The following is a 115,343-nucleotide window of genomic DNA, read 5'->3' on the forward strand; positions in this document are numbered from 1 at the left end:
CAGCTCGCTCCCGATCGATCTGGATGTTTAAAGTCGGTTGACCCAACTCTTTCAAGATGCCTTCATCTGCAACGCCACGCACCTTTTTAAGTTGATCGATGACTTCATGGGATTTTTGATCCAAGATCTCTAGATCGGTTCCATAAATCTTGACAGAGTTCTCACCCTTAACACCTGAAAGCGCTTCATTAACGTTATCTTGAATATACTGAGAAAAGCTATAGGTAACGCCCGGGATTTTATTGAGTTCCGCTTCAAGATGAGTGATTAGGCCTTTTTTGCTAGAGCCACTTGGCATCTTGTCAGGGCCTTTTAAATAGAGTCCGTACTCTTGGTTAAATATTCCGGTGGAGTCCGTGCCATCATCAGGGCGACCAATTTGGGCAGCTACCTTCTCAATCTCAGGCTGCCTTAAGAACGTCTCGCGTAACTGATTAGTCACCTTGACCGAATAATCCAAATCCACTGTATTGGGTAAAGTGACTCGCAACCAAATATTGTTCTCTTCTAGCGTTGGCAAGAAGGCCGTTCCCAAACGGGTAATGCTCGATAAGGTGAGACCCAATACAAATACCGCCACTGGATACCACGGTTAATGGGCGATCCATCCACTTTCTGAGTAAAGGCTTATAGCCATCCAAGAGCTTGGTGATAAATCCAGGCGGCTTGTGATGCAAGTTCTCACCGAAGACCAAAGAGATCATGGCTGGCAAGAATGTCAGACTTAAGATCATTGCCGCGATCAAGGCAAAGCCCATGGTGAAGGCCATTGGCTTAAAGATGATGCCCTCTACTCCGCCCATAAAGAACAATGGAGAGTAGGCAACAATAATGATGCCGGTGGAATAGATAATGCTTTGATTAAGGCGCTTGCCACCCTCCTCTAGGTGGCGCATCACGTTCTCCGTCAGGATGACCGCAGAATCCACGATTACACCGAAGTCAATCGCGCCTAAAGAAATTAGGTTTGCTGGAACACTCCATAAATGCATCTGAATAAACGATACGCATAGCGCTAATGGAATTACTGCAGCCACTACAGCCGCCGCACGTAAATTACCCAAGAAGAAAAACAGCACTGCAAGGACCAAAGAGATGCCAAAGAACAGCGTGTGCTTTACTGTGCCAATCGTGATATCTAGCAAAACTTGACGATCATAGAATGGCACTACCTCAATGCCTGGCGGCAGTATTTGCTTATTGATATTCTCAACAGTATTGCGCACACGTGCCAGGACTTCGGTAGCATTCTCGCCACGACGTAAGTAAACAATACCTTCAACAGAGTCCGGGTTGTCATTAAACTGGAACATACCCAAACGTGGTGCGTTGCCAATCACAACACTAGCAACATCACCAATGTGAATTGGTACGCCATTGTGAGTTGAAACAACAACGCGCTTAATATCATCAATACTTTTTAAAAGCCCTACCCCACGAACTACAAACTGTTGTTCGCCACTGGGTAATAGTCCGCCACTGGTATTGCTATTCGCATTAGTTAAGGCGGTAATCAATTCAGTAACAGTGACGCCCTTTGATTGCAGGCTTTCTGGGCTAACAATCACTTGATATTGGCGAACCTTGCCGCCAAATGAAGATACGCCTGCAACCCCCGGCGTTTGCTTAAGCTCTTTATAAATCTCGTAGTTCTGCAATGTCTTTAGATCAGTCGACGAAGCGCAATCTGACTTCACCTCATAACGCATGATCTCACCAGTCGCATCAGAATCTGGACTGACGCTGGAAGTGACTCCATCTGGAAAGTTCACGTTAGACAGGCTAGTAATAAAACGTTGACGCGCTTGAAATGGATCCGTTGTGTCATTGAATTTCAAAGTCACAACAGATAAGCCAAATAAGGATACGGAGCGGAAAGCCTGCAGACCAGGAATACCTGCCAAGGCATTCTCAACCGGAATCGTAACCTGCTGCTCTACCTCAGTTGTGCTTCGACCAGGCCATTGAGAAATTGCCTGGATCGTTAATGGTGCCACCCCAGGGTAAGGCTGAATCGGCAACTTAGAAAGGCTATACATCCCCAAACCGAGCAGCACAATTGAACCAACGATGACAAGCACGCGTTTTTCAAGTACACCCCGAATAAAAGAAGTAAAGGCGCTCAATTAATCTTCCTGCTTTGCAAATCGATCATTTAATAGCGCTGCACCTTCCGCGAGAATGCGCGACCCAGATCCAACACCATCGGTAATTGCAAAGGCCTTGCTATTCAAATCGTAACCTTTGATAGGAATACGACGATACACTTCGTCTCCTGCTTTAATAATCACATAACGCATCTCACGTATGCGCACTACTGCTGTTTGCGGCACAACGATGGCATCAGTCATGCCAGTAGTGAGCTTGGCAGAGGCGTACATGTCAGGACGCAAAAGGTCATCATGATTATCTATATCCGCACGAATCAATAAAGCTCGAGTTTGCGGATCTATTGTTGGAGCAACATAGTTTGCATAAGCTACGAACTCTTTATCCGGGTAAGTCTCAACCTGCAAAACTAACTTCTGACCCGGTTTAATCAAGCGCAAGTCTTGTTCAAATACATTACCCAGGAACCACAGTTGTTTTGGATCTGCCAAGGTGGCAATCACATCACCAGAGTTCAAAGCAGACCCTGGCTCCACATTTCGCTTAACTACAACACCCTTTAGAGGTGATCGCATCACTAAATTACTTTGAGTTTTACCGGTAGCTTCAATGGTCTTGATATCACCATCGCCAGCACCAAGATTACGCATACGATTTGCGGCTGCTTGTTGGGTAATGCGAGCATCCCCAAGCAAGTCACCCATAGTTTTGCTTGACTCCAATACCTGGGCTGTTTTTGAAGAGAGTAAGTATTCTTGCTGGGCTGAGACAAATTCTGGGCTATAGAGCTCCACTATTGGGGAGCCGATATTGACCTCGGCGCCATCAAAAGCATAAATACGCTCTACTCGTCCTGGCGCACGCGCAGATAGCACCTTGGACTTTTCGGCGTTAAACGCTAAGCGGCCCGGTACTTTGATATCTACTGGTACCTGTACTTTTTCTGCTGTTTGGAAGATATAGATTTCTGGGTTCAGTTTGACACCAGGAAGTCTTAACTCCAAGACACCACTCTTCTCTATCTTGAGAGCTTTATCGGAAGCTTCAATCTTGACATTGCGATTGACATTGGTAATTCGACCCAAAACAATACCCATCGACAAGATGGCAAAAGCAAAGGCAGCCAAGCGAATGCGATAGCGATTTTGGGGGCTGAGCTTCCAGTACAGCGCAGCAACACTAGCAATAGCTACATACAGTTTATGGCCGCCAAAATGTAACACCTTATCAGCGATAGGCTTTGCTTTATCACCAAGCTGTTTTAGAACAGAAAGAATTTTGTCTTTCAATACCGCTCCTTAAAAAGGTTCTTTGCCAGAGGTAACTAGCAATACTGCTTGCGCTTGGAGTAGATTACTCTCCGCTAGCGCCAATTGAACTTCGAGGCTACGCAATTGTGTTTGCGCTGTCAGTAAATCATTAAATCCCTGACCATTATTTGAATACTGAGTAAGGCCCACCTTGTAAGCAGCATCTGCTTGTGGAACTTGGCGCTCTTTAAGAAATTGCGCTTGGCTCTTGGCTTGCTCGTATGTGGCATAAGCACTATTAACCGCCAAGACAATTTGTTGACGATTAGAGATGTTGCCAGCTTCTGCTGCTGCTTGGTTACGCTGCGCCTGCTCTACCCCATACTTTTCCTTGGTAAAGAAATACAGCGGAATAATCAGGTCCAATTCAAACTGGTAGTACATCGCACCGTTGTTAGCAGAGAATGGTCCGCGTGGCGTAAAGGATGAGCCAATGACCTGAAAGTCTGGCAAGTAGGCTTTCTTGGCTAGATCCACGCCTTTACGTGCAGCCTCCAGCTGTAAAGCTGAGCTCTTTAATGAAGGATGACTGGTTTCGGCATAGTCTTCCAACTCCTACAAGGTTGGAACGCTGTTCGTAGCACGACGTACATCGCCACGTAGCACGAGCTTCTCTCTCGAGTGGCGACCTACCAGTGTATTAATGTTATTAAGCGAAACAGATAACTGCCGCTCAACCGTAAATTGATCAGCTTGCGCTGCGCTCTGCGCCACTTGTGCGTTCAGATACTCAACATAAGCAGAGGCGTTATTCGAGTAGCGCGCTTTAGCGACATTCTTGATCATCTCCAAACGCATTACAGATTCCTTCAGAACCTGCAGTTGTTTTTGGGATGCTAAAGCGGTGTAATACAAAGTAGATAACTGTGCACCCAGTTGCAAGTAAATAGACTCGCTTTGCGCTAAGAGTGCCTCAGCATTGGTGTTAGCAATATCGGATGCCAAGCTCTTCTTACCCGGAAACTGAAACGGCTGCGCCACAGAAATAGAGTTATTACTGCTGATGCCAGTAGGATATTGCGGAGATGGCGCATTAGCCCCGCCCAAGGCAAACGGTGAATTCGCTGGCATGCCTGACCACACTAAGCCGACTTGAGGGTTTGCTGGGGCATTAATCTGCGGAACGGTTGCCTTTGCTGATAAATAGGATTCACGCAAGGAAGACAATTGTGGGTTATTTAATTTAAGCTCGTTCCAGAGCTGTCGCAAATCCATTTCTGCAGGGCCAGATGGCATGCCCTTTGTATAAATCTTCGGCGTATTACTTTGGGTTACGGGTGCAAATAAGGATGCGGCCTGAGATGTATTGGGAGCGCTTGAATTGCTACTGTCATTGCTGACTACTGGAGGCGTGGATAAGACCTCTTTAGAATCATTTGTCTGCACAGTCACACTAGCTGGGATTGCTGAATTAGCGGGTGATGTTTGCGCAAAAACAGAAGTCATAAAAAACAGGGGTGCAAAAGCACAAGCAAGCCACTTTGAGGGTTTTGCTTTTGCCATAATGGATTCGCTGGTTTTAATCTTGCCGTAAATCAAATCGGCTGCCTCTACATCTCTACTAATGCTGTTTTTATAGCCCTGAATATAGATTTCCCTACATTTCAAGGGGGTTTTCGAGATTATAGGGGGCTAGAGGCAAATGTCCATGAATTATGAATTCTTAACTTATTGATTCTAAAGATGATAATTAATCTGAATTACGTGAAATCCCTAGAATTCAGCATGAAACCTGAAAGATAGGGGTTTCCATCGTTAGACCCTGAGACAACACAATTACTTTAGCCATTATTTGTGGATGTACTTTCGATCGCCAACACTCACGACGAGAATGCTGATCTCTGAATCTTTAATAGAGGCAATAATTCGATAGTCGCCGACCCGATAGCGCCAGTAGTCTCCATACTCACTACCTTTTAAAGCCTCTCCCAGAATTCTTGGGTCAGCTTGAACAGCAAGCCTCTCCCTGCAAAACTAAAGAATTCTTTTCGCTACCTTTGGATCAAATTTTCTTAATTGTTTTTCTGCTGATGGTGCAAACTCAATCAGCCAAGCCAAGATTCCGCTCCACTTGGTCTAATGGAATGGCTTTTACTTTGCCACTTTTTAACGCCTTCATAGTCTTATCTGCTAGATATACGTCTTCCAAATCTTCCATGTAAGCAAGAATCGCTTCACGAGCATAAAAGGTTTTCGTTCTACCAGTTGCTTTGGCCAAATTATCAAGTCTCAATTCAATTTCCTTGGGTAATCGTATTGCCAGCATATAGCCTCCTAGTCATTGCTATACAAATATAGCAATTATGACGAATTTATAGGAGTTACAGTGAAGACAATTGTTTAGTTAAAAGATTTGGGTGGGGAAGATGCCAAGATAAAAGAGTATCTTTAAAGCAAGCTACAGGGGGGATATTTTATTGAGGCAGCGCCCTGAATTCAACGCCACGAGCGAAAGGGTTTTTAGAAAACTACCCTACTGTTCGGCGATCCATTAGCGCTCTAGCTAATGTGCCTGCATCCACATACTCAAGCTCACCACCTACCGGAATACCTCTGGCGATTCTGGTGACTTTGATACCTTTGGATTTGAGTACTTCACCAATGTAATGGGCCGTGGCCTCACCTTCACTCGTGAAATTCGTTGCAAGAACAACTTCTCTAACTGGCACTCCAGTGTCGGAAGTTTCAATGCGATTGAGTAATCGATCGAAATGAATTTCATTTGGCCCCATGCCATCCAATGGTGAGATGCGGCCCATTAATACAAAGTAATTACCTTTGAAACTTAATGTCTGCTCGACCATTACTTGATCAGCTGGCGTTTCCACAATGCACAGCAAAGATGGATCACGACAATCATCATTACAAGTTGCGCAAATTTGGGTTTCGGAGAAGGTATTACAACGGGCGCAGTGCCCTACAGTCTCAACTGCCTCACCCAATGACTGAGCCAATACAGCTGCACCATTGCGATCATGTTGCAGTAGATAGAAAGCCATACGTTGCGCTGACTTTGGCCCCACTCCAGGCAATACACGCAATGCCTCAATCAAACGACCGAGAGCATCTTGTGGAGCTTCTTGACGTGCCATTAAATGAACAGTTTTTTATTAATGATTAAAATGGCAACTTAAAGCCAGGGGGCATTGGCATACCAGCAGTAGCACCAGACATCACTTGTGAGCTAGCTGCTTCTACTTGTTTAAATGCTTCCGTATAGGCAGTAACCAATAAGTCTTCGAGCATTTCGCGATCATCCATTGCACTTGGATCAATCTGCACACGCTTCATTTCGTGTTTGCCAGAGATGGTGACTTTAACTAAACCACCAGCAGCTTGGCCAGTGACTTCTAGCGCAGCCAATTGCTCTTGCGCTACTTTCATCTTCTCTTGCATCTGCTGGGCCTGTTTCATCAAACCAGCAAGGCCACCTTTCATCATCGCTTTATTTCCTTGTATCTAATAATTGTTAAATCTTGCAATCAAAGAGTCACAGAGGCTTAACAGAGCCACCAACTACTTTGGCTCCAAACTCTTTTTCTAATTGCTGAATAAATGGATCTTGAGCAATCATCTGCTCTGCGTTTTGTCTTTTCTCTTGATGAATCTGCGCATCGACTTTAGCTACTGTCTTGCCTTCAACTTCACCCTTCTCGATTAACACTTTGATCGGTTTACCAAAGTGCGCGCTTAATGCATCTGCCAAACGGCCAACAGAAGCTTCTGACGCTAGTTGCGGCATCGGCGTCACAACCGTAGCACGCAAGCCTGCTGGTGAATCTTCCCAATCTTGCAACTCTGTCTGAAACGCAAACTGCTGAACCAAACCTTTAACCGGCAACTGACGCATCAAGGCATGCCAGTCTGGACGATTGGCTGCAGATGCAGTGGCCGCTGGCGCAGGAGCTGGAGGAGCTGAAGCGGCAGGTCTAGCTGCCATAGGTGCTGGAGCAGATGCTGCAGGCGCTGAGCTTACTGGCGCAGCAGTTTGATTTGCTGGTGCCGCTGGTCTTGGCGCGCTTGCTACTGGCGGTGCGAAGTTCCCTGCCCTGCCTGGAGTTTCGTTTCCGGGACGAAAGGCCAGCATGCGCAGGAGCGTCATGGCAAAGCCAGTTTGCTCATCTGGAGCTAGTGATAAATCTGAACGGCTAGTAATGCTAATTTGGTAGAAGAGTTGCGCTTCTTCTTTTGTCAGTGCACTGGCTAAGCGACGAATTTCTGCTGCTTCAGGCCAGTCTTCCAAAACAGATTCTGGAACAATTTGTGCGGCAGCAATTTTCTGAATGAGGCTGGATAGATCAGCAAGTGCTAATGAGAAAGACATACTGCGCTCACCCATCTCATTTGAGATAGCTAGCAATGTCGCTCCATCTTTTGCAATCAAGACATCCAGAATACGAATGAGATAAGCATCATCGAGTATGCCAAGCATGCCGCGCACTGCTTCTTCAGATACCTTGCCAGCAGCGTATGCGATGGCTTGATCTGTGAGTGATAAGGCGTCACGCATGGAGCCTTGGGCTGCTTTTGCCAAAACACGGAGTGCGTTGGTTTCGCAATCAACATTTTCTGCAGCGAGTACTTTTTCCAAATGCTCAACGATGAGCGGCACTGGCATTTGCTTGAGATTGAACTGTAAGCAACGCGACAGAATCGTTACTGGAATCTTTTGTGGATCAGTAGTTGCAAGTATGAACTTCACATGTTCAGGCGGCTCTTCGAGTGTCTTGAGCATGGCATTAAAGGCATGATTGGTGAGCATATGCACCTCGTCAATCATGTAGACCTTGTAACGCGCATTACTGGGAGCGTAGGCTGCCTTCTCTAATAGAGCTGCAATATCGCCTACCCCGCGATTACTCGCAGCATCCATCTCGATATAGTCAACAAAGCGACCAGCATCGATTTCTAGGCAGGCTGGGCATTTTCCGCAGGGTTCTGAGGTCATGCGACCTTGGCCATCTTCCCCGGTGCAATTGAGGGCTTTGGCCATAATTCGGGCGATTGTGGTCTTTCCGACCCCACGAGTGCCGGTAAAGAGCCAGGCGTGGTGTAGTCGACCCTGGTCTAAAGCATGGGTTAATGCCTTAACCACATGGTCTTGTCCTACCAATTGGGAGAAAGTTTTAGGGCGCCACGAACGGGCTAAAGCTAATGCTGTCATGTATTACATTCTAACAAGCTAAAATAGAATTGGACGGGCCTCCCCGCATGGCGGTTTGGATAACCTGGTCAGGTCGGGAACGAAGCAGCCAAACCCAATTCTGTCAGTGCCGGGGGTCGGGCTCGTCCACCTTCCCCAAGCTAGATTTAGCCAAATTACAGGATCTTTAAGACCCTGAAGATTCCCCAAATCATCCAAATAATCAGCAAAACGAGCACTACCCGGGAATCCATTACCAATCTAAACAATCGTAGTTGCTTATGCCTACATTCAATAGCTAGGTGCATTCCTATTCCCACGGTAGTCAGAAAGATTCAGCGTAGAGGTTTGAGAAGTCAAAGAACAGGGATTGAGGATGATTTGGGTGTAGGAAACAGCCGTCCTAGAACCATTCGAAGTGCCATCCGCTGAAAAATTTGCATGAATGATCAATGACTTAATGATTACAGACAAGTTGCAGGCTCATTCACCTTCCCTAATAAATTTTATGCATGTCTGCTGCCTATTTTTATTGGATCTTACTATTATTTAGCACAATCATGCTATTATTTAGTAATGTCACTATCAAGCGCTCTTTTCTCACCCAGTCAAAGCCTAGTCTTAGGCTGGATCTTTGGCCATCCAGAACGAGAATTTCATTTAAGTGAATTATTGCGCCTGACTAAGTTGAGTAGCGCATCACTACAGAGAGAGCTAAACAGACTTTCAGAAAGTGGGATTATCAGCTCAACAAAGCTTGGAAACTTAAGAATTTTTAAGGCCAATCAAAACTCACCTATCTATAAAGAGCTTCATAGTCTTGTAAAAAAGACATTGGGTATTGATCACGAAATCAATGTTGCTTTATTACCATTGCATCAAGATTTACAATACGCATTAATCTACGGTTCAATTGCTAAAAATACCGACACAGCAAGTAGTGACATTGACCTTCTTTTAGTCGGAAAGAATTTACGTCTTAGTAAAATACTGGATCTACTCACCCCAGTTGAACATAAGTTAGGACGAAAAATTAATCCCACCTGCTACACACCAAAAGAGTTTGAGAATCGTCACGCAGAGCGAAATTCATTTGTGAATAAAGTATTAGGACTGCCTACCATCTCAGTGTATGGTGCCTTAATTGACTAATCAAAATTTAGATAATTTAGTCAAAATTGGTCAACTTAAATCTGAGCCTTCCGAAGAAATTGAAGTAATTAGAATGCTTGAGATTTCCCATAGACGTTTACTAGACTCGGGGATCGCGGAGGTATCTATAGAGGGTCGATTTACGTCTGCCTACAATGCCGCCCATGGTGCGGCACTTGCTGCCCTGCGCTGGCATGGGTATAGAAGTGAAAATCGATTCATGGTATTTCAATGTCTCGGTAAAACGCTAGGCTGGCCCACTAATCAATGGCGAGTTTTTGATGCAGTTCATCAAAAACGTAATTTGGCTGAGTATGAAGGCTATCTGGAGATTGAAGAGTCAACCATTGACGAGCTGCGCGACCTCACGGCATCTTTAATTAAGGATGTTGAGGCACTCATCAAGGCACAATAGCCATCTAACCAAACGTTACTTAAAGAAGCCCTCATGCCCCAAGCCATTATTTTCGATGTAGAAGCAACCGATAAGAACAATGCCGTCATTATTGAGGCCGCTTCTTTAGACGTCACCTCTATCAATCCCCTCGCTGTTGGTAATCCTTGGGTGCAACGCTATAACCCAGGCAAGCCCATTAGCTTAGGCGCTTTAGCAACTCACCACATCATGGATGAGGAGCTAGTTAATTGTCCTGCAAGCAGCTCTTTTAGATTACCTGGTGGCACTAAATACATCATTGGTCATAGCGTTGATTTTGACTGGGAGGCCATTGGCAAGCCTGAAGTAAAACGTATTTGCACTCTTGCTCTTGCTCGTAGCCTTTGGCCTGACTTAAATAGCCATACGCAAAGCGCCCTGCTCTATTACTTTGAAAGATCGACTGCTAGAGAGCAATTGCGTGATGCACATAGCGCGCTAGCTGACGTATGGATCTGCTCTAAGATTCTTGGGCAGATTATTGAGAAGCTGAAGCCATCTTCTTTAGATGCTTTATGGGAAATGTCTGAGAAAGCTCGCATTCCAACTGTCATGCCTTTTGGCAAGCACAAAGGTGAGTTGATCAGCATGGTTCCATCTGACTATAAGCAATGGATGCTACGCCAAGATAATGTATCGGAGTTCTTGCGCAAAGCTCTTGAAGCAAAATAATTCCCTTTACTAGGGAATAAGGAATCCGTGATTTCCTTATTCCCCTTCTAGGCAGCTACTGCTTGTTCTGTTTTTTATTTACTTCTGTTTTACTTCTTCTTTACTTCTACTTCTCTTACCTTACTGATACTTGCGGCTAAATACTTGAGTATTGCTACGCTCGTTGCGCTTTGTGCTTTTCAGTACTGCGCAGTAAGACAAGATCATGATGATTGCGAGAGTGATGCCGTTGAAGTTATTGAGTAGTTCCATTTAATTTCTCCTTATTTACTTTTACTTGCTGTTGACTTTGTTACTTGTTTATCGTGCTACGGGTAACTCATCCCACTGCGTGGTGTAATTTGGTGATCTGTTGCCCGATCTCATTTGCCAGTCTTGTTTAGTTCCAGATGCTGCGGTTTTGATCGCGGCATTACCAAAACGGGTGTTGATCGAGTCCATGGCTTTCATCAATCCAGCGGATTTACCCTTGACTTCCATGTCATCAAATAGTGATTGCTGCATCGTGGGTTTATCAGCCAGGAGATTGAGAATGACGCCTGCTTTCTTGTACTTAAAGCCGGTCTTATAGATTTGCTTTAAGCCTTTTAATGCGGCGCTTGTGAGCGTTAAGGTGTTATCACTAGGATCACTCAGCACTACTGTGATGCTTTGATGGTGCTGTGGCTCAAAGGGTTTATGTGGGTTGGTTTGCACAAAGATAGTGAGCGCGCCCGTGACTGACTTTTGGCTTCTGAGTTTCTCGGCACCTCTGGCAGCATGGGTGGCTACAGACTCAGCCAACTCTTCCATTGAAGTTGCTGGCTTACCAAAACTTCTTGAAGAAATAATCTGTTGTTTAGCTGGGGCCACTTCTTTGAGCTGCAAGCAAGATACACCACGCAGCTCATAGCAAATGCGCTCAATCACAACACCGAACTGTTGACGCATGGCTTGTGGTGATACTTGCACCAGATCAAACACGCTGTTGATCTTGAGCTCTTTAAGTTTCTTGGCAGTCTTGCCACCAATACCCCACACCTCACCTACCGCTGTCTCTGCCATCCATTGGTAAAGCGCTTCTTTGGACATGGAGCTGATGTCACATACGCCAGCAAACTGAGGATTCTTTTTAGCCAAGTGGTTGGCTAACTTAGCAAGAGTTTTGCTAGCGCCGATACCAACACATACAGGCAAGCCTGTAGTGTCTTTAACATCTTGCTTGATGATTTGGCCTAAGCTAGTTGGGTCAGCATATTGCTTGAGCACTGTCTCGATCTGCAGAAAGCTCTCATCAATGCTGTAGACCTCTAAATTGGGTGTGAACTTTCTTAAGACTTCTACCACCCTACCGCTCATATCACTATACAAGGTGTAGTTGGAGGAATAAGCTTGAATGCCATGTTGCTTAGCTAGGTCTTTCATCTGAAACCAGGGTGTACCCATTTTCACGCCCAGCGCTTTAACTTCAGCACTACGAGCTACGGCACAACCATCGTTATTTGATAGCACCACCATTGGCACATCTTCTAACTTGGGGGCAAATACACGCTCGCAAGAGACGTAGAAGTTATTCACATCCACGAGTGCGAAGAGTTGATTGGTTTGGCCGGTTTGGTTTATGCGGACCTCCCGTTTCTACCGCTGGCGTGGCTGTATTTACGCACCACCCCAAATTTGGAGTTCGCTGTTCTCATTAAAGGTAATCGGCTTGTAATTGGGGTTCTCTGGCTGAAGCTCTGTTTTGCCGCACAATTGATAGAGACGCTTGATGGTGTACTCGTCATCCACTACGGCAACCACGATGTCTTTATGTTTTGGCTTGAGGGCTTTATCGACCACCACCTTATCGCCGTCACAAATACCCGCACCCATCATCGAATCACCCTTGACGGTGAACATGAATGTGGCTGGTTTGTTTTGGACTAAATAGTGGTTTAAATCGAGACCTTCCTCCGCATAATCCGCTGCTGGACTCGGAAATCCCGCTGAAATACGGTGACTCAGAAGCTTGAACTCATAGGCGCCATGAGCAGCTAAGGCCTGTGGGGCCTGGGTCAGAGTGCTTTCTGAGGAGCTTTGTGGAAGTGCGATAAGTGCCATGGGTTCTAATATACTGTATATCCATACAGTATTTCAATACCCGAGACTTATTTCATATAAAAACTCTCATAGAAGGGCTCTTTTGTCGCTTTTACCCACAGGCACCCAACTGAGTACTAAAACAACTACCAGGCAAATGGCATCGTTATTCCCTTAATTTTTGTAGCTATATAAATTCATTGCTGATATGATTTAACGTAACTACAATATTTCCGATGAAATTATCTTATGACTCGGCTAAAAATGATTCAAATATTGCAAAACATGGTTTATCTCTCTCGGAGGCGAGACTGCTCGATTGGAATTCAGCCATTTGCTGGGTTGATGAAAGAAAAAATTATGGTGAGGAAAGGTGCATAGCACTAGCCCTCATAAAGCAACGCCTGTATTGCGTAGTTTATGTTGAACCAAAAATTGGTAAAAGAATTATTAGCCTAAGAAAAGCAAATAACCGCGAGATGGGCTTGTATGAAAAAAAATTAATTAGACATAGCGCCGCAGAAGATGCCGCGATTACTAAAGCAGCGATGTCAGATCCAGATAACCTTCCACTTACTGATGAAGAGTGGGAGAAAATCAGACCCAGAATAGTTCGTGGTCGCGGCACGAAAGAACAGGTAACCTTAAGAATTGATAAAGATGTTTTAGATTTTTATAAATCCAAGGGTGATGGTTGGCAAACTTTTATCAATCAAGTATTAGGTGAAATTAAAAAGGAAGCCAAATCAATCGCCGTAGTTGAGAAGAAAATGAGTGCAGGTACTTTAATCTCAAGCAAATTAAAAATAGCCGCCTAAGAACACCCTTAAATCACCTCTTTAATCTTGCCCTGAGCGGAAATTAAGAACGCCTTATTAGGCTTGTCTTGACGAATCCTGCTGAGTTCTTCTTTATAGTTATTCAGTTGGGCTCGATACTTCTCATAAGCTACGCTGCCCTCCTCTGGAATAGTGAGCTTGTAATCGAGGATGGCTAAGTGGTCATCAAACTCTACCAAGCGATCTATACGGTAGCTCTTGCCCTCCTTATCGGCGATGTCAATCTCATTCCAAGCCTGTACCCACTGATTGTCCGTGAGGTAGGGCTTGAGTTTGGGCGCCCCCATAACAAGCTGCACGCGCTCCATGAGTTTTTGAGCATATCCTTGATCAATGCTGAGCCAATTCATGAGCTCTTGCTCGCTTGGCATTAGGGCTGCTGTTTGGTTACCTGAATGCGGAGTTAAGAACTCTAGTAATTGATGGAAATGCGTGCCCTCTTCCAGAATTTCTGGATCGGGTTGCTCTACCGCATGTGCCTGCTCTTTTGCTTTTTTAGCAATTGCTAATGCACCACTTTCAATATCGATAATTATTTCTTGATGAGATTGCTTAGCTGCACCCCATGACAATTGGAAATGATTTATCTGGAATGGCTCGCTACCATTGGAATTCACCTTCTCCCGCTCTTGAGGTGGCAGTTCGCCTAACTGAGTAGCATCCAGAGTCTCCATACCTGCCGCAAGCGCTCTGCCATACCAAGATTTTTGACTAATGCCATCTTTAATATGTGATTGCACGCCGCTAATCCATAAGCCTTGCTGTGCGCGAGTCATTGCAACGTATAGGACGTTCCAATTTTCATTCTGACTAACTTCATTCTCTTTTTCGTAGATTGCTGCACGCTTCTCCGTCAAAGACTTTGCGGTATACAGGGAAAGATGACTTGGGCTAGCCTCATCCGGAGACCAATCCATGAGTACGCCACGATGCGGCGCCTTCCACTCTGTATGGTTGACATCGAGCATGATGACAAATGGTGCCTCTAGCCCCTTAGCCCCATGGATAGTCATGAGGCGCACGCGCTTGTGCTGATCCTCTTCAGACATCTCGCTATCGAGATCTACTTCACCAATATCATCATCAGCCTCAGCCTCTACATCGCCCTCATCCGGAGTCTCGTCATCATCGCCCCGGCGCATGGCATTAATCTGCTCGATAAAGCGACTCAAACTCGGATAGCGACCACCGTCTTGATTTAAGGCGAGCTCCAAGAAAGCATCTAAATTAGCTAACACCTGAGCGCGCGCTAGATTTTGAGAGGCTACTGCATAACTCACTCGCAAATTACTCTCTTGATAAATGAGATCAAGCAGGTCATGTACAGGCAATACTTCTCCTAGACTTCTCCAGTGCTCTAAATAGCGCGCCGCCTTCTGAACTTCTGCTACAGAGCTGCTTTGCAAAGCATCCCACCAAGATGATTTAGTTTGACCTTGGCTTTCGCTTTGACTGTAACTATCGCCTACATGACTGCTGAGTTCCTGCATTTGCTGCTCGGTAAAGTTAAAGATGGGGCTACGTAGCACTTGCGCCAGGGGTAAATCATGTCTTGGCGATACCAAGACCGTGAGTAAAGCAATTAAGTCATCGATCTCTAAAGTATTCAGGAGGCCACCCAAGCGAGAACTGTCGTAAGCCAAGCCTGCTTCATGCAGCGCTCGCTCAAATTGCGACAAGTAGGCTCGGCGCTTGACGAGCAATGTAAAGTCACTAGCTCTTGCTGGGCGCCAATACTCTTTGCCATCTTTTTTATCAATCACTTGGCGTGTTGCCAGAATATGATGAATCAAACGGCTTACTTGTTGACCCTCCCAATAGCGCTGCTGTACGCCAACAGTGAGCCCCAAATCCTCAATGGGATTATCTAGAGCGCTACCAGTACGTTCAGCTTGATCCTGCTCTACACGCTCAATCAGCGGCAATAGCATCGCCTCTCCCTTAGCAGCAAACTCCTGATCAGCAATACCCTCCAATGGCGCTTTCCAGTCAGTATCTTGTTTGGCAAATACATAGCTTGATGGAACTGCATCCGTTAAAAAGATATCGTTCACTGCATCATTAATTGCATGAGCATTTCTGCGGGTGGTGTTCTTCTCCAAATACTTTGCTTGCAGAGACGATTCCAAGAATTTTCTGGCGCTTGTAAATAGCCTTGGGTCGGCACGGCGGAAGCGATATATTGATTGCTTGGGATCTCCAACAATAAAGACGCTTGGACGAGAGCCATCTTGTCCATACCCCTCCAACCAAGAACGCAAAATCTGCCATTGCAGTGGATTGGTATCCTGAAACTCATCAATCAGAATGTGGCTGTACTTGGCATCCAGCCTTGCTTGAAGATAAGCGGCATTATCTGGGTTAGCCATCAACTGACTCACACCAATCTCCAAATCATCGAAGTCGCGCACGCGCATTGATTCTTTTGCCTTTTGCATATGACCTAGCATTGCTTCGCTCATAGCAAACCAAGCAGCGTTGATTGCATAAGCATCTTGATCATTTTTCCAGAGGGACCATGCCTCATATGCATCTACCCAAGCATTCCGAATGGAGGTGATCTGCGTCGGGTCGCCACCAGTCGCAGCCAGATGCTTCTGCATGGGCGCAGACATCGTCACAATATCTTTTAGCGGTGTCATGGCCTTAGTCAAGAAATAGCTTTGCCACTGATCCGCAATCTCCATTACCGAGCCACCAGCATCATAGTGGTTGATAACGGTTTGTATAAATGGGGCATCCCCCTTTTGGGTGGGCGTGCCATTACTAAAGCAATCGAGCATCACCTGTAAATCTTCTTTTGTGCCAGGACGTCGCCAAAATTCTTCTAGCGGGTTTGGTAAAGATAGATTCGGCAAGCATTGCGCTAAAGCGTCGATCGGATTAATACCATTAGCCTTGCAAGAAGCCAAGAAGAATGTCCATGCACCTCTTTGCTTAAAGAGGCTGTAATTACCCATCAAGAATTTATCGGTCTCAAAAGCACCAAACTCTTTGAGTAAAACGTCATAGTGTTTTTTAAGATCAGCAGGTAAATCCCCCCACCAATCTTGCATGCACTCTTCCTGCAAACGCTTAGCATCCTCACGAAGATTAAATCCAGGCTGAACTTCTGCGGAGATTGGCGCCGCTCCAAGCAGTTTGCCGAACCATCCGTGGAAGGTATCAATCACAATTGATTGGGGGCTCATTAATGCTTTGAGATAGAGCTTCCTTGCTTGCGGTAGTAACTGCTTAGCCTGTGCATCATCCAATCCTCTGATCGTGAGCTCATGAATGAGTTGCTCATCCGTCATTTGAGAAAACTGCTCCAACAATCCGTAAAGGCGGTCGCGCATTTCTTGAGCGGCTTTACGGGTAAAGGTCAGCGCCAAGATCTCTTGAGGCTTAGCGCCAGCGAGCAATAGTCGCACCATGCGCGCAACCAAAAGCCAGGTCTTGCCACTGCCCGCACAAGCAGAAACAATCACCGAGTTACTTGGGTTGCAGGCTACGGCGTAATCAAACTTATCGCTCACCACATCCCCTTTCTGCAAATACCCCTAGCTTCGCAATACTGGCAAACGCTATCCGGTGCAAATGCCTTCATCGGTTTGCGCGCCCATAAGACTTCTAAATCCGCATTGAGTTGCTCTGAAAATTGCTCCATCATCTCTGGCATCTGCTCCACCGGATATGCTCTAACAATTTTGTCATCGGCTTTCTTGAGGTCTGCTTTTAATGACACCCGCTCAGCTTGCTCGATGGTACGACCTGGAAGATGCGCTGCAATGGCATTCTCATTGACGGCGCGGGCATAGATAAGCAGTTGGGGATCATTCAAAAGGTGATCTGCCCGCTTCTTGATTTTGTTAATGCCCTGGTTCTTGTAATCAATGACTGCTGCGGCACTAGAGCTATTAGTGTTCACGTCAAAGCGGTCAGCACGCCCCACTATCTCAACCTCTCTTTGTACACCATCTGGATCAATCAGCATCACCATGAATCCAACTAACAACTCGGCATCGTGATATTGCCAACCCTCTGCCTCACGCTTTAACTGCCAATCTACAAAGCTAGGAATTTGTTTTTGCCAGTCACGTAAAGTACCAGTGACTCTGGCATCACCCTTAATCAAACGTTCAAATTCTTTCTCTGAATGCTTGATGAGATGCTCTTGCATCCACTCACGACGAGCATCTTCACTCCGATGAATGCTCGAATAGGTTTTTTGCTCTTCTGTTTTTAATGCCTGGAAGAAGTTCTTGAGTAAAGCATGTAAAACCTGCCCTGCCAATGAAGCATCAAACCCTTCTTCGAATTCTTTAGCCCTACGTAAACCCAAAATGCTACGAACGTAGTAACGGTAAGGACAATCTCGCAATGCTTTGTAAGCACTAGGAGACATGCTAATCGGCAAAGCAATATCCGGGTTAACGGTTGTGACCGCTTCTTGCAGTGGATCTGACAGACTTGAATGCGTATCAGGCTTTGCCTCTAATATCGGCCAATCTGGCAGTTGCGTGCGCAAGCGACTAATCCAGGCTGATGGCCTGAGAGGTTCGCCACTTTTGCTTTTACTTTGCCAAAGCAAATCGACTTGTGGGCAGGAAATCAGTAATTGCGATAGATCTCTAGCCTGCTGAATATATTGCGCTGTAATGGTTGAGGCTTTTAATAAGCGATTGAGCGTATCCGAGAAAAATAATGGCGGCTCAGAAAACGCTGGCAACTGTTGCTCATCGCAACCCACCAAGACAACAGCATCAAACTCACGTAAGCGTGTTGAGCTCAGAGGCAAGATACTCAGCGTTGCTTGCGCTTGCTGACCCACCTCTTGGTAGGAGGCCTCCTCAATTACAGTCTTCAGTAAGCTTAGCCACTCCGATAAACGCATAGCAACTTGCCGATAAGCTCCCTCACCTAAATCAAAAGTCTTGAGCACTTCGAGCAATTGCTTACCAGCGGAGTCTTTTTCGAGTTGCTGCGCCATACCCATCTCTTGCAGATTGGATTGCAGGAGTAGATAGGCATTTTCACAATCAAGTTTGAGCTCTAACCACTGCACATGATGTCTTTGCAATACAGTGAGCAACTCTAAGAGTGATTCATATGGGACGCTGCCGCGCGATGATGAATAGGCATTAGCTCGCTCAATCGCAATCCGAAAGGTGTCCCAGCCTGACTTTGCTTGGCTTGCAATCAAAATATCTTCAAGCTGAGCAATGGGACTGAGACAAGCCTCTGATGGCTTTTGTAAGGTATGAGCAATATCAAAAAATGGGTTTTGCAAAAACTCCAGCAAAGTACTTGCACTCGGCCCCTCTTTTGGTGAGCGAATCAACTCCAACCAACTATTGAGCGATGCTGCGGCACGGGTAGTTGAAAGTTTCCAACCAGTCTCATCACGAATACGCAGACTTGGGCCAAAGCGTGACAGCAATGCGCGCGCCCTTCTTGCAGCTAAACGATCTTGCGCAACTAAAGCAATATTGGTCTTACCTGCAATTAAATGCGCCTCAATCGATTTGGCCGTCGCCCAAGCTAACTCTTCAAAGCGCCGAGCTGCTAGCAACTTCCATCCATCATGAAAGCTTGCTTGAATATTCCGATCAATCAGGCTCTGCTGTTCGCTATCTGCTGGCTTAAGCTCTCCTTCAGCATCTTGTCCAGTTAATGCCTCAGACCACAGCGCCACTGAATGCCAGCCCATCCCAATATTCACTACAGGCGCAAATTGTGAGTGCTCATGCAAATACCGAGACATCATCTCTTGATCAATTGGCTTAGGATCGGCTGTCTCTACCCAGATCAACGGTCTTGCCACAGCTTGATTGGTTCTGGCTGTTTGCAGATGAGCGGCTAATGCGAAATGCTTACGCAGGACAGGATCACCAGGGCTACTAAGGAATCGCCAGAAGGCCAGCAAAACATTTGATTCTTGATCAACGACCTTACGAGATAAACCGACATAAGCTTTAGCGATCGCCTGATCCAACAGCGTTTCTACTTGTTTTACCCACAACTCTGAATCGAGGGTTTGATTTTGTACTAAGGCATTAATTTCACTTTGCATCAGTGGCACAACTGCTTCTGATAACGAATCGCATGCATCAATCACTGCCTGTGCCAAGCCCCAAGCCCCAGCTTCACTCTCCGCCTTAAACCAGCTTTGCACTATTTTGTGTTTACGTAAATTGATATAAACAGATAACCAACGCTCTAGATCAGTTTGCTTCTTAGGGAACTTCCAGGCGCTTGGTGCCGCTTCTAACCAATCGCTAAAGCTCATCACTTGCGGCAAAAAGGCAATCTGGGGATCCGGGTCTTGAGGGCGATATTTCTCAAGAGCTGCCCTTACCCCCATTAATGGGCCCGCAGTACTCAGAACCACTAGGGGGCGCTGCTTCGTTTGCACTGCACAATTCCAAATACCCTCGGCGAGTGACTTCAGAGCACTGGCGTTAGGCGCTATTGCCCAAGCATGGGGCTGCTGTTGCGCGTTTAGGGTCGGGAATGGGTGCGGCATTGAGGGTGGTTCTGGGGCTGATTTTTGAGTATTTGGGCAGAAAGTGTGGCTTATTGCTAATATAAGCGTTGTAGCGCAATAACTATATAAAACTAAATAAGACTAATTAAGGAATTTTCATGAGTGCCGGCATCAAATATGTAACTGACGCTTCTTTCGAGCAAGGCGTTCTCAAGTCCGATAAACCTGTTCTCCTCGACTTCTGGGCTGAGTGGTGTGGTCCTTGCAAGATGATCGGCCCTATCCTTGAAGAGCTGGCTGGTGAATACGGCGACAAGATCCAAATCGCTAAGATGAACGTGGATGAGAACCAAGGCGTTCCTGCCCAGTTCAATATTCGCGGCATCCCTACATTGATCCTCTTTAAGAACGGCACTGTTGCTGCTCAAAAAGTAGGCGCTCTGGCCAAATCCCAGTTGACTGCGTTTATTGATAGTCATCTGTAAATAGTCCTTGATCACAGGTTCACTAGGTGAGCCTGTGGTTTTTGGCTGTTTTTAGTGTAGTATCTATTTCAACGCACTTTCAGTGCCCCGATTTTCAGCAAGACCCCAGCAATATTCCCCGCAATTTTCTCCCCTCTTTTTTCTAGCAAATACTCCCAAATTCTGTTTTCCCCAATCTGTCTGATGTCCATCTAGACAGCGATACCCCAAAACACATTTACACCCTTATCTACACCCGAGAACCACATGCAATTATCTGAACTAAAAGTACTCCACGTATCCGCCCTGCTTGAAATGGCAGCCAGCCTGGAGATTGAAAATACGCAACGTATGCGCAAACAAGAGTTGATGTTTGCCATCCTCAAGAAACGGGCTAAGGAAGGTGAATCTGTTTTTGGTGACGGCACTTTGGAAGTGTTACCTGATGGCTTTGGTTTCTTACGCTCCCCTGATGCCTCTTATATGGCTTCTCCGGACGATATCTATATCTCCCCTGCACAGATCCGCCGCTTTAACCTGCACACTGGTGACAGCGTTGAAGGCGAGGTTCGCACCCCTAAAGACGGCGAGCGTTACTTTGCCTTGGTGAAGGTCGATAAGATCAATGGTTTGCCTCCTGAGGCTTTAAAGAACCGCATCATGTTCGAGAACTTAACGCCTTTGCACCCAAATCGCGTTGTTCAATTAGAACGTGACATCAAAGCTGAAGAGAATTTAACTGGCCGCATTATCGATATGATCTCCCCGATTGGCTATGGCCAGCGTGGCTTGATCGTGTCTTCACCGAAATCTGGTAAGACCGTAATGATGCAGCACATTGCTCATGCGATTTCTGCGAACAATCCAGATGCGATCTTGATCGTGCTGTTGGTTGATGAGCGTCCTGAAGAGGTTACTGAAATGCAGCGCTCTGTTCGCGGTGAAGTGGTTGCCTCTACATTTGATGAGCCAGCTGTTCGTCACGTTCAAGTTGCCGAGATGGTGATTGAAAAGGCTAAGCGTTTAGTTGAGATGAAAAAAGACGTCATCATCTTGCTTGACTCGATTACCCGTCTTGCTCGTGCTTACAACACTGTCATCCCTTCATCCGGAAAAGTTCTCTCTGGTGGTGTGGATGCAAATGCATTACAACGTCCAAAACGTTTCTTCGGTGCAGCGCGTAACGTAGAAGAAGGCGGCTCACTCACGATCATCGCTACAGCCTTGATTGAAACGGGTAGCCGTATGGATGACCTCATCTACGAAGAGTTCAAAGGTACTGGCAATATGGAAGTTCACCTTGAGCGTCGTTTGGCTGAGCGTCGTGTTTACCCATCGATTAACCTCAACAAGTCTGGCACCCGCCGTGAAGAGTTGCTGGTTAAAGCTGAAAACCTCCAGAAAATCTGGGTTTTACGTAAATTATTGGCCGATATGGATGATATTGAGGCGATGAACTTTATTGTTGATAAGCTCAAATCCACTAAAAATAACGGTGAATTCTTCGATTTAATGCGTAAGGGCGGCTAATTTAGGCTCTCAGAGTCGGTAAAAGTGGGCTTTGTTGTTGATTTCATGGCATAATTTCGCTTTTACCGCTTTAATAATTTGCATTTAACTGGGTAAGTATTTGGGTCTTTGGACCAAAACGGCTGCCTGCTAATAGGACTTAATAATGAAACCTGGCATTCACCCCGAATATCGTGAAATCGTCTTTGTAGACGTTTCTAATAACTTCAGCTTCAAGACTCGCTCCACTATGTCTACTAAAGAGACAATCAAGCGGGAAGATGGCAATGAATATCCATTAGCCAAGATCGAGACTTCATCTGAGTCACACCCTTTCTACACTGGTACCCAGAAGATTATGGATACTGCCGGTCGTGTTGAGAAATTCCGTCAGAAATTCGGTACTAAAGCTGTTGCTAAAGCTTCCGGTGATGGCGCAGCTAAAACAGCTGAGAAAAAAGCTGCTGCTGCAGAAGCTAAAGCTGCTGAAAAGCCAGCGAAGAAGAAGTAATCAACTTACTCAACAAAGGGGTTGGGCATTTACACTCCCCTGCGAGATAATCGAGGCAGCGTTTGCTGCCTCGATTATTACTAGTTTTATATGGTCAAACTCACCGCCGCCGCCACCACTTCCATTCCACGCATCATTATTTTTGCGTTGACTTTGGTCTATGGTTTTGCCGGCCTCTTTGCGCGTGACCCCTGGAAAAATGAAGACGCCATCGGATTTGGTGGCATGTGGACTTTACAAAGTGGCAAAGCACTCGATTGGATCGTTCCGCATCTTGCCGGGCGCGATGTTTCTCTAGGCGCACCCTTTCCCTACTGGCTAGGTGCCACCCTCATGGATCTCTTTGGTCCACTGATTGGTATTGTCAATGCGGCGCGCCTTTATGCAGCCATTTGCTTTTTTGCTTCTGCACTAGCGATTTGGTACGCGACTTACCTATTGGGTCGTCGTCAAGAAGTTCAGCCCATGGTCTTAGCAGTGGGCGGTCAGCCTGGCCGTAAAAACTATGGCATGACCTTGGCCGATGGTGTCCTGCTGATTTTCTTGGCCTGCGTCGGTCTTGCACAACGTGCACATGAGACTACGCCAATGATGGCTCAACTGATGGGTATCAGCATTGTTTTATACGGGACTGTGCGTGGCTTGGATAAACCCTGGCAAGGTGGCTTATGGACTGGCCTTGGTATTGCGATCGTTGCACTCTCCAGCAATCTCACACTCAGCCTCATCATCGTCAACTCCACCATCATTGCAGTCATTGCGAGCAATGCAGAGCTACGTTTTCGTTGGACTTTAACTAGTACAGTTTTAGGCTTGATTGGTTTTGCAATTTGGCCTGCGCTTTGGTATTTAGGCAATCTCACTCCTGATTGGCGCCATATCGCTGAAGAAGGCTGGCGCAATATGCCAGAGATGCGCGCAATACCTTCCATTGAATCCCTTGGATTTTTGAGCATCAACTTCTGGGCCTATGCCTGGCCAGTTTGGCCCTTAGCCATCATCTCCCTCACCCACTGGGGTCGAGTCAAAGAGGCAGGTCAATGGCGTGCCCCCCATCTGTGCATTCCGCTGAGTTTATTTATTGGTTGCTTGATTTATACCCTCTTCAGACTAGAAGCCAATGAGCATGACCTGATCATTTTGATTCCGAGCCTGTCGATCATTGCCGCATTTAGCCTGCCGATACTCAAGCGTAGTCTCATTAGCTTTATCGATTGGCTTGCGATGTTTAGCTTCACCATGATTGCTTTAGCTATTTGGATTATTTGGCTAGCAAAAGTGACTGGCTTCCCAGAATCGACTGCCGCTAATTTGGCAAGACTCTTGCCGGACTTTCAGGCACAGTTTGATTACTTTAGTTTTGTTGTCGCGCTGATCATTACTGGTGTGTGGTTAGCCATCGTTCGCTGGAGAACATCTCGAGCTCCAAAAGAAATCTGGCGCTGCCTAATTATCTCTGCATCCGGCACCACCTTGATGTGGGTCTTATTGATGACGCTTTGGTTGCCAACGATTAACTACGCCAAGACCTATCGCAATGTATCGGATCGCCTGTTGCAAATAGTTGCCAACACACCAGGTTGTATCGATACCAGCAATCTAGGTCCTGCACAGTTAGCTTCGTTTGCTTGCTTCACCAAGCTTCCACTTCGAGATGACCCTAGCTGCAATCTCATGCTGACACACAGCTCTTCAGAGGCAAAGGCATATGCCAGCCTCAATAAAAAGAAAATAGAATTACTCTGGGAAGATCGTCGTGCCTCCGACCGAGATGAGCGTCTGCGCCTCTATCAAATTACCCCTGCTGGTAAAGAATAAAACGTGTTGCACTTTAAATTATCGCGTTTGCGCGAGGATATCCCCTCCCTACTAAAACTCGCCGGCCCCCTGCTCATTGGTCAGCTTGCAGTCATTACTTTTGGTGTTTTAGATACCGCCATGACTGCACGCTACTCCGCCGATGACTTGGCTGCTCTTGCAATAGCATCCGCCATCTTTATCAGCATCTATGTTGGTCTGACTGGTGTGATCTCTGCCCTTGCTCCAATAGCAGGGCAACTCTTTGGCGCCAAGCGCCTTGGTGAGATCGGAGAAGAAGTGCGTCAAGCCACTTGGCTGGCAGTAGGTCTAACTGTATTAGGCGGCGCCATCCTGCTCAATGTTGATCTTCTTCTGCAGATCTCTCAAGTCACACCAGATATTGAAGGCAAAGCGAAGCTATATCTGAATATCCTTGCCATTGGCTTGCCGGCTAGCATGGCAATGCGTGTCCTCATGGCGTTACACAATGCAGTCTCTAGGCCAGCGGTTATCACTGTCGTGCAACTGATTGGTTTGGGCTTAAAGCTCCCACTCAATCTGCTATTTATTTATGGTGGTCTGGGCATTGAAGGTATGGGTGGTCCAGGTTGCGCAGTAGCTACCGTCATCATCAATTGGTTCTGGCTCATCATCACTCTGGGCTTTGTACTCTTTGATGGTTTCTACAAGCCATTTAAGATCTTTGCACGCTTTAGCTGGCCTGACTGGCACCGCATCTGGACTTTACTGAAATTGGGTGCGCCAATTGGCTTTAGTTATTTAATTGAAGTGACTTCATTTACTTTCATGTCACTCTTCATTGCGCGCCTAGGCACCACTGCTTTAGCTGGCCATCAAATTGTGGCTAATATGGGGACCGTAATTTATATGGTGCCACTATCTCTATCGATTGCGACAATGACCTTGGTATCTCAATCGATTGGCGCAGATAAGCAAGAACGTGCCGAGGAAATTGGATGGTCTTCGGTATTCTTCACAACTAGCTTATGCGTTGTGATTGGTATCGCAGTCTGGATTTTTAGAGTGCAACTTCTGGAGTTATATGACCCGCCAGAAGAAGTGAAATTATTTTCCATTCCACTCTTTTTGTTTATCGCCTTTTATCAAGTCTTTGATGCTCTGCAGATTACAGCAGCCTTCATTCTGCGGGCCTATCGGATTGCCTTCTGGCCGATGGTCATTTATGCAGGATCGCTTTGGGGCGTAGGCCTTGGGGGTGGCTACTTGATGGGCTTTAATGTGTTTGGCAACACGCCCGAGTTCTTGCAGGGTGCTAATGGTTTTTGGGCTGGCAACAGCATGAGTCTGGGATTGGCTGCACTGCTATTGCTCTACCTCTTTAGAAGAACAGCGGCGCGCTTTGAGAAAACGCATCCGCCGGTTGAGGTTTAGTCGAGATTTAATTCCAGTAAAAAAATTTACTGAATTAGCTTGAACCCATTTGGCGGCATTGATGGCTTACCTTGTGGAATGTTGTAACCGTTATTGTTACCGCCACTGCCTCCAAAGTTTTGAGTTGGGTAGCTAGGGACCTGATTACCTTTGGAATACATACACTGTTGATAGGCGATGTTGTATTGAACTTGGGCCTGATTTTGCTTGCCAGAAGAATTCATGGCACCCATCGCAGCACCACCGAGCAAACCAATACCTGCACCAGTGCCAATATTCTGACTGCTACCACCCTGAATCACCGCACCCGCTGCTGCACCTAAAGCAGCGCCAATAGCTGCACTAGTCGCACCCTCTTTAAGCGCTGCATTACTGGTGTCTTTAATAGCATTTGCAGCGAACTCACGACACTGCTGATCTTCTTGTTGAAAGACTTCAAATGGCTTACCTTCACGTGGCATGATTGCGATGGTTGGACCAGTTGGTGCAGAGACGCAGGCAGCTAAAGAGCTGATGATCGCCAAAGTCAGTACGGCACGTTTCATATGGATTCCTTAAATCGATTAAATCGTTAAATTCTTTTAATTTTGAATAGGCTGTCTTGTGGATGCATTCCCAGATGGTGGCATTGCTGGCTGAGTCTGCCAGCCGGATGTGCAACTTTGCACATAAGGAAAATATTGTCCGCTCGCTTCACAGTAGTACCAAACTAGAGGCTGAGGCTGAGAAGCTAACACTATGGGTTGTTGTGGAACCGCATAAGTCACCACAGGTGGAGCTGCATAGACCACCGGTGGAGCGTAGTAGCCAGCATACGGATAACCATAGCCAGGGCCGTAATATCCGCCTACCCAACCGGGACCCCAGCCACCACCCCAGCCTGGGCCGTATGCTGCTGGGCGCCAACCGCCGCCGTATCCACCACCATAGCCACCCCCAACAGAGGCTGCCCAGCCAACATTACCCGCTTGAGCCACTAGGGGAGTAAGGGCCAGTAGGCCCACTGCTGCAAAGAGCGTCAGAACTGCTTTAGACACAACTAACTGGCATTGCTTTTGGCTTGTTTTCATAGTGGACCCCATTAATTGGTCGCCTCCTACTACCTATAACTATAACGCTTCACCTAAAATCCAGGCTGACAAGAATTGGGCTTTTATTCGAATATTTGTTACTTACCTTGAGATATTCACTACTCTAATTTTGCGCCTGATTTATAAACCACTCTACCCCATTTATTGGTCTCAGATTGAATCAGTTTAGATAGCTCTTGCGGACTTCCAGGAGCGGGATTTAGCCCACTTGCGAGCAGTTTATTTTTAACTTCAGTTTGATTGAGGGTTTGGCGAGTTAAGGTATTTAGGCGTTTTTGCAGTGCTGGCGGGAGATTTGCGGGCGCCATCAGCGAGAACCATGATATTGCCTCAAATCCAGGTAAGCCTTGCTCAGCCATCGTCGGAATATCTGGAGCTGCTGGGGAGCGTTTTAGTGAGGTGACCCCCAAAGCCTGAACTTCCCCTGCCTGAATCAAAGAAAGTGAGGAGGATAGATTATCAAAGAGCATGGAAATCCGGCCGCTAATGAGGTCGGGTAAAGATTGCGCCCTTCCCTTATACGGAATGTGCCGAATCTGTACTCCAGTCATTTCCTTAAAAAGCTCACCGGACATATGCAAAGAGGTACCGACACCAGACGAACCAAAAGTGAGTTCATTGGGTTTGGCCTTAGCTAGCTCAATGAGTTCGTGCAGATTACTCGCACCCAATTTTTTATTCACTACCAATACGTTGGGTGTGCTCGCCAAAAAACTAATCGGCGTGAAATCATGTATCGGATGAAAAGACATCTTGTCATAAAGAGCGCCATTGATAGTATGGATACCCACCGTCCCAATCAGGAGTGTGTAGCCATCTGGCTCACTCTTTGCCACTAGGTCAGCACCAATATTGCCGCCATAGCCGGGACGATTTTCTACGAGGACTGGCACTCCTAGACTTTGTTGCCAACTCTCCGCAAGCACGCGCGCCAAAATATCAGGCGCTCCACCAGGAGTAAATGTCACCACAATACGAATCGCTTGTTTAGGCCAAGCCGTATTGGATTTAGCTGTTTGAGATTGAGCGGTGCTGGCAACGCTCAGGCAAGCAAATGCAACGGCTAGAGCCTTTACCACTTTAGAAGCAATCATCATAAATTAACTTACGATTTTTTAAATACCAAGACGCGAGCGCAACCACATTAATCCATCGTATGTAACAAGATCATCAGCGCAAGGTCCAATGCCGCACTCAAGTAGCGTGGCTGCCAGATTAGCAAAGACTAGAAGAATGAATGTGACCACTAAAACAGTTGCAAATAAGGAGCGAGAGCGCACATCACGATTAGGCAGCATCAATAAAATCGCAAGACCTGCTAACAAACCAACGTAGCCTACATAAGCCCAAGTATAAAAATGCAACTCTAAGAAAGTTTTTCCAAATCCTTTATCGCCCGGCAAGATATGCAAGAGCACTTGGCGTAAAGACACCATCATCCCCGCCAAACCACCAATAATTCCCCAACCGTAATGAGAAGAATGAGCACCACAGCGGATATTCAATACCAAAGCAAAACCGATGATGATAAAACCCATACGCTGCATTAAACACAGCGGGCAAGGTAACTCACCAAAATAGAATTGATCAATAAAGGCATAAGAAAGCATGCCAATGATCCCAGCTAAGGCTAATTGATTGCCCAGTGCCGCAAGAGAAGGAAAGGAATGCTTAGTCATTTTCCTTACAGACTGAGATTGAGATGATTGGTGGCATGAACACGGAACCAAAACATCAGGATACCGACGGTAATAGCCAGCATCACTAAAGCTGCCAGACGCCTCTCAAACCAAACAAGGACAAGACGATCAGGGCTGTCAGGAAAGGTAGAAACATATACATAGAGGACTTCTATCGCAGGTGGGTTCTTGCCTGAAAAACAAATGCTTTAAAAGGTCTTTTGTATAGAATGAGCTCATGAACTCCACCCCGCCCTGCGTCGACTTCCAGCTTGATGGCTCCATCGCCCGCATTACCTTCAATAATCCTTCAGCACGCAACGCCTTAAGCTGGCCGATGTATGAAGAGCTTAAGCGAATTTGCGATGACATAGCAAATAGGCCAGAGATCAGGGTAGCTATTTTTAGAGGCGCTGGCGACAAAGCATTTGTGTCGGGTAGCGACATTCAGCAATTTGTTGACCTGAGAGAAAATGAGGCTTATGAAGTTGCAGTGGATGCTATTTTTCATTCTTTACAACACTTACCTATTCCAACCATTGCACTCATCGAAGGCTTGGCGGTTGGTAGTGGCTTATTGATTGCTACTGCTTGTGATTTCAGAATATCAACTACTGATGCGCGCTTTGGAATTCCTGTAGCAAAAACTTTAGGCAATTGTTTGTCGCTGAGCAACCTATCCTGGATCGCCAATCACTTAGGTGTGCCCATGGTCAAACGCATGCTATTGACTGCGGAACTCATTAAGGCGCCCGAGTTATTGAACTCAGGCTACCTTTATCAAACGACTTCCCCAGAAGAGATTGCCGAGGTGACTGAAGCCTTGGTCAAAAAATTAGCTGCACTTGCACCAATTACTCAAAAAGCGAGCAAAGTGACCTTAGCACGTTTGATGGAAAGCAATTTACCGAACTGCACCGAACTGATGCGAGAAACTTACAACAGCGTCGACTTCAAAGAAGGGGTTAATGCCTTCCTTGAAGGACGCCCGCCAATATGTCTTGGTAAGTAGTTTTTGATGGGCGATTGTTTGAATTAAACAATCTTGATTTTGAGTGGAGTAAGTCCTTCGACGCTACCTTCAAGTACATCACCCTTTTTGACGGGGCCAACACCTGCAGGTGTACCAGACATAATTAAATCACCTGGTTCGAGAGTAAATAAGGTGGAGAGATAAGCAATGGTGTCTGGAACATTCCAGATCAGTTGGTTGAGATCACCCTCTTGGCGCACTTCACCATTGACCAATAGTTTCACTGTGCCCTTGCTCGGATGTCCGAACTGAGCGACAGGAGTAAGCGCCGCACAAGGAGCAGATTGATCAAAGGCTTTGCCGGTATCCCAAGGGCGTCCCATTTTCTTAGCCTCGCCCTGCAGGTCACGACGGGTCATATCCAGACCAACGCCATAACCATACACATGCTCTAGCGCTTTATCCGCAGAAATATTGGCGCCACCCTTGCCAATAGCGACAACCATCTCAATTTCATGATGAACATCGTTCGACAGATTGGGGTATTGCATATCCTTACCATCTGTCACGATCGAGTTGGCTGGCTTCATAAAGAAGAATGGGGGTTCACGATCAGGATCATGGCCCATCTCGCGTGCATGGTCAGCATAGTTACGACCAACACAATAGATGCGATTCACAGCAAATCGACGGGTGTCACCCACCACTGGAAGTGATGGGACGATCGGTGGCTCGATAACGTATGTAGTGCTCATGAATAGCCTTTCTAAAGGGTGTCTAATTTTTTTATTAATTATTTAGTGAATTAATTATGACACTACCTGAAGGAAGGTCATTTTTTGTCTTTGGTATTCAGCTTAAGAAGCAAAATGCTTAAGGCCAGGGCAAAGGTCAAGGCATTCGCCAGAATTAATGGCCAAGTCTCAATCATGAGGCCATAAATAAGCCATAAACCCACCCCAGCGGTAAACAGGCTATACATTCCTACCGAGATCCCAGAAAGATCGCGGGTACGCCAGGATTGAATAGCCTGAGGAAGAAAAGCAATCGTCGTTAGAAACGCAGCGCAATAGCCAATAATCTCTATCTGATGTGGCTGTAAATTCATACGCTGATAGGTTCTTATTACGGCTTCTTATTCAAGCCAGCTTTACGTGCTTCAATCTCTTTGTTAATTGCGGCTATAGTTTTGGCATCGGGAGTCTTCCAGTTACCCCCCCGCTTTATTAGCCATGTATGCCACAGCATCGGAGAAGCCCTCTACTGTGAGGTTGGGATTACCGCCCTTAGCAGGCATACCCCGGACACCAACATAAGCATGCGCTGTCAGAGTGGTTTGCCCCTCAGCAATCAAAGGAGCCCACTTCGCTTTATCACCCAGCTTGGGCGCATTTAAGACCCCAGAGCCATGACAGGCAGCGCAAACTTGTTTATAGGTATTCTCACCAGGCTCGGCAAAGGCAGAAAAGCTTAGAAAACCAGCGGCAAGAATCCAAGGACGAAGAGATAAATTCATAAGAACTTCCAGAAGATGTTATAAGTTCACCCCGACAATGTATCTCAAATTTACAATGAATGCTTTGCTAGGCGCTAGGCTAGGCCAAAATAGCTTGCAACCCTATAAGTGATAAAGGCTGCTAGGTAGGCCAAGCTAAACAGGTAGCCCAGCATTATGGCAGGGATCTTCTTCCAGCCACCGGTCTCTCTTTTGACTGCTGCAATGGTTGAAAGGCATTGAGGAGCAAAGACAAACCAAGCCAAAAGAGATAAGGCTGTTGCCAAACTCCAGCCTTTAGAAATCAATGGCACTAAGGCATCTGCTGCATCGACCGAGGAACTCGATAGTGCATACACTGTTGCCAAAGAGCTTACCACCACTTCACGGGCTGCCATCCCCGGCACGAAGGCAATGCTAATTTGCCAATTAAATCCAATCGGCTCAAACACTACCGCCAAGGCCTGCCCCATCATTCCAGCAATACTGTATTGGATAGGAGAGCCAGTTGCATTTTCTGGAGGAAGTGGAAAACTCGAGAGCGCCCACAGACAGACCGTCATGATTAGAATAATTCCACCAACGCGACGCAAGAAAATTTCAGCACGCTGCCAAAGACCAATCGCCAAATTACCTAAGCGTGGCAAGTGATAGCTCGGCAACTCCATCATCAAGGCATTGAGTTGAAACTTTTCACTGGTAAAGCGTTTGAGAATCCAAGCTACAGCCATAGCACCAGTAATACCTGCAACATAGAGTAAGAATAAATCCAGGCCTTGCAAATCCAATCCTGCCCACAATTTACGCTTAGGAATAAAGGCGGAAATTAATAAAGCATATACAGGCAAACGTGCTGAGCAAGTCATCATCGGCGCAATCAAGATCGTCACTAAACGATCGCGTGCATTGGAGATGCTGCGCGTCGCCATGATTCCAGGGATGGCACAGGCAAAGCTAGATAACAGAGGGGTAAACGATCTACCTGATAGACCAACCCGCCCCATCAGTCGATCTAATAGATAAGCAGCTCGCGGGAGGTAGCCTGATTCTTCCAGAATCAGAATAAAGAAATACAGAATCAAAATCTGCGGCAGCACCAACCAGAATACCGTCCACCAATAAGCTACGTAGCCAATTATTTGGAAACATTTGAGTTAATAAAGCACCTAACCACTCCACTCCGGCTTTAATCACTTCCATAGGCAAGGTGGCCCAACTAAATACCGCCTGGAAAATGAAGAAGAGCACTGTAGCCAGAATGAGTTGGCCAAATATAGGATGCAACAAAACAGAGTCCAGGCGATCGCTCAGACGATCAGGAATGATTTGATCTAAGCCTAGATTTTGTAAGACACGTTGAACCTGTATGTTGTCAGACTCGGTATGGGCCGAGTGATCGATAGCAGTTTCAATACCCTCATCTATATTGCTCGCACTTAATGCTAATAAGTTCTTCCAATCCAGCGCACTCAAATAGTGTTTGAGCTCATCAGCACCATTGGCATGAATACCCACTGTTGCAATAACAGGAAGACCTAACTCCTGAGACAAGGCTGCTGCGTCGACATTTAAGCCTTGGCGCTGGGCAACATCCACCATATTGAGCACCACAATACAGGGCAAACCTAAACGCTTTGCAGATAAGACCAATCGTAAATTGCGTCTGAGGTTCATGGCATTGAGAACACAAAGCACGAGATCCGGACGCTTTTCACCTATGGCATTGCCATGCAGCACATTACAAGCGACTCTCTCGTCTAAAGATCGCGGATACAAACTATAAACTCCAGGAAGATCCAGAATGCGAATGACTTTTTCAGATTCGAGAGTTAAACGCCCTTCTTTTCTCTCGACAGTTACACCGGAATAATTGGCGACCTTTTGACGACTACCGGTCAGCAAATTAAAGAGTGCCGTTTTTCCACAATTGGGATTACCCAGTAATGCGACTAGGGGTTCACTTGAAAAAAATGAATCTGCGCTTCAGACATGTTTAAAGAATTTCTACCTCAACTAGTCGTGCCTCAGATTCACGTAAGGCAAATGTCGATGATCCAACTCGAATGAGTATTGGACCATGACCCAAAAATCCCTTACGTAAGACCTCCACCCGTTCACCGGGCAGAAAACCAATATCTTCCAACTGACCACGAATATCCTCACATTGATCGGCTGAGGTAGCGATCCTTCTAACGCGAGCAGTGACGCCTGGGAGGATTTTTTCAAGATTCATGGCTAGGTGTATGGGATGCTTTGAGTTGATTATATCCCTATATGAGAATGACTATCATTCTCTAGAGAAAGGTCTAGAGACTCATGTTCACCCATTTGGGATATTGCCGTATTGATTTAAAACAAAAACGACATGCTTATAGCCAGCCAGCTATTTGCTTCTTTAGTCCAATCGATTTATAACCCGGACTAGCGCCCGAGAGGACTCGGATTTTCCGAATGAGTTTTGCAAGATCAGCGTTAACGCTTAATTCCTCGCTCATAGCCAGAAAAAAGATTTCATCCTTAAGTTGAATGAAATCCAAACCATTCTCCAAGGCAACACTTTTAACCCCCATACCTACATCCGCCTTTTTTGCCAATATCGCCGTAGCAATTGCAGAGTGGGTAAATTCTTCGTTCTCGTACCCTTTAATGCTGCGGGCAACCATTCCTTCTTTCGCCAAAATAGTATCCAGGAGCAGGCGCGTACCGGAGCCTTTCTGTCGATTAATAAAGCGAATCTTTGGTCTCAGCAAATCTTTGGTTGAAATAATGTTGAGTGGATTTCCTTTAGCCACCAATAATCCCTGAACACGTTTCATCACAGGGAATATTTGCATCCCCTCTTTTTGCAATCGTTTAGAAATAATTTGAGAACTTTGCGGATCAGAAACATGGAAGCCTGCTATGTCCACCTCGTAATTGAGTAAGCGTTCCAAAGCCTCACCGGATCCCGCTGTAATGAGCTCAAATCCACCAATTTCGAAAACGGCCTTTTGAATAATGGGATCGCTACTGCCAGCAAAACGCAGCTGTTTTTTATCTTTAACCCGAAATTGAGAAAAGCCTTCCTCTAGGTGCAAGAGGCTAGATTGACCCAAACGCATCGTCTTTTGGTCGAAGTCTTCGGTAAATTGAATCAAATAGCGAGCATATTCTGATAGCTGGGAGCCATGCCCCCTCACTCTGTCTATGAGCTTAAAACCGAGCGCTTGTTCAACATCGTTTAACTTTTGCCAGACATTTCTATACGAGAGGCCCATTTTCTTGCAGGCAGACATGAGTGTTTTGCCACGCTCAATATCTTTAAGCAAAGCCGTTAACCACACCAAATCAACGATAGCCGGGTCTTTTGCGTTTTTGCTACCAAAAACTAGGGTCGGCCGAATCTGAATTCTCATATGTAATTTTTTGCATATTGATGTTTTGTAATATGACAAATCTTAACCAAACACACTCAATGAAAGTGAACTCAGATGAAATACTCATTTATAGATTATTGGCAACCGCCATTACTGCGATAGCACTTTTCAGCAATTGTGCTTACGCGCAAGAGAAAAGCATTGTTGTCTTATCAACAACCTCAACAGAACAATCTGGGCTTTTTAGATTCATGTTGCCTATCTTCAAAATGAAGACTGGTATTGATGTCAAAGTAGTTGCTGTTGGTACAGGTCAGGCGTTAGACATTGGTCGCCGTGGCGATGCTGATGTGGTGTTTGTGCATGACAAACCTGCTGAAGAAAAGTTTGTTGCAGATGGTTATGCAACCAAGCGAAATGAAGTGATGTACAACGACTTCGTATTGATTGGGCCAAAGGCTGACCCAGCAAAAATTGCAGGTGGGAAAGACATCAAGGTTGCGTTTCAAAAAATCGCATCAGCTCAAGCACCATTCGTATCACGTGGTGACAAGAGCGGTACACATGCAGCAGAGTTGCGTTACTGGAAAGATTCTGGCGTAGCAGTTGCTCCTACCCTGAGCTGGTACAAAGAAACTGGTTCAGGCATGGGTCCAGCCCTCAACACAGCTTTCGCAATGAACGGTTACATCTTGGCTGATCGCGCTACTTGGCTTTCTTTCAAGAACCGTGGTGATTTGACAATCCTGGTTCAAGGCGATCCAAAGCTATTTAACCAATATGGTGTGATGTTGGTTAACCCAGCAAAATTCCCACATGTGAAAAAAGCTGAAGGCCAAGCATTTATTGACTGGATTACTTCCAAGAATGGTCAAGACGTGATTGCTAGCTATCAAATTGACGGCGAGCAACTCTTCTTCCCAAATGCAAAAAAATAACTCCCCTGGAGAATTCATGGAACTTAAAGTCAAACTCAGCGCACGCAATACTCTCAGCGGCAAAGTAGTTGAACTCAAAATGGGTCAAACTACTTCTCACGTGAAGATCGATATTGGTTCGGGTCATATCGTTACCGCCTCCATTACTAATGAGGCAGTAGATGAACTCAAACTTAAAGTTGGCGATCAAGCTTGGGCAGTCATTAAGGCATCTGATGTCATGATTGCTAAAGACGCTTAATCTTTTGGTCGGTATGCAAAAGGCCCGCATAGCGGGCCTTTTCTTTACTGCTCCAGCATTATTCATGCTGAATGAGTTTTAAATACTTATTTCTTTGGTGTCACGAAGCCAATAGCTGTGTCATCAACGAACTCAACCATAACGTCATCACCAGCCTTAAATTTCTCAAGACCTAACACGCTTTGATCAACCTTCACTTTTTGCTTCTCACCTGATGGCAATGTGAAAGTGACAACACGAGATTTTGCATCGATTGTGCCGATCTTCACTGTGGCATAAACAGTATCAGTCGTTTCTTCAAATGGCTTAGCAGAACCCTTGCCTGCTACTACCACTGAGCGAACACCAGAAACGCGTGGCTTGGAGCCTTTAAGGGCAGCAACCAAACTAACTGCAATCGCTTGAGCATGCTCAACAACAAACATATCACCCTTTTTCACTTTATCTAAATCATTTACTTGTTTAGATACGTTCATTTGAACTAAGTTACCGCTTGCATCCTTGAGAACAACGATACGTTTCTTTACGTCCACTGAATCAACAGTAGCAGTCAATACAACCGCTTCAGTTGCCAAAGGCAACATTTTTGCAGGAGCTTGAGCAAATGTTGAACTTGCAACTACTAAACCGAGTGAGGCAACTAATGTAGCCAATAAAGATTTCTTCAAAATAACTCCTAGATAAAGGTTTGTGAGAGGTGCCAACCGTCTGGCACCACCAATCTATTTTAACCATGAAGTAACTTACTTATAAGCCTTAGAGCTAATATTTGAAGCTTAAATAGGTGCAATTTGCTACATTAGATGTTTAATGAGCTATTCACCTACAGATATAGCAAAGAGACAGCACGTGATCTTGATTAAACTCTGGCAAGAGGCTAAGAACGAGGCTTATTTGTTAAGGAAGCACGTTTTTATAGAGGAGCAAGGGGTTCCAGAGGATATGGAGCAAGATGAATTTGATCCGCTTGCACTGCATGCCCTTGCCTACCTTGACTCGCAACCCATTGGCACTGCCCGCCTAGTCACAATGCCTGGTAACATTGGAAGAATTGGGCGCATGGCAGTACTGGCAGCATACCGCAGGGGTGGAGTTGGAGCTCGACTCCTTCGAGCCCTACTTCAAGAGGCGGCATCTCAAAAGATGATGAAAATTGAGCTCCACGCTCAGTTATTGGCCATTCCCTTTTATGAGCAGTTTGGGTTTATTGCACAAGGTGATATTTACGACGAGGCAGGCATCGCACATCGCGATATGATTCTCAATATCTAAAGGTATCTTATTGATCATCACCCAATCCACCCATCCAACCAACCCACCCTTCCTCTTTCGTGTTTGCTACTCAGATACTGATGCAGCCGGATTTGTGTATCACGCTCGCTATTTAGAGATTTTTGAGAGAAGTCGCTCGGAGTGGCTCCAGCAAAGAGGCTTAAGCCCAACAAAACTAGTCAATGAGTTCGGGATTGTTCTCCCAGTTCGAGAAATTACAATGAATTTTCATCGGCCGGGGCGCTTAGATGACCTCTTCAGCATTGACCAAGTGATTGAACATCGCGGCCGCACTCAAATTGCTGTCAAGCAAACCGCAAAACACATTGTGGAAGGCATGGAACCTGAGTTGATTGCCAGCGCAGTTCTACATATTGTCTGTGTTGATACCACTACCCTCAAACCGAAGGGCTTCCCTGATTGGCTATTTGCAGCCGATCAGTAATATCTCAATTTAGGAGCTGTATATGCAAGAAGGCAAGTTACTGAATTTCGTTAAAGAGCTGGCGATACTACTAGAGACCAAGCCCAGTGAAGAGATCATTTTCTCCAAAGGAAAAGCGCTCTTGGAGAATTTAGTTGCCGTAGATGACTGGCTACCGGAGGAATTTTGCAAAGCCCATCCCCAGTACTACCAACAGTACCTTCTCTATGCGGATCCACTAGATCGCTTTTCAGTAGTCAGCTTTGTTTGGGGTCCCGGTCAAAAAACACCATTGCATAACCATACCGTCTGGGGCATGGTTGGACAGCTTCGAGGGCAAGAACGCAGTGCTGACTATCACCAACAGGCTGATGCTAGCTTTGAAGCTGATGAGTCATTTCTTTGTCAACCAGGTCAAGTTGCCACCGTATCTCCCAACACACATGATATTCACGTGGTCGAGAATGCCTTAAGCGATCAAACCTCAATCAGCATTCATATCTATGGCGGAAATATTGGACGCATTGAGCGAGCAGTATTTGACCCAACTACAGGTGCGGAAAAATTGTTTATCTCAGGATATGCGAATTCTGTAACGCCCAATCTTTGGAATACAGCAAGCAATAGGGTTTGATAGCTTAAAATAGATGTTCTTTCTGCAAACACTGTAAGTGTGGCAGCTCACCCCATTGACCGGGATAGTCGTTTAATTGAATACGGGTCAATATTTATTTGGCCCCTATGTTATTTACAGATCTTGGTTTATCAGAATCCATCCTTCGCGCTATTAGCGAGGAAGGCTATACCAGCCCTACCCCCATTCAAGAAAAATCTATTCCTGCCGTATTAAAGGGCGGGGATTTACTTGCAGCGGCTCAAACCGGTACTGGCAAAACTGCGGGCTTTACCCTGCCAATTTTGCAACGCTTAAGCAGTACCGCCAAAGCTGGAGGCAAACGTCAATTACGCGTATTGATTCTGACCCCCACCCGAGAGTTAGCTGCTCAAGTTCAAGAGTCTGTTGTGACTTACGGTAAATACACTGGCCTAAAATCCACCGTCATCTTTGGCGGTGTCGGCGCAAATCCTCAAATCAAGGCTATTGCAGCTGGCTTGGATATTTTGGTGGCAACACCAGGTCGCCTACTGGATTTAATGTCGCAAAACTGTGTCTCACTTACCAATATTGAAATCCTCGTCCTGGACGAAGCCGATCGCATGCTGGATATGGGTTTTTTACGTGACATTAAAAAGATTTTGGCTGCACTACCAAAGCAACGTCAGAATTTATTGTTTTCAGCCACTTTCTCTACCGAGATCAAAGCTTTGGCGGATGGCTTGCTCAATTCACCAACCTTAATTGAAGTGGCACGTAGTAATAGCACTAATGAGGCAATTGCTCAACTCATCCACCCAGTAGATAGAAATCAAAAGCACCCCTTGTTGGCGCATTTGATTAAAACCAATCAGTGGCAGCAAGTGCTGGTATTTACTCGTACCAAACATGGTGCCAATAAATTAGTGACCCAGTTGGAAAAAGATGGCATCACTGCCATGGCGATTCATGGCAACAAGAGTCAAAGCGCTCGCACTAAAGCCTTAGCAGAATTTAAGGATGGGAAAATCACCATCTTAGTGGCTACCGATATTGCCGCGCGCGGCATCGATATCGATCAATTGCCCCATGTTGTGAACTATGACTTGCCCAACGTCTCTGAAGATTACGTTCACCGCATCGGTAGAACCGGTAGAGCAGGTTCAAATGGGGTTGCAGTGTCTTTAGTCTGCGTTGATGAGCATCAAATGCTCCGCGATATTGAAAAACTCATCAAACAAAAACTACCACAAGAAGTGATTGCTGGATTTGAACCGGATCCCAACGCCGTGGCGCAACCGATCCAATTACGAAGCCAGCAACACCAACAATCTCGTAAGCCAAGATCAGGTAATGCTGGTAGCGGCAATGGCGGAGGCAAACCTGCGGCCAAACGCAGCGGCCCACCAAAGCGAAGTTTTAATCGGTAAATCTCCGCTAATATTGCAAGTATGAATACATATAGTTAATTGATATGAATATCCAAAACCCTCAGGAACCTCGCTTAACTTCTCTCTCCCATGGCGGTGGCTGTGGCTGCAAGATCGCCCCCGGAGTTCTCTCAGAGATTCTGAAAAGCGTTCCACAACTACCCTTTCCTAAAGAGCTCTTGATTGGTATTGAGACCTCAGATGATGCCGCCGTATATCAAATCAATGAGTCTCAAGCGATTGTTGCTACAACAGATTTCTTTATGCCAATCGTGGATGACCCATTTGATTTTGGCAAGATTGCTGCCACGAATGCCATCAGCGATATTTATGCAATGGGTGGCACTCCAATATTTGCCTTAGCACTTGTTGGCATGCCAATTAAAGTGCTTTCAAATGCAACCATTGCCCGAATCTTAGAAGGCGGTGCTGAAGCTTGTAGATCTGCTGGTATTCCGATTGCCGGCGGTCACACGATTGATTCGGTTGAGCCCATTTATGGCTTAGTTGCTATCGGTATTGTTGACCCCAAATTCGTGAAGAGCAATGCTACCGCTCAGACTGATGATGTACTCATTTTAGGCAAACCATTAGGTGTGGGCGTTCTATCTGCCGCACTCAAGAAAGATCTGCTCGATGATGCGGGCTATCAAGAGATGATCGCCAACACAACTAAGTTAAATTCTGCTGGTCCAGACCTAGCCAAACTGGCTGGCGTACATGCCTTAACTGATGTGACCGGTTTTGGTCTGGCGGGCCATACCTTGGAATTGGCTCGCGCTTCAAAACTGACTGTGCAAATTGACTGGCAACAAGTACCACTGCTTTCTCATGTTCAGGATCTAGCTGATCAGGGAGTCATTACGGGCGCATCTGATCGCAACTGGCAAAGCTACGGCTCACAAGTCCATTTACCAAAACAATTTAGCCCCGCACAACAAGCGCTTCTCACTGACCCTCAAACTAGTGGTGGCCTACTGGTTTCTTGTAGCGCAGATGCCGTGAGCGCTGTGATAGAGATCTTTAAACAGCATGGCTTCGCTAGCGCCTGCGTCATTGGAAAAATGACCAGCAAGCAAAATCAGTCTCTAGAGGTATTGCTTTAATGAACTTGAGGTTCATAGATACTCCTTATTGCTTCAACCCAGAAATCTGACTCTCTTTTTGCGCCTGCTTCGTAAGATGATGCAGTTCCAAAGCTTTACTGAAGCCAAATTATAAACTTACAAAATATATTTTTCAAGGGATGGTATGGGCATTAAGGTGATTGACCTCATTAAGGTGATTGACCTCATTAAGGTGATTGACCTCATTCAGGTAAATGACCCAGAGGCATTTGAGGAATATCGCTCTCAAGTAGGAGATACGGTAGCTCTATATCAAGGAAAAATTGCAAGCCAAGGATCATTTCATTCATTCCTCTGGAATGAATTGGGGTGCGATTCGTTTAGTGCATTTGTGGAGCTAGAGTTTCCAAGTCTAGCAGCATCGGAGGCTTGGGCTAGCAGCCCTGAATATCAAAGCTTGCTGCAAGTTAGAAATAAGGCCATGAAGCTGACATTATTTTCTGTCAGCGTATAAAAATAAAGCCCAGCTCCTTTTGTGGGGGCTAGGCTGAATTTAATTCGGAGAAAGAAGAATTACTTCTTCGCTTCCATCGCTTCTTTAGTGGCCGTAATTTCTTTACGGCGCTCTTTGCATGCCCCAGCAATTTCTTGCAAAGCTTTACGAGTACGCGCAGCGGATGCCTTGATGCCCTTTTCAATAAACTTTTCGTTTTCTGCTTTATAAGTTTCGAAAGCAGCCAACAATGTATCGTGTTGTGACATCTTGTCTCCTATATATCCGTTCAATTTGTGAGTAATCAGCTCGGAATTAGTATATCCCTATAAAAACCACAGGATTTCATCAGTGATATCAGGGATAACTCTTAGATGTTATAAATCCTACAAAATAGAAAAAACTAATAAAAAACTAACGGAGACACACGTGAAAATCATCAATACCCCCTTTTTGGGGTAAAAACCCTTCTTATGGCACCTTCCCTCAGGGGCGGCCACAGCATCTAAGAATTCAGCACCGGAGTGCAGTGGCAATACGATTTCCTGCTCCCCGCAGGAAATCTCGCCGATATAAACAACAAATAGAGAGAGAAACCCATGTCCATCAAATATCAAGACTACGCATTTGTTCGAAATAAGCTGCTTAAAAAAGAAGAAGTTGCACTGCTCGATATTCGCGAAGAAGATCCCCACGCTCAAGAGCATCCCTTGTTTGCGGCCAACTTTCCGCTGTCACGTCTTGAAGTCGATGCGTTTAGCAAACTTCCCAGAAAAGATGTCCCCATCGTCACACTCGATGATGGCGAGGGTGCTGCAGAGTTGGCAGCACAAAGACTCTCTGAACTCGGTTACGTAGATGTTTCCGTTTTTAAAGGCGGGGGCCCGGCCTGGAAAGCAGCTGGCGGAGAGGTATTTAAGGATGTGAATGTTCCAAGCAAATCTTTTGGTGAATTCGTGGAATCTAAAAGACATACCCCCTCTTTATCTGCGCAAGAAGTCAAGAAGTTGATTGATGATCAAGAAGATGTTGTGGTGGTAGACGTACGTCGCTTTGATGAATACAACACCATGAGCATCCCGACGGGCATTAGCGTACCTGGCCGAATTGGTATTGCGTATTCCTGAAATTGCTCCCAACCCAAAGACCAAGATCATCGTGAACTGCGCCGGAAGAACACGCAGCATCATCGGCACTCAATCCCTGATTAATGCAGGCATCCCCAACGAGGTCAATGCTTTGCGTAATGGCACGATTGGCTGGACCTTAGCTGGACAAGAGCTAGACAAGGGACAAAGTCGCAAATTCAAAGAGGTTAGCGAAGGCACTGCTACTGAAGCCGCAAAACGCGCACGTAGCGTTGCAGATCAGGCTGGGGTAAAGCGAGTAAAACTTGCGGATATTGCGCAATGGAAATCTCAGGCGGAACGAACCACCTATTTCTTTGATCCAAGGACCCCCGAAGAATATGAAGCGGGCCATCTGCCTGGTTTCCGCTCCACTCCAGGCGGACAACTGGTGCAAGAAACAGAGATGGTGGCACCGGTTCGCGGCGCACGCATCGTACTATCGGACCCAGGTGGTGTTCGAGCCAATATGCCTGCCTCATGGCTTGCCCAAATAGCTTGGGATGTCTACGTCATTGATGACATTAAAGCTGCAGACCTCACTGAAAAAGGCGCTTGGACCCCTGCCCTACCAAGCACACCTCAGATTCAAACGGTAGATGCCAAGACAGTCTCCTCATGGCTCGAGAACGACAGTGCAACTATCTGCATAGATTTGAGCACCCATGCAAATTATGTGAAGGGTCATATTCCTGGAAGTTGGTTTGCACTTCGCTCACAGTTTTCAAACGCAATGAAGAATCTACCATCAGCAAATCGCCTCGTTCTCACGAGCACAACGGGTGAACTTGCCATCTTTGCTGCAAATGAAATACAGGCACTAACAGGATCAGTAGTTTTTGTACTTGCCGGTGGCAATAAAGCTTGGATAGATGCAGGCTTGAGCATTGAAAAAGGTGCCGCCCACCTAGCGTCACCCCCACTTGACCGCTATAAGCGTCCATACGAAGGTACTAGCGTCGATCCAGCAGCAATGCAGGCTTATCTAGATTGGGAGTATGGTTTGGTTGAACAGCTGGGCAAGGATGGTACGCACCACTTCTGGGTTCTGTAGTTCATATTGGTGGCGCTGCTATAGTGCCACCAACTTAGAATGCCTTATGTATAAAACAACTGCCCTTGTAATCCTGTCTATAGGTCTTTTAGCCTGTGAGAGAGAAACCTATACAACCTGGTCATGCATCGATAGTGCCGGATCCAAATACCCAATGGTTCTTAACAAGGCTCAAATACAGTTTCAGGATCGTCAGCTGGATTACTGTGGCAGCTTGGGGCCCGTGAGCTATTTTGATGTGAAGTGTCCTGCTCAAACCCAAAGCTCTAGTAATAGCCTTATACCCAGCTCGGGTAAATTAATTAGCAATTCCAATGAATTTCAGTGCAATGCCCTCTAAGAATCAAAACCCCCTTAATCCAAAGAAGCTGCTCCTCACTAAATGGACGGCAGTTAAACCCATTGATAAGCGCAAACACTTTCTCGTCAGTAAAGTCATTATTCCGGAGCTAGCGGAAATGCCGATTGAATTCGTTGAGCTGGAAGCCATCTTTGACAAGAGCGTTGAGATCATTCCTTGGCGAGACCTGAAAGCAACTGAGGCCTGGCTTCAGGGCTGGGCGTAAAAAAGCCGTCAATGAATGACGGCTTTTTTGTTAGCAACTAACTGAGAAATACTTACTTCGTTTTCTTCTTGCTAGGAGAAGAAGTTCTGAGATCCTCAATGTTTTTCTCAGCAGCATCTGCGACTTGATTCACAATTTTTCGACCTTCTTTAAACATCTTTTGTCCTGCAGTCGACATGTCATGAACAACCTTAGATAACTTATCAGCGTGACCTAGAATTCTACCTTCAACATCTTCAAGCCAACTTACTAAAGAGCTCCGAACTTTTTCAAGATGTTTCTCAGTTCCATCAGCTGCATCATCTCCAATATCTTTCAGAACTGATTTCACTTTCTTCTGATAAACAGTAGCACGCTTAGCAGCTTCTTTTGCGGCAGATTCTTGGAGCTCTTTTAGCTTAACAAGGTCATTTTTAGCGGCTGACTTAGCACTCTCCATCGCATTTTTCATACCCCACTGAATTTCCTCAAGATGGTGCGCGCTGAGATCTTTTGCGGCATCCAATAATTTATGGGAGTAATCAAATAACTCCTTTGCCTTTTCTTGTTGCCATGCTTGAATATCTTTCTTATCCATTACATTTCTCCTGTAGTTAAATTAGAGCAGTGAGCCATCAAAAACCCATACTTCCACTCTATACCCAAAATTGGAACTTGCCAATTCTCCCCCATTATTGGCATTAAAATTGAGGCATGAGTGAAAGAAAAAACCCTTACGAGATTATTGGTGGCGCGGCAAAGGTTGAGGAGCTAGTTGACCGCTTCTACGATTTGATGGCGCTAGAGGAGCCTTTCGCCGATTTACGGGCCATGTACTCCGAAGATCTATCGAGCTCCAGAGACAAGCTCAAACTATTTTTATCGGGATGGTTGGGTGGTCCAGATGTTTACTCCCCGAAGTATGGCCACCCCATGCTACGCGCCAGGCACCTACCCTTTAAGATCGGCCTAAAAGAGCGCAATCAATGGCTAGCTTGTATGTATCGGGCTATGGAAGATTGCGGCATTGATGGTCAGATTGGCGCACAGCTTGAGGAATCTTTTTTCAATACCGCTGACTGGATGAGAAACCAAGCAAACTAATGCACTGCTTGGTAGCTTGATCTAGATGGAATGTGCGCAGGCAAAACCACTAGCCCAAGCCCATTAAAAATTATGACCACCAAGATGTCCAGTCACATCAACGCACTCCCCAATGAAATACAAGCCTGGGTGCTTACGAGCCATTAAAGTCTGACCATCTAACTCTTTAGTATCTACGCCACCCAACATCATTTCTGCTTTTTTCCACCCCAGGGTTCCAGCTGGCTTTACCGACCAATTGGTAATCAGTTCTTTGAGGACTTGCCTATCTTTTTTAGAGACCTCAGCCCATTTTTTACCCAAGAGGTATTTTTGTTCTGCAAATGCCTTTGCTAAACGTAGTGGCATGACTGAGGCTAAGATATTTTCAGTCAACTTAAGTCGATTATCTTCGTCATTAAATAATTCATCGCAACTGAAGCTCCCATTGACCTCGACTGCACCCAACCAATCAATATGAATAACTTCACCCTCAGTCCAGTAGCTACTAGCTTGCAGGACTGCTGGGCCCGAAAGGCCTTTGTGAGTCAAGAGCAAGTCTTCGTTAAAGCGGCATGCACCATAACGATTACCCTTTGATCCTACGGCAATACGAACCGGCAAACTGAGGCCGGATAAGGTCATTAAATGATCAAATTCTCCAGAGGTAAAAGAGAGTGGCACTAATGCGGGGCGTGGATGAACAACATTTAACCCAAAATGCTTAGCGATATCTAAAGAATATGCCGTAGCCCCTATTGCAGGAACTGGTAGGCCCCCTGTTGCCATGACCACAGAACGCGCGCGCTCAGTGCCGGCATTGGTTTTAACACTCCATGTTCCTGCCTCATGAGAAATCGACTGTACCGTGACTGGATGACGAATATCCACGCCTCCTTTGGCACACTCACTCAACAGCATCTCAATGATTTGTTTAGCAGAGTCATCACAAAACAATTGCCCTTGATGTTTCTCGTGATAGGCAATTCGGTATGACTGTACGAGCTTAATAAATTCTCTTGCGGGATAGCGAGATAAAGCGCTTTTTACAAAGCGGGGATTTAAGGAGGGAAAATTAGCTGGACTGCTGTGGAGATTAGTAAAGTTGCATCGCCCTCCGCCGCTGATACGAATTTTTTCACATAAAACATCTGCATGATCTAGCACCAAGACTTTTTTACCCAACTGGCCTGCAACTCCAGCACAGAATAGTCCAGCTGCACCACCACCGATGATGATGGCATCCCAAGATTTGTTCATGACTTACTTAAAGCGCTCAATGACATCGGCTGGCAAGTTCAGTTTTTGCATATGTAAACGGGTATAGGCCTGACGGAAGTTCTTGGTCATGGAAATCATGACGGAAGCAGTCCAGGCGAAGACAAACATCCCAGAAAACGCAATGATGATCGCCAGCATCCTCCAACCTCTTGGCAAGAGGTCATCCATAAAACCCATGGCGGTATAAGTGCTACCACTAAATAAAATACTCTCACCCAGATTCGGTACGAGATCAAAAGCTCTGAGAGCAATTCCCCAAAGAATGATTTCAAAGATGTGCGTGAGAAATAAACAGAGTATGCTGATATAAAACACGATAGCTACCGAAGAGTACTTATACTCTGAAAGATATAGAAATGATTTCACCTCATAGCGTTTCGCAATCTGGAGCAATGCAAGTCCATGTACCAACATCACCACTAAAAGCATAGCAATACCAAACAAATAGGCCAGTAGGTCTAGTTCGGAGCTCAGGGATGCAGTATTGGGAATAGTCATGGTATCTGTGATCGTATTTTACAGTTCTCGTGAACCTGCTAGGCCAACTGATACCAGTCTCGAATGATGTCCCAAGCCTCTTGAGCAGTCTCAACAAAGTGGATTAAATCCACATCCGCCTGCTCAATCACCCCATGCTCAAGCATCTGCTTAAAGTTAATCACCTCATGCCAGAATGTCTTACCTACTAAGATGATCGGAAATCGCTCCACCTTCTTAGTCTGCATTAGGGTGAGTACCTCAAAGAGCTCATCGAAAGAGCCAAAGCCCCCTGGATAAGCCACAATCGCCCTCGCCCTGAGCATGAAGTGCATCTTACGAATAGCAAAATAATGAAACCGGAAACTTAAACCGGGTGTGATGTAGGGATTGGGATGCTGCTCTCGCGGTAAGTTGATATTAAAACCAATGGTCTCATCCCCTTCCTCAAAAGCACCGCGATTGGCAGCTTCCATAATTCCAGGTCCGCCACCGGTGGCGATATGTAGCTTATTGCGATTCTCAGATTGAGTAGCGTTATAGCCAGCAACAATTGCTCCAAACTCCCTTGCCGAATCGTAGTACTTGCAATGCGGCAATGCTCTTTTAGCTTCGGCTATAGCCTCTGGAGTTTTAGCATTCTTCTCCAGCTCTCGCGCTTTCTCACAGCTGATAAATCGAGTGGAGCCAAATACAGTAATCGTGTGCTCAATGCCTCGCTCATGCAATAAGATTTCTGGCTTTAATAACTCTAGCTGAAAGCGTAAACCTAAGGTTTCACGACGAGATAAAAAAGCCTGGTCATCAAAAGCAAATCGATAGGAGTCTTCGGAACTCTTTTCCTCTAACTGGCTTTTCTGAAGATTCAGAAAATCAGTGATGGTTTGAGAGTTATTGATAGGGAGTGTTGGGCTCATGTTTGGAACTCTAGATACGACATCAGAAATAGTAATAGTACCTAGAATATTGCATTGCTTGATTTTCAGGGCTAATTCCAATTTACTATCAGCTCTAGAAACCTTAATATGAGAAGAAATCAGGCGTGGTTTGCTATAGCCTTTTGTTCACTTTTTACCCAGTTTCCATATGAATACACTCAACCCTTCCCTACTGAGCTCTTTTGTTCCAACTGGCACCCTAAGGGTGGGTATTAATTTAGGCAACCCTCTTTTGGCTAGCTTAGATGGCAAGACAGGGACTCCCAAAGGGATTACTGTTGATATTGCAAATTACATTGCAAATAAGCTACAACTGCCGATTACTTTTACCTGCTATCCAATGGCGGGAGCTACTGTTGAGGCAGTTAAATCAGATGAGGTGGAGACTTGGTATTTGTAGCGATCGACCCGGTTCGTGGGGCTGATATCAGCTACACCCCTGCCTATATTCAGATTGAGGGTGTCTATATGGTGAAGGACTCTTCACCACTCACCCAGAATGAAGATGTAGATGCAGCAGGCAATGAAATTGTTGTTGGCAAAGGTAGCGCATACGATCTTTACCTCATTCGAGAAATCAAACGCGCTAGTCTTTTACGTTCTGCTAATTCTCAAGCTGTTGTGGATGACTTTATGCACGGCATTGGAAATGTTGCTGCTGGAGTTAAGCAACAACTAGAAAGTGATGCGCTGCGCTACGATGGCTTACGCATGTTGCCCGGACACTTTATGGTGATCAATCAGGCCATCGGCATTCCTAAGGCACGCGTTAATTTTGAAAAAACCAATGCCTACCTTAGTGGCGAGATTCAAGAGTTAAAAACTTCCGGGTTTATCGCAGAAGCAATGCTGCGACACCAAGTTCAGGGCGCCAAAGTAGCTGAATAAGCCTCAACAAGAATAGGTATGTAGCCGCTCCGGAATAATCACGTTTTTCCACTCCAGTTCGTCACGAATTGCCTGAGCCAAGACGGCTGACGCCTCTGGTTCACCGTGCACCACAAACACGGATTTAGGCGCAGACTCAAAGCCACGCAGCCAATCTAATAAGCCAGCTTGATCAGCATGAGCAGATAAGCCACCAATCGTATGAATAGATGCGCGAACTTGAACCTCTTCGCCAAAGAGTCGTACTTTAGCTGTCTTATCTACTAAGCGACGACCCAAGCTGCCATAGGCCTGAAAGCCAGTGATCACGATCGCATTTTGTGCCCGCGGCAAATTATTCTGTAGGTGATGAACGATACGACCTGCATCACACATACCACTTGCTGAAATAATGATCGCGCCACCCTTGATCTTATTGAGCGCCTTAGACTCCTCTACATCTGCAATGAATCTCAGATCGACCGCGCTGGGATTATTCTTGAACCATTCAAAAGTAGATTGAGACTCTTTATCCAATTGAGCAAAAAAACGTTGAGTCAAATGAGTGGCTGCAGTTGCCATCGGTGAATCGACCCAAATACTGAGATGGGGCAATAAATTACGCCTCACTAGATCAATCAATAGAAACAGCATCTCCTGTGTGCGGCCAACTGCAAAGGCAGGAATAATAATATTTCCATGGGCACCCAAAGTGCTGGTCACTACATCAATTAATTCAGCCTCTGTATCAGCTAAGGTTTTATGCAGGCGGTCGCCATAAGTCGACTCCACTACCACTACGTCCACTTGAGAGATTCTGGCAGGATCGGGCATCAATAATTTGCCCTTCATCCCAATGTCCCCAGAAAACACACAGCGCTTTTTCTGGGCATGATCCTCGGTAATATCGATTAAAGCAATCGCTGATCCCAGAATATGTCCCGCATTCAGAAACTCTAAATGAATTCCCTTGCAAAGCTCTAACTGCTCTCCGTATGCCAACACTTCACATTGCCCGAGCGCAAGCTCAGCTTCTTCCATTGAGTACAGTGCTACTGGCAAGTCCCCTCGCCACTTGCCCGCCTTTTGTCTACGCTCTGCCCGCTCAACATCAGAGCGCTGAAGGTGAGCGCTATCCGGTAACAAAATCTTCAGTAACTCATATGTGGCATCCGTACAGTAGATGGGGCCAGTAAATCCTTGGGCGCACAGTCTTGGCAATAGGCCACTATGGTCAATATGCGCATGAGTCAGCACAATAAAATCAATTTCTTTGGGAGAAAATGGCAAAGGCTCTAGATTCTTAAAGCTGGCCTCGCGCCCACCTTGGAACATACCAAAGTCCACAATGAACCGGACTTCTCGTCCACCAACAGTAGCCTCTACAGAATGTCTTGAGCCTGTAACCTCACCAGCCGCACCGAGAAATTGAATTTTCATTACTTAAGCATACTCCCGATAAAATCGATTGTTAAGCTGCCTATTAGAGCGATACTACTTAAATGAACTCCCCTGCCGAACTGAGATCTCTCGAGCTTATTACTCGACTAAAGCGGGCGCCCTCAGAACATAAAGAGAATGCTGGCAAAGTCCTGCTTGTTGGCGGTGCGCCTGGCATGGCTGGTGCATTAATGTTGTCTGGTAGCGCGGCGCTTCACTTGGGGGCTGGCTGGACCATCTTGGAGATGCTAGATCCAACAGCTGCTCATGCCATGCCAGAGCAGGCCGAGCTGATGGTACGCTTAGCTAGTTTTGAGGCACAAGAGCAACTAGAGGCCACTGCACCCGATGTCATTGCGATTGGTCCTGGACTTGGATTTTCAGCGCTAGCAAGAGATTGGCTGATTGCCGCACTGCGCTACCCGAAAGTACCAGTAGTGATTGATGCTGATGCACTCAATTTAATTGCCGACACCCCAGAGTACTTAGACCTTCTCAAGCAACGCAATCAAGCCTACCCAGGCATGAGCGTTCTCACCCCGCACCCAGGCGAGGCTGCGCATCTTCTTAATACGACAGGCGATGTTGTGCAAGCAAATCGTTTGACTGCCTTATCGGATCTCGTCAAATTCACCGGCTCTATTGTTGTACTTAAAGGCCAACATACACTCATAGCCTCACCCTTTTATGAGGCTATGCAATGCCAGCAAGGCAATCCTGGTATGGCTGTTGGCGGGATGGGGGATGTGCTAACGGGCAGCATTGCTGCAATTGCTGCTCAAGGTCTTCGCCATCACCTCAATTTATGGGAAGCGAGCTGTATTGGGGTTCAGCTCCATGCATCTGCGGCAGATAGTTTGGTAGCCCAGCAAATTGGTCCTATTGGACTTACTCCAACAGAGGTTATTTTCGAGATGCGGACTCTGCTCAATAAGCTGTTATAAAGCTGGATGCAATCCGCTAGCGAAATTCTTCAACACCGTCGTTACGTTTACGGCCTCTTAATGGCCGGCTTAGGCTCTGTGCTATTTTCCGGAAAAGCGATTCTCATTAAACTTGCTTTTGCCTACGGTGCAAATGCAGAAACTTTGATTGCCTTGCGGATGTTGATGGCCCTCCCTCTCTTCTGGGGTATTTTCTGGTGGCACTCACGTAAACAGGTCATGAGTTCACTCACCTGGCGAGATCAAGCCAAGATATTTGCTCTGGGATTTATGGGCTACTTTTTTTCCAGCTATCTCGACTTTTTGGGGCTTCAATACATCTCTGTTGGATTAGAGCGAATTGTGCTGTACCTTGCTCCAACCATCGTGCTCTTGATTTCTTATTTTGCATTAAATAAATCCATTAGTCGTTTGCAGTGGTACGCACTCGCTGTTGGATATCTTGGTGTCATTGCGGTATTTATCCAGGATGCCAGCTCAACTGGGGCCATGGCTGTGCTGGGCATGTTGCTGGTCTTTGCTAGCGCATGCTCCTATGCAATCTATATGATTGGTTCCGGAGAAATGGTAAAGCGTGTGGGTAGCGTCCGCTTAGTAGTCTATGCCAGCTCTGCCTCTGCACTTCTTAGTGTGATTCAAATTCTGATTTACGATCTTTCCGCTGTCTTTACCCAAGTACAGCAGATTTATTGGCTCAGCCTTCTCAATGCAAGCCTTTGTACTGTTATTCCGATGCTCTTAATCATGATTTCGATCAATCGCATTAGCTCACCCTTAGTTGCTCAAGCCGGAATACTCGGCCCTGTTTCAACACTGTTTATGGGCTGGCTTGTACTCTCCGAGCCGATTACTTGGATTCAGCTTATTGGGATGAGCTTGGTGATGGGGGCGATGTGGCTGCTAGTGCGTAACGATGGCGCTAGCAAAACAAAAGAGTCAAGCCCTTCAAAGCCCTTAGACCTTGAGGGATCTGAGCCCCTAAATTAGCTGCTAAGTTAAAACTAAGAACTTATTGCTGAGGGGCTGCAGACTGAGGAGTTGCTGGCTGTTGAGTTGCTTTTGCCTTTTTCTTTGATTTTTTCTTTGACTTCTTCTCTGCTTTTTTATCTTTCTTGGACTTCTTAGCAGTCTTCTTAGCAGCTTTCTCTGGTTGAGCAGCGGGTGCCTCCACTGGAACAGGCGCTGCTGCTGGAGCAGGTGTTGTTACCGGGTCCGCCGCCATTGCGCTAAGGGGTGACAAACCAATCGAGACAGAAATGAGTATGGCAAAAAATAGTTTTACGAAGCGGGCAATCATTTAAAACTCCAAAAGGTTTGTGGATAATTTGATAATACCCAATTATTCCCCATTCATTCCTCATTTATCCAGGGCTTGCGCATGAACTCTTTTCCATCCGATATTTATACAGAGCCTCAGGGATACTCAATTAATACCCTGGAGAACCTAGGCCCCCTTACTCGCCTTGCTGGCATCTGGGAAGGCCAATGGGGCTTGGACATCAAACCAAAAGCTGAGGGGCCCAAGAAGCAGGTCTATACCGAACGTATTGAGATGCAGCCAATCGACCCCCAAACCAATGGACCGCAACTGTTTTATGGTTTGCGCTATCACCTTCACATTACCAAGCCAGGCCAAGTAAAAACCTATCATGATCAAGTTGGGTATTGGCTTTGGGAGCCTGCAACTGGGCTGATCGTTCACACCCCCTCACCATCCCACGGGGCATGGTCACTATGGCAACAGGAAAAGCCTCCGCTAATGCAACTCAATTTGAGTGCGTAGCCAAAATTGATGATCCGACTGCTGGCATCTCCTCAAGTCCTTTTTTAGACTACACCTTCAAAACAGTTGAGTACCGGATTATGGTGACCATCTTGGAAGACGGCACTTGGTCTTACGAGCAAGATACCGTGATGATGATTAAAGATCAGACTGAACCCTTTCATCATCTAGACACCAATGTACTGACAAAGGTAGGCGAAGCAACTCCCAACCCGCTTGCGCTTGAGGCAATGAAAAAGCCGTCCTAAGACGGCCTTTCGAGTTGAATCTTTCTGTTACTTAAGCTGGCTGCGCTTCAGTCTCAGTAATTTTTTCTAGAGCCGCAGAAAGATGACCAACAGTGCGATCAACATGAGCAAGTTTCTCTAGGCCAAATAAACCAATTCGGAAAGTACGGAAGTCTGGACGCTCATCACACTGCAGCGGCACGCCAGCAGCAGTTTGCAAACCAAGGGCAATAAACTTCTTACCAGACTGAATATCTGGATCTTTGGTATAGCTCACTACTACGCCAGGAGACTGAAAGCCTTTTGCTGAAACTGAGTGGTAGCCGTTCGATACCAATAAGGCACGAACCTTCTCACCCAACTCTTGCTGCTTGGCTTTAAGTGCTGCGAAACCTAACGACCGGGTTTCTTTCATCACATTGCGCAAAATTTTGAGTGCGTCTGTTGGCATGGTGGTGTGATACACGTGACCACCCTTTTCGTAGGCCTCCATGATTTGGAGCCATTTCTTCAAGTCCATTGAGAAGCTGCTGCTTTGTGTAGCTTCAATACGCTCGCGCGCTCTGTCGCCCATAGCAATCAATGCACAGCAAGGCGAGCTACTCCAACCTTTTTGTGGAGCCGTAATTAATACGTCAACATTACAAGCCTTCATATCTACCCACATTGCACCAGAGGCGATGCAATCGAGCACAAACAAACCATTCACTGAACGAACTGCTTCACCGACAGCCTTGAGATAGTCATCCGGCAAAATAATTCCGGCAGATGTTTCTACATGGGGAGCAAAAACCACTGCTGGCTTTTCTTTCTTAATGAAAGCAACTACCTCTTCAATTGGCGCCGGAGCAAACACACCCTGGGCGGTATCTTCCAATTGTTTACCTTTGATGACAGTAATATCTTGGGTAATGTTGGCGAGGTCAAAAATCTGAGTCCAGCGGTAGCTAAACCAACCATTGCGCAATACGAGGCACTTTTGATTATTGGCAAATTGGCGGGCAACCGCTTCCATGCCAAAGGTGCCACTGCCTGGAACAATCACTGCAGAGCTGGCGTTGTAAGCATCTTTCAAGACGCTAGAGATATCCACCATGACTTTTTTGAACTCTTCAGACATGTGGTTTAGTGAACAATCGGTATAAACAACCGAAAACTCTAATAGACCGTCTGGATCAACATTCGGGAGTAAGCCTGGCATAGTAATTTCCTAGTAAATCGTATGATTAGGACTAAATGATACTGATTTAGCACTCTTTAGGTACTGAAGCTTAGAAAATGGGCTTTTTCGGCAAATAAAGGGGGTTAAGCACTTTTCCGCGCCGTGGAAGAAACCAATATTCCGACCACAATCAGGACAAAAGCTAGGCCATGGAAAAGCTGAGGCGGATCCCCCAAAATAGCAGCTGAGAGTAGTGCTGTGAATAAGGGAATGAGATTGGCAAAGAATGCTGCCACCGTGGGCCCGGCACCGCTGACCCCCAAACCCCAACAGCGGTAGGCAATTAATGATGGGCCGATTGCCACAAAGATGATTAATGCCCAAGTCCAGTAGTTGAGATCAATATAGGCATACCCTGTAGCAATCTCAACACTCTCAAATAACATCGTCCACATAAATCCAATGAAGACCTGAGCCATCAAAAACTCAGCCCACGGCCACTGACGCTCAGTACTCTCTCCTGGACGACTAATCATCCAGCTATAGAACGCCCAAAGAATCGTCGCCAACATGATGAATAAATCACCCATCACTACTTCCATGCTGAACAGGCTAGCAGGCTCACCACGGGTTAACACTACAGTGACGCCCACTAGAGAAACAAGCGCCCCTAGCATTTGCAATATTGTTGGCTTAACTTGATACAAGACGGCGCCAATCAAGAGCATCCAGATGGGCATACTGGCACCAATCAGGGTGACATTAATAGCCGTCGAGGTCTGTAAGGCAAGGTACAGGAGCACGTTATAGCTACCAACCCCTAATAGACCCAAGACTAAAAAGCGGCTTTTGTTTTGCCAAAGAGCGCTACCTGGCTTAAAAATTTTCCAGCCAAAGGGAAGCAAGAACAAGGCTGCTAAACCCCAGCGAACCGCACTCAAGGCAATCGGGGAGATACTCCCCACCAAAACTCGCCCAGCTATCGCATTAGCCGCCCAGAAATGATGGCTAGTGTTAAATAAAAGGCTGTTGATAGGGGTAATTGAGGCATTCAGGAGGGTTTAGCTGAGTAAGTGGAGGTTTATTAAGCCTTAAGAAGGACTTTACCCGAGCATTGTAGAAACAAATGCCTGGTATTGCTAAGATAGAGCTTAAATTAGCGGCATCCATCCAGCATTGGCAACATAAAAGGGGTTTTAGTGGAAATCATCACCAATATTGAAGATTTACGAGTTTTACATCAAAAGCGCACCCCTAAGACGTTCTATGACTATGCAGATTCTGGTTCATGGACTGCTGAGTCCACTTACCGATCTAACGAATCCGATTTTCAGAAGATCAAACTGCGTCAACGCGTTGCGGTGAATATGACTAACCGTACCACCAAAACCACGATGGTAGGTCAAGAGGTGGCAATGCCAGTTGCCCTGGCTCCAACCGGATTAACTGGCATGCAATATGCCAATGGTGAAATCCTGGCTGCCCGTGCTGCAGAAAAATTTGGCGTTCCTTTCTGCTTATCTACCATGAGCATTTGCTCTATTGAAGATGTCGCAGAACGAACCACTAAACCTTTTTGGTTTCAGCTCTATGTTATGAAAGACCGTGGCTTCATTGAGCGCCTAATCGAACGTGCCAAAGCAGCCAAATGCTCCGCCCTTGTTCTCACTCTGGATTTACAAATCCTAGGGCAACGTCACAAAGATTTAAAAAATGGTTTGTCCGCCCCTCCAAAGCTGACACTTACCAACATCATGAACATGATGACGAAGCCACGCTGGTGCATGGGCATGGCTATGACTCCGCGCAAAACCTTTCGCAATATTGTTGGTCACGCTACTAGTGTTGGCAATATGTCCTCCCTCTCCTCTTGGACGGCTGAGCAGTTTGACCCTGGCCTTAGTTGGGATGATGTGGAGTGGATTAAAAAAACTCTGGGGTGGCAAGCTCATCATTAAAGGTATTTTGGATGAAGAGGATGCTCGCCTAGCGGCGAACTCCGGCGCAGATGCATTGATTGTCTCCAATCATGGTGGACGTCAGTTAGACGGCGCTATCTCCAGCATTAAAGCTTTGCCAGGGATCGTCAATGCAGTTGGCAATGACATTGAAGTTTGGATGGATGGCGGTATTCGATCTGGTCAAGATGTATTGAAAGCTTGGGCGCTCGGTGCACGTGGCACCATGATCGGTCGCCCCCTCCTCTATGGCTTGGGTGCCATGGGTGAGGCTGGTGTAACCAAGTGTCTTGAGATAATTCATAAGGAACTGGATATCACAATGGCCTTCACAGGGCATCGCGACATTCAAAATGTGACTAAAGATATTTTGTATCCAGGAACTTTTTAATATTCCACACCTCGCAAATTACCCCGTCCAAGACACTGGGGCCCCAGCAGGCCTAGGAATCTTCCAGATTACCGCCTGGTGGTTAATAGCGGCAGTTGCTCTATGCACAACGTCGGACTATTTATTATTCCAGTCATGATTTCAATCGCATTCTTTTTGATTTCAGATATTGATAGTCCTCGTAGCGGCGTAATCCGAATTGACCCACGAAATTTAATTGACTTAAAACACAACATAAACACAGTGTCGAGTCCTGCATCCATCATAGGTGGTAAAAAATGAAACGTGTTGTAGATGTATATAAAGACCGAGGTCGTGAACTAGTTTGGACTTATGTCATTCACCTTGGTAATGCTGAATTTCATCCTGCTCAAATTGACTTTGAACAAGAGGCCCTCAGACTTTCTCAACTTGATAAGCGTGGAACACTGAATGAGCTCAGCGCTAAGGCTAGACTCTCCGTTCGATAACTTTTCACTTCAACTTTGATATATGAAACCCTTAAGCAAAAAAGCCAAGATGGCAATTGGCTGGACAATTTTGATGACTGTTATCGGCACTGCCATGCTGCATCAATGGGAATTCTTTGCCATGGGTTGCGCTTCAATTGCGCTACTACTCGTTGCGAACCACTACGATCTACTGAAAGATCCTGAAGACAAAAAGTAAGGCCTCCATCTTTCGATAGAGGCCCTTAATGGTTTTTTAAGATTACAGCGTTGGGTAGTCTGCATATCCGACTTCTGCCCCACCATAAAACGTTGCACGGTCATAAGCATTCAGGGCTGCGCCCTGCTGGAAACGCTCAGCTAAATCTGGATTGGCAATATACAAACGACCATAAGCTACAGCGTCTGCCAAGCCAGCCTCTAAAACAGCTTCGCCCATGGCTTGATCATATCCGCCGGCACTGATGAATTGGCCTTGATATCCGGCCCGGAAAATCTCTGAAGTAATTGGCGCCTCAGAGTTCACATGATCATTACCGCCAGCAGTAGTAGATCGCGGCTCAATCATATGAACATAGGACAACTGATAGCCATTGAGCTTTTGAATCACTGCATTGAACAAGGCAATTGGATCGCTATCAGCAATATCATTAAAGCTACCGTATGGTGACAAACGAACACCAATACGATCGCTTGAAAAGACTTTGGCAATAGATTCAATCACTTCTCCTAGTAGGCGAAGACGATTTTCAATTGAGCCTCCATACCCATCAGTACGTTGATTCGTTTTATCTTGTAAAAACTGATCCAACAAATAACCATTGGCGGAGTGAATTTCCACACCATCAAAACCTGCTGCTTTGGCATTGGCAGCAGCCAATTCAAAATCTTTTAATAGGCGAGCAATATCCGCAGTCGTCATTGCCTTAGGAGTTTCGTAATCGTGCAACTTCCAGTCAGCGCTGTAAGTTTGGCCTGCGGGCGCAATAGCAGATGGAGCCTCAGGGATACCCTGCTCAGGATGCAATGAGGAATGAGAAATACGACCTACATGCCATAGTTGAGCAACCATCTTGCCACCCTTGACATGCACCGCACTCACAATCTCTTTCCAAGCAGCTGTTTGCTCGGCAGAATAAATTCCAGGGGTTGCTGGATAGCCTTTGCCGATAGCAGAAATTTGCGTTGCTTCACTGATGATGAGACCAGCACTTGCTCTTTGTGCATAGTATGTTTTTGCTAAAGGGCTTGGTACATCCCCTTCGATAGCGCGCATTCTGGTGAGCGGCGCCATCACCAGGCGATTTTTTAATTCAATAGCGCCAAGTTTGACGGGGGTAAACATCATTTCTTTTCCAGACATGAACTACTTCCTTTTAATTGGATACGCCAATTGAAGGACAACTTTAGCAGGGATAGCAGAGTCATGCAGTCGCTCTACTAGACTCTTTGAAAACTCTTTCGACTGCCACGACTAATCCTTGGGCTAGATTTAAATCTAGCCTCTATACCCTCAGCGAGCGCCTGAAACTCCTCAAGATGTGCGGTAGAAGCCCGAGCAACCAGTGCGATAACCCTCTTAGGGGCAGGCGGAGCCAATGGACGAGCAACCAATGTCGTGCCATTTAAAAGCCCTCCTTTAATCGCCATCTCAGGCAATAGTGCAATGCCCATACCGGACTCCACCATTTGCAACAAAGTCAGCAAACTCGTCGCTTCCACACCATCTGCATTCCGAATATCAGAGCGCTTACAGGCCTGCATAGTGTGATCGCGAAGGCAGTGGCCTTCCTCTAGCAACAATAAGCGTTCAGCCATTTTTGCAGGCAAATGAATTTCCTTACCCTTTAGGGCTGGGTCGTCTTCTCTGGCTACTACCCAAAATTCATCGATAAAGAGTTCTTTTACCAGCAATCCGGCCGTGTCATATGGCAAAGCAATTAATGCAAAGTCCAGCTGATGATCAACCAAGCGCGACAATAAATTAGCGGTTAAATCTTCGCGCAAGGCAACTTTTAGATGAGGATAGTGTTCCCGAATATCAGGCAGAACATTTGGCAACAAAAATGGTGCGATGGTTGGAATTACGCCAAGACGAATTGTTCCTGACATCGGCTTGCTAGCGGCATCCGCATATTCCACCAAATCTTGAGAGGAAGCCAAGATCATCTTCGCCCTCTCCAGAATCTCCATACCAATTGGAGTAATGGCCACGTTTTGGCGATCTCGCTCCACCAAGCGCACGCCTAGACCATCCTCAAACTCCTTTAACCCTGCACTCAAGGTCGACTGACCAACGAAACAGGCCTCTGCAGCCCTAGTAAAGTTCAGCTCTTGAGCAATGGCTACAAAATAGCGCAACTGACGTAATGAAGGTAGAGCAGCCATTATTTGCAAAACTCCCTATAATCAATTTATTAGATAAATATTATCATTATTATTCATTGGACTGATTATATTTTGAGGTTCAGAATTCGTTCCATGGTGTTTAAACACCTTTTACCAATCAATATGAAAAGGAATGAAAAATGGCACGTCCAGAAATTAAAACCATCCAAAACTTAGAGTCTGCTTTTGCAGGTGAATCTATGGCGCATATCAAGTATCGTTATTTTGCAAAATTAGCACGTGCTGCTGGCGATATTGAAACCGCTGAAATCTTTGAGGCAACCGCAGATCAAGAAGTCATGCATGCCTTTGGTCACCTCGATTTACTCTACCCTGCTAACACCATTACTCCTACTCGCGCCTTAGAGATCGCTATCGAGGGTGAGACATACGAATACACCGAAATGTACCCAACTTTCCGCAAAACAGCGGTAGATGAAGGCAATACAGCGGCGGTAATGGAGATTGATGAGCAAATTGCTGAATCAAAAGAGCATGCTGAGCAATTTCAAGCCATGTTGGCAAAAGCAGCAAAACGCTTTGCGGCCTTGGCTAATGTAGAGGAGCGCCATGCCAACCACTACAAAAAAGCCTTAGAAAAAGCTAAGGAATTTGCGGCAACCTGAGCAAGCTCGGAAATAAAACAGAATTAAATTTAAACTGATTAAATTATCTTAAAGGAATTATCATGAAATCTTGGCAATGTATCGTATGTGGCTTTATCGATGACGAAGCAAAAGGCTTACCAGAAGACGGCATTCCAGCAGGCACTGCTTGGGCTGACATTCCAGAAGATTGGGAGTACCCAGACTGTGGAGTAGCAAAGTCTGATTTTGAAATGGTTCAAGTTTCTTAATTCAAGCCTTACATCACTCATTTAACTGCGTTACTAGGGAGTCCAGCTTTGGATCATCAGAATCAATCATCTCCATCAGGAATTGTCATCATTGGTAGCGGCTTAGCTGGCTTTACAGTTATTCGCGAATTGCGCAAGCTTGATAAAGCAGTGCCGATCACTCTGGTGACTCGCGAGCCAGGCTACTTTTATTCAAAGCCCATGCTCTCTACTGCATTAGCGAGCAATAAGTCTGCAGAGCAATTGGTCTCTACTAACGCTGAGGGTATGGCGACTCAATTGGAGATTACGATTTTGGGAAATGCTGATGTACTGGCTATTGACACCGCTTCTCAGACCATTGAAACCTCCAAAGGAAATATTTCCTATGGCAAGCTAGTGCTTGGTTTGGGTGCCGATCAGATTAGACTTCCTTTGCAGGGTAATGCTGCTCAAGAAGTGATTACAGTAAATGATCTGGATGAGTATGCCCAATTTCGCAAGGTAATCGAAGGCAAAAAACGTATTGTGATTTTAGGAGCAGGTCTCATTGGCTGCGAATTTGCAAACGATTTGATTTTGGGTTCATACGAAGTTGATGTGATTGATCTAGCGCCCCAAGCCTTGGGTCGACTCCTACCTGAAGCAGCAGCACAAGCACTTCAAACTAAGTTAAGCGAGGTGGGTGTTCGTTGGCACTTTGGGACTACCGTGCAAACAATTGATCGCAACGGTGAAACCCTCACAGTGACACTCGCCAATGGAACGGTGATCACTAGTGATGTATTTCTATCGGCAGTAGGCTTAAAGCCGCGACTGGATTTGGCTAAAGCGGCTGGCATTAAAACAGGTGCTGGAATTATGGTTAATCGCCAGTTGGAGACTAGCGCAAAGAATGTCTATGCCATCGGTGACTGCGCTGAAGTCGATGGCTTGGTTCTGCCATATGTCATGCCAATTATGCAGGCAGCACGCGCTTTGGCGCCAAACCTTCTTGGGCAGCCTACCGCCCTCACCTACCCTGCTATGCCGGTAATGGTGAAGACTCCAGCACTACCAACGATAGTTTCTCCACCAGCTAAAGGTGCGCTTGGGGATTGGAAAATCAATACCGTGGAAGGTGGCCTTGAGGCACGCTTTGAGTCGGGTGATGGCAAGCTGCTAGGTTTTGCTCTACTGGGAGCAGCAACAGCGCAACGCGGAGCCCTCACAAAAGAGTTGCCGCCAATATTGCAATAAGCGGTAACTTTTTATCGCTTATTCAAATCGTTTTTGCAACAACATTATGGAATAAGAATAAGGCCCGCAATTGCGGGCCTTTTTAATGAACTACTCCCACTTACTTAAGCAAGTGCGACAAACTAAGTTGCATTATGGGATTGGGCGACCCCATCAAGAACAACATTGGGATAGAAAGCATCGTATTGAAGCGTGAAACTAACATCGCAACACGCGCAGACTTCGCCTTCACATCCGGCTCAACCGCAACAATGCCTAGGGCACGTTTCTGAAGTGGCCAAATAATGAACCAAACATTGAACGCCATTACCAGTGCAATCCACATACCTAAGCCGATTGCACGAAATGGCGCTTGCAAAGTGAATGCTTGATGCGCATAGCCATTCAAAACGGCCAAGATCATCCCGCTAACAACGGTAAACAAAGCTGCCCAACGGAACCAAAATAACGCTGTTGGGGCAATTACCTTGCCAATGGCTGGCTTTTGCTCATCAGGAATTTTTGGCATCGAAGGAATTTGTACAAAATTGAAGTGCCACAGCAAACCAACCCACATCACGCCAACCATCACGTGAATCCAGCGGAATAAAAATGGCAACTCAATGGAGTTCAGATTGGCACCTAAGCCAAAAACAATTAAAGCAAGGAGAACAAATCCAGCTAAAACTGTGCGCCCTAATGAGGTAAAGATAGATGCCATCAAAAACTTTCGCAATAAACAGTAGTTAAGCGAGATTAAGCAAAATTCTTGCTAGCAAAATCCCAATTCACTACATTCCAGAAATTCTCCAAATACTTTGGACGTGCATTGCGCGTATCAATGTAATAAGCATGCTCCCATACATCGCAAGTCATGAGTGGCTTTGCATCAGTAGTCAGCGGTGTAGCAGCATTACTAGTTGAAACTAAATCGAGAGAGCCATCAGCCTTCTTCACCAACCAAGCCCAACCAGATCCAAAAGTGCCAATTGCACATTTTACAAACTCTTCTTTGAATTTATCAAAAGAACCCCACTTAGCGTTGATTGCATCAGCCAAAGGACCAGTTGGAGCACCGCCACCATTTGGCTTCATGCTATTCCAGTAAAAGGCATGGTTCCATACTTGAGCCGCATTATTAAAAACACCGCCAGCAGATTTTTTAACAATGTCTTCTAAGGATGCATTTTCAAACTCAGTACCTTTAATTAAGTTATTGAGATTGGTGACATAAGTTTGGTGGTGCTTACCGTAGTGAAACTCTAGCGTTTCTTTAGAAATGAATGGGGAAAGCGCATCCAATGCGTAAGGTAACTGAGGTAATGTGTGTTCCATCATTTTTTCCTTTAAAGACGTGTTAATAATTGGCTATAGGGCCATATTCGACCTAACTATAGACGATTCTGACGATTTTGTTTGAGCGTGAAATAAATGGGGCTGACTGTATCAGCCCCACCCGAGGATTACTAGGCTGTCCAGCCACCATCCATATTCCAAGCCACTCCACGCACCTCTGAGGCGTCGGGACCGCAAAGGAAGATTGCTAATGCAGCCAATTGCTCTGGAGCCACGAATTCACCGGAGGGCTGCTTCTCGGAAACCAAAGCCTTTTTAGCCTCTTCATTTGAAACTCCATCACGCTCTGCACGGGCATCTACTTGTTTTTGAACCAAGGGTGTAAGGACCCATCCTGGGCAAATCGCATTGCAAGTGATTCCAGTTTTAGCATTCTCAAGAGCAGTGACTTTAGTTAAACCAACAATGCCATGCTTAGCAGCTACATAAGCGGACTTTTGAACTGAACCCACCAAACCATGCACAGAGGCAATATTGATAATGCGACCCCAGTTACGCTTCTTCATTCCAGGCAAGGCATGATGAGAGGTATAGAAAGCTGAACTGAGGTTAATAGCAATAATGGATTCCCATTTGTCTGCCGGAAAATCTTCCACATTAGCTGTGTACTGAATACCTGCATTGTTCACCAAGATATCAAGTGATCCAAAACGTGTTTCAGTTTGCTTAATCAGATCTTCAATCTCGGCAGGCTTACTCATATCAGCGCCGTGATAATCCACCTCTACTCCGCATGCTTTGATCGCAGCGATAGCGGCATCTTTTTCACCAAAACCGTTGACCATGATGTTAACGCCCTGCTTTGCCAATCCAATGGCCATTGCCAAACCGATACCGCTAGTAGAACCAGTGACCAGCGCCGTTTTACCTTTTAATTGAGACATGAATGCCCTCTAGAGAAATTGACAAGAAAAACATAGGATACAACGGAAGAAATTAGATCAGATGAAGCCAGTGACCCAATTGATGCCAAACACTTGTGGGAACTAAGGTTAGAAGCCAAGTCATCGTGAGATAACGCAGCAGCTTGCCGATACACATATAGATTAAACAGGGTAGCCAGGGCAATCTAAGCCAGCCAGCAGCCAAACACAGGGGGTCGCCAAACCCAGGCAGCCAGGACAGCAGAAGCATCTTGGGACCCCTCTCTTCGAGCCAGCGCTGCATTCGGTTGTTTGGAGGGCCTTTTAAGGACTCAAAGCTATTACGACTCAGTAGCCCAAGCCACCAATCGAGCATACCTCCAAAGGTGTTACCAATTGTGGCAACAATAATCGCAACCCAATATAAGTGCGGATTGACTGAAACATACCCAAACAAGATGGGCTCTGAACCCATAGGCAATAAAGTTGCGGAAATGAAGGCGCTAATAAATACCGCTGGCAAACCAACCGATGGCATACCAAAGTAGTCAAAGAACTGGCCTAGCATTTGCTCCATTAAGCAAGAGCTCCAGATCGGCTGGAAAGCGGGGTTTTGATCATGTCCCAAGTATGCCCCAAGCGCCATCAGACACAACAATCGCCAGGATTAGGCTCAGATTTTGGGTTTCCCACAATCTTGAATTCTTGCTTAAACTGTGGGGATTCAATTATTTCTTAACTTTTTTTAGGCAGCTAAATGAACCACCCTATTCCCAAGCCAGACCAATACCAAGATATGCGCGAAGCCTTGCGTGGCCTTTGCGGAAGCTTTGACTCCGCATACTGACAAAAGGTAGATCATGAGCGCGCTTACCCAGAAGCATTTGTTGATGCCATGGCGCAAGCTGGTTGGTTAGCAGCATTAATTCCGGAAGGAAGAATATGGTGGCTCTGGCTTAGGTTTAGCAGAAGCCTCCGTCATCATGGAGGAAATTAATTTCTCGGGTGGTAATGCGGGTTCATGTCATGGCCAGATGTACAACATGGGCACCTTATTACGCCATGGTTCAGATGCTCAAAAGCAGCTCTACCTTCCCAAGATTGCTACTGGAGAACTGCGTCTACAAACAATGGCAGTGATGGAACCCACTACTGGTACAGATACCACCAAACTCAAAACTACTGCGGTCAAAAAGGGTGACAAGTATGTAGTGAATGGTCAAAAGATTTGGATCTCCCGGATTCAGCACTCTGGTTTAATGATTCTGCTCGCTCGCACCACCCCATTGGCAGAGGTCACCAAAAAATCTGAAGGCATGTCGATCTTTATCGTCAACCTCAAAGATGCCATTGGCAAAGGTATGACGATCCAGCCGATTGCCAATATGGTGAATCACGAAACCAATGAAGTCTTCTTTGATAATCTAGAGATTCCGGCTGAGAACCTGATTGGCGAAGAAGGCAAGGGTTTTAAGTACATCTTGGATGGTTTGAATGCTGAGCGCACCCTAATGCCGCCGAGTGTATTGGCGATGCTTATTGGTTTGTAGATAAAGCCCGTCGCTATGCAAACGAACGCGTGGTATTCGATCGACCTATTGGCAAAAACCAAGGCATTCAGTTTCCGATTGCGGATTCTTATATCGAAACAGAAGCTGCCAATCTGATGCGCTTTAAAGCTTGTGAACTATTCGACGCTAAACAAGCCTGCGGCGCTGAATCCAATATGGCCAAGTACTTAGCCGCCAAAGCCTCTTGGGAAGCTGCTAACGTTTGCCTACAAACTCATGGTGGATTTGGATTTGCCAATGAATATGATGTTGAGCGTAAATTCAGAGAGACGCGCCTCTACTAAGTAGCGCCAATCTCGACCAACTTAATTTATTCCTATATTGCTGAGCATGTATTGGGTCTCCCCCGCTCTTTCTAATTCTGTAGACCTTTTAATTAATTTAGTTTTTGGATAAGTAATTACATGAGCATTCGACCCCTAGATGGCATCACCGTGGTTTCGTTAGAGCACGCCATTGCTGCTCCGTTTTGCACTCGCCAATTAGCCGACTTAGGTGCACGCGTCATTAAGGTCGAGCGACCGGGCGCCGGGGACTTTGCCCGTGCCTATGATGAACGGGTCAATGGCATGTCATCTCATTTCACTTGGGTAAATCGCTCTAAAGAAAGTCTCACGCTAGATCTCAAACAAGAATCGGCCTTAGCAGCATTAAAGAAGCTCCTCAAAACAGCAGATGTGCTGGTACAGAACTTAGCTCCCGGTGCCGCAGTGCGCATGGGCCTTACTGCAGAGCTATTACAAAAAGATAATCCTGGTTTAATCTTGTGCGACATCTCAGCCTATGGAAATAATGGGCCTTATCGCGACAAAAAAGCCTATGACTTACTGATTCAAAGTGAAGCTGGGTTCTTGTCTGTTACAGGCGCACCCGAGACGCCTAGTAAAGCAGGCAATTCCATTGCAGACATTGCAGCAGGTATGTATGCCTACGCCAATGTTTTGACAGCACTTCTCCAGAGGGGGAAGACCGGCAAAGGATCCACTATCGATGTTTCTATGCTGGAGTCTTTGGGTGAATGGATGAGTTACCCACTCTATTACGCCTATGAGGGAGCTGCACCTCCTCCTCGCAATGGCGCTTCCCATGCCACGATTTATCCCTATGGGCCTTTTAAGGCGGGCGATGGTGGCACCGTTATGCTGGGCCTGCAAAATGATCGTGAGTGGGTATTATTCTGTGAGGTGGTGCTTGAGAATCAAGTGCTAGCTAAAGATGAGCGCTTTGATAAAAACTTCAAGCGTAATGAAAAACGAGATGAACTCCTCTCCATTATTGATGCCTGTTTTAGCAAACTCACTACCCAGCAAGTGATTGCAAAACTGGATCAAGCGCAAATCGCTAATGCCCGCCTAAATGACATGCAGGGCTTATGGAATCACGATCAACTCAAAGCAAGAGATCGCTGGCTACAAGTAGGATCACCTGTAGGCCCTATTCCAGCAATGCTACCCCCGGACAGCAATGACAGCTTTGACTACCGCATGGATGAGATACCTGCAGTGGGCCAACATACAGAAGCCCTTCTGACTGAGCTTGGTATTTCTATTGATGAGATTGCAAAGATGCGGGGTCAGGGCTCCATTTAAAGCAAGGGTGATGTCAGGTGAGCCGCATTCTCCAGCAGAACATGCCAATGCGGCCTCTTAGCCCAAGTTGCTGGGTTTACCATATCTGATTTTGCCAAGTAAGACTCGATCAAGGTTTCGAGCTTGGCGCAGAATTCATCGTTGTATACGATTAAGCTAATTTCAAAATTGAGACGCAAGCTGCGCTGATCAAAGTTCACTGAGCCAAAAATGGCAACCCGCTTGTCTATCAGCATGCTTTTCGTATGCAATAGACCGCCATGAAATTCAGCAATATTCACACCGGCACTCATGAGATCAGAATAGAAACTGCGACTACTCCAAGCAACCAATGTCGAGTCATTTAACTTAGGGACAATCAGGGTTACCTTCACACCACGACCAGCTGCCGTCATCAGCGCCTGAATCAAACCATCGTCAGGGCCAAAGTAAGGCGTAGTAATGGTGAGCTCTTCACGGGCATCCATGATGGCTGAAAGCAATACTTGGTACAAGATATCGTCGCGGTATACCGGCCCGGAGGAAAACTCTTGAGCCAATACCTTCCCTTCTAGTGGACTAGCTGCCGGAACTATATTGCTGAAGTGCGTAACCCTGGGATTATCAACACTCCAGTCAAACGAGAATGTCAGCTCAAACTGAGATGCTACAGGCCCTTCAATTCTGACCATCGCATCTACCCATTCACCCACACCCGAATCTTGTTTAAAAGTACGCGGATCCACCATATTCATACTGCCGATCCAAACGATGGTGTTGTCGATCACAAATATCTTGCGATGTAGCCTTAAGTCAGCACGACGAAATTGAAAGCGACCAACCTGAATAGGCAAGGCTTCAGTTACTTGAATACCAGCGTTTCTGAAGCGCTTAGGCCAAGTCGATTTAAACCAGTCTTTACTACCTAAAGAATCCAATAGCACTTTACAAGTTACGCCGCGCTTAGCCGCGGCGATTAAAGCCTCGCCGACACGATCTGCATCACCGCCTAAAGCCCATATATAGAATTCCAAATGCAATGTTTTCTTGGCCTGATTAATCTCGTCAACAAAGTACTGCAAGATTTCTAGGGAATTCGTAAAGAGTTCGATCTGATTGCCGGCGATTACTGGCGAACCATTTTTAGCCTCTGCCAAGAGACTCAAGGCCCTACCTTCAATTGGCAGAAGTTGTTTATCAGCCTGATAGCGTTTGCGCATCGCTTCGGTGATGGCAGCGTACTCTTTATCCATGCGAATAATTTTTCGAGCGAACTTTCGACCAACGGGACGCTCACCAATGAGGATATAGAGGCTAATACCAATTAAGGGGAATAGAACCACAATCAGAAACCAGGCTAGTACAACGCCAACTGGTCTTCTCACTGAAATTAATCTAAATCCAAACAGAATCACAATAATGATGTGCGCTATTGGGACCCAAATAAAGGGTTCGCCAAAAAAAGATCCGAGTAAAAAATTAATAATGTTCATAAAATCTCAAGTTCCGCTGCAATACCTAAGTGATCAGATAGCTTCAACCATTCATGCATCACTTCCGCAGAATGGATTTTTAAGCTCCGTACATAAATTCGATCCATCGGAAGCATAGGCTTCACACTAGGAAAGGTTTTTGCGGGGGCGCCAGTAAGCGCCTCAAATACCTCATTAAAATCGGCAGCCTGCATCGGTGCACTCACGCGGTTACGCCAATCGTTAAAGTCGCCAGCCACAATAGTAGGACCGCCATTTGCTAATGAATCAATGTAACCAATAATTTCACTTAATTGACGTTCTCGTCCGCGTTCAAATAAGGCCAGGTGTACACAGAAACAGTGAATCGGTGTTGCTACACCCTCTAGCTGTGTGACGCTATGAAGCAAACCGCGCCGTTCAAATCGATAAGCAGAGATATCGTAATTTTCGCCCTTATGCAAAGGTCTCTTAGACAGAATTGCATTGCCATGATGCCCATCTGGATATTCGACGTTTTTACCGTAATGCCAATCATGCCAAAAGTCTTCGGATAAAAAGTGGGTGAGCTCTGTTAAAGGCCATTGACCAAAGCGCCTAATTCGCCCGCGATGCTCCTGCTGGAGCTCTTGTAAAAATAGTAAATCCGGATGATGACTACGCATTTTCTGGCGCAGCTCATAGATAGTCGACTTCCTGTGCAAAGGTGATAGCCCCTTATGCACATTCATGGTCATGACGCTAAAGCGGCCCAACTTACTTTGCGTCATTAAAACTGTCCTGCAGCACGCTGCCGTCGAATACGCGCCAAATAAATCTCCCCTTCAACTAAATCCTGGCACTGCATGCACTTATTGCAAATTGAGGCTTGCTCACGCAACTCTTCAATAGAGTCGATTGGATGGGTATCAAGATATTCTCGAAGATCAACATCGAGAACCTCATTACAGAGGCAAATGACTTCAGCCATGAGTTAAAAAAGGGAAATTGTTTGCATTTATGCCATTTTGCCACCCCCTTGCTAGAATCATGTCCATGTTGATGACCTTTCAGGATGCTTTTAGACTCCTTGCACATTTGGATGCGGGAGTAATGGGCATCGTTCTCGTCTCCCTTAAGGTCAGCTTGACGGCACTCCTCTTAGGCACCCTGCTTGGGCTGCCAATTGGCGCTCTATTGGCCACCGAAGAATTTCGGGGTAAACAAACGATTACAGTTACCCTGAATACACTCATGGGAGTCCCAACCAGTGATTGTGGGTGTTGTGGTCTACCTCCTACTCTCGCGCACAGGGCCTTTAGGGGTATGGGGATGGCTTTTTACAAAGGGCATGATCCTTGCCCAAACACTGCTCACAACCCCTTTAATTGCAGCTCTAAGCCGCCAAATTTTGGAAGATTCCTGGAGAATTCATCGGGATTCCTTTATGGCTCTTCGCTTACCCAGAATGGCCTCCCTCAAATGGCTGATTTGGGACTGTCGCTTCTCACTGACCATTGCCGTCCTGGCTGGACTAGCTAGAGCAATATCCGAGGTTGGAGCCGTCATGATCGTGGGCGGGAACATTGATCAATCCACTCGAACCATGACTACAGCAATTGCCTTAGAAACAAGCAAGGGCGACCTCCCTCTTGCGCTTGCCCTAGGGATTGTCTTACTAGGTATTGTGTTGCTGGCCAACCTTTTCACATTTGTAGTTCGCCAAATTGCGGAGCGACGCTATGGTTAATCCCTCCGAACAATTTCAGCAATACATCGAGCTACAGGACACCATTGTCAAAAGTGATGGTCAGACCATATTGGATATCCCCCACGCGCTCATTCCTGCAGATCGAATTTGTGCCTGTATTGGGCCCAATGGTGCCGGAAAAACTACCCTCCTTAAGTTGATTGACGGTTTGATCACACCGAATTCAGGCACGATCACCCACTCAAGAAGCCCTATCAAGTCATCTCTGGTATTGCATCATACGCCAATGATTAAGGCCTCCGCTAGAACCAATATTGCGATGATCCAAGACTCCGATCCTTCCATTCAGTCGAGTGCTATTGATGCCGTCATAGAGCAGATCGGCTTAAGCCGTCTTGCGAATAATCCTGCACATAAACTCTCGGCAGGAGAAAGACAGAAGCTATGCTTGGGTCGAGTCATATTGCAAAAACCCAATTTGGTATTGCTAGATGAACCCACCGCCAATCTAGATCCAAATACTACGGAGCAAGTAGAAGAAATCATCCGCCAATTTAAGCTTCACGGATCAGATGTCATCTTTACCTCTCACCAACTTGCACAAGTACAAAGACTAGCCGAGTACATCATCTTCATTGATCAGGGCCAGATAAAAGAAAAAGGACCCGCAGGTCCTTTCTTTGCCAATCCTCAGACACAAGCAGCTAAGCGCTACTTACATCAACTGTTGCTCTCCGACTAATTACTTTGCAGCTGACGCTGCAGCAGCCACCGGTGCAACAAATGGAGGTGGCGCTACACAGGCTGCTGGTGCTGGAGTACCGGAAACCTTGTATTGGTCAGCGATCTTATTTTGCACCTGGCAAAGCTTGAAGGCTCCAACCTTACCAGCATAAGCCGTTTTGGCCTTCTTCAAATCAGCAGCAGCCTGAGCTTCTGGTGATAGTGGCGGGAAAAAAGCAAAGGCAGGGCTTGCTACCAGAGCGCCAATTGTGAAGGCAATGATTTTTTTCATAGCTTCGTCCTTATTTAACTTTGTTGTACCAAACTTCATGATGCTCTTTAGCCCAAGCAGCATCAACATAACCCGTTTTCATACCATCGATTGAGCCTTGCATACCAATGGTACCGATGTAGATATGCCCCATTGCCATAGCTGTCATCAATAAGGCAGCTGAAGCATGAATAATATCTGCCACTTGCATAGTGCCACGCCAATATTCAATTCCAGGGACAGGAACTATCATATCAAGCACCCATCCAGAACCTGAGATGATGAGTCCTAAAAAGACCATACCAAACCAGAACCAGAATTTCTCACCAAAATTAAAGAATCCTGATGGGACATGTTTGCCGGATAGGAGACCCCCAAACGACTTAATCCAAGCCATGTCATCAGGTTCAAGCACTGCGTCGACCCAACGGGAAACGGTAGTGCCTGATTTCTCCATCATGCCAGGAGCATAGCGACCCTTAATCCACTCATAATCTACGCCCCAAACGGTCGCAAAATGCTTCCAAGAACCAGCAGCTAGGCCATAGTAACCAGGCAGTGAATTTGGATTTGGACCAACGTCAGTTGCACCCTGAACGTTGTCATGGCCGCGGAAAATATTTGCGCCGCCGCCAGACTTACTGATATTACCTAATGCCAACTGCAATAAACAGGAAGCGCGAACCATCGCATTACCAATGGTGTGCTGAGTTTGTCCCATACACCAAACAATCGTGCTTGGACGATTTTTTGCCATGGTCTCGGCAACTTTATAAACCTGAGCCTCAGGAACACCGCAAGCCTCTTCTACATTGGCTGGAGCCCATTTTTCCATCACTTCTTTGCGAACCTTGTCCATGCCATAGACACGATCGTTGATGTATTTCTTATCTTCCCAACCGTTATTAAAGACGTGATAAAGAACACCAAACAAGAATGGAATATCAGTACCAGAACGAATGCGAACATACTGATCAGACTTCGCTGCAGTTCTTGTGTAACGTGGATCAACCACAATTAATTTGCAACCATTTTCTTAGCATGCAACATGCTCAGCATAGATACTGAATGCGCCTCAGCAGCATTAGAGCCAATATACAAAGCTGCTTTTGAATTCATCATGTCGTTGTAGCTATTTGTCATGGCGCCGTAGCCCCAAGTATTAGCTACACCAGCAACTGTAGTTGAGTGACAAATACGAGCTTGGTGGTCAGTGTTATTGGTTCCAAAGAAAGATACCCACTTACGCAACAAATACGCTTGTTCATTATTTTGTTTTGATGAACCAATAAAGTACATCGCATCTGGAGAGTACTTAGTGCGAATGTCTTTCATCTGCGCCGTGATCTCAGTTAAAGCTTGATCCCAGGAAATCTTTTGATACTTACCGTCAACCAATTTCATTGGTGTGCGTAAGCGGAAGTCGCCATGGCCATGCTCACGAAGTGCTGCGCCTTTTGCGCAATGAGCACCTAAATTGATTGGAGAATCAAAAACAGGGTCTTGACGAACCCAAACACCATTCTCCACAGTTGCATCAACCGCGCAACCCACTGAGCAGTGAGTACATACAGTTCGCTTCACTTCAATTTTTCCAGCTTTGCCATCCAGCATTGCTTTGCTCGGCCGCTGCCTTTTGAACCATGGTCAATTGGCTTGCAGCAATTCCAGCACCAACGCTGACGCCTGAACGTTTTAGGAACTGGCGGCGATCCATTGTTGGAACAGCTGCTTTAAGTCCGCGCGAAAGACTGCCGATTAGGCGTGATGCTGGGACTGAACGACTACTTTGAGGTGTATTAGATTTGCGAGTCAGGCTTATTTGTTGCCCCTGAAAAAATTTTGGTTTTATAAAAGGAGTGGCTAAAAAATTAGAACGGATTACAACAAAGTGATTTCGTAGTACTTACGAATGTGAGCGGAGAGTTGATACCCTTCTTTGTCTCCTGAAACAGTACTGCCAATTTCTTGAATAACCGCATTGCCGATCGTAGTTTGTGAAGCAACTGCGACAGCGCCAACTGTGGCACCCGCTCCGATAAAAAACTTTCTGCGTGAAGGTTTATTTTCTTCATTTACTGCAGTTGCGGATTTGATAGTCATCGCATGCTCCTAGTTAGTGCAAATTTGATATGGGTCAAGTGTAATTGGTAATTGTATTTTTTGCATATTTGAAATTAATTTATTTCTAGGGGTTTTCCTCTTGTGCAACGCAACATTAAATCATGTCAAAACTCTGCCCTTCAATAGCAAGAAATTCACGTGTTAATGCGGCTACAGAATGGTAAAGGTGATTTTCTGGGATCGCTTCTATTGCATCGCACAATTCGTCATACCAGGGACGAATGTGGTCATTGAAGAAAATGCGCTGATTCGTCAAATTAGAAATCTCCACATCATCACCAGCTATGAGGTAGCGCATAACCTCACACAAGGCTGATATGTGATCTTCAGTTTTAGTAATATTCTCGGCAGCTTCAAGACCAAATGCGTCTAAGGACCGTCTAATCTCTACTAAAGGCTTTTCATTGAGATGTCCCGCCAAGTAAATAGACGCATTGAGAACAACATTTGGCTTACCAACGCTAATGAAGTTCGCATCAAATTCGTCTCTCCATGCTTGAGCGGGATTGTTCTTAGCTAACTCCACCAAACTATCCCATAGCTGAGCAAGTGGCGCTTCATCAGTACCGCTCCGCCCCTCAGGGATAGATGCTGCTATCTGGTCAAGGAGCTCTTGATCAGGAGGTAGCAAAAAGAAGCGAGCTATCAAACCATATAAGTCAGCCCTAGCCAAATCCTCAGGCAAGCCAACATCACCGACCTCTGCAATCTTCAGATCTTTTTCTAATTCACTCATGTTTCATTCTTCATCATATCCACTACGCGACAATCGCTGCACATCTTTAAGCGCTCCATTGCAGGCCCAGAGAAGGCAGCATGCGCGCCAAGCTTGGTCATCATCAGGTCAACCATTTTGAGGGTCCCAAAGGGCTTCCCGCAACTAATGCAGTGAAATGGCTTGGTCTCATTTAAATTGACTCGCTGCTTTCTTTGCTCAACGCTTAATAAGCGTGGCTCCAAGCTCAAAGCATGCTCAGGGCAAGCGGTTACGCAAATACCGCACTGGACACATTGCTTCTCAATAAACGACAACTTAGGCTCATCCGGATTGTCTAATAGCGCACCTTCTGGGCAGCTGCCAACACACGACATGCATAAAGTACATGCATCCTTGTTGATATTTAAGCCACCTAATAATGAAGAGGCTGGCAAAGGAGCTCCCGCTTCAGGCAAGACTGTTTTTGCTTGTTTTTCTAGATGCTCTAAAACTGCTTCTAACGCCTCTCTCTTCTGATTATTTAAACCAAAAGTAGCAGGAGTACACACTGGCGCGAGGGGACCACGCTGACGCAACTGACCCATGACCATTGAAACCGGCGCAATGTCATCGGATGCGGCCGCATGGATCAAACTAATTCGCGCTTCAAAACCATCTGCTGCCAAGATTGCATTGCAGAGCTCAGCCTGTGTGTGCAAAGCAGCTTGATAAGCGGGATCTTGCTCACCAGACAATAGTAAGTAAACCTCACTAAAGCCATAACTCAATGCGCCCAACCATAAGTCTATTCCTGTTGAAGCAATATGCTCAACACCATAGGGGATTAAATAGGAAGGCAATCCTTCATATCGACTTGGATTTAAATGGGCGGCGCGACCAACTGCATCAATTAAGTTTGTGCCGGCTTTCAGAGTATGCAAAAGAAGCGCGGGACTAACGGATTTTTTTTCCTTAGCGCACTCTTGAGTAAAAACATTTGCCAAAGTTTTGATTTCTTTACCCTGGTGCGAAACACTTGGATAGTTATATCGCATCGCACCTGATGGGCAAACAGTGGAGCAAGCACCGCATCCCATACATAAGTTTGGATTAACTTCGACAGTACCCTGCCCATTTTTGAAAAGGGAAGTAATGGCTGCAGTTGAACAAACATCAATACAAGCGTTGCAACCAACTTTACCGTTGCGGCCGTGTGCACAAACTTTTTCGTTATAAGCAAAGTATTTGGGCTTCTCAAACTCCCCTACCAGACTCAATAATTTATTAGCAGCAAATGATTGCTCCAGCGGATCAGTGCCTGGGGAAAAATACCCCTGGGGAGTTTGACTCATGCGCATATGAGTCTTTGAGCGTAGATCTAAAATTAAATCGAATTGGGCAGTGCGATTTCGTTCAACCCGATCAAAATTGATCGCGCCAATACCGGCACAGGCCGTAATGCATTTGCGATGTGATTTGCACTTATCTAAATCAATCTGAAATGAATCATTGATTGCGCCCGATGGACAAACTTCAACACAAGCACCGCAGCGAGTACACATCTCCGGATCAATTGGGTTTTCCAACTCCCATTGGACGATGAAATTTCCAAGATATCCTTCTATCGACTTTGTGGAGCCGGAATAGACAGGAAAGTCTCTCGATAAAGGTAGCGGACTTGGTTCAGTACACAGAACGGAGACCTCTAATGCGTCGCTCAACTGTTCGGCCCAAGGAATTGCTTACTCACCAGCGCCAATAATCAATGTGCGACCTTGGCTCTCATAATTAATGACCGGAACAGGATCGGCCTCAGGCATTTCAGCCAAAGCTAGCAACGCAGCAATTTTTGGAGTGGATGATGGAGCTTCCTGTGTCCACCCAGCAACCTCACGAATGTTTACGAAACGCAATGGAGCAATCAGAGGTTTTTCAGATTGCGCTGCCAGTTCATTAAACAAGGCGCCTTCCTGTGTGCAGGCAATAATTAGAGAATCATCACCATTGAATGCACCCAAGACCGAATTAAGCTCTTGCCTGCATAAGGCAGTGTGTATCTTGACACCCAATTTACTTGGATCAAGAGGCATCGTTCCATTGCAGTTACAAACTAGTTTTTGGCTCATTAATAATCTTCTTAACTCGTTTTCTTATCCACAGGCATTGGTACGGGGCTCAATTGCACATCATTCGGAGTTGCAGTGGATGATGTTATACGATTCTCTAGAGGGTTAGCTAAAGCTGCGGGATTTGAGTCTTGATCTTTCAATTCAGCATGAGATGAATCCGCATTAGCAATTTCAGGAACAGCTTGATCTTCATTTTTACTAAAGATGCTCAGCATCTTAGATTGGGCCATACGCTTTAGCATGGCCAATGGAATAGGATTGGGTTTTGAATAATCATCAATATATTCATCAAGGCCATCCATGATGTTGAAGTGAGGATCAGAAAACATTTTTTTAATGCTGCCTGTTGAACCTCTGGATCAACGCCTGGCTGCATAAACGTAGAGAAATCAGGGGCCAACTGATCAATCTTCTCAACATCATCAAGGGAAGGCAGTTTCGCTTCTTCAGAGGAAATGGGGGGCTGAACATCAGTTGATGTTTTGTGTCAACCGTCTGAGACGATGGTGCGAGCCCTTCCTCGGATTGAACTGCCTTGCCCGATTTAAGGCGGGACCATCGACTTAAAAATCGGCCCTCCATCAATCCTCCGAAGAACGATTAGCACCTTTAAAGGATGCGGGTTTGTGTCTCTTTTTTGGCTCAGGCCGGAAATGCTGGTTAACAAAATCCTGCAGCCAAGAAGCGTGCTCATCACTCATGGGAATATTGTCAACTGTTTCACCACTATCAATTAAGTGGGCAGCTTCGTTATAGCTCACATCCACACGATGCGGAATTGGAAAGCTAGATTCTGAACTTATGAGTGCCTTAGATTGATCGTCAATATATTGCTCAAAATCCTCTTCCGTGCGCCACATGACAAACCAGCAAGGAAAAGTTGCGGAAACATTGAGGTAGTAACCCTCAGCGTCATCAGGATACAAATCAAGTTCATATCCGGTAAACAACCAAGACTCTCCTTGATCATCCCTTCCTAAAAACTGACCCATGATTTTTTCAGGGGGATGAGAAGAAGAAAATTGGCCATAATCTGGCAGCACCTCTTTTGCCGCCCAACGGAAATCAATCCAAGGGTTATCGATTTTTTGCTTACGCATGACGACGGCAAACTTCATAATTAATTAGGTATTTTGAACAACAATGCTGGGAAATTTACTGCTCATATCTTTTGAAAGCGCCGCTACTTTAATGGCAACTCGTCTTGCAATCGTCTTATAGATTGCGCTGATCGCGCCATCAGGATCAGCCACTACGGTTGGGCGCCCTGCATCAGCCTGCTCACGAATCGATAAATTGAGTGGTAAGTCGCCCAAGAAATCAACGCCGTATTCTTTGCACATCTTTTGACCACCACCGGTACCAAACACATGCTCCTCATGACCACAACTTGGGCAAACATACGTGCTCATGTTTTCAATGATCCCTACAATCGGAACGCCAACCTTCTCAAACATCTTCAAACCCTTACGCGCATCTAGTAAAGCAACATCTTGAGGAGTGGTCACAATGACTGCGCCGGTGACAGGCACCTTCTGAGCAAGGGTTAACTGAATATCACCGGTACCTGGCGGCATGTCCACAATCAGGTAATCAAGATCACGCCAACGTGTCTGACGAAGCAATTGCTCGAGGGCTGAAGTTACCATTGGACCGCGCCACACCATAGGCGCATCATCATCGATTAAAAAGCCAATAGAGCTCGCTTGAAGGCCGTGGCCTTCCATAGGCTCCATCGTATTTTCTTCAATCGAAGTTGGCCTGCCAGTAATACCTAGCATCATCGGTTGACTCGGTCCGTAGATGTCTGCATCCAACATGCCAACTTGCGCACCCTCTGCAGCCAAGGCTAGAGCTAGATTCACTGCCGTTGTAGATTTTCCTACTCCACCTTTACCGCTGGCTACAGCAATAATATTTTTTACATTAGGAAGTAACTTCACTCCACGCTGAACAGAATGTGCCACGATTTGACTGCTGACATTGACGCTGACATTCTTGACATCAGGTAATTCGCGAAGAACAGCAATAACGGATTTACGAATCGCATCAAACTGACTTTTTGCTGGGTATCCTAGAACGATGTCTAGACTGATATCGCCACCATCAACTTTTAGATTTTTGACACTCTTTGCCGACACAAAATCAATTTGTGTATTTGGGTCAACCAAACCTTTTAATGCTGCTTGCACAGCCTCTACAGTAAGCGCCACCGACTTCTCCTAAGATAAACATTCCCACAAGGGAATCTCAATAGGGTTTATTGAGATGTATTACAAATAATGGAATAGTGGGTAGATTAACCGCACATGCAAAAAATTGCTAAAGCCGAACTAATCTCTATTGTGAAACTGGGAATCCGGCATCTGTTATAAGCCCAGCAGCCAGCTCTGGAGTGAAGCTTGTTTCAAGCGTCACTATCTGAGTCGCCAAGTCCGCCTGAACTTGGGCTTGAGGATCTTGAGCCTGCACAGCTCGAGTAACAGCATTAATACAGCCGCCACAAGTCATTCCTGATACCTTCAGCGTAAACATAGCTACCCCTTAAAAACTGTCAAAATACGGTTGTTGATGGCTTTTTTCACCTTACGGTAGATTATCTTCTACATGCACTCTACAGAAACGAGCAATTCAGAGTTTTATACCCTAGATATAGGCGGGATGACCTGCGCCTCTTGCGTTGGTCGTGTAGAAAAGGCTTTGGACAAGATTCCTGGGGTTGAGGCAGCTACTGTCAATTTAGCCACTGAACAGGCCAGAATACGGGTAAAACGCGGCTCCTCCACCCTCGCAGACATCATCGCACTTGTTAAAAAGACGGGTTATGAGGCCAAAGAAAGCTCTACACGAGGCAATTTAGACAAGAAGGCTAGCAAGTCCTTTTGGGCTGATGATGGTTTAGGTCGGGTGATTCTGAGCTTCCTACTTTCCGCCCCACTCTTCTTACCCATGTTCTTCATGCCTTTTGGCATTCACTGGTCTTTATCAGGCTGGTGGCAGCTAGCTCTGGCTACACCAGTGCAATTCATTCTAGGATGGCGCTTCTACGTGGCAGGCTATAAATCTTTGATGGCTGGTGCCGGCAATATGGACTTACTGGTTGCCCTAGGCACCAGTGCCGCCTATGGACTTAGCCTGTACCTCTTACTCACCTCAAACCATGCGCATGAACTCTACTTTGAGGGATCTGCGGTCATTATTTGCATGGTCTTATTAGGCAAATGGCTAGAGTCACGTGCCAAGCAACAAACTAGTGAAGCGATTCGCGCCCTGCAAAAACTTTGGCCTGAGCATGCGAAAGTTTTAAACGCGGATGTTGAGCTCCATGGCAATACAGGTGTAGGCGAGGATCAACGCCGTGACTTACCCTTTGATCAAGTGCTGCCAGGGGATCGGATATTAATACTTCCCGGTGAACGCATCCCAGTTGATGGTGTGATTATTTCTGGGTCTAGCCATGTCGATGAATCCCTACTCACTGGTGAAAGCGAGCCAATTAAAAAATTAGTTGGCTCGAAAGTCATTGGTGGCGCCTTAAATGGTGAAGGCGTACTCGTAGTAAAAGCGCAAGCAGTTGGCATTGAAAGCGTACTCTCGCAAATTATTAATTTAGTAGAGGAAGCTCAAACACAAAAAGCGCCTATTCAAAAGTTAGTTGATCAGGTAAGCGCTATCTTTGTACCCACTGTGATTATTCTTGCGCTGATTACTGGTATTGGGAACTGGCTCTACTTTGACTCCGTATCGATCGCAATCTTGCGGGCTGTCGCCGTCCTTGTAATTGCCTGCCCTTGCGCACTTGGACTTGCTACTCCAGCTGCGATCATGGCGGGCACTGGTATCGCCGCACGCTTTGGCATTTTGATTAAGGATCCTCAAGTATTGGAGCTGGCGCACAAACTCAATATCGTCGCATTTGATAAGACCGGGACACTCACTATTGGCAAGCCACGCATGCTAGCCCTACTCCCTTTTGATCAATCATCTGCCGATACTGAAGGCATTCTCGCTACAGCTGCAGGCTTACGGTTAGGAAGTGAACATCCTTTGGCTAAAGCACTGCTGGATGCATCCAAAGAAAAAGGTGTCACACCAGTTGCTACAGCATCAAGTAAAGCCCTGCCTGGTATTGGGATTGAAGGTGTGCCAAGCTCCGGCCCCTTTGTAGATCAAACGCTTCGTCTACAAAGCGTAGCCTCACTTGAAGGAAGTCTGCAACACGATATCGTTTTGCAAAAGGCTCAGGTCTGTTTTGAGCAGGGTCAAACTGTTTCCGTTTTGATGAGTGTGGGAAGCCAGGATAGGGAAGCGTCAAAGCCAATTGCAATGATTGTGTTTGGTGATGAGCTCAAGCCCAATGCGAAATCAGCAGTCGCTGCACTTCATGCGTTGCATATTCGGACGGTGATGCTCTCTGGTGATAACTTAGCAGCTGCAAACCGCGTAGGAAAAAACATTGGCATCGATGAAGTCTTTGCCCAAATCATGCCAAGCAATAAAGCTGAAATCATTCGAGATCTGCAGAATACTTCTGAAGACAAAAAACATTTCGTGTCGATGTTCGGTGATGGCGTGAATGATGCGCCGGCATTGGCTATGGCAGATGTGGGTATGGCGATGTCAACCGGAACTGATGTGGCAATGCAGGCAGCTGGAATTACTCTCATGCGCGGAGATCCAACACTAGTAGCAGCTGCGATTGATATCTCCAAAAAACTTGGGACAAGATTCGTCAAAATTTATTTTGGGCGTTTGCATTTAATACGATTGGTATACCGATGGCAGCTTTGGGTTATTTATCACCCATGCTGGCTGGTAGTGCCATGGCACTCTCCAGCTTCTGCGTCTTGAGCAATGCCCTACTACTCAAGCGTTGGCGCCCTATGCAATCTGAAGTTATTTGAGATTCTTACGAACTAATTCAATATCGCCGTAGAGGGCGCGGGTTTCTGACTTGGTGTTATCAGTATCAGTCAGAAGTGCGATACCAATGACATTGCCTGGCGCCTCACCATAGGCTAACTTGTAGTCTGCAGCCAAGTCTCGCTCATGCTTGCTCCACTCCCCCAAGCCATTCCAGCCAGAGTCGACCACAATCATCTTCACGCGAGAGGTGTGAGCGTTATTCAAAACCGTATTGACTGGATTCTTGACTGACCGGATATACATCACGGTGGCGTATGGCATTTCTTGACCGCTAATCAAGTTAGCCATCTCAAAGGTGAGCTTCTCTCTTAAAGGGAGCTTGGATTTATTACCATCAAAGGCCACCAAAATACGTAGTGGTGCATCATCATTTTGGCTTTCCGCATTGTCTGCTTGAGGAATTGCTCCTACCGCCTTCCACTCCCACTGCAACCATAGGTTTTGCGCTGAACGTGGCCGAAGCTTTACCGCAAGACCAGATGCTGATGTTTTGGAGTTAGCAGCAAGCACCGTACGACCCTGATAATTCTCCAACCTGTAAATCGTGTTCTTTTTATATGGTGCTATGCGATAAAAATGCCACCCATTTGGCATCCCATCTTTCGGCTTCTCCGCAGAAAATTTTGGTAAATCCTCTTGAGCTGGCAACTGATCGGCATTAAATGCTTGGCCTGCCTCATTCTCAATTGAATTCCCAGTGAAGCCCGCGCAACTACCCAAAGAGATGGCTACTACTGCAAGAAGCGTTAGGGATAGAAAGCCGTTTTTTGTACGCATTCCTTGAATTGTCCCAAAGAATGGGATGCTAAGTCTAAAATTGCGTGATGCGCCATCAATCACCCTCAAGCTGGGCCGCTATCAGCATCTGTATTGCTGCAGTGGTGCACTTTGCCCTCGGCTTCTCGATTGAGTTCTCTGTTGATGAAGCTCATTACGCTTTATACGCAAAGCATCTCGCCTGGAGTTACTTTGATCATCCGCCATTAGTTGGCTGGATCCAGTGGCCACTAGTGGCTCTGACTTCATCTGAGGGAATCATTCGTCTGATTCCCGAGTTGCTTTGGGCGCTTTCTGCTTTCTTGGTATATCAAGTTACCTTAGAAATTCATCACCTCATGCAAGGACGTAATGCGGGTTACCTAACCACCGCCCTACCTTCTGCCAATCTATGTGGATTGATGGCTGTTTTAACAATCATTGCGGCTCCACTCCCTCATGTTTTAGCAATTGGTCTTTTGCCAGACACCCTGCTTACCCCCTTAGGTCTGGGTTTAATGTTGATGGCTTTACGCTGGATCCGAAAGGATTGCTTCTCTGTTTCTGATTGGATAATTACTGGTTTGATACTAGGGCTAGCGGGTCTGAGTAAGTACACCGCCGCATTTACTGCATTTGCCCTGCTCTTTGTTTTCCTGTCCTTACCAAAGAAACCCTGGATTACTAAAGCAGGCTTCTGGATAGCGGCGGCAGTTGCCTTAATTGTGATTAGCCCAGTGCTGTATTGGAACTGGATCAATGATTGGATCTCATTCAAATATCAAATTGCCCATGGCAGCGGTGGTACTTGGGCATGGCGTAGAGTTGGCGCCTTCATTGGCATTCAGATTGCCTGCTTTGGACCACTATTACTTCTAGGCGGCTATACATTTATTAAGCATTGCCTTCACTCCCAGAAGCTCGTTATCTATGCTTTGCTGAGCTTCTTCATGATCCCTTTCATGATTTTTGCTTCACTTTCTGGAGGTGGCAGTCTCCCCCACTGGACTACACCTGCCTGGTTTTGTTTAGCACCATTTGCCGGTATTGGGCTAGCAAAGGCAGGGGCCATGCAACATCGCATGGCAATCCGCATCTTGTTTATTGGACAACTGCTCATTTGCCTAATAGGTTTTGGCTACGTTTTATCGGGAGGCATGAATACGGCAGCCCTAAAGTCCAATCCAATTGCTGACCTCTACGGATGGAAGATTGCAGGCGAAAAAGCGGCTCAATTGGCCCAAGCTACTAAAGCAAACGGTATTGCAGTACAAAACTGGACATTGGGTAGTCGCGCCGCTTGGTATGCTCAACCAGTACCGGTCTTTGTATTGGACCAGCGACAGGATCAATTTGACCTCTGGTTTGGGCAATTACCAACTGGTGCGAACGTCTTACTAATCAATTGGTCGGGCATGACTTTTAAGCCGCCTGTTGGCGGAAATCTCGCCTTTGAGCTCTGCGAACCCCTGGACAGCCTAGAAATCATCCGATTTGGGCAGGCTTTATCTAAATTTGACTATAGTCTTTGCCGCAACTGGCAGGACGCTGGTACGGCACGTTAATTCCCCAAATTCAAGACCTTAGGAGCCATAGGCATTATCCTTATGCCTATGAGTTCACAACCCCAAGCCACCCCAAAAGCCACATCTGGGTGGAAAGCAATCCTCAAACGAGCTTGGCCTACCATTCGAGTTGTTTTGTCAGTCGCCCTACTCTGGAAAGCCACGAGTGGAATTGATTGGCATACCCTACTAGATTCTGAAATCCGAATACAGCCTTGGTGGTTTTTAGCTGCGTTTTTGATGATGCTATCAGCGTTTATTTGCGGTGGACTGCGCTGGGGATTTTTAATGCGCAAAGTCGGGTTCCAAGGAAGTCTCACAAACTTTGTAGCCCTCTATTTTGCTGGCGGACTGATCAATCAGGGATTGCCAAGCACGCTTGGTGGTGACAGCTATCGCGCCATTACCGCCACTCATTTAAACAGCATCGGAAAATTGACTGAAGAAAAAGACTTGAATGAGGAGCTTCATCACTCGGTTGACTTAGAGCATGCAACTCCTAAATTGCGTCTGAGTTTTTCGATGGTCCTAGTCGATCGCCTACTTGGCTTAGCAGGAAACAATTTATTGGGTGGACTGGGTCTCATTTTGGGTGGCGCTACTTTGGCTGCTTGGGGGACAGACTTAGGTTACGCCGTCACTGGCATCATGATTTTTGCTGGTTTATTTATTGCTGTAGTTTTGGCCTGGGGTCCGAGCTGCAACTTGCTACAAAAATTATTAGACCGCCTAAAAATGAGCCATGCTCTACCCGGAATTAAGTTCGCTTTTTCTTGGCCCATGAATATCGCTCAAGCGATATTTGCAATTGGCATTCATGCTTTCACAATCTTGACACTACTCTTCTGCCTCAAGGCCTATGGAGTTGATGCCCCCATTGAAGCCCTCATGATTGGCCTGCCTGCACTCAGCCTCCTCTTGATGCTACCAATTAGCATCTCAGGCTGGGGCTTGCGTGAAGCCACACTCTCTTCAGTGCTGGCATTGTGGGATGTTAGCCCATCTATGACTGTATTAGCATCCATTAGCTACGGCGCCATTACTGTTTTATCGGTATTGCCCGGCGCCTACTTTTTATTAAAACGGAAGTAATTTTTTAGAGCCAGACTATGAGTATTAGCGTCAACACCATGCGCGCCATTGACCATTGGGTTGGTGTGCCACTTTGCGCAGTAGCAAGCCCAGTAGTTGCTCTGATTGATAGCATCAAGAATGTATTCAGCCGCGGTCCAAGTGAGCCGCGTAAATTACTCTTCATTGAGTTATCCGAGATGGGTAGCGCAATCTTAGTTGACCCAGCCATGCGCAATGCACAGGCTCGTGGCGCTGAATTATTTTTCCTCATCTTTAAAAGCAATCGTGCCAGCCTCACATTACTAAATACCGTCAAACCAGAGAATATTTTTACGATTGACTCTTCGAGCTTAGGCGGATTAATTAAAGACACGCTCAAATTTTTACTAGTGCCCCGCAAGCATCGTATTGATACCGTGATTGATTTAGAGTTGTTCTCTCGCTTTACTGCACTACTTACCGGCCTTTGTGGTGCTCGACGTCGCGTGGGTTATCACATCTTTCATGGTGAAGGCTTGTGGCGTGGATTTATGCTGACTCGAAAAGTTCATTACAACCCACATATCCACATTACCAAGAATTTTCTCTCTCTGATTCATGCTGCATTTTCTAAAGAGAATGAAGTGCCGTTCAGCAAAATACATATTGCAGACTCAGAGGTCCATTTAGAGCAAGCAGTAATTGATCCAGTCGTATTGAGTAGTGTTCGCGAGCGTATTGAGAAGCTCTGCGAGACTTTTGGCATTCAATTTAAGCAAGGTGAGCAACGCCTCATTTTGGTTAATCCCAATGCCAGCGATTTATTGCCACAAAGACGCTGGGCACAACAGCGCTTTTCTGAGCTTATTCAAGCCTTAAATCAGCTTTATCCCAATGATCTCATTTTGATCACCGGCTCCCCTTCTGAATTTGAGTATGTTGAAAAAGTACGCGCAGTTGCTAATGTTAAAAATGCATTGAACTTTGCCGGCCAGGTGAGCTTCGCAGAACTGCCACCGCTCTACACACTGTCAGATGTGATGGTGACCAATGATTCCGGGCCTGGCCATTTCTCTGCGGTTACTCCGCTGCGCACAGTCGTCCTGTTTGGACCAGAAACTCCAGCGCTCTATGGCTCTGTTGGCAAGTCAATTGCAATCACGGCCAACCTAGCGTGCTCACCCTGCGTCAGTGCCGCCAATCATCGCAAGACACCATGCCATGACAACGTGTGCATGCAAGCAATTACTGTAGCTCAAGTAGTAGAAAAAATGGTCCATCAGCTCAATGAAGCTGATCAAGAGCGAGCACGCTAATTCGAATGGTTGAGCAGCGCAAATCAATTTTTGCCATCGCATCCATTTGGGTTTGGTGCATTCCAATTCTACCGCTTGGCCTGGCAATTGCCATTTACTTTGGTGAGCTGCAAACTCCGACTTTTTTATTTGTTAATCGCTATACCCAGGTTCTGCCTGACACCCTATGGTCTTGGCTTACCTTTATTGGCAATGGCTGGGGTATTTTTGCTTTGTGCTTCCCTCTCTTACTGTTAGCGCCTCGATTACTCTGCGCTGGACTATTAGCATCTCTAATTGGCGGTGCTTTTAGTCAAATCATCAAACCTTTTTTAGCCCTTCCTCGCCCCGCAGGCGTCTTAGCTTTAGAAGATTTTTATCGCATAGGCGAGCCTTTACTGCATAGGGCAATGCCATCTGGTCACACAATTACTGCTTTTGCAGTTGTTTCTGGAATCTACTTTGCCAGCGATCGAAATAACAGAACTTCTTTGTGGTGGATTTTTATCATTGCTGGCTTTGCTGGCATCTCTCGAAATGCGATGGGCGCTCACTGGCTCACCGATGTCTTAGCGGGTTGCGCTATTGGAATATGGTCTGGAATGCTTGGGGCGGGGCTGGCCAGATTAATTCCAGAGGCGAAACTGGCCGCCAATCAGATCGGGCCACGCTTACTTGCCTTTGGTGGGCTCGCAACAATCTATGTATTTCTGACCCAAACTCTAGACTCAGAGCTCAATCAATCTTTGCAATACGCTTGCGTAGCATTAATCAGCATTACTTTAGCTTTATTTATTAAAGCGCAAAAACCTAGGGCTATCTAAAGATGTTTAGTTATCGCCATGCCTTTCATGCGGGTAGTCATGCCGATATCCTAAAACATCTTGTGATGATTCATTTGGTGGAATATCTACAAGAAAAACCAGGCGCCCTGACCATTGTCGACACCCATGCTGGCGCTGGTATCTACAGCCTAATCGATGGCTTTGCAACAGTCAGCAAAGAGGCAGATCAAGGTATTTTTCGCTTAGCTCAATTTGCAGAGACTAATCCCTTAAGTTCAGGCATTGCCAATTATCTCGAGTGCATTCGGGCTGAGAATGCTGGAGATGAGATCTCAGTCTATCCAGGCTCCCCATTTATTTTGGCGCGATTACTGAGAACGCAAGACCGCCTGAAGCTTTTTGAGTTGCATCCCAAAGAAATTGATGTCTTGCGTCACAATATCAGCGAGCTTAAGCAATCAAAGCAAATTGATATCTATGCAGAGGATAGTTTTGCAAGATTAAAAGGATTGATGCCGCCACCTAGTAGGCGTGGACTTGTTTTGATTGACCCCTCTTACGAGGATAAGCAAGACTACCGTTATCTCGAAACGGCGATGGAGGAAGCGCTACAACGCTTCGCCACTGGATGTTATGCAATCTGGTATCCATGTCTCTCTAGACGAGAATCAGCAGCCCTACCCGATCATATGAAAAAGATTGCAGCAGCCCATAAACGCTCTTGGTTGCATGTTGAGTTGCGGGTTGAGAATGCGCCTAAAGAACGTCGACTTCAGGCTAGTGGCATGTTCATCATCAACCCACCATGGACCCTAGAAAAACAATTGGCTGAAAGTCTGCCCATTCTGGTTAAAGCGCTGGGGCAAGATGGTGGCGCTGGATTTGTATTGAAGAGTTTTGAGGCTTAAGTCTTAAACCTCAAGGTCTTACTCCTGGATTTGAATCATCACTTCATTGCGACGCATAAAGGGTAAAGTCCAAGGCGGGTTGTAGCGTGCAAACTGCGGCTCACCTCTTGGCTTTAAATTCTTGGTCTGCATCCAGTCTCGCAGTGCTTGAGTTTTTTCTTTGACCTTCTCTTCGTTATAAAAGCCAGAAAAAGTAATTACTGCTTTTTTCTGCGGGCAACTCTCTTATTTTGACTTGCGGATCTAATGGTTTTGGCAAGCTAGCTAAGGTGTACTCTGCAGGCATGACAAACGATACCGTCCATTGATTGCCTGCATTTTCAGAAGACTTGCTGCTCTCAATTCCTACGGGAGCAGTCATCTCAATCTTGGCGCTCTTATTTTGATCGGCAGACTCAATGCCAACAGGAGTTGTCATGTCAATTTTTTCAGATACCTGATTTTTTCCAAAGATATAGGCGGCAATTAAGCGAAATCCTTGATTAGATGCGGCATCCAAATCACCCCCTACCCTAACCTCCGCCACAATCTGAGGTGCATAGGCACGTAATTCAAATGGCTCAGATTTCTCGAGAAGAGTGTATTTTGGTTCTTCGGTTGCCATTGCAGCGCTCGCAATCAATATGCTGGTGAGAAATACTAAAACTCGCAAGGAGATATCTTTAATTTGAAATAACTACCACTGAGCCTGAATAGTAAAGCCCGAGCTATCGTATTGAATGTGTGCTTGTGCACTGACTGGCAAAGTCAGTTTTTCAGCTTGATGCCCAAAAGGTAAACCGGTCAATATCGGGATATTGTCAGGAAGACGTTTACGAATAGCCTCAATGGCACTGTCCAGGGTGTAACCACGGTCATTATCGTAAAGACGGTATGCCGAGAATCCGCCCAAGAGAATGGCGCTTTGATTGCTCAATATGCCCGCATCCAATAATTGCATCAACATGCGCTCAATTCGATAGGGGTGCTCATTAACATCCTCTAGAAACAAAATGCCGCCTTGGGTTTGCTCTTTGCTTGGCAAGTATGGTGTTCCTACTAGACCCGCCAGCACTGTTAAGTTGCCACCCCAAAGCATTCCTGAAGCTTGACCGGCTTCAGGCTGTCTCAAGAAATCTTGTTTAGCCTGAATAGTGCAATCTAATTTACGCTCATAAATGGCTTGTAGGAAATGCGTCCACATCAATACATTGGGGGTAGCTCCCTGCTCACCCTGACAAGCAAAATCAAAATTGAGCATGGGGCCTGCTAAAGTGACTGCGCCAGTCTTTGCCAATAAACCCAATTGGAAGACTGTGAAATCACTATGTCCGCAAATCTGCAGACCACTCTCGATAGCTTTGGCAATCGTATCCCACTGAATATCTGGAAGCAGGCGATGTAAACCATATCCACCACGCATAGCAATAACAGCAATCTCGGGAGAAAGATTGGCGAGTTGATTGATTTCAGCTAAACGCTCAGCATCGGCGCCAGCAAAACGTTGCTCAACTCGGTTGACGCAATTTGTATTAAGGACTTCAATACCCTGCTTCTTCAGCCACTCGATTCCCAGTAATGGACTGCGAGTATCTAAACTAGCCCCTGAAGGAGCAATTAAATGAATTTGCTTCAACGCCGCTCCTTAAAAAAATCCCGCAGTATCTGACCACACTCTTCACCCATGATGCCACCTTCAACTTCTGTCTGGTGGTTAATCTGCTTTTCTGAGAATACATTGAGCACGCTTCCTGCAGCACCCGTTTTAGAATCAGTTGCACCAAATACAACACGATCAACCCGAGCATGAAGCATCGCTCCAGCACACATAGTACAAGGCTCTAACGTGACATACAGAGTGGTGCCTGGTAACCGGTAATTAGATTCACCGTGGGCTGCGGCGCGCAAGGCCATCATCTCGGCATGAGCGCTAGGATCGCTATTGGTAATTGGTTGGTTAAAACCAGTTGAGATAACCTGACCATCTCGCACTAATACAGCGCCGACTGGCACTTCGCCAGCAAGCGCAGCCAGCTTAGCTTGATCCAAAGCTTGCTGCATAAATTGGCGATCAAGCTCTGCTTGCATATTACTTCTTATGAGTGAGAAACGTCAGCCCAACAATTGGGGGTTTCATAAAGACGGATGGATGCCAGCTTGAGTCGGCCATCAAAGGCTTTTTCGAATACGGGCTGCAATACTCTAAAGGCTGCACTAGCTAAGTTCTCAACAGTAGGCACATGTTCCATAACTACCGTCTTGTGATTCGGAATGGAATTTAAATAATCTACTAATCCAGCATCTTCTTTGGCGACCAAAAAAGCATGATCTCAAGGCTCTACTACGTATTGATTAGTGAGGCGCTTGATATCTCCAAAATCTAAGACCATGCCATCATCTGCCTTGCCTGGATGATCCGCGATCACACCAGTCAGCGTGACTTCAATGGCATAGCGATAGCCATGCAAATGACGGCACTGTCCATCATGATTTGGAATGCGATGACCCGAGTCAAACTCAAGTCTACGGGTAATGGAGATGGCTTCTTGCTTGTTGGTCATGATTGCTTTTCTAAATACTTAAATATTGCTTGATAACGCTACTATCGAATACCGATCATTTTATGGGTCTGAACACTCAAACGCCACAAAGGTCGCTTTTGACAGAGGCGAACTGCCAGTGCGAGGTTTTCTTGGAGGTTTGGACCATCCATGGCCTGCAAGAAGCGATTGCGGTAATCCATCTTCTCAAATCGAGCCAATAAGGTCTCAATAGCAACATGACCCTGCTGAGGAATCACCAGCTTAATTTCATCGGCTTGCAAAACAATCAGCTCAGAGCCAGCCTTAGGACTGACACATACCCAATCAACGCCTTTAGGAGCCTTGATCGTGCCGTTGGTCTCAATGGCAACAGTAAAGCCCTTGGCATGTAAAGCATCGATTAAAGCAGTGTCGAGTTGTAACAATGGCTCGCCACCAGTAAAGACAGCATAACGCTGCTGTGGTCCTGCCGAAGTACTACTCCAGATATCCTCTATAGTATCGGCCAATTGAATGGCGGTTTCAAACTTCCCGCCACCGACCCCATCACTTCCAACAAAGTCGGTATCGCAAAATTGGCACACTGCTGTTGCGCGATCTTCTTCACGACCGCTCCAGAGATTGCAGCCAGCAAAGCGACAAAATACGGCTGCACGACCTGCATGGGCGCCCTCACCCTGAAGGGTTGGAAAGAGTTCTTTGACTGTATACATAGCTATATGCTGATTTTAAGCGCTTTGCCTACTTCCAGGACACAAGCTCCCACTCCAAGTAATCTTCCCAGAGAGCGTTATTCCAAAACATACCAGCCCATAAATAGCGTCCATAGCCACGTCGAATAACCCATCTGCCGACTTCTGGGGCAAACCAAACATCCTCTTAGCGATAGTTGGCAACCCGAAAAATATCATTACTCTCAAAATAAGACATCTCGTTTTGATACTTTAAGACCGGAAATTGTCCCGCGGGCACGCTAACACCCTCCCACTGAAGTGCCGTTATATTTAATCCCCAGTAATAGTCGCCATCTGGATAGCCCACGACTTGATAGCGGTCGCGATAGAAACCAGACCACCCTGGAACGAGTTGCTCAGGCCATAAGGGGAGTGGCTTCAAAAACTTTTGAGGAGGATTCCAGTGCGGATCCTGTAAAACATAACCCAAGGCTGCTGGATTTCATCAGGAAGCGGCCCTGCCTTTAGCCCGCTGCGCTCAATCCGAACTTGGGGCCCAACAGAAACTACTCGCTCAGTAACAATGTCTACCAACTCTTGGTTAAAGACATTGCGCACGTTGTAGACCCACTGCTGCCCCACTTGTGGCGCCCGCACCTTCGGAGTGTTAATGGGTTGAGGTAAAGGTGTTGAAGTTGGATACGGCTGACCAGATATACATGCCGCTAATAAAGCTGGTAATAGCAATACAAGAAATCTTCGCATAGTGCTTATTTGTAAGAGCTGAGTTGCCATTGATAGCTGCCCTCTAAAATCACTGGGCCAATTTGCCCCTCGATTTGATAGGAGCCAGAAGCCTCGCGCGCAACCCAGCAGCCAATTTGCGGGGCAAACCAAACTGTTTCTTTGCGAATGCAATCTACCTTATTAGGATCTTCATTCTCATAATTAATCAGAGTTTGAAAACGCAGTGCTACAAACTCTCCAGCAGGCACGGTTATTTTTTCCCAACCCTGCACGCTCATATATTCTTGCCAGTTCATTCGCGAGTCTGAGTAACCAGCAATGCTGTACTTAGTATTGAACTGCTTTGCCCAGGTAGCCGATAGCTGCTCAGGCCAAAGTGGCAAAGATGGACTGAAGTTGAGCAAGCGCGACCACTGTGTATCTGTAGCAACCATTCCCCATGAAGTCTGAATTTCACTAGGCAAGCGTGCGCCATCCGCAGTCATGCGATCAATCACAATCGTGGAGCCAATATTAGAAATGCGCTCAGTAATCACATCTAGGGTTTTGCCATCAAAAACATTCTTCTTGATATAGGTCCACTCTTGTCCAATTTGTGGAGGACGAACTACTGGCAGCGGCTTTGGTTGAGCTACAGGAATGCCATGCTCATAAGAAAGTCCACCACAAGCGACTGGAGCCAACGCGGCTGACACGATAAAAGTTCGACGAGATAAATTCATATTGCTACCCACGGTAATTTAAATAAATGAGTTGAATGAATAAAGTTTATACATGCTGGAGAGCTTTGGCTATTTTATTGCGTGCTACCGAGGCCTTTGGAATGCCTGACATTTCAAACCACTTATGAGCATCTTGCTCAAAGCCCACGCCATGCATAAAGTTGTAAATTGCCTTTTTGAGACCAACACCAAGAAGATCGTGATCGACTCCAGTGGGGTCGATAAAGGCAACATCATTCTTAGCAAAGCTAATGGGGGGGGTAATGGAATAAGTTCAATTCCATAGGCTGCTGGGTCAAGCCCCACAGGAGAGTGCACCGTACAAGTAAATCGATGGAAGAAGCCACTCTGGATGCAGCCATTTTCAAAAAGCTGACGAACGTATTCCAGTGAGTCAACTGACTCTTGGACGGTTTGTGTTGGGAAACCATACATGAGATAAGCATGCACTAGAATTCCAGCGTCTGAGAAGCCTTTGGTGACTTAGGCAACCTGCTCGACTGAAACACCTTTTTTCATCAGCTCGAGAAGTCTGTCGGAGGCAACCTCAAGACCGCCGGACATAGCAATGCACCCGCTTTGCGCCAACAACTCACATAATTCAGACGTAAAGGTCTTTTCGAAGCGGATATTGCCCCACCAGGAGATCACCACCTTGCGACGTATCAATTCCTCAGCAAGGGCTTTCAGAACCTTAGGTGGCGCCGCCTCATCTACAAAATGAAATCCCGTCTGACCAGTCTCTGCAACGATAGCTTCAATGCGATCAACTAAAAGGCTTGCAGAAGCAGTTTCATAACGAGAGATGTAATCCAGGCCCACATCACAAAAGCTACATTTTTTCCAATAGCAACCATGGGCAACGGTAAGCTTATTCCAGCGACCATCACTCCATAGGCGATGCATGGGGTTGAACATATCCAGTAAAGATAAATAAGAATTGAGCGGCAAGCCATCCCAAGTAGCAGTTCCGACATCCTCAAAAGGAATATCTGGCTCCTGCCAATTGATATAGCGAACCTCGTGACCAGCAGTTCGGATAAACGTACGCACGAGTCTTTCAGCTGAACGTTTGCCATTCAAATGCTCAATCAGGGCAAGTAATGGTCTCTCACCCGAGTCAAGAGTGATGAAATCAACAAAATCAAATATACGTGGATCGGTCAGCTCACGTAACTCAGTATTGACGTAACCGCCGCCCAGACCAATATTGATATCAGGGTAATGCTGTTTGATGGTTTGGGCGATTCTTAATGCGGCGTACATTGCCCCAGGGAATGGTACCGAGAGCAATACCAAGCCAGGTTGATGCTTTTCGATCGAGGACTTTGTTAAATATTGCAAATGCAAATCCATCAATGTTGGGCTTGCCGCTAGAGCATCTGCTAATGGCGTAAACGTGGGCTGACTACCCGCCAAAGATTCCGCATAGCGAACAAACTCAAAGCGCTCATCTACCGCATCACGCAGGACATCGGATAAATCATTGAGGTAAAGAGTGGCTAGATGACGCGCCCGATCTTGAGAACCCAGTGCACCAAATGCCCACACCAAAGAATCCCCGCCCTCTTCTTCATCATAAGCATCTAGGGATGCAAATCGGGGGCCCTCAGGCAGAAGAGCACGGCCGTTGATGCGATGGGCTAGAGTGCTGTCACGCCCTTGCAAAAATGCAATCGCTAGAGAAATAGTGCTTTGATAATCCGCAAAGTAATCCAGGAAGAAGTTGACGCTCGCACTACGCTTTTCTTCAGGAAGCTGTAATGCTTGCCCTTTAATTTCTTGCAAACCAGATGAAGTAAAAAAACCCAGGACCAAGGCTAATGCTAAGTCCTCTTGAACTGCATCGAAACCTCGTGAGCGCAGAAAGCCAGTGAGATAGGCTGGTTGATGGGTACGGCGTATTAAGCTGCGTCATCGGCGGAATGAGACTGAGGATCTTCATGCCGCCTGGGTCCGTTTCTCGCCAAGGGATTCCAGTAACTCCAACTCCTCAGAAGTAAAGCCAGCTTGCTCACGCGCATCAAAATTAAATGGCCCCCTCAAAGTGGGTGCGCGATATTTCTCGGCCAACTCTCGATAAGTTGCAATTGGGGATAAGTTGTCATTGGCACACAAGAAGTTAAACCAGCGATTGCCAACAAGCACATGCCCAATCTCATCATGGAGAATGATTTTCAGGATTTCTACAGCACGCTCATCTTTTATTTGTTTAAACCGATCCCGAATCTCTGGAACCGCATCAAGACCTCTTGCCTCCATTGTTCTGGGAACCAAGGCCATCCGCGCAATCACTGAATCTGATGTTCTTTCAACCATCTCCCACAAACTATTGTGAGCTGGGAAATCCCCATAACTAAATCCAAAAGACCGTAAATGGACATCAATCAAACCAAAATGGTAGGCCTCTTCTTTTGCGACCCTAAGCCAATCTTCGTAATAAGCCCCTGAGGCATATTTGGAAATCTCCAAATAGCATCTAAGGCTAAATTCATGGCATTAAATTCAATATGCGCCAAGGAATGCCAAAGAATGGCTCTGCCTTCAACTGTATCCATTTTTCTTTTAGGAACAAACTTAGGTGCAACTAAATCAGGCTTGGTAGGTCGTCCAGGAAGTTCAATCTCTTGACTATCCAAGATGCTGGAAGGGTTTATAGAAATGCGTCTGGCCTCATGCTCAGCAAACAAATTAGCTAACTGACTAACCTTAGACTGCACATCGGTATTTGCCAGTATTGCGAGGGCAGATTCCCGTAACTCAAGCATAGGTATGGGCAAAGGCAAGCTTAAGTCGCCTATTCCCACTCAATAGTTGCCGGAGGTTTTCCGCTAATGTCGTAGACCACGCGATTGATGCCGCGCACTTCGTTAATAATGCGATTAGATGCCTTGCCTAGCAAATCATGAGGCAAGTGAGCCCAGTGTGCCGTCATAAAGTCTTGTGTTTGCACTGCTCTGAGCGCAACAACGTATTCATAGGTTCTGCCATCACCCATAACGCCAACAGATTTCACTGGCAAGAACACCGCAAAGGCTTGACTAGTGAGGTCATACCAAGATTTTTGGCTTGCTTCATCAATCGTATTACGCAGCTCTTCAATAAAGATCGCATCTGCACGCTGCAAGAGGCTAGCAAACTCTGCTTTGACTTCACCTAAGATACGCACGCCAAGACCAGGCCCAGGAAATGGATGGCGATACACCATCTCACGTGGCAGCCCTAATGCAACGCCGAGTTCACGCACTTCATCTTTAAATAGCTCACGCAATGGCTCAAGCAGCTTGAGGTGCATATCTTCAGGCAGACCACCCACATTGTGATGACTCTTAATCGTATGCGCGCCCTTCTTACCTTTACCAGCAGACTCAATCATGTCTGGATAAATAGTTCCCTGAGCAAGCCACTTGGCATTTTGAATCTTGCCAGACTCAGTTTGAAAGATCTCAACGAATTCTTTACCAATAATTTTGCGCTTAGCTTCTGGATCCGAAACCCCGGCAAGCTCAAACATAAATTTATCTTTAGCATCTACTCGAATCACTTTGACGCCGAGATTACGAGCAAACATTTCCATCACCATGTCGCCTTCGTTTAAGCGAAGCAAACCATGATCAACAAATACGCAGGTGAGTTGCTCACCAATCGCACGATGGATTAATGCAGCCGCTACGCTAGAGTCGACGCCACCAGATAAGCCAAGAATAACTTCTTCATCACCAACTTGTTTGCGAATATGCTCAACTGCTTCGCTAATGTAGTCACCCATCACCCAATCTGGTTTACACTGACAGATCTCATGGACAAAGCGACTCAAAATAGCCTCGCCTTGTAAGGTGTGAGTTACTTCTGGATGGAACTGGAATGCATAGAAACGGCGCTCTTCATCAGCCATGCCCGCAATCGGACAAGACTCTGTTGAAGCCATTAACTTAAATGCTGGTGGCATGGTCGTTACTGAATCGCCGTGGCTCATCCACACTTTGAGAATGCCGTGGCCTTCACTAGTGGAAAAGTCTTGTATGCCTTTAAGTAAATTGGTGTGCCCATGGGCACGCACTTCGGAGTAACCAAACTCGCGTGCCTTACCTAAAGACTCGGCAGAAGCAACTGCACCACCAAGTTGGGTTGCCATAGTTTGCATGCCATAGCAAATACCAAGAACAGGAACGCCTAATTCAAAAACGATTTGTGGTGCCCGAGGACTTCCGTCTTCAGTAACAGAGCTTGGCCCACCTGAAAGAATGATTCCTTTACCACCCTGCTCTTGAATGAACTGACGAATAAATTCTGGATCACAATCGTAGGGATGGATTTCAGAATAGACACGCGCATCACGCACGCGCCTGGCAATTAATTGGGTGACTTGTGAACCAAAGTCGAGAATCAGTATTTTGTCGTGCACGAAAGGATCACCTTAAATTCAGCCTGCTTTTACTTCTTAATCAATGTGGTAATTCGGGGCTTCCTTCGTGATCTTCACATCATGAACGTGTGACTCACGCACACCCGCTGAAGTGATTTCCACAAAATTCGCTTTTTCATGAAGCTCATCAATCGTCTTGCAACCCAAGTAGCCCATTGAAGAACGGATGCCACCAGTCAGTTGATGCAAGATAGCAAGGGCGCTACCCTTGTAAGGCACTTGACCTTCAATACCCTCAGGCACCAGCTTCTCGGCGTTGGCTGCGCTGATATCACTTTGGAAGTAACGATCTGCAGAACCATCAGCCATTGCACCTAAAGAACCCATGCCGCGATAGCTCTTGTATGAACGACCCTGATACAAGAACACTTCACCTGGAGCTTCTTCAGTACCAGCAAACATACCGCCCATCATGACGGAGCTTGCGCCAGCAGCTAAGGCTTTTGCAACATCTCCAGAGTAACGTACACCGCCGTCAGCAATTAAAGGAATGCCTGTACCCTTGAGTGCGGCAGCCACATTCACAATCGCGCTAATTTGAGGAACACCTACACCCGCAACAATTCGGGTTGTGCAAATGGAGCCTGGGCCAATACCCACCTTAACGCCATCAGCACCATGATCAGCTAATGCTTTAGCGGCATCGCCAGTAGCAATGTTTCCGCCAATGACTTGCACGTGAGGGTAATTTTTCTTAACCCATTTGACGCGATCTAAAACACCTTGGCTATGTCCGTGAGCAGTATCAACCACAATCACATCAACGCCTGCACGAACTAAAAGTTCAATTCGCTCATCGTTGTCAGGACCTACGCCAACAGCTGCACCAACGCGCAATTTACCTTCGCTATCTTTGCAAGCATTTGGATGCTCAGTAGCTTTCAGAATATCTTTAACAGTGATGAGGCCGCGCAATTCAAACTTGTCGTTGACTACCAGCACGCGCTCTAAGCGATGCTGACTCATTAAGCGCTTCGCTTCTTCTAGTGAGCAACCTTCTTTAACCGTAATCAAGCGCTCACGTGGAGTCATCTTCGTTTTTACTGGCGCATCTAAGTCTTCTTCGAAGCGCAAGTCGCGGTTAGTAATAATTCCCACTACCTCTTTACCAGTTAACACTGGGAATCCAGAGAAACCATGCTCACGAGAAAGTTGGATCACTTGACGAAGCGTAGCATCGGGACCTACCGTAATAGGATCACGCAAAATACCGGATTCGTAACGCTTGACCTTGGCCACTTCCCTAGCCTGTTCAGCAGGCTTGAGATTTTTGTGAACAATACCAATACCACCTTCACTGGCCATGGCAATAGCCAAACGACCTTCAGTGACGGTATCCATCGCAGCGGACACCAATGGTGTATTGAGTGAAATATCTCGAGTTAACTTACTTGCCAAGCTGGCATCTCGAGGGAGTACCGAAGAATAAGCCGGTACAAGGAGCACATCGTCAAAAGTGAGTGCTTTTTGAATGAGTCGCATGCAAAACCCCTAGTCGCAAAAAAAGATTATAGCCTCCTAGCCTTTCTTTTAGCTGCGGCAGCTTGGAATTTGGCATTCTGGTTCTGGTTAGCCTTTTTACGGCGGACAGCCTTAGGGTCGACCAGAAGAGGTGAATACAGCTCAAGACGATCGCTGTCATAAATAGGGCTATCCCAGTCCTTGCGCTTGCCAAAGACACCAAAACAGCCTTTTCTAGCTAAGACAGGATCATCAGAGCCTTGAGCGATTCCGGCTTTCACTAAGGCTAGGCCCACTGTGGGAGCCTCTGGGGGCGATAAATGAAGTGTGAAGGGCTTTAATTTGGGTTCACCTAGGCGCGCATCGCAAATCAAAATTTCCATAGACTTACTTACTATCAAGGTCTTCAGCCCGCTTGACGAAGCAATCCACAAAGGTACCGGCTATATGGCCAAACACATGTCCAATGATCTTATCGAGGATGACGCTCTTAAACTCCCAATGGAGCTTGAATTCCACCTTACAGGCATCCTCCTTGAGGGGAATAAAGTTCCATTGCCCAGAAAAATGCTTGAATGGGCCATCTACAAAGACCATATCGATGGTTTCAGGACGGTGATTGATGTTTCGAGTATGAAAGTATTGATCAATACCCTTAAAGTGAATATTGATTTTGGCATCCAAAACAGTCTCGGTTTGCTCAAAAATTTCCACGCCGCCGCACCAGGGTAAGAACTCTGGGTAGCGTGCAACGTCAGTTACCAAGCCATACATGCGGTCGACTGATTGGCCAATTAAAACGGTCTTGTAGACGTCTGCCATAATCGATCTTGAGAAGCTAAATAAACATGAGTATCGTCGATAACAAAAAAGCCTTCTTCGATTATTTTATCGAGGAACGGTTCGAGGCAGGACTGGTTCTGAAAGGCTGGGAAGTAAAAGCCATCCGCGCCGGTCGAGTCCACATTAAAGAAGCGTATGTTGTCATCCGTCGGGCGGAGCTATTCCTGATCGGCTGTCACATCACCCCCCTGCTATCAGCCTCTACTCACATCGTTCCTGACAGTACCCGCACCCGAAAACTCTTGCTCAATGCCATTGAGATTAAAAAGCTTATCGGTAAAGTGGAGCAAAAGGGCTACACCCTCGTCCCACTAAATCTGCATTTCTCCAAAGGAAATGTAAAGTGTGAAATCGGGCTGGCTCGAGGCAAGAAACAGCACGACAAACGCGCAGCAACTAAAGAGCGTGAATGGGAAGTCCAAAAAGGGCGAATTGCCAGAGGCGACCTCAACGCCTAAGACCTGGAGTAGGCTTCTTATCCATTAATGCACCAATAAAGTGCATAGAGCACCAAACTACCACATTCCCACCATAGCAGTTAACCCCGAAGGCATTAGTTTGTAACTATGAAATTGCCTTTTGACGAAATGCTCGACGCCAGCGGAAAAGCGCTCAATCGGTTTATTTATGACGTCTATCACGAAGAAGAAATTATCAAAGCGGGGATCATTCCAGCCGAGCAAATTTATAACAACGCGCAATATCGTCCGGAGATGCGTAACGTTAGTGTGCCGCGAGATATCTACGCCCAGATCGCTGGAATCGATATCGTGCGCGCTGGCGAAGGCGAGTTCTACGTTCTAGAAGATAACTTACGCGTTCCATCCGGCGTCTCTTATATGGTTGAAGACCGCAAGATGATGATGCGCCTCTTCCCTGATCTGTTTCAGAAATATCGAGTTGCGCCCGTCGAGCACTACCCCGATTTTCTACTGGAGTGTCTGAAGTCCGTTAAACCGGATGATGTCAAAAAAACCCAATGTCGTAGCACTTACACCAGGCATGTATAACTCTGCCTATTTTGAGCATAGCTACCTTGCCCAGCAAATGGGCGTTGAGTTGGTTGAAGGCAAAGATTTATTTGTGAAGAACGAGCAAGTGTTTATGCGCACTACTCAAGGCCCCGAGCGTGTGGATGTGATTTATCGCCGCGTTGATGATGATTTCTTAGATCCGCTCGCATTCCGCTCCGATTCCACATTGGGAGTTGCTGGATTACTCTCTGCACATCGCACAGGCAATGTGACATTGGCCAATGCGATTGGTACTGGCATTGCCGATGACAAGTCCATCTACCCTTATGTACCAGACATGATTGAGTTCTATTTGGGTGAGAAACCGATTCTGAATAATGTACCGACCTTCCAATGTCGTAAGCCAGATGATCTCGCCTACACCTTAGCCAATTTGGACAAGCTGGTAGTAAAGCTAACGCACGGTGCTGGCGGCTATGGCATGTTGGTTGGACCAGCATCCTCCAAAGCAGAGATAGAAGAGTTCCGCGGTCATCTGATTGCCAATCCAGATAGATATATTGCCCAACCAACACTCGCACTCTCTACGTGCCCAACCTTTGTTGAGTCTGGCGTTGCACCCCGCCATATTGATTTACGACCATTTGTTTTATCCGGGAAAACAATCAAGATGGTTCCGGGCAGCCCTACTCGCGTTGCGCTCAAAGAAGGTTCTTTAGTCGTGAACTCCTCGCAGGGTGGCGGCACTAAAGACACCTGGGTTCTAGAAGAATAAAAGGGATAAGTAACTATGTTGAGTCGTACCGCTGATTGCCTTTACTGGATGGCCCGCTACACAGAACGCGCAGAAAATACTGCTCGCATGTTGGACGTGAATCACCAAACCTCCCTACTCCCGCAGCCTGCAGAATTTTTAGAACAAAGCTGGAAGAAGTTACTCACCATCTCGAAGCTCGAAGAATCGTTCTTGATGAAATACGATGTAGTCACTCGTGAGAATGTCTTAGATTTCATGATCTATGAAACTAGCAATCCTTCCAGCATCGTGTCTTGCTTGTTTGCTGCTCGTGAGAATGCTCGCGTTATACGAGGCAAGATTACCTCTGAAGCATGGGAAACTCAAAACACGACTTGGTTAGAGTTGCAACGCATTCTTGAGGCCCGCAATCAAGCTGACCCCAACAGATTACTAGAATGGGTAAAGCATCGTTGCCATCTATTTAGAGGCGTTATGCATGGCACCATGCTCAAGAATGAAGCCTTCTACTTTATGAATGTTGGTACACTACTAGAAAGGGCTGATAACACCGCACGTATTTTAGAAACTAAATATGAAGGTCAAGCAGTGCTTAAGGGATTGCGATCCAATAAAAAAATAAGTCAGTTGACGGTGATGTCTCTGAAGTGATTGATGGGGCCGATGGCAACTTCTTTGATTTTTATCACTGGGCCGCTCTACTTCGCTCAGTTTCTGCTTTTGAGATCTATCGTCAAATCTACTCTGATCAAGTGACTCCCAAGCAAGGAGCTCAACTCTTGATTTTTAATAAGCAGATGCCACGCTCATTAGTGTGCTGCGTCAATGAGCTTATTCCTCTGATTGCAGAGATGAAGAACCAGCAATCCAAAGAAATTGAACGCCTCCTGGGTAAGCTCAAGGCAAGCCTGGACTACTCCGATATTGATGAGGTCTTCTCGCAGGGCTTAGAGGAGTTTATTGAAGAATTCTTAGAGCGCATTAATCATATTGCTGATGAATTCAGTAATGCATACCTTATTCCATTAGCTGTAGCTTAAAGATCGCCATGCACCTGAAGATTCGTCACCGCACAGAATACCGCTATGAAACACCGGTCCGCTACTCTATTCAAGAGCTGCGACTCACGCCACCCGATGTAGCCAGCCAAACAATTGATAAGTGGAAAGTCAGCACCCCCATTAAGGCAAGCACTTCGCTGGATGCTTTTGGAAACTTGTACAGTGTTTTTGTGCAAGAGAATGCATACACCTCCATGATGATTGAGGCTGAAGGCGAAGTGCATACGCAAGATGCTTTTGAATTTACGGACGAAGCGAAAGCTGTCTCTCCTTACCACCTACTTCAACAAACAAATTTGACTGAGCCTACAGCAGAGATGCTGGAGTATTTTGCAGCCTCCCTTCCCAAGAAAAACTCAATTGATCAGGTTTTAGCCTTAGCCGCCTCAGTACAAGAGTCTATTCTGTACTCACCAGGGCAAACTAATTTTGCAACCACTGCTGCGCAATCCTTTGCCATGAATCCGGGGTTTGCCAAGATCATGCGCACATCATGCTAGGTCTGTGTCGTGCCTCAGGCATTCCGGCACGTTATGTCAGCGGCTATTTCTTTACCAAAGATGCACCTAACCTCGCAAGCCATGCTTGGATTGATTTCTGCACCGACATTGATAAAGGCCTATGGACCAGTATTGATATCACCAATGCCTGCTTTACCGATGCACGTCATGTTCGCCTAGCGATTGGCAGGGACTACTACTCGGCAGCACCTGTCAAAGGAGTTCGCTCTGGCGGAGGTGGCGAAGAGTTAAGCGCCAGCATCTCGATTACCCAAGCCAAGTAAGAGATAATCCAGAGAAATAATTAAAGGGGTTGCAGGATGACGCATTGCGTTGGGCTTTGCCTAAAGGATGGCTTGGTGTTTTTGTCAGATACCCGCACTAATGCGGGCGTTGATCAGATCGGCACCTTTAGAAAGATGTCTTTATTCCAGAAGGATAAAGATCGCTTTTTCACCCTCATGAGCGCTGGCAATCTTGCAATAACTCAGGCTGTGAAAGAAATCCTATTACAAGGCCAACTTCTGAATGGGAAGAATCTGTGGAATGTAGAGAGCACTCACGATGCAGCCGTTGTCATTGGGGATGCCATCAAGCAGGTTTACGACCGGGATCACAAAGCACTGGAAAAAGCAGGTATTGATTTCAATTGCAATCTGATCTTTGGTGAACAGATTAAGGGTGAGCGTCCACGACTTTTTAACATCTATTCAGCCGGCAACTTTATTGAGGCTACACCTGAAACTTGTTACTTCCAGATTGGTGAGTCTAAATATGGCAAGCCAATCTTAGACAGGGTCATTAGCTTTGATACTCCACTCAATCTAGCGACCAAGTGCGCCCTCATCTCAATGGATTCGACACTCAACAGTAATATCTCTGTTGGCCTGCCGCTAGACCTCATGGTTTACGAAAAGAACTCATTGCAAGTTAGCAAGCTGGTTACGATGGACGAATCCAACCCCTACTTCCAGATGATTCATCAATTGTGGGGCGAGAAATTACGCGCTGCATTTAACTCTATTGCAGAGCCCAGCTGGTCAGGAGCAACCCCCTCCCGCTCGATTGCATCTCCTGCCAAGAAGATGGGTGCAGTACCGATTCATCGAGCCGCTAAAAAAATTCCAATTAAAGCCAAGAAAGAATCTTCTAAACCCATCAGCAAGAATCCAAAAGCTATATCAAAGACCCGAAGTAGAGTCTAATCAATCCTTAGCCGGGATAGATTTCGCTGATCTCAATTAAATTGAGATTGGGGCCGCGTACATAGACAGAATTGATTTTTGAAGTTGCGCCTGTTCTGATAATGGGGCCCTCAATAATTGGCCATCCCCCTTTATTCAATTGTGAAATCACTGCTGTTAATGGACGGTCTGCGATAAAGCAAAGATCCTGGGATCCTGGTGTTGGAAAATTCGCTTTAGGCTCGAACTCTTTACCCTTGATATGCAAATTAATTTTCTGAGTGCCAAACTTAAATGCCTTATGCTCAACAGGTGGTGTTCCCCCAATAAAGGACTCTAACTTCATCCCCAGCACGCGAGTGTAGAAGTCAACGCATGCAGCTTCATTTGCTGTCGTTAATACCAAGTGGTCGAGATGATCAATCATATATCGTCCAATCTGATTTTCTAACGCAATTGGTCAACATAATCTGGGGCTGGATGCAGGTCACAAGCGCTTCCAGCTTTAGCAACTTGACCTGGCACAGGGTGTCCAACAATCAAAGGCAACTCCCTCGCTAAATGAATTAACCTTGGGATATCAATACCAGTGTCATACCCCATGGCATCCAGCATATAAATTGCATCTTCGCTGGAAATATTTCCACTGGCTCCGGGAGCGTATGGGCATCCACCTAAACCTCCAAGCGATCCATCAAAACGCGTAATGCCAGATTGCGCTGCTGCTAATACATTGGCAAGCCCCATTCCTCTGGTGTTATGAAAATGCATCGTAAGTTGTAGGTTCGGAAATCGCTTTTGTAAAGCCTCTGACATTTTCGCCACCTGTTTAGGATTCGCCATACCAGTTGTGTCGCAAATCGTTAAGCCTCGAACCCCAAGATCAGCAAAGCGCTTAGCAAACTCCCCCACTACATTTTCCGGCACCTCTCCCTCCATAGGACAACCAAAACAGGTAAATAAAGAAACATTAATAGGCGTCCTTCCATCAACATATTTGATAACTTCTGCCAACCCTGAAAAACTCTTTTCCCTTGTCATCCGAAGATTGGCAAGGTTATGCGTCTCTGAAGTCGACATTACTAGATTAAATTCATCTGCACGAGGCTCAAAAGCACGCTCAGCTCCACGCAAGTTAGGCACTAAGGCTGTGTATTCAACCCCGGGAACTCGCTGGATTTTTCCCATGACTTCCTCAGCGTCCCGGAGCATCGGTATCGCCTTAGGTGAGGTGAATGAGGTCACCTCAATCTTGGCAAAACCGCATTGACTCAACTCATCAATGAGTCGAACTTTATCTTCTGTCGGGATAAAACTTGGCTCAATCTGAAAGCCATCCCTTGTCACTACGTCATTGAAATAAATTCTAGTCATGCGCTTCTCTTTTCATCATTTAGTAAATGCAACACCGCGCGCCTTGAGTGATGCTACCTGTGAGTCGCTCAAGCCAATATCACGTAATATTTCTTCAGTATTTTCACCAATATCAGGCGCTAATGTTTTGATTGAACCAGGGGGTGCGGGAAAGCTTCGGAAAAACACCAGGAACATCCACACTCGTTCCATCTTGCATCTTGATGGTCTCGATATTGCCTCGAGCTTTGTAGTGCGGATCCTTTGCGATATCGGCTACCGTATAGATTCTTCCCGCTGGAACTGCTACAGAATCTAAGGCCTCTAATGCCAAATCAGTACTCACCATTTTGGCCCACTCGCCAATTACCTGATCAAGCTCTATAACGCGCTTGACCCGCCCATCATTATTTTCTAATTCTGGATCATCCCCCAAATCCTCGCGACCAATCAACTTCATCAGTCGCTTAAAAATACTATCCCCGTTGCCGGCAATCAGAATGTAACCGCCATCTGCACATAAGTAGACATTTGTTGGCGCAATTCCCGGAAGTGCACTGCCCGCAGCCTGCCTTACCTCACCAAATGCGCTGTACTCAGGCAAGAGACTTTCCATGCAATTAAAAACTGCTTCATAAAGGGCAATATCTATCACCTGACCCTTCCCACTCTGATGACGCTCTTGTAGGGCCATCAAAATGCCGATAACCCCATGCAAAGAAGCCAATGTATCGCCAATGCTAATTCCTACACGAACGGGAACCCTTCCAGGCTCAGCTGTTAAGTGGCGCAAACCACCCATTGCCTCCGCTACAACTCCAAAGCCAGGCTTATCCCTGTATGGGCCGGTTTGGCCATACCCACTAATTCTGAGAACAATTAAGCGAGGATTGATTTTGAGCAGCTCACTTGGGTCAAGCCCCCAACCCTCTAAGGTCCCTGGACGAAAACTTTCAATCAAGATATCTGCATCTTTTGCAAGCGTTCTGATAATATCTTGCGCCTCTAGTTGTTTCAAATCCAAAGAAAGAGAGCGTTTATTACGAGACTGCACTTGCCACCAAATGGAAGTGCCATCTTTTAGCAATCGCCACTTGCGCAGAGCATCGCCCACCTTGGGCGACTCAATCTTGACAACGTCTGCCCCAAAGTCTGCTAAGGTTTTAGCGGCAAATGGTCCAGCAATGAGCTGACCCATTTCAATTACTTTCAGACCGGATAATGGCTCCATGAGGCCTCCTTGTTTGCAATCTCAACAACATAATGCCCAATTTAAACCTTGTAAATTGCTATCCCAAGGGGCAGCCTTCTCATTTTGCGAAGGCTTGGCTAGAATAAACCTATGAAGCTCTACATCAACCCCGCCAGAATCGACTTTGTCACCCTTAAGCTCTTTTGCGCCACGGCCCAGTCAGGAAGCATCACCAAAGGTGCTGCAGAATGTAATCTAGCGCTATCAGCTGCAAGCAGAAGAATTTCAGAACTAGAAGATGTGATTGGTAATGCACTCTTAGAGAGAGGTGCCAAGGGGGTGACGCTGACCCAAGCTGGTCACGCAGTAATGCAACATGCTCTTCGTCTTTATCAAGGATTTGAACAATTTAGCGAAGAATTAGGTGCATATGCAAGCGGCACCAAAGGGCACGTTCGACTCTGGGCAGATATGTCAGCCTTAACAGAGTTTCTACCCGCCACATTGGCCAGCTTTCTAAAAGCACACCCTGAAATTCAAGTAGATCTTGAAGAGCAACTCAGCGGGGATATTGTGAAGTCCTTGCTAGACGGCATTTCAGATATGGGTGTGTTTGCTGAAGGTGCGCCCACTGCCGGATTAAGTGCCCATATTATTGGTCATGATGAGTTAGTGATTATTTGCAGTAAATCACACCCACTCAAAAGCAGAAAGAAAATTGCTTTTGAAGAATGTCTTGATTACGATATTGTGGGCTTAAATCGAGGAAGCTCGTTATTAGAACTAACTTCCAGATCAGCTGAGCGTCTTGGCAAACCAATGCGACTCAGAATCCAAGTTCGAAGCTATGACGCCATGTGTCAAATGATTGCGGTTAACTTAGGCGTCGGCGTGAAGCTTGTGAATCTCAAATCAAGGCAATGAACTTGGGATATATCAAGCTCAGCGACCCTTGGGCAAAACGTAATTTATTGCTAGCAAGCAAAGAAGGTGTCACCCTATCCCCCGCATCAACCCTTTTAAGAACATATCTTATTCAGGCGCTCGCTAATAAAATAGGGCGCAAATACATTGCGCCCTATTTTATTAGCTAGAAAGAAGTTGAACTTATTTCTTGCCCAACATTTCCCAAGCAGCAACTACGCTATCAGGATTAAGGGAGATTGAGGTAATCCCCTTAGCAACCAACCAACGCGCAAAGTCTGGGTGGTCTGAAGGACCTTGACCGCAAATACCAACATATTTATTTTGCTTACGGCAAGCCTCAATGGAGCGGGTAATCATGAACTCAACCGCAGGATCGCGCTCATCAAAGTCAATTGCCAGCAATTCCATACCGGAGTCACGATCTAGACCCAGTGTTAACTGAGTCATATCGTTTGAACCGATTGAAAATCCATCAAAATGCTCGAGGAATTGATCGGCCAAAATTGCATTGGAAGGAATCTCGCACATCATGATTAGGCGTAAACCTTTTTCGCCACGCTTGAGGCCAAACTTCGCCATCATATCGATCACGCGCTCAGCTTGCTTAATGGTACGGACAAATGGAACCATGATCTCAACGTTATCCAAGCCCATATCTTCACGAACACGCTTCATTGCGGCGCACTCTAAGGCAAAGGCTTCGCCGAAATCTGCTGATACGTAACGGGAAGCGCCACGGAAACCCAGCATTGGATTCTCTTCATCCGGCTCATAACGTGAACCGCCGATCAGTTTTTTGTACTCGTTTGACTTAAAGTCAGACAAGCGAACGATTACTGGTTTTGGATAGAAAGCGGCAGCAATCGTTGCCACACCCTCAACCAATTTATCTTCATAGAACTGACGTGGGCTTGCATAGCCACGAGCAACACTTTCAACAGCGCGCTTGAGATCGGGATCAATGTTTGGGTACTCCAATACAGCACGTGGATGCACTCCAATGTAGTTATTGATGATGAACTCAAGACGAGCCAGGCCAACACCCGCATTTGGGATTTGGCAGAAATCGAACGCTAACTGAGGATTACCAATATTCATGGTGATCTTAACTGGGATCTCTGGCAATACTCCACGAGATACTTCAGTCACTTCAGTTTCAATCAAGCCATCATAAATGTGACCTTCATCGCCTTCTGCGCAAGAGACAGTAACCATCATGCCGTCTTGCAAATGCTCAGTCGCATCTCCGCAACCGACCACCGCTGGAACACCCAACTCACGAGCAATAATCGCTGCGTGACAAGTACGGCCGCCGCGATTAGTCACAATCGCGGAAGCGCGCTTCATGACTGGCTCCCAGTTAGGGTCAGTCATATCCGCAACCAAGACGTCACCTGGCTGTACACGATCCATCTCGCTTGGATCGCGAATTACTCGTACTGGACCTGCACCAATCTTTTGACCAATTGCACGACCTTTGGCCAGAACCTTAGAGGCGCCCTTGAGTTTGTAACGCATCTCCACTTGACCAGCAGCCTGACTCTTCACCGTCTCTGGACGTGCTTGCAGAATATAAATACGGCCATCTTGACCATCTTTACCCCACTCGATATCCATTGGACGACCGTAGTGCTTCTCAATAATGACGGCATATTTTGCTAACTCAGTGATGTCTGCATCTTCTAATGAAAAACGATTGCGTTTTTCTGGAGCCACATCCACAGTCATCACCTTCTCAGCAGAACCTGCTGGGGCGAATTGCATCTGAATTAACTTGGAGCCTAAAGAGCGGCGAATAATCGCCTTCTTGTCTTGTGCCAATGTCGTTTTGAATACGTAGAACTCATCTGGGTTAACTGCACCCTGCACTACCGTCTCACCTAAGCCATAGCTAGAAGTGATGAATACGACATTCTCAAAGCCAGATTCGGTATCCAGAGTAAACATCACGCCAGCTGCGCCTAGGTCTGAGCGCACCATACGTTGGATACCAGCAGATAAGGCCACTTCAGCATGAGCAAAACCCTTGTGAACGCGGTAAGAAATCGCACGATCGTTATACAAGGATGCGAATACTTCACGAATCTTCTTCAGAACATCATCAATACCCTCGACGTTCAAGAAAGTTTCTTGCTGTCCAGCAAATGAAGCATCAGGTAAATCTTCTGCAGTTGCAGAGGATCGCACTGCAAAAGAGCCTTTGCCAGAATCATCTAATTTTTTAAATGCCGTACGAATCTCTTCGTCAAGACGTGGTTGAAACGGGGCAGTTTCAATCCAGCCGCGGATCTCTTTACCAGCTTCAGCTAGAGCACGCACATCATCAATATTCAGGCTCTCCAAACGCTTCTGGATGTGCTCAGTCAGATTGTTGTGCTCTAAGAAATCACGAAATGCCAATGAGGTCGTTGCAAATCCAGTAGGTACACGTACACCCGTAGATGACAACTGAGAAATCATTTCACCGAGTGAGGCGTTTTTACCACCGACTGACTCAACATCGGTCATCCGGAGTTGCTCAAAAGGCAAAACATAGGCATTGACTACGTTGCTACTTTGTTGCTGTTGGTTGGACATAAAATACTCTCAGATAAGGAAACTGGTCGAGCGGCCGAATACAATACGACATACTTCATTAACTTCATATTGTAGTGCTGACCACGACTTTTTAGGCCAATCTCATGTCTACCCAAGCCCGTATTGTTTTTATCGTTTCTGTGATGGCACCGGAATTACCGCCGAAAACTTCAGTCAGTCGATTTTGGCCCAATTTGAGGCCATTTTTAAGCACATTCGGGTACCTTTTGTAGATAGGCCCTGAAAAAGCGCATGATGCCGTTTCCAGCATCAATCAGGCAGCCTCGAAATATGGGGTTCAGCCCATTGTTTTCACCACTTTGGTGAATCCCGAGCTTAACAAGATTGTCGGCAAGGCTAATGGCTTGATTCTGGATATGTTTCAGACCTTCGTGGCCCCTTTGGAACAAGCGCTGGGCGTTAAATCGACCCATGCCATGAACCGCCTTCATCACAATGCAGATACTGAGGCCTATAAAAACCGTATTGAGGCCATCAATTACTCCTTAGCACACGATGATGGTCAATCAAACAAGAACCTCGCCGAGGCTGATGTTATTTTGGTGGGCATTTCTCGGGTAGGCAAAACACCAACTAGCCTATATTTAGCAATGCAATATGGGATGAAAGCAGCTAACTACCCCCTCATTCCTGAAGATTTTGAACGTGGGCAATTACCAAAAGATTTGATTCCCTATCGCAATAAGATTTTTGGCTTAATGATTGATGCTGAACGCTTATCCGAGATCCGCAATGAGCGACGCCCAGGCAGTAACTATGCCAAGTTAGAAAACTGTCGCTATGAAATCAATGAAGCCACCGCCATGATGAAAAAAGAATCTATTCCTTGGGTAGCTACAACCAGTAAATCGATTGAAGAGATTGCTACCACTGTATTGCAATCTATTAAGTCGGACAAAACAATACTAGGCTAGAAAAGTATTCTTCAAGGTCTACTTTCGACCCATAAGCGACGGCGGCAGAAAACAAAAAAACCCACCGAAGCGGGTTTCTTATCTAAATCTAATCGGCTTTACTTACAAACCAATCGTATAAGTCGCCATCACAGTGGTTGTAGAGACGGCTTGATATGGTTCTTGACGATAGATTCCAGTCAATCCGATGCGTTGATTCTTCTCAACATCATAGGTAGCCCCTAGCGTTGCTGTTGGGCGAGTCTTTACTGGATTGGCATTGAAATTAATCGGAGTTAGCCCAGCTATTCCAGTTGCTGAGTAAGTGCCGTTGCTGGTGTTGGTATCTGTTTCAACGCCAGCGCTAGCAAAGAGAGTCGCTTGCGGGATGAACCTGTATTGAGCGCCAACACCAGCTAGTGCTGTTGTTGCATTGGTATTGAGTGATGAGTAGGCCAGTGGCGCAGTAACAGTGGCAGATGCGCCTTCTATATAGCCGCCCATATTGTTTTGTGTATAACGCATACCAACATATGGACTCACGATAACGTTCTCAACAACACCAAAGCCATACTTAGCTACTACTTGCGCGCCTTGGCTATTAAGTTGGGATGAGCCGGAACCTGCTTCAGAAGTACCCACTACAGGACGAGTAACGGTAGTATTCTTTTGCCCATAAGCAGCAGAGATCTTGACTTCGGCACCCTTGCCATCTAAGCGTTCATTCCAGGCACCAAAGAGACCAATGAGTGGTGTGTTGTTACCCAAGTTCACTGTAGAGCCTGCATTATTCACAGACAAGTTCTGATCTGCGTAAGCGCCTACACGAACTGATGGTATTACACGATAAGCGGCAATCAATAATGCGCTGGTATTATTTAAACCATTGGCTGCTGATACGGCAGTATTACGACCGCCAGCGGAGACGCATACATTATTAGCGCCAAACACATTACAGTCATAAGAGAAGCTATTGGCGAGAACAGTGTTTTGTAGGGTGAAAGTATTTTGCAGGGCTGAAGCAGTATTGACGAGAGATTGTTGTGTGTCAGTGGTTGAGGCACCATTAATGACTAAGTCCCAAACACTTCCAGAGGAATTAATCAGCACCCAGGTAAAGCCATTGTAATTTCCTGACGTTACCACCAAGGTTTGAAGATGCAACCCCTGAGAGCACTGAAGAGTATGTGCCCTTGTTGATTGTAGAGCCAGAGTAGATGCCAAAAATCATTGAACCAGTAAGGCTGGTTCCGAATAATTGGCCATAGTTAGCAGCATTATTAATGATGATATTGTAATTTGCAGGTAGCTCAAATTTATAAGTAAGTGCCGTTGTTGCAGCAGTTGAGGCATTTCCACCCTGAGCATTATTTAGAGTTGTGATAGTGCCGGAGTTTCGAATTCCATATCCGATGGTGGTGGAGACGCCAGAAACGGTGCCAGCAGTAATGCTTCCAGTATTTGTTAGGGTTGTGATGATGCGACTGTTATCAATTCCAGTTCCACCCGCGTTATTAGTACCCCCACTCGCATTTCCGCCAGTGATACTGCCACTATTGGTAAGCAAGGTAATCGTCTGAGAATTATTATTAAATCCACTCCCAGCGTAGGTATTTGCCGTACTAGTTCCAATGGCATTTCCGCCGGCGATACTTCCGGAGTTATTAATAAATGCAGTGGTAGAGGCGCCATTAGTAAAGAGCCCATAACCCCCAAAAGTATTGCTATCGCTGGAACTTCCAGCACCTCCAGTTATCGACGCCGAATTGGTAATGCCGCTCAAATTACCCCATGAACTAAAACCATAACCACCAGTCGATCCATTGCCACTAGCAGCTCCACCAGTAATACTGCCGGTATTAACAACAGAAAAAATGGTTGAAAGTATTGCGCCACTAACTCCATACCCCCCAGTACTTGCAACACCAGAGGCAATCCCACCCAAAATAACACCGTCATTGACAATGGTTGAGTTTGCACTAGCACTAATACTCAAAGCTGTAACGCCAGCACTATTAGTAATTTCACCACCCAGTAAGACTTGCACTGACGATGGATTGCTAGTCAATGTAACACCCGAGCTACAGGTCTGACCAGCGGCTACGGAGGCATTTGGATTGGAGCAAGTCTGGCCAAGAGCGTTGCAACTTGCCCCAAGCAAAGCAGCTATGAAAATGCATGAAGACTTTATGTTTAAGAATTTCATAACTCTTTATTGATTGGTAGCCTTGGGTTTGCTGCAGGGCTAGTTTTTATCATTTCAGATTATGCCTGCTCATCACGCTGGTGAATACAGATGTCATAAGTACTCACCTGAAATACAACGACTCTTGTTAGCCGAAAGCAGATAATCGAGTAAAGACTGCTGCCTAAGCGCGCCTCACCCTGAGGGTCTCAAACAAGCAAACTGCTGCAGCAGTCGATACATTGAGCGATTCAACTCTTGGATCAATTGGGATTGATACGCCTTTAGCCTGAGCCATCAGGTCTTCAGAAATGCCCTGTCCTTCACTTCCCATCACCCAAGCAACTGGATGAATCAATACCTTGGGCATATTGAAGAGATCTAACTCACCATCAGCAGTTACAGCTAGTAAAGGCGCTGTTACCGCGCTCAGCACTTGTGGGGTTGACCAACCCTCATACAGATCTAGCAAACGATGAGCACCCATACCAGCCCGCAATACCTTGCTTGACCACAGATGGGCACAACCCGTTAATGCGATTACTTGAGTAAAGCCAGCTGCTGCTGTGCGCAAAATAGAGCCCACATTCCCAGCATCCTGAATACGATCCAAAATAATCACATCGCCAGAAATCGTCGCAACCGACTTTTGGGGGTTTAATGCAGTATCAGGAAGATCCAGCAATCCCGCAATTTGCGGAGCATTTACCAAATCACTGAGCAATTCCCATAAGCCTTTATCCAGCTGATAAACCCGAGTATCAAGACAAATTTCTACATGGTCATATACAGCTTGAGCAATCTCTGGGTTTTGTAAACCTAACTCTGAGGTAATTAAGGTCTTGAGTCCTGAATTGCCTACCCAGGTTTGCACTAAATGAATGCCTTCTAGCAAAGCCTGACCACAAGCAAATCTCGCCTTCTGACCTTTGGGGCCGGTGGCTTGTAATTGACGTATCTCCTTAAACAGGGAATTGTCTTTTGAGCTGATAAATTCCATTTTCATAATTGGGATTATCAGCTATGCAGGGCTAAGACATTGCGAACAGGAGAAAAGCTACGACGATGCTGATCGCAGGCACCAAATTCTTTTAGCGCTGCGAAATGCGCTTCTGTGGGATATCCCATGTGTTGGGCAAAGCCATACTGAGGATGCAATTCATGCAAGGCCATCATTTGGCGATCGCGTGTCACCTTAGCCAAGATCGATGCCGCTGAAATTGCCGGCTCTTTGGTATCACCCTTCACAATAGCTTCTGCTGAGATTGGAAGCTCGGGACAGCGATTGCCATCGATTAAAGCTTTATCTGGCCAGCCGCCCAAACGTGTGGTGAGATCTTCAATTGCACGGCGCATTGCGAGCATCGTCGCTTGCAAAATATTGATCTCTTCAATCTCAGCTGGACTCGCTTCGCCAATCCCCCAGGCTTTTGCCTTGAGCTGAATTTGCTCAAACAAAAACTCGCGTCTCGCTGCTGATAACTTCTTAGAATCTTTTAAACCAGTAATAGGATTTTCGGGATCAAGAACGACAGCGCCAGCGACCACCGCCCCCGCTAATGGACCACGCCCTGCCTCGTCAACACCACATACCCAAATCATGCTCACACAGTGATCCGATTTTTATTGGCAGTAATTGTTTGTGCCACAGCCTGAGCAACCAATAAACCTGTTGGCCTACGTAAGGTCTCATGCATTGCTGCAAAGCGAGCTCTCAACTGACCAACCTTACTAGGGCTGTTTAACCAGACTAGTAAGGCATCAGCTAATTTGCTTGGAGTCGCATCATCTTGCAGAAGCTCAGGGACAACGAACTCGCCACAGAGAATGTTCGGCAAACCTACGTAGGGCAAGTAACCTTGTCGCCTCATGATCTGTGCGGTTAACCAAGGTACCTTATAGGAGATCACCATCGGCTTTTTCCAGAGCGCCGCCTGCAATGTTGCGGTACCACTGGCAATCAACACAACATCAGCAGCTTCTAGGACTGCATCCGCCTCACCATCAATTAAATGGATCTGAAGGTCTGGATATTTCTCAAGGGTATTTTTGAGTAAAGCTTCCAGCGGTGCACGCAAGCGCGGCGTAGCAACCGGAATGACAAAATGAATCGCTTGCCCCGGCATGCGCTTCGTAAGCTCTGCCATCGTCTCAAAAAATACTGGCGCAATGAGCTCAATCTCTGAACTCCTGCTACCCGGTAGAACAGAAACCACGATTCCATCTAATGTATTGACTGGCAGGCTTAGGATTTTTTCTATCCTTTGCTTAGCCATTACCGAATTTGGCTCTAGCGGAATCTCGCTTGCTAGCGGATGGCCAATATAAGTTGTGCTAATGCCAGCACGTTCATAAATCTCAGTTTCGAAGGGAAAGATGCAGAGCATACGCTCTACTGCTTGCTTAATCTTCGTAATACGCCCCGCTCTCCAGGCCCAAATCGATGGCGATACGAAGTGCAAAGTGGGTATGCCCGCTTTTCGCAAAACCAACTCAACACCTAAATTGAAGTCCGGCGCATCAATACCCAAATACACATCAGGGCGACCTTCTCCAGTGAGATTGCTAATGAGTTCCTTACGCAATTTTAGAATAGCAGGCAGTTGCTTGATAGCCTCAACGTAACCGCGAACACTCAGGGTCTCCATCGGCCAATCTGATCTCAGGCCCTCTGCCTGCATACGTGGGCCACCAATACCATAGACCTCTAGACAGGAAGTGTCAGGGATCTGCTTTAGCGCACTCAATACTGGCGCTGCCAGCAAGTCACCCGAAGGCTCTCCGGCAACACAAGCAAGTTTAGGCACTCGATTGACTCTATCGAATGATGCCGCGGGTAGAAGCGGCAATAAAGTCATGGAACTCGGTCAGCTTTTCTGCAGTAGCGGCATCCGATGCACTAGCTTGCGCCATCTTCCGAATCCCCACCTTAGCCTCTTCGAAGCTGAGGCCGTCTTTATAGAGCACCTTATAAGCCTGACGTAGCGCAGAAATCGTTTCGCTGGAGAAACCCCGACGCTTGAGGCCTTCTACGTTAATCCCATGTGGAGAAGCCTTATCTCCAGCTGCAATCACAAATGGTGGAATATCTTGCACTAATGCAGATGCACCACCCAGTATGGCGTGTTGACCGATGCGGACAAATTGATGCACACCAGACATGCCGCCCATAATCGCCCAGTCACTCACCTTCACATGACCGGCAATTTGCGCGTTGCTCGAGAAAATCGTGTGGTTACCAATTTGACAATCATGCGCAATGTGCACATATGCCATGATCCAGTTGTCATCGCCAATGCGGGTAATGCCTTCATCCTGAGAGGTACCAGTATGGATAGTCGTGAACTCACGAATCGTATTGCGGTCACCAATAATTAGTTGTGTTGGCTCACCACGGTATTTCATATCCTGAGGGGCGCCGCCAATAGCCGCAAAGTGTGCAAAATTATTCTCTTTACCGATC

Annotated in this window: 112 protein-coding genes, 1 other RNA gene and 18 pseudogenes (2 of these 131 cut by a window edge); 51 read left to right on the top strand and 80 right to left on the bottom strand. The window is 46.2% G+C overall.

From position 1 onward, the window contains the following. The 10 genes and pseudogenes from DXE44_RS11400 to dnaX form a co-directional block, all read right to left on the bottom strand. A pseudogene (locus DXE44_RS11400) lies at positions 1-466 on the bottom strand (efflux RND transporter permease subunit) (it extends 940 nt beyond the left edge of the window). Then, on the bottom strand, positions 435-2,126 hold the full coding sequence (locus DXE44_RS10655) for an efflux RND transporter permease subunit (RefSeq protein WP_231970586.1): 1,692 nt from the start codon (positions 2,124-2,126) through the stop codon (positions 435-437). Before DXE44_RS10655 ends, DXE44_RS11400 begins: the two are co-directional and overlap by 32 nt. Then, entirely contained in the window at positions 2,127-3,398 is a 1,272-nt protein-coding gene (locus tag DXE44_RS05355; protein ID WP_114653225.1) for an efflux RND transporter periplasmic adaptor subunit, read from the bottom strand. It lies immediately after the preceding gene. 9 nt (positions 3,399-3,407) lie between these two features. After that, positions 3,408-3,971: a TolC family protein gene (locus DXE44_RS10660; RefSeq protein WP_231970587.1), complete on the bottom strand. Its 564-nt coding sequence runs from the start codon at positions 3,969-3,971 to the stop codon at positions 3,408-3,410. A gap of 3 nt (positions 3,972-3,974) precedes the next feature. Next, entirely contained in the window at positions 3,975-5,027 is a 1,053-nt protein-coding gene (locus DXE44_RS10665) for a TolC family protein (protein WP_231970588.1), read from the bottom strand. 180 nt (positions 5,028-5,207) lie between these two features. After that, a pseudogene (locus tag DXE44_RS11190) lies at positions 5,208-5,360 on the bottom strand (type II toxin-antitoxin system RelE family toxin); the annotation flags it as partial. Positions 5,361-5,460: 100 nt separating this feature from the next. Next, a complete protein-coding gene (relB, locus tag DXE44_RS05370) occupies positions 5,461-5,685 on the bottom strand; it encodes a type II toxin-antitoxin system RelB family antitoxin (protein WP_114653227.1) in 225 nt (74 codons plus the stop codon). A gap of 202 nt (positions 5,686-5,887) precedes the next feature. After that, entirely contained in the window at positions 5,888-6,511 is a 624-nt protein-coding gene (gene recR, locus DXE44_RS05375) for a recombination mediator RecR (protein ID WP_114653229.1), read from the bottom strand. 25 nt (positions 6,512-6,536) lie between these two features. Further along, positions 6,537-6,860 carry a YbaB/EbfC family nucleoid-associated protein gene (locus tag DXE44_RS05380; RefSeq protein WP_114653231.1) on the bottom strand — a complete coding sequence of 108 codons (324 nt, stop codon included), beginning with the start codon at positions 6,858-6,860 and terminating at the stop codon, positions 6,537-6,539. A 49-nt stretch (positions 6,861-6,909) separates the two neighbouring features. After that, a complete protein-coding gene (gene dnaX / locus DXE44_RS05385) occupies positions 6,910-8,583 on the bottom strand; it encodes a DNA polymerase III subunit gamma/tau (protein ID WP_114653233.1) in 1,674 nt (557 codons plus the stop codon). Between the two features lie 32 nt (positions 8,584-8,615). Here dnaX and ffs point away from each other — a divergent pair. The 4 genes from ffs (at position 8,616) to DXE44_RS05405 (ending at position 10,822) form a co-directional block, all read left to right on the top strand. After that, positions 8,616-8,713, top strand: an RNA gene (ffs, locus tag DXE44_RS05390) — signal recognition particle sRNA small type. A gap of 425 nt (positions 8,714-9,138) precedes the next feature. Then, the gene (locus DXE44_RS05395) at positions 9,139-9,714 is read left to right on the top strand and encodes a nucleotidyltransferase domain-containing protein (RefSeq protein ID WP_114653235.1); all 576 of its coding nucleotides are present in this window, start codon (positions 9,139-9,141) and stop codon (positions 9,712-9,714) included. Next, a complete protein-coding gene (locus DXE44_RS05400; protein ID WP_114653237.1) occupies positions 9,707-10,129 on the top strand; it encodes a hypothetical protein in 423 nt (140 codons plus the stop codon). The genes DXE44_RS05395 and DXE44_RS05400 overlap by 8 nt, the downstream gene beginning before the upstream one ends. Before the next feature lie 33 nt (positions 10,130-10,162). After that, positions 10,163-10,822 (top strand): putative quorum-sensing-regulated virulence factor, encoded by a 660-nt coding sequence (locus tag DXE44_RS05405; RefSeq protein WP_114653239.1) that lies wholly within the window; start codon positions 10,163-10,165, stop codon positions 10,820-10,822. 120 nt (positions 10,823-10,942) lie between these two features. Here the strand turns inward: DXE44_RS05405 and DXE44_RS11010 are convergent, their stop codons facing one another. From DXE44_RS11010 to DXE44_RS05415, 3 genes are all read right to left on the bottom strand, one after another. Then, positions 10,943-11,074 (bottom strand): hypothetical protein, encoded by a 132-nt coding sequence (locus tag DXE44_RS11010; RefSeq protein ID WP_269460672.1) that lies wholly within the window; start codon positions 11,072-11,074, stop codon positions 10,943-10,945. 48 nt (positions 11,075-11,122) lie between these two features. Further along, on the bottom strand, positions 11,123-12,385 hold the full coding sequence (locus DXE44_RS05410) for a Y-family DNA polymerase (protein WP_269460673.1): 1,263 nt from the start codon (positions 12,383-12,385) through the stop codon (positions 11,123-11,125). A 75-nt stretch (positions 12,386-12,460) separates the two neighbouring features. Next, a complete protein-coding gene (locus tag DXE44_RS05415; RefSeq protein ID WP_197712849.1) occupies positions 12,461-12,904 on the bottom strand; it encodes a LexA family protein in 444 nt (147 codons plus the stop codon). 215 nt (positions 12,905-13,119) lie between these two features. Here DXE44_RS05415 and DXE44_RS10670 point away from each other — a divergent pair, with 215 nt between their 5' ends. Continuing rightward, positions 13,120-13,701 carry a BrnT family toxin gene (locus DXE44_RS10670; protein WP_114653243.1) on the top strand — a complete coding sequence of 194 codons (582 nt, stop codon included), beginning with the start codon at positions 13,120-13,122 and terminating at the stop codon, positions 13,699-13,701. An 8-nt stretch (positions 13,702-13,709) separates the two neighbouring features. On the opposite strand, the gene DXE44_RS05425 is transcribed toward DXE44_RS10670, so the two are convergent. Both DXE44_RS05425 and DXE44_RS05430 read right to left on the bottom strand, forming a co-directional pair. After that, positions 13,710-17,240: a UvrD-helicase domain-containing protein gene (locus DXE44_RS05425; protein ID WP_231970590.1), complete on the bottom strand. Its 3,531-nt coding sequence runs from the start codon at positions 17,238-17,240 to the stop codon at positions 13,710-13,712. Beyond that, positions 17,237-20,230, bottom strand: a complete 2,994-nt coding sequence (locus tag DXE44_RS05430; RefSeq protein WP_114653247.1) for a PD-(D/E)XK nuclease family protein — start codon at positions 20,228-20,230, stop codon at positions 17,237-17,239. Before DXE44_RS05430 ends, DXE44_RS05425 begins: the two co-directional genes overlap by 4 nt. Before the next feature lie 119 nt (positions 20,231-20,349). Between DXE44_RS05430 and trxA the strand changes: the two genes are divergently transcribed. From trxA to DXE44_RS05455, 5 genes are all read left to right on the top strand, one after another. After that, positions 20,350-20,676: a thioredoxin TrxA gene (gene trxA / locus DXE44_RS05435; RefSeq protein WP_114653249.1), complete on the top strand. Its 327-nt coding sequence runs from the start codon at positions 20,350-20,352 to the stop codon at positions 20,674-20,676. Positions 20,677-20,922: 246 nt separating this feature from the next. After that, positions 20,923-22,185, top strand: coding sequence for a transcription termination factor Rho (rho, locus tag DXE44_RS05440; RefSeq protein ID WP_015421283.1), 1,263 nt, complete (start codon positions 20,923-20,925; stop codon positions 22,183-22,185). 145 nt (positions 22,186-22,330) lie between these two features. Continuing rightward, the gene (locus DXE44_RS05445; protein WP_114653251.1) at positions 22,331-22,675 is read left to right on the top strand and encodes a type B 50S ribosomal protein L31; all 345 of its coding nucleotides are present in this window, start codon (positions 22,331-22,333) and stop codon (positions 22,673-22,675) included. 90 nt (positions 22,676-22,765) lie between these two features. Continuing rightward, positions 22,766-24,493: an ArnT family glycosyltransferase gene (locus DXE44_RS05450; protein WP_114653253.1), complete on the top strand. Its 1,728-nt coding sequence runs from the start codon at positions 22,766-22,768 to the stop codon at positions 24,491-24,493. Between the two features lie 3 nt (positions 24,494-24,496). Beyond that, positions 24,497-25,888 carry an MATE family efflux transporter gene (locus DXE44_RS05455; RefSeq protein WP_114653255.1) on the top strand — a complete coding sequence of 464 codons (1,392 nt, stop codon included), beginning with the start codon at positions 24,497-24,499 and terminating at the stop codon, positions 25,886-25,888. Positions 25,889-25,914: 26 nt separating this feature from the next. On the opposite strand, the gene DXE44_RS05460 is transcribed toward DXE44_RS05455, so the two are convergent. The 5 genes from DXE44_RS05460 to DXE44_RS11405 all read right to left on the bottom strand — a co-directional run bounded on the left by DXE44_RS05460 (position 25,915) and on the right by DXE44_RS11405 (position 28,864). Then, positions 25,915-26,433, bottom strand: a complete 519-nt coding sequence (locus DXE44_RS05460) for a hypothetical protein (protein ID WP_197712850.1) — start codon at positions 26,431-26,433, stop codon at positions 25,915-25,917. A gap of 36 nt (positions 26,434-26,469) precedes the next feature. Then, a complete protein-coding gene (locus DXE44_RS10090) occupies positions 26,470-26,958 on the bottom strand; it encodes a hypothetical protein (RefSeq protein WP_162785886.1) in 489 nt (162 codons plus the stop codon). Positions 26,959-27,077: 119 nt separating this feature from the next. Further along, positions 27,078-28,073, bottom strand: coding sequence for a Bug family tripartite tricarboxylate transporter substrate binding protein (locus DXE44_RS05465; RefSeq protein ID WP_231970591.1), 996 nt, complete (start codon positions 28,071-28,073; stop codon positions 27,078-27,080). A gap of 21 nt (positions 28,074-28,094) precedes the next feature. After that, positions 28,095-28,658, bottom strand: coding sequence for a disulfide bond formation protein B (locus DXE44_RS05470; RefSeq protein ID WP_114653323.1), 564 nt, complete (start codon positions 28,656-28,658; stop codon positions 28,095-28,097). A gap of 5 nt (positions 28,659-28,663) precedes the next feature. Next, positions 28,664-28,864, bottom strand: coding sequence for a DUF5993 family protein (locus DXE44_RS11405; protein WP_415065533.1), 201 nt, complete (start codon positions 28,862-28,864; stop codon positions 28,664-28,666). Positions 28,865-28,896: 32 nt separating this feature from the next. Between DXE44_RS11405 and DXE44_RS05475 the strand changes: the two genes are divergently transcribed. Further along, positions 28,897-29,670 (top strand): enoyl-CoA hydratase/isomerase family protein, encoded by a 774-nt coding sequence (locus DXE44_RS05475; RefSeq protein ID WP_114653325.1) that lies wholly within the window; start codon positions 28,897-28,899, stop codon positions 29,668-29,670. A 23-nt stretch (positions 29,671-29,693) separates the two neighbouring features. Here DXE44_RS05475 and DXE44_RS05480 read toward each other — a convergent pair whose 3' ends face one another. The 6 genes and pseudogenes from DXE44_RS05480 to DXE44_RS05505 form a co-directional block, all read right to left on the bottom strand. Beyond that, a complete protein-coding gene (locus DXE44_RS05480) occupies positions 29,694-30,386 on the bottom strand; it encodes a fumarylacetoacetate hydrolase family protein (protein ID WP_114653327.1) in 693 nt (230 codons plus the stop codon). A gap of 77 nt (positions 30,387-30,463) precedes the next feature. After that, the gene (locus DXE44_RS05485) at positions 30,464-30,739 is read right to left on the bottom strand and encodes a SemiSWEET transporter (protein ID WP_114653329.1); all 276 of its coding nucleotides are present in this window, start codon (positions 30,737-30,739) and stop codon (positions 30,464-30,466) included. A gap of 102 nt (positions 30,740-30,841) precedes the next feature. After that, positions 30,842-31,147, bottom strand: coding sequence for a c-type cytochrome (locus tag DXE44_RS05490; protein ID WP_197712851.1), 306 nt, complete (start codon positions 31,145-31,147; stop codon positions 30,842-30,844). A gap of 74 nt (positions 31,148-31,221) precedes the next feature. Further along, a pseudogene (gene feoB / locus DXE44_RS05495) lies at positions 31,222-33,067 on the bottom strand (ferrous iron transporter B). 52 nt (positions 33,068-33,119) lie between these two features. Continuing rightward, positions 33,120-33,359: a FeoA family protein gene (locus DXE44_RS05500; RefSeq protein WP_114653332.1), complete on the bottom strand. Its 240-nt coding sequence runs from the start codon at positions 33,357-33,359 to the stop codon at positions 33,120-33,122. A 136-nt stretch (positions 33,360-33,495) separates the two neighbouring features. Next, complete coding sequence (locus tag DXE44_RS05505; protein ID WP_114653334.1) at positions 33,496-34,521, bottom strand: substrate-binding domain-containing protein; 1,026 nt, start codon at positions 34,519-34,521, stop codon at positions 33,496-33,498. A 59-nt stretch (positions 34,522-34,580) separates the two neighbouring features. On the opposite strand from DXE44_RS05505, the gene DXE44_RS05510 reads away from it, so the two are divergent. After that, entirely contained in the window at positions 34,581-35,420 is an 840-nt protein-coding gene (locus DXE44_RS05510; protein WP_114654362.1) for an ABC transporter substrate-binding protein, read from the top strand. Positions 35,421-35,436: 16 nt separating this feature from the next. After that, on the top strand, positions 35,437-35,661 hold the full coding sequence (locus DXE44_RS05515) for a TOBE domain-containing protein (protein WP_114654363.1): 225 nt from the start codon (positions 35,437-35,439) through the stop codon (positions 35,659-35,661). A gap of 86 nt (positions 35,662-35,747) precedes the next feature. On the opposite strand, the gene DXE44_RS05520 is transcribed toward DXE44_RS05515, so the two are convergent. Further along, a complete protein-coding gene (locus DXE44_RS05520) occupies positions 35,748-36,329 on the bottom strand; it encodes a hypothetical protein (RefSeq protein ID WP_114654364.1) in 582 nt (193 codons plus the stop codon). Between the two features lie 181 nt (positions 36,330-36,510). On the opposite strand from DXE44_RS05520, the gene DXE44_RS05525 reads away from it, so the two are divergent. The 6 genes from DXE44_RS05525 to DXE44_RS05550 all read left to right on the top strand — a co-directional run bounded on the left by DXE44_RS05525 (position 36,511) and on the right by DXE44_RS05550 (position 40,963). Then, positions 36,511-36,933, top strand: coding sequence for a GNAT family N-acetyltransferase (locus tag DXE44_RS05525; RefSeq protein ID WP_114654365.1), 423 nt, complete (start codon positions 36,511-36,513; stop codon positions 36,931-36,933). Between the two features lie 10 nt (positions 36,934-36,943). Further along, positions 36,944-37,378 carry a YbgC/FadM family acyl-CoA thioesterase gene (locus DXE44_RS05530; protein WP_114653336.1) on the top strand — a complete coding sequence of 145 codons (435 nt, stop codon included), beginning with the start codon at positions 36,944-36,946 and terminating at the stop codon, positions 37,376-37,378. Between the two features lie 22 nt (positions 37,379-37,400). Further along, positions 37,401-37,991 (top strand): cysteine dioxygenase family protein, encoded by a 591-nt coding sequence (locus tag DXE44_RS05535; RefSeq protein WP_114653338.1) that lies wholly within the window; start codon positions 37,401-37,403, stop codon positions 37,989-37,991. Positions 37,992-38,098: 107 nt separating this feature from the next. Continuing rightward, positions 38,099-39,382, top strand: coding sequence for a DEAD/DEAH box helicase (locus DXE44_RS05540; RefSeq protein ID WP_114653340.1), 1,284 nt, complete (start codon positions 38,099-38,101; stop codon positions 39,380-39,382). A gap of 44 nt (positions 39,383-39,426) precedes the next feature. Beyond that, positions 39,427-40,488: a selenide, water dikinase SelD gene (selD, locus tag DXE44_RS05545; protein WP_114653342.1), complete on the top strand. Its 1,062-nt coding sequence runs from the start codon at positions 39,427-39,429 to the stop codon at positions 40,486-40,488. A gap of 145 nt (positions 40,489-40,633) precedes the next feature. After that, on the top strand, positions 40,634-40,963 hold the full coding sequence (locus DXE44_RS05550) for a DUF1330 domain-containing protein (protein ID WP_114653345.1): 330 nt from the start codon (positions 40,634-40,636) through the stop codon (positions 40,961-40,963). 59 nt (positions 40,964-41,022) lie between these two features. Here the strand turns inward: DXE44_RS05550 and DXE44_RS05555 are convergent, their stop codons facing one another. After that, a complete protein-coding gene (locus tag DXE44_RS05555) occupies positions 41,023-41,211 on the bottom strand; it encodes a hypothetical protein (RefSeq protein WP_114653347.1) in 189 nt (62 codons plus the stop codon). 330 nt (positions 41,212-41,541) lie between these two features. Here DXE44_RS05555 and DXE44_RS05560 point away from each other — a divergent pair. Next, positions 41,542-43,123: pseudogene (locus DXE44_RS05560) on the top strand (rhodanese homology domain-containing protein). A 314-nt stretch (positions 43,124-43,437) separates the two neighbouring features. Further along, positions 43,438-43,689 carry a TIGR02450 family Trp-rich protein gene (locus tag DXE44_RS05565; RefSeq protein ID WP_231970592.1) on the top strand — a complete coding sequence of 84 codons (252 nt, stop codon included), beginning with the start codon at positions 43,438-43,440 and terminating at the stop codon, positions 43,687-43,689. 52 nt (positions 43,690-43,741) lie between these two features. On the opposite strand, the gene DXE44_RS05570 is transcribed toward DXE44_RS05565, so the two are convergent. Further along, the gene (locus tag DXE44_RS05570) at positions 43,742-44,266 is read right to left on the bottom strand and encodes a phasin family protein (RefSeq protein ID WP_114653349.1); all 525 of its coding nucleotides are present in this window, start codon (positions 44,264-44,266) and stop codon (positions 43,742-43,744) included. Between the two features lie 116 nt (positions 44,267-44,382). Between DXE44_RS05570 and DXE44_RS05575 the strand changes: the two genes are divergently transcribed. Next, entirely contained in the window at positions 44,383-44,772 is a 390-nt protein-coding gene (locus DXE44_RS05575) for a group II truncated hemoglobin (protein WP_114653351.1), read from the top strand. A gap of 63 nt (positions 44,773-44,835) precedes the next feature. On the opposite strand, the gene DXE44_RS05580 is transcribed toward DXE44_RS05575, so the two are convergent. Genes DXE44_RS05580 through DXE44_RS05590 form a run of 3 tightly spaced genes read right to left on the bottom strand, consistent with a single transcriptional unit; the run spans position 44,836 to position 47,426 of the window. Beyond that, the gene (locus DXE44_RS05580) at positions 44,836-46,011 is read right to left on the bottom strand and encodes a BaiN/RdsA family NAD(P)/FAD-dependent oxidoreductase (protein ID WP_114653353.1); all 1,176 of its coding nucleotides are present in this window, start codon (positions 46,009-46,011) and stop codon (positions 44,836-44,838) included. A gap of 3 nt (positions 46,012-46,014) precedes the next feature. Beyond that, positions 46,015-46,530 carry a hypothetical protein gene (locus DXE44_RS05585; RefSeq protein ID WP_114653355.1) on the bottom strand — a complete coding sequence of 172 codons (516 nt, stop codon included), beginning with the start codon at positions 46,528-46,530 and terminating at the stop codon, positions 46,015-46,017. Positions 46,531-46,568: 38 nt separating this feature from the next. Beyond that, positions 46,569-47,426 (bottom strand): LOG family protein, encoded by an 858-nt coding sequence (locus tag DXE44_RS05590; RefSeq protein ID WP_114654367.1) that lies wholly within the window; start codon positions 47,424-47,426, stop codon positions 46,569-46,571. Between the two features lie 169 nt (positions 47,427-47,595). On the opposite strand from DXE44_RS05590, the gene DXE44_RS11195 reads away from it, so the two are divergent. After that, positions 47,596-47,847: a type 2 periplasmic-binding domain-containing protein gene (locus DXE44_RS11195; RefSeq protein WP_331851836.1), complete on the top strand. Its 252-nt coding sequence runs from the start codon at positions 47,596-47,598 to the stop codon at positions 47,845-47,847. Further along, positions 47,835-48,335, top strand: a complete 501-nt coding sequence (locus DXE44_RS05595; RefSeq protein ID WP_331851837.1) for a type 2 periplasmic-binding domain-containing protein — start codon at positions 47,835-47,837, stop codon at positions 48,333-48,335. Before DXE44_RS11195 ends, DXE44_RS05595 begins: the two co-directional genes overlap by 13 nt. A gap of 3 nt (positions 48,336-48,338) precedes the next feature. Here DXE44_RS05595 and DXE44_RS05600 read toward each other — a convergent pair whose 3' ends face one another. Next, the gene (locus DXE44_RS05600) at positions 48,339-49,754 is read right to left on the bottom strand and encodes an MBL fold metallo-hydrolase RNA specificity domain-containing protein (protein WP_114653357.1); all 1,416 of its coding nucleotides are present in this window, start codon (positions 49,752-49,754) and stop codon (positions 48,339-48,341) included. Positions 49,755-49,816: 62 nt separating this feature from the next. Between DXE44_RS05600 and DXE44_RS05605 the strand changes: the two genes are divergently transcribed. Together DXE44_RS05605 and DXE44_RS05610 are read left to right on the top strand one after the other, a co-directional pair. Next, on the top strand, positions 49,817-50,698 hold the full coding sequence (locus DXE44_RS05605; protein ID WP_114653359.1) for an NAD(P)H-hydrate dehydratase: 882 nt from the start codon (positions 49,817-49,819) through the stop codon (positions 50,696-50,698). A gap of 6 nt (positions 50,699-50,704) precedes the next feature. Continuing rightward, positions 50,705-51,685, top strand: a complete 981-nt coding sequence (locus tag DXE44_RS05610; RefSeq protein WP_114653360.1) for a DMT family transporter — start codon at positions 50,705-50,707, stop codon at positions 51,683-51,685. Positions 51,686-51,707: 22 nt separating this feature from the next. Here DXE44_RS05610 and DXE44_RS05615 read toward each other — a convergent pair whose 3' ends face one another. Beyond that, complete coding sequence (locus DXE44_RS05615; protein ID WP_114653361.1) at positions 51,708-51,995, bottom strand: protein tyrosine phosphatase; 288 nt, start codon at positions 51,993-51,995, stop codon at positions 51,708-51,710. An 81-nt stretch (positions 51,996-52,076) separates the two neighbouring features. Here DXE44_RS05615 and DXE44_RS05620 point away from each other — a divergent pair. Further along, positions 52,077-52,729, top strand: a pseudogene (locus DXE44_RS05620) (FABP family protein). Between the two features lie 31 nt (positions 52,730-52,760). On the opposite strand, the gene DXE44_RS05625 reads toward DXE44_RS05620, so the two are convergent. Continuing rightward, on the bottom strand, positions 52,761-53,909 hold the full coding sequence (locus tag DXE44_RS05625; RefSeq protein WP_114653362.1) for an aminotransferase class V-fold PLP-dependent enzyme: 1,149 nt from the start codon (positions 53,907-53,909) through the stop codon (positions 52,761-52,763). 104 nt (positions 53,910-54,013) lie between these two features. Further along, on the bottom strand, positions 54,014-54,925 hold the full coding sequence (locus DXE44_RS05630) for a DMT family transporter (protein ID WP_114653364.1): 912 nt from the start codon (positions 54,923-54,925) through the stop codon (positions 54,014-54,016). A 144-nt stretch (positions 54,926-55,069) separates the two neighbouring features. Between DXE44_RS05630 and DXE44_RS05635 the strand changes: the two are divergent. From DXE44_RS05635 to DXE44_RS10095, 3 genes and pseudogenes are all read left to right on the top strand, one after another. Beyond that, positions 55,070-56,219: pseudogene (locus tag DXE44_RS05635) on the top strand (alpha-hydroxy acid oxidase). Positions 56,220-56,497: 278 nt separating this feature from the next. Next, positions 56,498-56,689 carry a hypothetical protein gene (locus tag DXE44_RS05645; RefSeq protein WP_114653367.1) on the top strand — a complete coding sequence of 64 codons (192 nt, stop codon included), beginning with the start codon at positions 56,498-56,500 and terminating at the stop codon, positions 56,687-56,689. A gap of 22 nt (positions 56,690-56,711) precedes the next feature. Beyond that, a complete protein-coding gene (locus DXE44_RS10095; protein ID WP_162785818.1) occupies positions 56,712-56,888 on the top strand; it encodes a hypothetical protein in 177 nt (58 codons plus the stop codon). Between the two features lie 42 nt (positions 56,889-56,930). Here DXE44_RS10095 and DXE44_RS05650 read toward each other — a convergent pair whose 3' ends face one another. Together DXE44_RS05650 and DXE44_RS05655 are read right to left on the bottom strand one after the other, a co-directional pair. Further along, on the bottom strand, positions 56,931-58,031 hold the full coding sequence (locus DXE44_RS05650; RefSeq protein ID WP_114653368.1) for an alkene reductase: 1,101 nt from the start codon (positions 58,029-58,031) through the stop codon (positions 56,931-56,933). Positions 58,032-58,108: 77 nt separating this feature from the next. Then, a complete protein-coding gene (locus DXE44_RS05655) occupies positions 58,109-59,056 on the bottom strand; it encodes a hydrogen peroxide-inducible genes activator (protein WP_114653370.1) in 948 nt (315 codons plus the stop codon). Between the two features lie 140 nt (positions 59,057-59,196). On the opposite strand from DXE44_RS05655, the gene DXE44_RS05660 reads away from it, so the two are divergent. The 3 genes from DXE44_RS05660 to DXE44_RS05670 all read left to right on the top strand — a co-directional run bounded on the left by DXE44_RS05660 (position 59,197) and on the right by DXE44_RS05670 (position 61,130). Then, positions 59,197-59,682, top strand: a complete 486-nt coding sequence (locus DXE44_RS05660; RefSeq protein WP_114653371.1) for a rubrerythrin family protein — start codon at positions 59,197-59,199, stop codon at positions 59,680-59,682. A 62-nt stretch (positions 59,683-59,744) separates the two neighbouring features. After that, complete coding sequence (locus tag DXE44_RS05665) at positions 59,745-59,912, top strand: rubredoxin (protein ID WP_114653372.1); 168 nt, start codon at positions 59,745-59,747, stop codon at positions 59,910-59,912. A gap of 48 nt (positions 59,913-59,960) precedes the next feature. Further along, a complete protein-coding gene (locus tag DXE44_RS05670; RefSeq protein WP_114653373.1) occupies positions 59,961-61,130 on the top strand; it encodes an NAD(P)/FAD-dependent oxidoreductase in 1,170 nt (389 codons plus the stop codon). A gap of 100 nt (positions 61,131-61,230) precedes the next feature. Here the strand turns inward: DXE44_RS05670 and DXE44_RS05675 are convergent, their stop codons facing one another. The 4 genes from DXE44_RS05675 to DXE44_RS05690 all read right to left on the bottom strand — a co-directional run bounded on the left by DXE44_RS05675 (position 61,231) and on the right by DXE44_RS05690 (position 63,905). Further along, positions 61,231-61,830 carry a urate hydroxylase PuuD gene (locus tag DXE44_RS05675; RefSeq protein WP_114653375.1) on the bottom strand — a complete coding sequence of 200 codons (600 nt, stop codon included), beginning with the start codon at positions 61,828-61,830 and terminating at the stop codon, positions 61,231-61,233. Between the two features lie 35 nt (positions 61,831-61,865). Next, complete coding sequence (gene sodB, locus DXE44_RS05680; protein WP_114654368.1) at positions 61,866-62,444, bottom strand: superoxide dismutase [Fe]; 579 nt, start codon at positions 62,442-62,444, stop codon at positions 61,866-61,868. A gap of 131 nt (positions 62,445-62,575) precedes the next feature. Further along, on the bottom strand, positions 62,576-63,349 hold the full coding sequence (locus DXE44_RS05685) for a 3-hydroxybutyrate dehydrogenase (protein WP_114653376.1): 774 nt from the start codon (positions 63,347-63,349) through the stop codon (positions 62,576-62,578). Between the two features lie 52 nt (positions 63,350-63,401). After that, positions 63,402-63,905: a YqaA family protein gene (locus DXE44_RS05690; RefSeq protein WP_114654369.1), complete on the bottom strand. Its 504-nt coding sequence runs from the start codon at positions 63,903-63,905 to the stop codon at positions 63,402-63,404. A 180-nt stretch (positions 63,906-64,085) separates the two neighbouring features. Here DXE44_RS05690 and DXE44_RS05695 point away from each other — a divergent pair. Both DXE44_RS05695 and DXE44_RS05700 read left to right on the top strand, forming a co-directional pair. After that, positions 64,086-65,258 (top strand): annotated as a pseudogene (locus tag DXE44_RS05695) (acyl-CoA dehydrogenase family protein). A gap of 45 nt (positions 65,259-65,303) precedes the next feature. Further along, positions 65,304-66,488: a CaiB/BaiF CoA transferase family protein gene (locus DXE44_RS05700; RefSeq protein WP_114653378.1), complete on the top strand. Its 1,185-nt coding sequence runs from the start codon at positions 65,304-65,306 to the stop codon at positions 66,486-66,488. Here DXE44_RS05700 and cls read toward each other — a convergent pair. From cls to DXE44_RS05715, 3 genes are read right to left on the bottom strand one after another with little or no spacing between them, the layout of a single operon-like run. Beyond that, the gene (cls, locus tag DXE44_RS05705) at positions 66,485-67,960 is read right to left on the bottom strand and encodes a cardiolipin synthase (protein ID WP_114653379.1); all 1,476 of its coding nucleotides are present in this window, start codon (positions 67,958-67,960) and stop codon (positions 66,485-66,487) included. The two genes, DXE44_RS05700 and cls, sit on opposite strands and share 4 nt — an antisense overlap. Continuing rightward, the gene (locus DXE44_RS05710) at positions 67,957-68,709 is read right to left on the bottom strand and encodes an endonuclease/exonuclease/phosphatase family protein (RefSeq protein WP_114653381.1); all 753 of its coding nucleotides are present in this window, start codon (positions 68,707-68,709) and stop codon (positions 67,957-67,959) included. Before DXE44_RS05710 ends, cls begins: the two co-directional genes overlap by 4 nt. Continuing rightward, positions 68,709-68,909, bottom strand: coding sequence for a hypothetical protein (locus DXE44_RS05715; RefSeq protein WP_114653382.1), 201 nt, complete (start codon positions 68,907-68,909; stop codon positions 68,709-68,711). Before DXE44_RS05715 ends, DXE44_RS05710 begins: the two co-directional genes overlap by 1 nt. 294 nt (positions 68,910-69,203) lie before the next feature. Here DXE44_RS05715 and DXE44_RS05720 point away from each other — a divergent pair, with 294 nt between their 5' ends. Together DXE44_RS05720 and DXE44_RS05725 are read left to right on the top strand one after the other, a co-directional pair. Further along, positions 69,204-69,668: an ABC transporter permease gene (locus DXE44_RS05720; protein ID WP_231970671.1), complete on the top strand. Its 465-nt coding sequence runs from the start codon at positions 69,204-69,206 to the stop codon at positions 69,666-69,668. A gap of 100 nt (positions 69,669-69,768) precedes the next feature. Further along, positions 69,769-70,371 (top strand): annotated as a pseudogene (locus tag DXE44_RS05725) (ATP-binding cassette domain-containing protein); the annotation flags it as partial. Here the strand turns inward: DXE44_RS05725 and DXE44_RS05730 are convergent. The 10 genes and pseudogenes from DXE44_RS05730 to DXE44_RS05775 form a co-directional block, all read right to left on the bottom strand. After that, positions 70,372-70,644: a hypothetical protein gene (locus DXE44_RS05730; RefSeq protein WP_114653385.1), complete on the bottom strand. Its 273-nt coding sequence runs from the start codon at positions 70,642-70,644 to the stop codon at positions 70,372-70,374. Between the two features lie 10 nt (positions 70,645-70,654). After that, positions 70,655-72,445, bottom strand: a pseudogene (locus DXE44_RS10355) (molybdopterin-dependent oxidoreductase). A 59-nt stretch (positions 72,446-72,504) separates the two neighbouring features. Beyond that, positions 72,505-72,726 (bottom strand): formate dehydrogenase, encoded by a 222-nt coding sequence (locus tag DXE44_RS05740; RefSeq protein ID WP_114653387.1) that lies wholly within the window; start codon positions 72,724-72,726, stop codon positions 72,505-72,507. A 115-nt stretch (positions 72,727-72,841) separates the two neighbouring features. Further along, the gene (locus tag DXE44_RS05745; RefSeq protein ID WP_114653389.1) at positions 72,842-73,483 is read right to left on the bottom strand and encodes a TorD/DmsD family molecular chaperone; all 642 of its coding nucleotides are present in this window, start codon (positions 73,481-73,483) and stop codon (positions 72,842-72,844) included. Further along, on the bottom strand, positions 73,480-75,165 hold the full coding sequence (locus DXE44_RS05750; protein ID WP_231970594.1) for a 4Fe-4S dicluster domain-containing protein: 1,686 nt from the start codon (positions 75,163-75,165) through the stop codon (positions 73,480-73,482). The genes DXE44_RS05745 and DXE44_RS05750 overlap by 4 nt, the downstream gene beginning before the upstream one ends. A 21-nt stretch (positions 75,166-75,186) precedes the next feature. After that, positions 75,187-75,570, bottom strand: a complete 384-nt coding sequence (locus tag DXE44_RS10680; protein ID WP_231970595.1) for a hypothetical protein — start codon at positions 75,568-75,570, stop codon at positions 75,187-75,189. 11 nt (positions 75,571-75,581) lie between these two features. Next, a pseudogene (locus tag DXE44_RS05755) lies at positions 75,582-75,973 on the bottom strand (DUF3306 domain-containing protein). A gap of 181 nt (positions 75,974-76,154) precedes the next feature. Further along, positions 76,155-76,673: a DUF3305 domain-containing protein gene (locus DXE44_RS05765; protein WP_231970596.1), complete on the bottom strand. Its 519-nt coding sequence runs from the start codon at positions 76,671-76,673 to the stop codon at positions 76,155-76,157. Between the two features lie 24 nt (positions 76,674-76,697). After that, positions 76,698-77,786 carry an iron-sulfur cluster carrier protein ApbC gene (gene apbC, locus DXE44_RS05770; RefSeq protein ID WP_114653397.1) on the bottom strand — a complete coding sequence of 363 codons (1,089 nt, stop codon included), beginning with the start codon at positions 77,784-77,786 and terminating at the stop codon, positions 76,698-76,700. A gap of 127 nt (positions 77,787-77,913) precedes the next feature. After that, entirely contained in the window at positions 77,914-78,108 is a 195-nt protein-coding gene (locus DXE44_RS05775) for a heavy-metal-associated domain-containing protein (protein ID WP_114653399.1), read from the bottom strand. Positions 78,109-78,180: 72 nt separating this feature from the next. Between DXE44_RS05775 and DXE44_RS05780 the strand changes: the two genes are divergently transcribed. Continuing rightward, positions 78,181-80,424, top strand: a complete 2,244-nt coding sequence (locus DXE44_RS05780; RefSeq protein ID WP_269460674.1) for a heavy metal translocating P-type ATPase — start codon at positions 78,181-78,183, stop codon at positions 80,422-80,424. 45 nt (positions 80,425-80,469) lie between these two features. On the opposite strand, the gene DXE44_RS05785 is transcribed toward DXE44_RS05780, so the two are convergent. Beyond that, positions 80,470-81,276 (bottom strand): DUF3047 domain-containing protein, encoded by an 807-nt coding sequence (locus DXE44_RS05785; protein ID WP_114653401.1) that lies wholly within the window; start codon positions 81,274-81,276, stop codon positions 80,470-80,472. A 47-nt stretch (positions 81,277-81,323) separates the two neighbouring features. Between DXE44_RS05785 and DXE44_RS05790 the strand changes: the two genes are divergently transcribed. Genes DXE44_RS05790 through DXE44_RS05810 form a run of 5 tightly spaced genes read left to right on the top strand, consistent with a single transcriptional unit; the run spans position 81,324 to position 86,861 of the window. Beyond that, on the top strand, positions 81,324-82,820 hold the full coding sequence (locus DXE44_RS05790; protein WP_114653403.1) for a glycosyltransferase family 39 protein: 1,497 nt from the start codon (positions 81,324-81,326) through the stop codon (positions 82,818-82,820). Positions 82,821-82,862: 42 nt separating this feature from the next. Beyond that, a complete protein-coding gene (locus DXE44_RS05795; protein ID WP_231970597.1) occupies positions 82,863-83,912 on the top strand; it encodes a lysylphosphatidylglycerol synthase transmembrane domain-containing protein in 1,050 nt (349 codons plus the stop codon). 17 nt (positions 83,913-83,929) lie between these two features. Beyond that, positions 83,930-85,189 carry a glycosyltransferase family 9 protein gene (locus DXE44_RS05800; RefSeq protein ID WP_114653405.1) on the top strand — a complete coding sequence of 420 codons (1,260 nt, stop codon included), beginning with the start codon at positions 83,930-83,932 and terminating at the stop codon, positions 85,187-85,189. A 5-nt stretch (positions 85,190-85,194) separates the two neighbouring features. Beyond that, entirely contained in the window at positions 85,195-85,992 is a 798-nt protein-coding gene (locus DXE44_RS05805) for a phosphatase PAP2 family protein (protein ID WP_114653407.1), read from the top strand. A gap of 2 nt (positions 85,993-85,994) precedes the next feature. Continuing rightward, the gene (locus DXE44_RS05810; protein ID WP_114653409.1) at positions 85,995-86,861 is read left to right on the top strand and encodes a 23S rRNA (adenine(2030)-N(6))-methyltransferase RlmJ; all 867 of its coding nucleotides are present in this window, start codon (positions 85,995-85,997) and stop codon (positions 86,859-86,861) included. Positions 86,862-86,879: 18 nt separating this feature from the next. Here the strand turns inward: DXE44_RS05810 and DXE44_RS05815 are convergent. The 14 genes and pseudogenes from DXE44_RS05815 to DXE44_RS05875 form a co-directional block, all read right to left on the bottom strand. After that, a pseudogene (locus DXE44_RS05815) lies at positions 86,880-87,465 on the bottom strand (SOUL family heme-binding protein). Positions 87,466-87,537: 72 nt separating this feature from the next. Further along, positions 87,538-88,476, bottom strand: a complete 939-nt coding sequence (locus DXE44_RS05820) for an LD-carboxypeptidase (RefSeq protein ID WP_114653411.1) — start codon at positions 88,474-88,476, stop codon at positions 87,538-87,540. Continuing rightward, on the bottom strand, positions 88,473-88,928 hold the full coding sequence (gene tadA, locus DXE44_RS05825) for a tRNA adenosine(34) deaminase TadA (RefSeq protein WP_114653413.1): 456 nt from the start codon (positions 88,926-88,928) through the stop codon (positions 88,473-88,475). Before tadA ends, DXE44_RS05820 begins: the two co-directional genes overlap by 4 nt. An 8-nt stretch (positions 88,929-88,936) precedes the next feature. Further along, positions 88,937-89,401: pseudogene (locus DXE44_RS05830) on the bottom strand (6-pyruvoyl trahydropterin synthase family protein). 41 nt (positions 89,402-89,442) lie between these two features. Beyond that, on the bottom strand, positions 89,443-90,096 hold the full coding sequence (gene queE / locus DXE44_RS05835) for a 7-carboxy-7-deazaguanine synthase (RefSeq protein ID WP_114653416.1): 654 nt from the start codon (positions 90,094-90,096) through the stop codon (positions 89,443-89,445). 166 nt (positions 90,097-90,262) lie between these two features. Beyond that, a complete protein-coding gene (locus DXE44_RS10360) occupies positions 90,263-90,499 on the bottom strand; it encodes a hypothetical protein (protein WP_197712852.1) in 237 nt (78 codons plus the stop codon). Further along, positions 90,496-90,822, bottom strand: a complete 327-nt coding sequence (locus tag DXE44_RS10365; RefSeq protein ID WP_197712853.1) for a hypothetical protein — start codon at positions 90,820-90,822, stop codon at positions 90,496-90,498. The genes DXE44_RS10360 and DXE44_RS10365 overlap by 4 nt, the downstream gene beginning before the upstream one ends. 5 nt (positions 90,823-90,827) lie before the next feature. Continuing rightward, positions 90,828-91,526 carry a hypothetical protein gene (locus tag DXE44_RS05845; protein ID WP_114653418.1) on the bottom strand — a complete coding sequence of 233 codons (699 nt, stop codon included), beginning with the start codon at positions 91,524-91,526 and terminating at the stop codon, positions 90,828-90,830. Between the two features lie 46 nt (positions 91,527-91,572). After that, positions 91,573-93,471: pseudogene (locus DXE44_RS05850) on the bottom strand (B12-binding domain-containing radical SAM protein). After that, positions 93,468-94,294, bottom strand: a pseudogene (locus DXE44_RS05855) (ferritin-like domain-containing protein). Before DXE44_RS05855 ends, DXE44_RS05850 begins: the two co-directional pseudogenes overlap by 4 nt. A gap of 29 nt (positions 94,295-94,323) precedes the next feature. After that, positions 94,324-95,931: a glutamine-hydrolyzing GMP synthase gene (gene guaA, locus DXE44_RS05860; RefSeq protein ID WP_114653420.1), complete on the bottom strand. Its 1,608-nt coding sequence runs from the start codon at positions 95,929-95,931 to the stop codon at positions 94,324-94,326. A 36-nt stretch (positions 95,932-95,967) separates the two neighbouring features. Then, positions 95,968-97,434 (bottom strand): IMP dehydrogenase, encoded by a 1,467-nt coding sequence (guaB, locus tag DXE44_RS05865; protein WP_114653422.1) that lies wholly within the window; start codon positions 97,432-97,434, stop codon positions 95,968-95,970. Between the two features lie 26 nt (positions 97,435-97,460). Then, the gene (locus DXE44_RS05870) at positions 97,461-97,796 is read right to left on the bottom strand and encodes an RnfH family protein (RefSeq protein WP_114654371.1); all 336 of its coding nucleotides are present in this window, start codon (positions 97,794-97,796) and stop codon (positions 97,461-97,463) included. Positions 97,797-97,800: 4 nt separating this feature from the next. Further along, positions 97,801-98,235: a type II toxin-antitoxin system RatA family toxin gene (locus tag DXE44_RS05875; RefSeq protein ID WP_114653424.1), complete on the bottom strand. Its 435-nt coding sequence runs from the start codon at positions 98,233-98,235 to the stop codon at positions 97,801-97,803. Positions 98,236-98,261: 26 nt separating this feature from the next. On the opposite strand from DXE44_RS05875, the gene smpB reads away from it, so the two are divergent. The 6 genes and pseudogenes from smpB (at position 98,262) to DXE44_RS05900 (ending at position 102,753) form a co-directional block, all read left to right on the top strand. Beyond that, on the top strand, positions 98,262-98,714 hold the full coding sequence (gene smpB, locus DXE44_RS05880; RefSeq protein ID WP_114653426.1) for an SsrA-binding protein SmpB: 453 nt from the start codon (positions 98,262-98,264) through the stop codon (positions 98,712-98,714). Positions 98,715-98,864: 150 nt separating this feature from the next. Continuing rightward, positions 98,865-100,005 (top strand): annotated as a pseudogene (locus tag DXE44_RS05885) (circularly permuted type 2 ATP-grasp protein); the annotation flags it as partial. 15 nt (positions 100,006-100,020) lie between these two features. Continuing rightward, positions 100,021-101,027: pseudogene (locus DXE44_RS05890) on the top strand (alpha-E domain-containing protein). Between the two features lie 8 nt (positions 101,028-101,035). Next, positions 101,036-101,548: a transglutaminase N-terminal domain-containing protein gene (locus DXE44_RS10370; protein WP_197712854.1), complete on the top strand. Its 513-nt coding sequence runs from the start codon at positions 101,036-101,038 to the stop codon at positions 101,546-101,548. Then, the gene (locus DXE44_RS10375) at positions 101,542-101,832 is read left to right on the top strand and encodes a transglutaminase-like domain-containing protein (RefSeq protein ID WP_197712920.1); all 291 of its coding nucleotides are present in this window, start codon (positions 101,542-101,544) and stop codon (positions 101,830-101,832) included. Before DXE44_RS10370 ends, DXE44_RS10375 begins: the two co-directional genes overlap by 7 nt. A 36-nt stretch (positions 101,833-101,868) precedes the next feature. Continuing rightward, positions 101,869-102,753, top strand: coding sequence for a peptidase (locus tag DXE44_RS05900; RefSeq protein ID WP_114653428.1), 885 nt, complete (start codon positions 101,869-101,871; stop codon positions 102,751-102,753). Positions 102,754-102,760: 7 nt separating this feature from the next. Here DXE44_RS05900 and DXE44_RS05905 read toward each other — a convergent pair whose 3' ends face one another. The 3 genes and pseudogenes from DXE44_RS05905 to DXE44_RS05915 all read right to left on the bottom strand — a co-directional run bounded on the left by DXE44_RS05905 (position 102,761) and on the right by DXE44_RS05915 (position 105,316). Then, positions 102,761-103,159, bottom strand: a complete 399-nt coding sequence (locus DXE44_RS05905; protein ID WP_114653430.1) for a VOC family protein — start codon at positions 103,157-103,159, stop codon at positions 102,761-102,763. A gap of 20 nt (positions 103,160-103,179) precedes the next feature. Then, positions 103,180-104,106 (bottom strand): hydroxymethylglutaryl-CoA lyase, encoded by a 927-nt coding sequence (locus DXE44_RS05910; protein WP_114653432.1) that lies wholly within the window; start codon positions 104,104-104,106, stop codon positions 103,180-103,182. Between the two features lie 15 nt (positions 104,107-104,121). Next, positions 104,122-105,316: pseudogene (locus DXE44_RS05915) on the bottom strand (CaiB/BaiF CoA transferase family protein). Between the two features lie 111 nt (positions 105,317-105,427). Here DXE44_RS05915 and DXE44_RS05920 point away from each other — a divergent pair. Next, the gene (locus tag DXE44_RS05920) at positions 105,428-106,201 is read left to right on the top strand and encodes a LysR family transcriptional regulator (RefSeq protein WP_231970599.1); all 774 of its coding nucleotides are present in this window, start codon (positions 105,428-105,430) and stop codon (positions 106,199-106,201) included. Between the two features lie 183 nt (positions 106,202-106,384). On the opposite strand, the gene ppsA is transcribed toward DXE44_RS05920, so the two are convergent. After that, positions 106,385-108,781, bottom strand: a complete 2,397-nt coding sequence (gene ppsA / locus DXE44_RS05925) for a phosphoenolpyruvate synthase (RefSeq protein WP_114653434.1) — start codon at positions 108,779-108,781, stop codon at positions 106,385-106,387. A 104-nt stretch (positions 108,782-108,885) separates the two neighbouring features. Here ppsA and ppsR point away from each other — a divergent pair. Next, positions 108,886-109,716 (top strand): annotated as a pseudogene (gene ppsR / locus DXE44_RS05930) (posphoenolpyruvate synthetase regulatory kinase/phosphorylase PpsR). A gap of 102 nt (positions 109,717-109,818) precedes the next feature. On the opposite strand, the gene DXE44_RS05935 reads toward ppsR, so the two are convergent. From DXE44_RS05935 to lpxA, 6 genes are all read right to left on the bottom strand, one after another. Then, positions 109,819-110,805 carry an autotransporter outer membrane beta-barrel domain-containing protein gene (locus DXE44_RS05935; protein WP_114653436.1) on the bottom strand — a complete coding sequence of 329 codons (987 nt, stop codon included), beginning with the start codon at positions 110,803-110,805 and terminating at the stop codon, positions 109,819-109,821. After that, positions 110,795-111,901 carry a hypothetical protein gene (locus DXE44_RS05940; RefSeq protein ID WP_114653438.1) on the bottom strand — a complete coding sequence of 369 codons (1,107 nt, stop codon included), beginning with the start codon at positions 111,899-111,901 and terminating at the stop codon, positions 110,795-110,797. Before DXE44_RS05940 ends, DXE44_RS05935 begins: the two co-directional genes overlap by 11 nt. 163 nt (positions 111,902-112,064) lie before the next feature. Beyond that, complete coding sequence (locus tag DXE44_RS05945) at positions 112,065-112,886, bottom strand: TrmH family RNA methyltransferase (RefSeq protein ID WP_114653440.1); 822 nt, start codon at positions 112,884-112,886, stop codon at positions 112,065-112,067. A gap of 11 nt (positions 112,887-112,897) precedes the next feature. Beyond that, positions 112,898-113,488 (bottom strand): ribonuclease HII, encoded by a 591-nt coding sequence (gene rnhB / locus DXE44_RS05950; protein ID WP_114653442.1) that lies wholly within the window; start codon positions 113,486-113,488, stop codon positions 112,898-112,900. Continuing rightward, positions 113,485-114,738 carry a lipid-A-disaccharide synthase gene (gene lpxB, locus DXE44_RS05955; protein ID WP_162785888.1) on the bottom strand — a complete coding sequence of 418 codons (1,254 nt, stop codon included), beginning with the start codon at positions 114,736-114,738 and terminating at the stop codon, positions 113,485-113,487. Before lpxB ends, rnhB begins: the two co-directional genes overlap by 4 nt. Next, positions 114,698-115,343, bottom strand: the 3' portion of a protein-coding gene (gene lpxA, locus DXE44_RS05960) for an acyl-ACP--UDP-N-acetylglucosamine O-acyltransferase (RefSeq protein ID WP_114653446.1). It continues 152 nt past the right edge of the window; 646 of the gene's 798 nt are visible here — the last part of the coding sequence; the start codon falls outside the window, past its right edge; the stop codon is at positions 114,698-114,700. Before lpxA ends, lpxB begins: the two co-directional genes overlap by 41 nt.

The organism is Polynucleobacter necessarius (assembly GCF_900095175.1).
In the GTDB taxonomy this organism is placed as follows: Bacteria; Pseudomonadota; Gammaproteobacteria; order Burkholderiales; family Burkholderiaceae; genus Polynucleobacter; species Polynucleobacter necessarius_I.

Coding starts and splice junctions, on each gene's coding strand:
- relB (WP_114653227.1), bottom strand. CDS start 5,685: ATGCTGGCAATACGATTACCCAAGGAAATTGAATTGAGACTTGATAAT.
- recR (WP_114653229.1), bottom strand. CDS start 6,511: ATGGCACGTCAAGAAGCTCCACAAGATGCTCTCGGTCGTTTGATTGAG.
- DXE44_RS05380 (WP_114653231.1), bottom strand. CDS start 6,860: ATGATGAAAGGTGGCCTTGCTGGTTTGATGAAACAGGCCCAGCAGATG.
- dnaX (WP_114653233.1), bottom strand. CDS start 8,583: ATGACAGCATTAGCTTTAGCCCGTTCGTGGCGCCCTAAAACTTTCTCC.
- DXE44_RS05395 (WP_114653235.1), top strand. CDS start 9,139: ATGTCACTATCAAGCGCTCTTTTCTCACCCAGTCAAAGCCTAGTCTTA.
- DXE44_RS05405 (WP_114653239.1), top strand. CDS start 10,163: ATGCCCCAAGCCATTATTTTCGATGTAGAAGCAACCGATAAGAACAAT.
- DXE44_RS11010 (WP_269460672.1), bottom strand. CDS start 11,074: ATGGAACTACTCAATAACTTCAACGGCATCACTCTCGCAATCATCATG.
- DXE44_RS05415 (WP_197712849.1), bottom strand. CDS start 12,904: ATGGCACTTATCGCACTTCCACAAAGCTCCTCAGAAAGCACTCTGACC.
- DXE44_RS10670 (WP_114653243.1), top strand. CDS start 13,120: ATGAAATTATCTTATGACTCGGCTAAAAATGATTCAAATATTGCAAAA.
- DXE44_RS05430 (WP_114653247.1), bottom strand. CDS start 20,230: ATGCCGCACCCATTCCCGACCCTAAACGCGCAACAGCAGCCCCATGCT.
- trxA (WP_114653249.1), top strand. CDS start 20,350: ATGAGTGCCGGCATCAAATATGTAACTGACGCTTCTTTCGAGCAAGGC.
- rho (WP_015421283.1), top strand. CDS start 20,923: ATGCAATTATCTGAACTAAAAGTACTCCACGTATCCGCCCTGCTTGAA.
- DXE44_RS05445 (WP_114653251.1), top strand. CDS start 22,331: ATGAAACCTGGCATTCACCCCGAATATCGTGAAATCGTCTTTGTAGAC.
- DXE44_RS05450 (WP_114653253.1), top strand. CDS start 22,766: ATGGTCAAACTCACCGCCGCCGCCACCACTTCCATTCCACGCATCATT.
- DXE44_RS05460 (WP_197712850.1), bottom strand. CDS start 26,433: ATGAAACGTGCCGTACTGACTTTGGCGATCATCAGCTCTTTAGCTGCC.
- DXE44_RS10090 (WP_162785886.1), bottom strand. CDS start 26,958: ATGAAAACAAGCCAAAAGCAATGCCAGTTAGTTGTGTCTAAAGCAGTT.
- DXE44_RS05465 (WP_231970591.1), bottom strand. CDS start 28,073: ATGATTGCTTCTAAAGTGGTAAAGGCTCTAGCCGTTGCATTTGCTTGC.
- DXE44_RS05470 (WP_114653323.1), bottom strand. CDS start 28,658: ATGACTAAGCATTCCTTTCCTTCTCTTGCGGCACTGGGCAATCAATTA.
- DXE44_RS05475 (WP_114653325.1), top strand. CDS start 28,897: ATGAACTCCACCCCGCCCTGCGTCGACTTCCAGCTTGATGGCTCCATC.
- DXE44_RS05480 (WP_114653327.1), bottom strand. CDS start 30,386: ATGAGCACTACATACGTTATCGAGCCACCGATCGTCCCATCACTTCCA.
- DXE44_RS05485 (WP_114653329.1), bottom strand. CDS start 30,739: ATGAATTTACAGCCACATCAGATAGAGATTATTGGCTATTGCGCTGCG.
- DXE44_RS05490 (WP_197712851.1), bottom strand. CDS start 31,147: ATGAATTTATCTCTTCGTCCTTGGATTCTTGCCGCTGGTTTTCTAAGC.
- DXE44_RS05500 (WP_114653332.1), bottom strand. CDS start 33,359: ATGAATCTTGAAAAAATCCTCCCAGGCGTCACTGCTCGCGTTAGAAGG.
- DXE44_RS05505 (WP_114653334.1), bottom strand. CDS start 34,521: ATGAGAATTCAGATTCGGCCGACCCTAGTTTTTGGTAGCAAAAACGCA.
- DXE44_RS05510 (WP_114654362.1), top strand. CDS start 34,581: ATGAAAGTGAACTCAGATGAAATACTCATTTATAGATTATTGGCAACC.
- DXE44_RS05515 (WP_114654363.1), top strand. CDS start 35,437: ATGGAACTTAAAGTCAAACTCAGCGCACGCAATACTCTCAGCGGCAAA.
- DXE44_RS05535 (WP_114653338.1), top strand. CDS start 37,401: ATGCAAGAAGGCAAGTTACTGAATTTCGTTAAAGAGCTGGCGATACTA.
- DXE44_RS05540 (WP_114653340.1), top strand. CDS start 38,099: ATGTTATTTACAGATCTTGGTTTATCAGAATCCATCCTTCGCGCTATT.
- selD (WP_114653342.1), top strand. CDS start 39,427: ATGAATATCCAAAACCCTCAGGAACCTCGCTTAACTTCTCTCTCCCAT.
- DXE44_RS05550 (WP_114653345.1), top strand. CDS start 40,634: ATGGGCATTAAGGTGATTGACCTCATTAAGGTGATTGACCTCATTAAG.
- DXE44_RS05555 (WP_114653347.1), bottom strand. CDS start 41,211: ATGTCACAACACGATACATTGTTGGCTGCTTTCGAAACTTATAAAGCA.
- DXE44_RS05565 (WP_231970592.1), top strand. CDS start 43,438: ATGAATTTCAGTGCAATGCCCTCTAAGAATCAAAACCCCCTTAATCCA.
- DXE44_RS05570 (WP_114653349.1), bottom strand. CDS start 44,266: ATGGATAAGAAAGATATTCAAGCATGGCAACAAGAAAAGGCAAAGGAG.
- DXE44_RS05575 (WP_114653351.1), top strand. CDS start 44,383: ATGAGTGAAAGAAAAAACCCTTACGAGATTATTGGTGGCGCGGCAAAG.
- DXE44_RS05580 (WP_114653353.1), bottom strand. CDS start 46,011: ATGAACAAATCTTGGGATGCCATCATCATCGGTGGTGGTGCAGCTGGA.
- DXE44_RS05585 (WP_114653355.1), bottom strand. CDS start 46,530: ATGACTATTCCCAATACTGCATCCCTGAGCTCCGAACTAGACCTACTG.
- DXE44_RS05590 (WP_114654367.1), bottom strand. CDS start 47,426: ATGAGCCCAACACTCCCTATCAATAACTCTCAAACCATCACTGATTTT.
- DXE44_RS11195 (WP_331851836.1), top strand. CDS start 47,596: ATGAATACACTCAACCCTTCCCTACTGAGCTCTTTTGTTCCAACTGGC.
- DXE44_RS05600 (WP_114653357.1), bottom strand. CDS start 49,754: ATGAAAATTCAATTTCTCGGTGCGGCTGGTGAGGTTACAGGCTCAAGA.
- DXE44_RS05605 (WP_114653359.1), top strand. CDS start 49,817: ATGAACTCCCCTGCCGAACTGAGATCTCTCGAGCTTATTACTCGACTA.
- DXE44_RS05610 (WP_114653360.1), top strand. CDS start 50,705: ATGCAATCCGCTAGCGAAATTCTTCAACACCGTCGTTACGTTTACGGC.
- DXE44_RS05615 (WP_114653361.1), bottom strand. CDS start 51,995: ATGATTGCCCGCTTCGTAAAACTATTTTTTGCCATACTCATTTCTGTC.
- DXE44_RS05625 (WP_114653362.1), bottom strand. CDS start 53,909: ATGCCAGGCTTACTCCCGAATGTTGATCCAGACGGTCTATTAGAGTTT.
- DXE44_RS05645 (WP_114653367.1), top strand. CDS start 56,498: ATGAAACGTGTTGTAGATGTATATAAAGACCGAGGTCGTGAACTAGTT.
- DXE44_RS10095 (WP_162785818.1), top strand. CDS start 56,712: ATGAAACCCTTAAGCAAAAAAGCCAAGATGGCAATTGGCTGGACAATT.
- DXE44_RS05650 (WP_114653368.1), bottom strand. CDS start 58,031: ATGTCTGGAAAAGAAATGATGTTTACCCCCGTCAAACTTGGCGCTATT.
- DXE44_RS05655 (WP_114653370.1), bottom strand. CDS start 59,056: ATGGCTGCTCTACCTTCATTACGTCAGTTGCGCTATTTTGTAGCCATT.
- DXE44_RS05660 (WP_114653371.1), top strand. CDS start 59,197: ATGGCACGTCCAGAAATTAAAACCATCCAAAACTTAGAGTCTGCTTTT.
- DXE44_RS05665 (WP_114653372.1), top strand. CDS start 59,745: ATGAAATCTTGGCAATGTATCGTATGTGGCTTTATCGATGACGAAGCA.
- DXE44_RS05675 (WP_114653375.1), bottom strand. CDS start 61,830: ATGGCATCTATCTTTACCTCATTAGGGCGCACAGTTTTAGCTGGATTT.
- sodB (WP_114654368.1), bottom strand. CDS start 62,444: ATGGAACACACATTACCTCAGTTACCTTACGCATTGGATGCGCTTTCC.
- DXE44_RS05685 (WP_114653376.1), bottom strand. CDS start 63,349: ATGTCTCAATTAAAAGGTAAAACGGCGCTGGTCACTGGTTCTACTAGC.
- DXE44_RS05690 (WP_114654369.1), bottom strand. CDS start 63,905: ATGGAGCAAATGCTAGGCCAGTTCTTTGACTACTTTGGTATGCCATCG.
- DXE44_RS05700 (WP_114653378.1), top strand. CDS start 65,304: ATGAGCATTCGACCCCTAGATGGCATCACCGTGGTTTCGTTAGAGCAC.
- cls (WP_114653379.1), bottom strand. CDS start 67,960: ATGAACATTATTAATTTTTTACTCGGATCTTTTTTTGGCGAACCCTTT.
- DXE44_RS05710 (WP_114653381.1), bottom strand. CDS start 68,709: ATGACGCAAAGTAAGTTGGGCCGCTTTAGCGTCATGACCATGAATGTG.
- DXE44_RS05715 (WP_114653382.1), bottom strand. CDS start 68,909: ATGGCTGAAGTCATTTGCCTCTGTAATGAGGTTCTCGATGTTGATCTT.
- DXE44_RS05730 (WP_114653385.1), bottom strand. CDS start 70,644: ATGAAAAAAATCATTGCCTTCACAATTGGCGCTCTGGTAGCAAGCCCT.
- DXE44_RS05740 (WP_114653387.1), bottom strand. CDS start 72,726: ATGACTATCAAATCCGCAACTGCAGTAAATGAAGAAAATAAACCTTCA.
- DXE44_RS05745 (WP_114653389.1), bottom strand. CDS start 73,483: ATGAGTGAATTAGAAAAAGATCTGAAGATTGCAGAGGTCGGTGATGTT.
- DXE44_RS10680 (WP_231970595.1), bottom strand. CDS start 75,570: ATGAGCCAAAAACTAGTTTGTAACTGCAATGGAACGATGCCTCTTGAT.
- DXE44_RS05765 (WP_231970596.1), bottom strand. CDS start 76,673: ATGCGTAAGCAAAAAATCGATAACCCTTGGATTGATTTCCGTTGGGCG.
- DXE44_RS05775 (WP_114653399.1), bottom strand. CDS start 78,108: ATGTTTACGCTGAAGGTATCAGGAATGACTTGTGGCGGCTGTATTAAT.
- DXE44_RS05780 (WP_269460674.1), top strand. CDS start 78,181: ATGCACTCTACAGAAACGAGCAATTCAGAGTTTTATACCCTAGATATA.
- DXE44_RS05785 (WP_114653401.1), bottom strand. CDS start 81,276: ATGCGTACAAAAAACGGCTTTCTATCCCTAACGCTTCTTGCAGTAGTA.
- DXE44_RS05790 (WP_114653403.1), top strand. CDS start 81,324: ATGCGCCATCAATCACCCTCAAGCTGGGCCGCTATCAGCATCTGTATT.
- DXE44_RS05795 (WP_231970597.1), top strand. CDS start 82,863: ATGCCTATGAGTTCACAACCCCAAGCCACCCCAAAAGCCACATCTGGG.
- DXE44_RS05800 (WP_114653405.1), top strand. CDS start 83,930: ATGAGTATTAGCGTCAACACCATGCGCGCCATTGACCATTGGGTTGGT.
- DXE44_RS05805 (WP_114653407.1), top strand. CDS start 85,195: ATGGTTGAGCAGCGCAAATCAATTTTTGCCATCGCATCCATTTGGGTT.
- DXE44_RS05810 (WP_114653409.1), top strand. CDS start 85,995: ATGTTTAGTTATCGCCATGCCTTTCATGCGGGTAGTCATGCCGATATC.
- tadA (WP_114653413.1), bottom strand. CDS start 88,928: ATGCAAGCAGAGCTTGATCGCCAATTTATGCAGCAAGCTTTGGATCAA.
- queE (WP_114653416.1), bottom strand. CDS start 90,096: ATGTATACAGTCAAAGAACTCTTTCCAACCCTTCAGGGTGAGGGCGCC.
- DXE44_RS10365 (WP_197712853.1), bottom strand. CDS start 90,822: ATGCGAAGATTTCTTGTATTGCTATTACCAGCTTTATTAGCGGCATGT.
- DXE44_RS05845 (WP_114653418.1), bottom strand. CDS start 91,526: ATGAATTTATCTCGTCGAACTTTTATCGTGTCAGCCGCGTTGGCTCCA.
- guaB (WP_114653422.1), bottom strand. CDS start 97,434: ATGCGACTCATTCAAAAAGCACTCACTTTTGACGATGTGCTCCTTGTA.
- DXE44_RS05870 (WP_114654371.1), bottom strand. CDS start 97,796: ATGGAAATTTTGATTTGCGATGCGCGCCTAGGTGAACCCAAATTAAAG.
- DXE44_RS05875 (WP_114653424.1), bottom strand. CDS start 98,235: ATGGCAGACGTCTACAAGACCGTTTTAATTGGCCAATCAGTCGACCGC.
- smpB (WP_114653426.1), top strand. CDS start 98,262: ATGAGTATCGTCGATAACAAAAAAGCCTTCTTCGATTATTTTATCGAG.
- DXE44_RS10370 (WP_197712854.1), top strand. CDS start 101,036: ATGCACCTGAAGATTCGTCACCGCACAGAATACCGCTATGAAACACCG.
- DXE44_RS10375 (WP_197712920.1), top strand. CDS start 101,542: ATGCTAGGTCTGTGTCGTGCCTCAGGCATTCCGGCACGTTATGTCAGC.
- DXE44_RS05900 (WP_114653428.1), top strand. CDS start 101,869: ATGACGCATTGCGTTGGGCTTTGCCTAAAGGATGGCTTGGTGTTTTTG.
- DXE44_RS05905 (WP_114653430.1), bottom strand. CDS start 103,159: ATGATTGATCATCTCGACCACTTGGTATTAACGACAGCAAATGAAGCT.
- DXE44_RS05910 (WP_114653432.1), bottom strand. CDS start 104,106: ATGACTAGAATTTATTTCAATGACGTAGTGACAAGGGATGGCTTTCAG.
- DXE44_RS05920 (WP_231970599.1), top strand. CDS start 105,428: ATGAAGCTCTACATCAACCCCGCCAGAATCGACTTTGTCACCCTTAAG.
- ppsA (WP_114653434.1), bottom strand. CDS start 108,781: ATGTCCAACCAACAGCAACAAAGTAGCAACGTAGTCAATGCCTATGTT.
- DXE44_RS05940 (WP_114653438.1), bottom strand. CDS start 111,901: ATGAAATTCTTAAACATAAAGTCTTCATGCATTTTCATAGCTGCTTTG.
- DXE44_RS05945 (WP_114653440.1), bottom strand. CDS start 112,886: ATGAAAATGGAATTTATCAGCTCAAAAGACAATTCCCTGTTTAAGGAG.
- lpxB (WP_162785888.1), bottom strand. CDS start 114,738: ATGACTTTATTGCCGCTTCTACCCGCGGCATCATTCGATAGAGTCAAT.